This window comes from Pseudogemmobacter sp. TB195, assembly GCF_058313095.1.
Genome location: NZ_JBZEGG010000011.1, coordinates 1 through 114,156, shown reverse-complemented (window position 1 = coordinate 114,156; position 114,156 = coordinate 1). Strand labels below are relative to the sequence as shown.

Sequence of the window (114,156 nt, the reverse complement as noted above, 5' to 3'; positions counted from 1 at the left end):
CCGCAGCCAGTCCCGGGTCTGGAACGCCTGTACCAGCGCCAGTGGCGATCCGCGCGTGCCGATACGAAGGGGAGTGCTGGCGTCAGGCTGTCTCATGGGGCTTCCGATAGGCTGGCAAAGCTGCGCTGGCAACTGGAATCATTCTCAAACAGCCAGATTGACGCGACGCGATTTGTCGCAGCTGGCGGCGGTTTCTGCGGGGCTCAGGGCGGGAATGGAGCGGCTCAGCCGCCAGCGGCCGCGCGCATGCGGCCCGCTTCGCTGTCATGGTCGATCAGATTGCGCATCAACATGACGCCGCCCATGAATTCGACCCCGCCCGCCATAGAATCCATGATTACCTTGACCGTCTCATCGGCGCCGATCGCATTGCCGTCCAGCGCAACTTCCGAGGGCAGTTCCACCACACCCAGCGTGGTCATCGTCTTATAGGCCTGGCTCAGATGCGGGCAGGACCATTCCATATGCATGGTCAGCGGACATTTGATGAAAAGGCCGGGCTTTGTGTGCCAGAGCTTCAGCTCATTGCGATCCTCCAGCGCGAAGGACAGTTCCACCGCGCTGTTAAGGCGGAATTCCTGCTGGAAGATGCGCCGCGCCACCTGTTCACATCCCGCGAGCAGCGCGTCGAAATCGGTGGCGTCAAGCGGCTGCACCACTTCGCCGCTGCCATTGCCGGTGTAACGGACCCGCAATTCGCGGGCGCCATCGGCCGCCGTCCCGATCTTCGCCGAAGTGATCGAAAGGTTGTAAGACTGGACTGACATGGCGGGATCCCTGATATGCGTGCGCTCAATATAGGCTGTGACGCGGCGTCTCACAACGGTTTCTCCAGGGATTTACCCGCGCCCTCAGCCCTTCCATGGGCCGGCCAGCCCCTCCTCACGCATCAGCCTCGTCAGCTGGTTCGCGGCCAGCATCAGAGCCTCGCCCGACAGTGTGCCGGCTTCCGCCCCCGCAAAGGCATCGGCCAATGCCCGCGCCGCAGCCGGAAGCCCGCCTCCCGCAAACCGCGCCAGATCCTGCGGCGTTACGCCCCCCAGCCCCGCAGGGGTCAGCGGGCCGCCATCGCTGTAGCCTTCCGGCAGATCGCCCTTCAGATTGCGCACCACCCCGGTTGAAATCGCGTCAAGCAGCTGATCCGCCGCCTGGATCGCACCCGCAACCCGGGTCGGGTGGTCGGTATCCGCCGCCGCATGCGGCAAGAGCGAGAGCTTCGTGCCATGCCGCTCCACAAGACCGAGATAGGGCGCCATCGGGCCCGAAAGCGCGCCCGCCGAATCAACGAAGAGATCCGCATCAATCGCCGCGAACCCGACCTGCCCCGCGCTCAGCGCGCTTTCCAGCGCCGCGATATCGACCAGCTCACCCCGGTCATAGTTCAAAAGGACCGCCCCTGGTGCCAGCGCCGCCAGCACCGCCTCATTGATCAGCCCGGCATTGGCGAACCCGTCAGGCCCTTTCGGCCCAAGGCCGAGATGGACCGACAGAGCATCCGCCCCGCGCGCGGCCTCCTGCGGGGTGGCGGCATAGCGGAACCCCTCGCTTTCGATCCAGATCCGGTGGCGCGGACGGGCATGGATCACCACCTCCATGCCGAAGGCGCGGGCCAGCAGCGCCACTTCGCGCCCGATATTGCCATAGCCGATCACCGCGAGGCGCTGGCCCTCGAGTTTGCGCGTCGGATAGCGCAGGAGGTCGCGCCCGGTATCGAACCGGCCTGCCACCACAAGGTCATGCAATGCCCCGACCGGCAGATCGGGGCGCTGACCAAGCAGCGCCTTCATCACCATCTGCGCGGTGGCGCGGGCATTGATCCCGGGCGTGTTCATCAAAGGCGCAACGCCGCCGATCCCGTCGCCGCCGCCCCAGCTTGCCGACCCCATATTGCCGGTTCCGGTGCCGATCCTGACGCCACCAAGGTCAAAGCGCGTCTCGGCCGGCAGGAAGGTCGCCGCGGCGATCACCGCATCATAAAGCCCGTCACCGGCCTCGGCGATCAGCTCATCCCGGGTCGAGAGATGCGGCATGTAGAAAAACGTCGCCCGCCCCTCATCGGCCTGGGCCCCGCGCGCCGAACCGATGTGAAACCGCCCGCCCCGGCTTTCGACATGGGCGCGAAACCCTGACGCATCGGGCGCCCCGCCCGCATCAAACGCCAGGCCGACAAGGTCGGCCACGAGGATTTTCGGGCTGTTGCGGTCCATCGGTCAGTCCTTCTTAAAGGAGGGTCGTCTTGTTCTTGCGGTCACGGCCCATGACAGAGCCGGGTCAGGGCATAGCTGCAAGCGATTTTTTCACCCCTGCGCCGCGCAAGCTGCGAATAAAAATCCCCGCCGCCGCGCAATATGATTTCGCCCCGGGGTCAGAGGAGCAGAGCAGAACAACCTCCGCTTCCTGCCGGGGCGAGGAAGGAACCGACTGTTTTTGACCATATGGTCTGAAATCCGGCACACTGCCCCTGGCCCCTGGCGAAAGAAATCCACTGCGGTTTGTCTGAATTTGGAATGGCGTGGTGCGGTGTTCGGGCTTTATCACGACGGCACTTGTCGGGATTGAGGAAAGCCGTATGTCCGAACTTCATATCGTGGGTCTTGCGGGGAATATCACCGCGCCGTCGAAAACGCGTGCGCTGGTCGGGCAAGCGCTGGATCTGGCCGGGGCCGGGTTGCATGCGCGCACGACCCTGTTCGACATCGCCGATTTCGGCGAGGATCTGGGCCGGGCGCGGCGCGCCGATGACCTCAGCCCGAAGGCGCGGCACAATCTCGATACGCTTTTGAATGCCGATGCGCTGATCGTCGCGACGCCGATCTATAAGGGCTCTTATCCCGGGCTTTTCAAACATCTGATCGACCTGATCGACCCTTCCGCGCTGCTGCGTAAGCCGGTGCTGATCGCCGCGACCGGCGGGGGCGAGAAACATGCGCTGGCGGTGGAACATCAGCTGCGGCCGCTGTTCGCCTTTTTCGAGGCCCGCGTGCTCTCGACCGCCGTGCATGTCTCGGACCGCGATTTCAGCGAGGGGCGGCTGGTATCGGACCCGGCGCTGAACCGGCTCGCCCGGGCCATTGACGAATTCGCCACGATTTTCCCCGGCGCCGCGCGGATCCGTGCTGCGGCAGAATAAGCCGCCGCCGAAAAACCCGTCTCGCCGAATAACCCGTTTCGCTGGATAACCCGTTTCACAGGGGCTGCACATGACCTCCGATCCCGTCAAATTCGCCTATTGGGTGCCCAATGTCTCGGGCGGCCTCGTGATCTCGGATATCGAACAGCGCACCAGCTGGACGCCGGACTATAACCGCAAACTGGCGCAGATCGCCGAAGCAGCGGGCTTTGACTATGCGCTGAGCCAGATCCGCTTTACCGCGGGTTACGGCGCTGAAAACCAACATGAATCCGTCTCGTTCAGCCAGGATCTGCTGGCCCATACCGAACGGCTGAAGGTGATCGCGGCGCTTTTGCCCGGCCCCTGGAACCCGGCGCTGGCGGCGAAACAAATCGCCACGATCAGCCATCTCTCGGGCGGGCGGATCGCGGTCAATGTGGTCTCGGGCTGGTTCCGGGGCGAATTCGCGGCGATCGGCGAGCATTGGCTGGATCATGACGAGCGCTACCGCCGGTCCGAAGAATTCATCCGGGCGCTGCGCGGCATCTGGTCTGAGGAAAGCTTCACCTTCCGGGGCGATTTCTACCGCTTCAACGATTATAGCCTGAAGCCCAAACCCGTTGATCCGCAACCGGAAATCTTCCAGGGCGGCTCGTCACGGGCGGCGCGCGACATGGCGGCCCGGGTCTCGGACTGGTATTTCACCAATGGCAATACGCCGGAAGGGCTCGGCGCCCAGGTCGAGGATATCCGCGCGAAGGCGGCGGCGAACGGACATAAGGTGAAGGTCGGCATCAACGCCTTCGCCATCGTGCGCGAGACCGAAGCCGAGGCGCAGGCGGTGCTGCGCGAGATCATCGCGAAGGCCAATCCCGAAGCCGTCCAGGGCTTTGCCGGGCAGGTGGTCAATGCCGGCCGCGCCAGCCCCGAGGGCGAGGGCAACTGGGCGAAATCCTCACTCGAGGATCTCGTGCAATATAATGACGGTTTCCGCTCGAACCTGATCGGCACGCCCGACCAGGTCGCCGAACGCATCACCGGCCTGAAAGAGGCCGGCGCCGACCTCATCCTCCTCGGCTTCCTGCATTTCCAGGAAGAGGTTGAGTATTTCGGAAAACACGTCCTCCCCCGCGTCCGCGCCATCGAAGCCCGCAAAAAACAAACCCTCGCCGCCGAATAACGCGGCGCCCTTCCCTCCGGAGACAGAAATGACAGGCCTTGCCCTGAGCGAGCCGGCCCTCCAGCCGGAGCGGCGCAGCTTTGCGTCCCGGATCGCCCCCGTGACGCCGGTCACGGCCAGCGCCGCGCCTGCCTTGCAGCTCAGCGGCATCTCGCTGGCCTTTGGCGGTATCCGCGCGCTGAAAGACGTGTCCTTTGATGTTCGCCCCGGCGAGATCCGGGCGGTGATCGGGCCGAACGGGGCGGGGAAATCCTCGCTGGTCAATGTGATCAGCGGGCTATACCGCGCCGACACTGGCCGGATCGCGCTTGGCGGCGAAAGCTTTGCCCATGTGCCGCCCGGGCGCCTCCCTGGCCTAGGGGTGGCGCGGACCTTCCAGAATCTTGCGCTGTTTCCGGGGCTGAGCGTGGCCGAAAACATCGCCTCCGGCCTTGTGTTCCGCAGGCCCGCCTTTGCCTGGCTGCCCTTTCTTCCGGCCTCACGGCGCGAGGGGCGGGAGACTGCGATCCGGGTGCGCGAGATCGCGGCATTCCTGGGGCTTGAGGCACATCTGCCGCGCCTGGTTTCAACCCTGCCCTTCGGGTTGCAAAAACAGGTCGAACTGGCCCGCGCCATGATCGCAAATCCGCAGCTTTTGCTGCTGGACGAGCCGATGGCCGGGCTGACCGGCACCGAGAAAGCCGCGATGGCGGCCCATATCCGCGCCATCCGCGACCGGCTTGGCCTGTCGGTGATCCTGATCGAACATGACATCGGTGTCGTGATGGGGCTTTCCGACCGTATCGTCGTGCTCGACCATGGCGAGGTGATCGCAGATGGCAGCCCCGATGAGGTGCGCCGCGACCCCGAGGTGATCCGGGCCTATCTCGGCAGCGATGCCGCACCACTGGCGGGGGCCGCGTGATGGACTGGTATGAATTTCTCTTCGTGATCGAGGTTGCGGTGGGCGGGCTGTTGTCGGGGGTGATGTACAGCCTTGTCGCCATCGGTTTCGTGCTGATCTACAAAACCTCGGGCGTGCTGAATTTCGCGCAAGGGGCGATGGTGCTGTTCGCGGCGCTGACATTCGTGAGCCTGGTGGAGCGTGGGGTGCCCTTTGCCCTTGCCCTCGTGATCACGCTTTTGATCATGGGGCTGCTGGGGCTGGCGATTGAGCGCGCGGTGCTGCGCCCGCTGGCCAATCGCTCGCCGATGACGCTCTTCATGGCGACACTGGGCCTGGCCTGGGTGATCGAAGGCGGCGCACAGCTGATCTGGGGCACCCAGGTCCATGCGCTGGATCTTGGCATCTCGAACGCGCCCTTCGAGATCGGCGGCATCTTCATCTCGAATTTCGACCTGGTGGCGGCGGCTATTGCGCTGGCGCTGGTCCTGGTGCTGACGAGCTTTTTCCGCTTCACCCGCACCGGGCTGTCTTTCCGCGCCGTGGCCGATGACACTTTCGCCGCCATCGCCATCGGGCTGAAACTGAACCGTATCCAGGCAGCGGTCTGGACCGCGGCCGGCGTGGTTGCGCTGGTCGCGGGCCTTCTCTGGGGCGCGCGGCTCGGGGTGCAGTTCTCGCTGTCGCTCGTCGTGCTGAAAGCGCTGCCGGTGCTGGTGCTGGGCGGGTTCGACTCGGTCCCCGGTGCGATTGTCGCCGGGCTGATCATCGGCGCTTCCGAGAAACTCGCCGAGGTCTATCTCGGCCCCTATGTCGGCGGCGGGATCGAGGGCTGGTTCGCCTATGTCGTGGCGCTTGCGGTGCTGCTGATCCGGCCGCAGGGCCTCTTCGGCCGCAAGATCACCGAGAGGTTCTGAGCCATGTCGCTTGCGGTTGAGGCGCCCGCGCGCCCCCTTTTCACCGGACAGAGACTGGCGATCCTGGCCCTTCTGGCCCTGGCATTCTTTGGCGTGCCGGCCTTCGCCTCGTCCTGGACGATTGAGGCGATCCTGTTGCCGTTTCTGGCGCTCTCGCTGGCGGGGCTGGGGCTTAATCTGCTTACGGGCTATGCGGGTCAGGTCTCGCTGGGGTCAGCTGCCTTCATGGCGGTCGGTGCCTATGCCGCGTTCAACATCCAGCTGCGGCTTGGCCTGCCTTTGCCGCTGACCTTCCTCTTTGCCGCGACCACGGCGGCGGCGGTGGGGGTAATCTTCGGCCTGCCATCCCTGAGGCTTAAGGGCTTTTACCTCGCGGTCTCGACTCTGGCGGCACAGTTCTTCCTCCAGTGGCTCCTGAACAAATTCGGCTGGTTCTCGAATTACAGCGCCTCAGGCGTGATCTCGGCGCCGGTTCTGGGCTTTGCCGGCATCACATTTGACAGCCGCGAAAGCCGCTACCTGCTGGCGCTGACCACTGTCACCCTCATCACCATCTTCGTCCATCGCATGGTGAACGGCCCGGCCCGCATCAACCTGATCGCTGTGCGCGACAATGAGACCGCCGCGAAGGTCATCGGCGTCCCGGTTCTGCGCACCAAACTCGCCGCCTTCGCGCTGTCATCGGCGATCATCGGCGTCGCGGGCGTCTTGTGGTCCTTCACCTATCTGCGGACCATCGAACCCGAAGGGTTCAACCTCGACCGATCCTTCCAGATCCTGTTCATCGCGATCATTGGCGGGCTGGCAACCATTCGCGGCGCTTTCCTTGGCGCCGGGCTGATCGTGGTCTTTCCGCTGCTGCTCTCACGCGGCTCGGCCTGGATCTTTGACGGCGGGCTGGATGCCGGCTCGGTCCAGCTGACGCAGCGTATCCTCCTTGGTGCAACGATCATCACCTTCCTGATCCTCGAGCCGAACGGGCTCTCCTCCATTCTCGACCGGGTCACCGCCCGCGTCAGAACCCTGCTGGGCCGCACCTGAGCCGCGCGCCCCCCCCTTTCAAACCGGAGCAAACATGTCCTTTTTCCGTCGACTCGCGCCTGCCCTTCTGGCCGCAACCATCCTGACAGGCGCTATCGCCCCCGCCCATGCGGATGAACAGTTCTTCCCGCTGCAATCCTACCGCGTCGGCCCCTATGCCGCCGGTGGCACCGGGTTTTTCGGTGGCTTCATCGACTATCTGACCCTGATCAATGACCGCGACGGCGGCGTGAATGGTGTGAAACTGACCTGGGCCGAGGGCGAGACCGAATATGAGGTCGAAAAGGGTGTCGAGGTCTATCAGCGCCTGAAATCCACCCCCGGCATCGCCGCCTGGAACCCGCTTTCGGTGGGCATCGCCTACGCCATGATCGACGGCGTGACCGAAGACAAGGTGCCGCTCCTGACGGTGAACCATGGCCGCACCGATACCACCGATGGCCGCGTCTTTCCTTACGTCTTCCCGCTTTTGCTGAACCCCTGGTCGGAAAGCTCGGGGATCATCAATTACATCGCCGCAAAGGAAGGCGGGGCAGAGGCACTGAAGGGCAAGAAGATCGTCGTCCTTTATCACGGCTCGCCCTATGGCAAGGAAACCATCCCGATCTATGAGCTCCTGGCCGAGAAATACGGCTTTCAGCTGATCCAGATCGAGGTGCCGCATCCGGGATCCGAGCAACAGGCGCAATGGCTGCAGATCCGCCGTGAACGCCCGGATTACGTCGTGCTGCGCGGCTGGGGGGTGATGAACCCGGTGGCGCTGACCACTGCGCAGCGGAACGGCTTCCCCGCCGATAAGATTATCGGCAATGTCTGGTCGAATTCCGAGGAAGACGTACTTCCGGCCGGTGAGGCCGCGATTGGCTATACTGCCATCACCACCCAGGCCTCGGGCCAGGACTATCCGGTGCTGAAAGAGGTGATCGCCGGGGTCTATGACAAAGGCCAGGGCAACCTGTCGGACAAGGCGCGGATCGGCTCGGTCTACCACAATCTCGGCATCGTCAACGGCATCCTGAATGTCGAGGCGATCCGCATCGCCCAGGCCAAATTCGGCAACCGCACCCTGACCGGTGACGAGGTCCGCTGGGGCTTTGAACATTTGCAGCTGTCCCCGGAACGGGTGAAGGAACTGGGTGCCGAAGGGCTGTTCCATTCGATCAACGTCACCTGGGACAATCACGAGGGCGAAGGCTACGTCACCTTCCAGCAATGGGATGGCAAGAAATGGAACGTGGTCTCGGACTGGATCGCGCCGGACTGGGCCTTGCTGCGCCCGATCATCGAGGCGTCTTCCGAAGCCTATGCCAAAGAGAAGGGTCTGACGATCCGCACCGAGGCCGATGTTGACACGGTTATCGGCCCGAACTGATCCCATGGCGGCCCCGGATAGCCGGGGCCGCCTTTCCTGAAAGGTGCCGCCATGTCTGACGTTATCCTGCAATTCGACGATGTGTCGGTGCGCTATTCCGGTTCGATCACTGCGCTGAGCGGGGTCAGCCTGACGGTCCGCCAGGGCGAGATCGCGGCGCTCCTGGGTGCGAATGGCGCGGGCAAGACGACGCTGCTGAAAGCGGCATCGAATCTTTTACCGGCCGAACGCGGCCGCATCACCGGCGGGCATATCACCTTCCGGGGCGAGGATGTGACCCGCAAAAGCCCCGATGACCATATCCGCAAGGGCCTCGTTCCGGTGCTGGAGGGGCGGCGGCTGTTCAAATCGCTGACCATCGAGGAAAACCTGATCACCGGCGGCATCGGCGCCGGTCTGCGCCAGCCTGCGATCCGCCAGGGCCTTGATCAGGTTTATGACTTCTTCCCGCGCCTGAAAGAGCGCCGGCTTTCCCGCGCCGGCCTCACCTCGGGCGGCGAGCAGCAGATGGCCGCCATCGGACGCGGGCTGATGGCGCGCCCGACGGTTTTCCTGCTTGATGAGCCTTCGATGGGGCTTGCGCCGCTGGTGGTGGCCGAGATTTTCGCGACGCTGTCGCGGCTGAACCGCGAGACCGGGCTGACGATCCTCGTGGCGGAACAAAACTCCTCGGTCGCGCTGAAACACGCGCTGCATGCGGTGGTGATTGAGAACGGGCGTTCGACCATCTCCGGCCTTGCTGCCGATCTGGCCAGCCGCGAGGATATCCGCGAGGCCTATCTTGGCGGCGCGGTGCCCGCCTCCTGACCAAAGCGCCGCATCCTTTCGCGGTTTTGGCGATCGGCGGTCCGGGGTATCCCGCTGATCCAGGGCGCAGACACATTTCCGGATGACAGTTGCCCGCGCAAGTCTGTACCGGCGAGATCAGGCAAGCACACGACCCGGATGTCGCATTTGCCCCGCCGCCGCGCCTCGCGGGCGAGGCCGCGCGATTTGACATGCGCAACGGCCCGCTCGACCAGGTGATTTTCGCCGATGCCTGGAGCCGGGCCAAAGGAAAAGGGCATCACCGGCGACCGGCACTGCCCTTTCCTGTCTCAGCGGACCTGAGTTCCGCTCAGAAATGGACCGACCGTGCGAGGCCCGGCTTTTCCAGCGGTGGCGCGAAACGGGTCAGGTCTATGCCTTCCACCGCCTGCTTATATTCCTCGGCCGAAGGGGTGCGCCCAAGGATCGCCGACAGGACCACAACCGGGGTCGAGGCCAGCAGGCTCTCGCCTTTTTTCTCGGCGCTGTCTTCGACCACACGGCCCTGGAAGAGGCGTGTCGAGGTCGCCAGCACAGTATCGCCCTTCTCGGCCTTTTCCTGGTTCCCCATGCAAAGGTTGCAGCCCGGGCGTTCGAGATAGAGGATATTCTCATACTCGGTGCGGTTTTTCGTCTTCGGCAGCAGGTCGTCGAACTCAAAACCGGAATAGCGCTGGAGGATCTCCCAATCGCCCTCGGCCTTCAGCTCATCGATGATGTTATAGGTGGGGGCCGCGACGACCAGAGGCGCTTTAAACTCCACCTTACCCTTTGCTTTCTCGACATTTTTCAACATCTGGGCGACGATCTTCATATCGCCCTTATGCACCATGCACGAGCCCACAAAGCCCAGATCCACCTTCTTCGTGCCGCCATAGTAAGAAACGGGCCGGATGGTGTCATGGGTATAGCGGCGCGAGACATCGGCATTGTTGACATCGGGGTCGGCGATCATCGGCTCGTCGATGATGTCGAGATCGACCAGAACTTCGCCGAAGTATTTCGCGTTGTCATCCGGCGTCAGTGCGGGCTTCTCGCCCGAACGGATCTCGAAGATCCGCGCATCGGCCCTGGCGATCAGACCGGCCAGCACCTGCGCCGCATTGTCCATACCCTTGTCGATCATGATCTGGATGCGCGATTTCGCGATCTCCAGGCTTTCGATCAGCGTCTCGTCTTCCGAGATACAGATCGAGGCCTTGGCCTTCATCTCGGCCGTCCAGTCGGTGAAGGTGAAGGCCTGGTCCGCCAGCAGCGTCCCGATATGAACTTCGATGATACGGCCCTGGAAGACGTTGTCGCCATGCTGTTTCAGCATCTGGGCCTGGGTCGCATGAACCACATCGCGGAAATCCATCCAGGGCTTCATCTTGCCCCTGAAAGTGACTTTCACCGATTGCGGGATCGGCATCGTCGCCTCGCCGGTCGCCAGCGCCAGCGCCACGGTGCCGCTGTCTGCGCCAAAGGCCACGCCTTTCGACATCCGGGTATGGCTGTCGCCACCGATGATGATTGCCCAGTCATCCACGGTGATGTCGTTCAGCACCTTATGAATAACGTCCGTCATCGCGTGATAGACGCCCTTCGGGTCGCGCGCGGTGATCACCCCGAAATTGTTCATGAATTTCATGAGCTTCGGAATGTTCTCCTGGGCCTTTTTATCCCAGACCGATGCCGTATGGCAGCCTGACTGATAGGCGCCATCGACCAGCGGCGAAATGACGGTCGCCGCCATCGCCTCAAGCTCCTGCGCGGTCATCAGGCCGGTCGTGTCCTGGGAGCCTACGATATTCACCTTCACCCGCACGTCAGATCCGGCATGCAGGATCTTGCCCGGGCTGACGCCGACCGCATTGCGATTGAAGATCTTTTCAACCGCAGTCAGGCCCTGGCCCTCAACGCTGATCTCTTTATTCGGAGCAAAGACCGGCACCGCCTCGACGCCGAGGGTCTGGGCGGCGAATGTCTGCAGTTTCTTGCCGAAGACGATGGCGTAGGACGACCCCGCCTTCATGAATTCCATCTTTTGCGGGGTGAAAGACCCTGCCACATCGACCAGTTCATCGCCCGAAGCCGATTTCAGTTTGCGGTTCCTGACATCGATGGTCAGAACCGTGCCGGTCTCGACCGAATATCTCTGTTCGAGGATCGGGTTGCCGTCATTGTTCAGGATCGGCTTGCCATCCTCATCGGTCTTTTTGACCCAGTTCTTGAGGTTGATCCCGATGCCGCCGGTCACATCGACCGTGGTCGCGAAAATCGGCGAGATGCCATTGGTGCCGGCCACCACGGGCGCGAAATTGACGAAGGGCACATAGGGGCTCGACTGTTTGCCGGTCCAGAGCGCCACATTGTTCACGCCCGACATCCGGGAAGACCCCACGCCCATGGTGCCTTTTTCCGCGATCATCATCACGCGGGCATCGGGATGCGCCTTCTGCAGCGCGACGATCTCGGCCTGGGCGGCCGGCGTGATCATGCACTGACCATGCAATTCGCGGTCAGACCGCGAATGCGCCTGGTTGCCGGGGGACAAGAGGTCAGTCGAAATATCGCCTTCGGCGGCGATGAAGGTGACAACCTTGATCTCATCTTCGACCGGCGGCAGTTTGGTGAAGAATTCGGCCTGGGCATAGCTTTCCAGCACCGACTTCGCGACCGGATTGCCCGCCTTATAGGCATCGCGCAGGCGGAACATATCGGCGTCATAAAGGAAGACCTGGGTCTTCAACACCTCGCCTGCTTTCGCGGCAATGGCGGCGTCCGTCCCAAGCGCCACATCCAGCAGCACCTCGACCGAGGGTCCGCCCTTCATATGCGACAACAGCTCCAGTGCAAAATCGGGGGTGATTTCGGGAACGACCGTCGCACCGGTCACGATCTTCTTCAGGAAAGCCGCCTTGACGCCTGCCGCGCTCGTGGTGCCGGGAAGCGTATTATAGATGAAAAATTTCAGGGAATCGTCCCGATACGGATTGCCCGGCACTTCGATCTGGGTGATCAGCTCGGCCACCAGCGCGCCATCATCGATGGGCTTGGGGTGCAGCCCCTGGGTCTTACGGGTTTCGATCTCGGTTAGGTAGTCTGTGTACAAGCTCATGACGATCCCTGCGATTCCATGGTGCGACAAGCTGGAACACCGGTCTCTCAGAAGTTCTCGCAGAAACTCTGGCAGGCGGCGGCGAGCTCATTGTATGCAATTGTATGCCGAACATGGTCCGGTTTCAAGCGCTGTTATTCTGCCAGTGCGAAAGACCTTTCCGCAAGAGCAGTATGGGGGCTTTGAGGCCGATGCTGCGGATTGCTGGCACTGGCGGTGGCGTTATGCCAAAGCTATGGGCCAGACCTGAGCCGATGCCGTGGCTCTCACCTGCCCCCGACCTGAGCCCGGACCCCGCCTGATGCCCTTCGTGAATGACCAGAGCCCAAAGGCTGACGGCTGGCAACTCCGGCTCTGGCTCTGGCTCAGGCCGCTTTTGCAGCCCCTGATGCGCCGGGTCCTGCGCAAGCGCCTGGCGCAGGGGCGCGAGGATCCGCAGCGGATGGGCGAGAAACTGGGCGAAGCCACCCTGCCCCGCCCGCCGGGCCGCCTTGTGTGGCTGCATGCGGTCGGGCTTGGCGAGGTGATGGCGTTGCGCCCGCTCATCGCGCAGATGCGGGGCCTGGCGCCGGATCTGCGGTTTCTGATCACCTCGACCGCGCGGTCTTCGGCGGGGGTGATCGGGCAGAACCTTCCCGAAGGCGCGGTGCATCAGTTCCTGCCGCTGGACGGGCCGGATTTCGGCGCGCGGTTTCTGGATCACTGGCAGCCGGCGCTGTCGGTATGGTCGGAACAGGATCTCTGGCCCGGCCTCATCTGTGACACCGCCCGGCGTGGCATTCCGCTGGCCTGGGTCAATGCGCGGATGAATGACGGCAGCCTGAAAAAACGCCGCCGCCTGCGCGGGCTCTACCGCGATGTCATGGCGCGTTTCGCCCTGATCGAGGCACAGGATGCCCGCAGCGCCGCGAACCTGCGCAAGCTGGGTGCGACCCTTGTACGCGAAGGCCATTCGCTGAAACCCGCCGCCGAACCGCTGGGCGTCGACAGGGGCGCGCTGACTGCGCTGCAGGCTTCGCTCGCGGGGCGTCGCATCATCATCGCCGCCTCGACCCATCCCGCCGATGAGGCGGTGCTGATCCCCGCCTTCCGCGACATCGCCGCGCAGGATCCTGCGGCGCTGCTGATCCTCGCGCCACGCCTGCCCGCCCGCGCGGATGAGATCGCCGCCGCGCTTGACGCGGCGCATCTCAGCCATGCGCGGCGCAGCCTGGGCGAGACGCCCAGACCCGCCACCCAGGTCTGGCTTGCCGACACCTTCGGCGAGCTGGGCCTCTGGTATCGCCTCGCCACCCGCGCCTTTATCGGCGGGGCGATGGGCGAGACCGGCGGTCATAATCCGTGGGAGGCGGTCTGCCTTGGCCTGCCCGTGATCCACGGGCCGAATGTGGCGAATTTCGCCCATGACTATGCCGGGCTTCACGCCGCCGGCCTTGCCACCGAAATGCCGCCCGATCCGGATGCCCTGAGCGCCGCCCTGGCCGCGCCCCTGACGGACGCCGCCGCAAAGGCGGAAACCCTTGTCAGCGAGGCCCGCGCCGCGCTGCAGCCGCTCGCCGCCGATCTGGTCGCCCTGATCGGAGACCGAACATGATCCTGCATCTCTTCCTGATCCTCTGGCGGATTTTGTGGATTCCGCTTCTGCCGCTTTTGCTGGTCTATCTCTGGCGGCGCGGGCGCCGCGATCCCGATTACACCCGCCACCTGGCCGAGCGCTTCGGCATCTATTCCCGTCCGCTGCCGCAGGGCGCGATCTGGTTTCATGCCGTAAGCCTTGGCGAGACGCGCTCGGCCACCGCGCTGATCCGCCTGTGCCTTGCGCGCGGAGACCGGGTCGTTCTGACCCATTTCACCCCTGCCGGAAGACGCGAATCCGCCCGGCTTTTCGCGCCCGAGATCGCCTCGGGTCAGCTCGCGGCGGTCTGGGTGCCGCTGGATATGTTCTGGTGCTGGCGCCGGTTTTTCCGGGCCTGCCGCCCCCGGATCGGGCTGACCCTGGAGATCGAGATCTGGCCCGCGATGATCTTTGCAGCGCGGCGCGCGGGCGTGCCTTTGTTCATGTGCAATGCGCAATATCCCTCGCCCTCGCTGGCGCGTGACAGCAAGGGGCTGAGGCTGCGGCAAAGAGTGATCCGGGGCTTTGCCGGGGCTTTCGTGAAATCCGACCTGCAAAAATCGCGGTTTGAAAGCATCGGCCTCGACAATATCACCGTCACCGGCGAGCTGCGGTTCGATCAGCCGCTGCCGCCCGGCATTGATGAAACCGCAAGCGCCATCCGCGCAGCCATCGGCCAGGGGCGCGAAATCATCACCATCGCCAGCGGCGTCGAGGTCGAAGAGCCGCTTTACACCGAAGTTATCCTTCGCCTGCGGGATGCGGCGCGCAGCGCCTCCCGCCCGGCCCCGTTCTTCATCTATGTCCCGCGCGCGCCCGAACGCTTTTCAGCCGTCTGTGACGGGCTGACTGCGGCCAGGCTGCAGGTGATCCGTCGCAGCACGGCATTGCCGCCCGGGCCTGCTGGTTTTACTTCCTTCCCCGGCGGTGATTACAGCGGCACCGATATCCTTCTCGGCGACAGCCTGGGCGAGATGTTCTTCTGCCTCGCCCCGGCGGACCGGGTCGTGGTCGGCGGCGGCTTCAACCCGCGCGGCGCACATAATATCTCCGAGGCGCTGATGCTGATGAAGCCGGTGGTCACCGGCCCCTGGACCTGGACCATCGAATTCCCGTTCGAAGAGGCCGCCCTTGCCGGGGTCGCGGTCAGTCTGGGCGACCAGACCGACCCGCCCCCCGCACGCGCGGCCAGGCTGACCGCCGCGCTGTCGCAGCCCGACCAGACCGATCCGGCGCAGATCCGGGCCTTCCTCGATCAGCAGCAGGGCGCCAGCGCGCGCACCCTTGCGGCGATTGACCGGGTGCTGGCCGCTGGCACACCGCGCCAGACCGGTTAAATCCTCTTTCTCCCCGCTGTGGGAGCAGATTTCACCTGCCCGCACCCTGCGAAGCGCCTGGGATATTTTCTTGCGCGACAGGGACATGGCCGCAAGAATGGCGTGTCGCGCGGCGTGAGACCCGCATCAGCCCATACCCAAGCCAGATGGCCAGGAAAGAGGATCCGACCATGCTTCCGCCCCCCCAGCCCCCCAACCTGAGAGGGCTGTTTGCCGCCCTGACCTTTGCCACAGTCGCCGCCCCCGGAATTGCGCTTGCGCAGGGCACGGTATCCGAGGCCCAGATCCTCGCCGGCCCCTGTGCCAGCTGCCACGGCCCCGCCGGCCAGTCGCCGGGCGCCATCCCCTCGATCGCCGGTCTCACGGAAGCCGATCTGACGGCGAAACTGACCGCGTTTCGCGACAGCCCGCCCGCAGGCACCACCGTCATGACCCGTCATATGAAAGGCTATGATGACGGTCAGATCGCCGCCCTGGCGAAGTTTTTCGCGGAGGTGGAAGGATGAAAACGACCCGCAGAACCCTCATCGCAGGCCTTGGCGCAGGAATTGGCGCCGGCGCCGCCACCTTCGCGCTTCCTGGCCTGATCCGGGCGCAGAACGCCTCGGCTCATGTCGTCGTCGTGGGCGGCGGCTTTGGCGGTGCCACAGCGGCCCGCTACCTGCGCCGCTACAGCCCCGATCTGAAAATCACCCTGGTCGAGCCCTCGGAAACATTTGTCACCTGCCCGTTCTCGAACCTCTATCTCGGCGGGCTGCGGACCTGGGACAGCATCACCCACAGCTACGCCGCCCTTACCGCCGAGGGGATCGATGTCATCCACGCCAGTGCCGAACAGATCGACGGCGCGGCGAAGAAAGTGACGCTCTCGGATGGCACGGTGCTGGATTATGACCGGCTTGTCCTGTCGCCGGGCATCGACATCAAATGGGGCGCGCTGGAGGGCTATGACGAAGCCGCGTCAGACCGCGCGCCGCATGCCTGGAAGGCCGGGCCACAGACGCAGCTGCTGAAATCGCAGCTCGAGGCGATGGAGGATGGCGGCACATTCGTGATGTCGATCACCGATGGCGCCTTCCGCTGCCCGCCGGGGCCCTATGAGCGTGCCTCGCTGGTGGCGCATTACCTGAAAACCAACAAGCCGAAATCGAAGATCCTGCTTCTCGACAGCAAAGAGACCTTCTCGAAACAGGGATTGTTCAAACAGGGATGGGAGGCGCTTTACGGCGATATGATCGAATGGATCAGCGCCGATAATGACGGCAAGGTTGCAAAGGTCGATGCCGCTGCGCTGACGGTGGAGACCGCATTTGGTGTGACGCATAAGGCCGATGTACTGAATGTAGTACCGCCGCAGAAAGCGGGCTGGATCGCGGACCGTGCCGGGGTCACCAATGACACCGGCTGGGTGCCGGTGAAGGGCAACACGTTCGAATCCGCGCAGGTGCCGGGGATCTATGTGGTGGGCGATGCGACCATTGCCGCCCCCATGCCGAAATCGGGCTTCTGTGCCAATGCCCAGGGCAAGGTCGCGGCCGCCGCGATCATCGCCGATCTCGCGGGCGCCGAGCCGGCACCGGCGAGCTTTGTGAACACCTGTTACAGCCTCGTGGGCCCGGAATGGGGGATCTCGGTCGCCGGGGTCTATTACTTCGATGGCGAGAAGATCGCCGAGCGCGAAGGGTCCGGCGGGGTCAGCCCGCTGGAGGCGGATGCCAGCTTCCGCCAGGCCGAAGCGGTTTATGGCGCGGGCTGGTATGCCTCGATCAGCGCCGATACCTGGGGTACGGTATGAGGGCATAAACAGGTTAAGGACGGCTCAATGGATGCGGTAACTCTCGGTCTTGGTCTTGGCTTTGTGTTCGGGGCCGCGGCCAGGGCGGGGAAGTTCTGCCTCCTGCGGGGAATGAAAGGGCTGATGGGCGGGGGGGATCTCTCGCCCCTTCGCGCCTTCGCGCTGGCACTGGCGATGGCGATTGCCGGTACCCAGGCGCTGAATTTCCTCGGGCTGACCGATCTGTCGCGCGCGCTGCCGTTGCGGGGGTCGTTTGCCGCAGGCGGGCTCTTCATCGGCGGCGCGATTTTCGGGCTGGGCATGGTGCTGGCCAATGCCTGTGGTGCGCGCTCGCTGGTATTGCTGGCAGGGGGCAATCTGCGGTCGCTTCTGGTTCTGTTATGCCTTGGGCTGGCGGCCCAGGCCAGCCTGACCGGTGTATTGGCCCCCTGGCGCCAGGCGCTGCAACTGGGTCAGATCAGCCCTGAAGCGCTGAGCCTGACCGGACTCCTGCGCGGGTTTGGCCTCTCGCCGATGATCGCGCTCGTGCTGGCGGCGGGCCTGCCGGTGCTGATCATGATCTGGTTCGCGCGCCCGGTTTTGAAACGGCCGGTCGAGGCGTTTTCCGCCCTTGTGATCGGGCTTTGCGTGGTCGCGGGCTGGTGGATCAGTTTCACCACCGATGACCCGTTCGACCCGAAAATCCTGTCTTCCATCAGCTTTGTCGCGCCCGTGGGCGAAGGGCTTTTATGGCTGATGTTGTCCTCGGGCCGCGCGGTCGCCTTCGGCCTCGCCGTGGTCGGAGGCACTCTTGCGGGCGCCTTCCTCATCGCGCTTATCACCCGCAGCTTCGCCCTGGAAAGCTTTACCTCGGGAAGCCATTCCCTGATTGCCGCCCTTGGAGGAATTTTGATGGGCTTTGGCGGCGTTCTTGCAATGGGTTGTTCTATCGGGCAAGCTTTGAGCGGTGTCTCGACACTTTCGCTGGCCAGTCTGGTCGCAAGCGCCGGTATTCTCGCGGGGATTGTGGCTGGTCTGGCTGTGATGCGCCAGACAACTCTCGGGAGGAGTTCCAGCCAATGATGAAAAGCCCGCATTTCACCCGCCGCAAGCTGCTCACCGCCGCGCCGTCGCTGGCGCTTCTGACCGGGATCGGCGGGGTCGCCCTGGCCGCGCCCGAAGGTCTGACATCCGAGACGCTCCTGATGTCGCGCTCGGGCAAGAGCCCGAGGATCGTCATTTGTGGCGGCGGCTGGGGCGGGCTTTCCGCTGCGCGCCATCTGCGCGAAGAGCTCCCCGGGGCCGAAATCATCGTGCTGGAGAGGAACCCGATCTTCTGGTCCTGCCCGATGTCGAACAAATGGCTGATCGACGTGGTCGACACTGCTTTTCTGACCCGGGACCTGCTGCGCCCGGCGCAGAAATGGGGCTATGCCCTCGTGCACTGCGAGGTGACGAATATCGACCGGGCGGCAAAGACCGTCCATACCTCAAAAGGCAAGGTCGATTACGATTTCCTGATCCTCGCCGGGGGCATCCGCAACGCCTACGAGGCCTGGTTCGGCGAGGACCGACAGGCCGCCGAATATACCCGCCAGAATTTCGGATCGGCCTATATCCCGAATGCCGAGCATCTCGCGCTGAAAAACAAGATCCACAATTTCAAGGGCGGCACCATCGTGATGACGCTGCCGCCGCCACCGCATCGCTGCCCGCCCTCGCCCTATGAGCGCGCCTGCGTGATGGCCTGGCATTTCAAGGTAAACAACATCCCGGCGAAGATCCTCATTCTCGATCCGAAACCGCAGATCGCCCCGATCGGCGCCGGCTATAAAGCGGCGTTTGAGGAGCTTTACCCCGATATCATCACCCATGTGCCGAATGCGAAGGTGAAAGAGGTCGATCCCTATAACAAGCGGATCATGACCGAGGCCGGGGATTTCGACTTTGACGATGCGGTCTTCATGCCGCCGCATCAGGCATCAGACATGGTCTGGTATGCCGACCTGATCGGCAAGGGCGAAGACGGCAGGCCGACCGGCTGGGCCGATATGGATCCACGTTTCTTCACCGCGCGGGGCGATGACAGCGTCTATATCATCGGGGATTCCATGGGCGCGATTTCCCCGCATTTCGGCCATTACCCGAAATCGGGCCATGTCGCGAACTATATCGGGCGGATCGTGGCCGGGAATATCGGCCAGCGGGTCAGGGGCGAGGATGTGGTGGCGGAACTGCCCGATAATCTGTGCTATATGCTGGTGAATGGCGACCCGCAGGAGGCGATCTCGGTCGAGTTCACCTATGCGGTCGGCCAGGACGGTCTGGTACATCAGACGCAGATCGACATCGATGTGCGGACACCAGATCTCATGGCCGAGGATTTTGTCTGGATTGATGGGATGTTCAATGACTTCCTGCGCTGAAATGAACCGCCGTCAGGTGATGATCATGGGGACAGCAATGGGGGCGGCGCTTGGCGTCTCTCCGTTTCTGGGAACCGCAGCGGCAGCACAAAGCTCGACCGCAGCCGCACGCGCCGATACCGCAGAATCCGACCGCATTGCGGCGGAATTCATCGGCACGGCAGAAGCGGTGAGCGAGGGCCTCGCGCTTGACCTGCCGGCTCTTGGCGACAACCCTTCGGCGGTGCCGGTCCGGGTGCATGTGACGGAAACAATCACCGATGACATCTGGTGTGAGGAACTGATCGTGCTGGCCGAGCGGAACCCGATGCCGCTGGCCTGCCGGTTCCGCTTTTCTCAGGCCAGTGGTGCGGCAGATGTGGCGGTCAGGCTGCGGCTGATCGAGACGATGCATGTGCGCGCGCTGGCGCGGATGAATGATGGCCGGGTGTTCGACACCCGCGGCCAGATCACCGTCGCCGCCGGCGGCTGCGGCCTTTAAGGAGGATGTAAGGATGGCAAATCCCCCCCGGATCTGGCTGAGCAATGAGACGCCCGCAAAAGACGAGATCGTCCGGGTGCGCGCCCAGGTCGTGCATATCATGGAAAGCGGTCTGCGCCTTGATGCGGCAGGCGCCCCGATCCCTCGCGACACACTGACGCGGTTCGAGGCCAGGCTGGGGGAGACCCTGGTGCTGGACTGGCTGCCGGAAACGGCAATCTCGCAAAATCCCTATATCGAGTTCACCTTCAAAGCGCGCGAAAGCGCTGTGCTGAAAATGACCTGGACCGATCAGCATGGCGTCCTCGCAGAGGCCGGGCGACAGATCACCCTATCCTGACGCCGCGCCCGGCACGAGGCCGGTTTCTGCACAGAAACCGGCCCGGAATTTTTCTTAAAATTCCGGTCGCGCGGCTGCGGCGCTTACGCTTTTTCGACAAGCCGGCCGAGGACGCGGCCGCCGAGGATATGCAGGTGGTAATGCGGCACTTCCTGCATCCCTGAACTGCCGGCATTGGTGATGGCGCGGTAGCCTTCCGGCCCGGAAAGTCCCAGATCGGCAATCACTTTCGCCACCGTGCGGTGGAAGTCGATGATCTCGTCCTCTGGCGCCTCAGCGGCGAAATGGTCGAAATTGACATAGGCGCCTTTCGGGATCGCCAGAACATGCACCGGCGCATGCGGCGCGATGTCGTGAAACACCAGCGTATGCGCGCTTTCCGCCACTGTCTTGTTCGGGATCTCACCGCGCAGGATGCGGGCGAAGATATTCTGCGGATCGTAATTCCAGCTCATGGGCAGGCTCCGGTTTGGGAAAATTGCGGATCTTCAGTCCACAAAGAGATAGGATGTGCCGGCGATCTCTTCCGCCTCGCTCAGCGGGATGCCGAAGAAATCCTGCAAGACCCGGGCATTCTCTGCCGCCGTGCCGCGCTGGCGGATGCGGTGAAATTCGGGGAAGTCATTCTCGCGGATACGGTCGCTCTCGAATTTCACATCATAGCGGATGGTCGGCAGCAGGCGCTCCAGCGTCTCGCGCGGAGAGCCGGGACCGGCCAGCCCCACCCGTTTCGCATGCCCGATCAGATAGTCATCGGTAAAATCGCAGTCGATCTCAAGAAGTTTCACCCGCGCCTTGTCATTGTAGAAATCCTGCATCAGTTCGACCGAGGCCGGGTCGATACAGAAGACCAGCCGGTCGGTCTGCCAATAATCGTACAGCATCCGCACGAGCGCACGCCGGTGCCGCGTGCGTTTCTCCAGCGTCGACTGGATGCCCCCCAGATCAGGCAAGGGCGTGCTGTCTTCGTTGAAAAGGTAATCCACGGCCCGGAGGCTGCTGACATTCCGCGCGCGTTCGACCAGCCGTTTTGCCACATGCCATTTCTTGCAGGTGACCATCATCAGCGTGCGTTCGCGCCCGAGGCTGGCCTCGGTTTCCCAGAACCGCTGAGCGTAACGCCGCCCCACCCTGCCGCGCGCGCTCAGAAAGCGGAACAGACTGCGCCCCTCATCCGAGATCTGAAAGGTTTTGCCCTTTTGCGCATAAAGATCGCCAAGCCGCGCCCTCAGATCGGTGGCTTCCGGGCTGACCTTGCGCGCGAAAAGATAATCCTGGCTTAAGAGCAGGTCATAATGGTCGTTATAGAAGACCACCGGCATCCCGTAATCGGTGAACAGGAGGAAGGTCAGGGTCCGGGTGCGGATCTCGTTTTCCGGCACGATATGATGCACGAGGGTCTGGAAGAAGGTCTCATCCGGGATCCAGGTCGTGCGGAAAAACCGCATCACATCCCGGCGTCTGCGAATGAAATCCAGCAAGGCCTCGACGGTGCGGCGGCGCAGGCACCACCACTGGCTGCCGATCTGCATCACCAGGTCATCGGGGATCTTACGTTCCAGCCCAAGCCGCTTTTGCCACGCCAGGGACCGGTAGAACCAGGTCTTGCTGCTGCGTTCATTGAACCAGTGGCGATAGATCAGCCGCTCTTCCCTGATGCCGGTCTTGATCCAGTCCGAGCGGAAGAAGTCGAAGCTCTCGATATAATCCACATCCTCGCGGCCGAGGACGTCATGGGCATATTCCGCCGTCTTGACCGGCATGCAATCGCCCGAAAGCATGTAGAAATGCGTGGCTCTGGGGAAGGCCGCAACCGCCGCGCGCAGGGCAAGCAGCGTGGCCTCTACGAGGCTCCATTCGCCCCAGCCACATCGGATGCGCCGTTTCGCGAAAACCACCAGCGGATTGCCGGCAAGCGCCATGCGCATCTGATCGAAATCGGCCTGCGACGAGCTCGCGTCGAAATGGATGGCGATGCAATCCCCGGCCGCGGTCAGCCGCTCTGCCTGGGCGATGATCCCGGCAGGATCCTTGTGACATAACAGGATATAGGCAATCGTCGCCATGGGTCTCGTCTTACTGTGCCGCCGGCTTTGCGGGCCGACGCTACGCTCTTACCAGACTATCTGATAAAGGGCTTCATACTTCCTTGAAAAGGTCGGATTTCTTTGCTTTTTCCAGGCGACGCTCTTGTGGTACACCCCGGCGCCTGGCACGCATGCCTGCAGGGGTGTATGTGTGTTTGGCCCGGAACAGGGCATCGCGCCGCAGTTCGGAAAAAGGATGATGTGAATGGGCTTTCCCGGCACCTGGATGACCGAAAGTGAAAGCGTGGTTTACCGCGTGGTGCCGAAATGCGCCTGTTCGACCATTGGTCAGATCATGTTCTATTCCGATCATGGCCGCTTCTTTGACGGCGATATCCATGATGCCACCGCCGATATGCACAAATGGGCGATGGAGGCGAGCCAGCCGAAGATCGAGGCCAATGTGAAGGCGCATAAGAGCTATGCCTTCACCTGTGTCAGGAACCCCTATACCCGGATCCTGTCTTCGTTTTTCGACAAGATCTGCGGCATTCAAAGGAATGGCCGCCGCTACCGGGGCAATCTGGTGCCGCTTCTGATCCAGAAATACGGGATCGAGGTCGGCGGCGAGGACGGCAAGCAGGAGTTCGACCAGATCAGGAGCTTCCGCCGCTTTCTGCTGTTCGCGCGCGACACCATCCGCTGGAAAAAACCGATGGAGCCGGATATTCACTGGTCGGCCATGGCTGGCCATGTCTCGACCTTTATCGTGAATGGCGGCCGCTATGACCGCATCTTCTTTACCGAGAAATTCAACGAAGGCATGCAATCGGTGCTCGACAGGATCGAGGTCGCGCATCCAGTTGATCTGAAAGCCATCCCGCGCTTCAACGAATCAGAGGGTCACGGGCCCAAACGCCTGCACCCCGTCGAGGATTACTTCGACGATCTCTCGATGCATCTGATGTGGGAGATCTACAAACGCGACTTCCAGCTCTTCCGCTACGATTTCGACAATCCCGGCAACAAGATGCCAAAGGGCGAGGTCGATCTCGACGAGGTTCACGCCAGGCTGGGCAATTGAGGCGCGGCACTTACGTGAGGGCCGTGCCGTGACCACAATACGGCATGTGAGGTGAGGCCGGGATCTGAAATCTGTGTCCTGCCCCACCCGGGCCGTTGCCCTGGAAGCGGCCGTTCCGGATTCTGCGCCAAAGGGTCAGACCGGATCGGGCAGCCTGGCTGCGGCCCGGTACCAGTCGATGATCCGGCGGCGCTCGGTCTCCTCCATATAGCTCAGATTGCCCGGCGGCATCGCATGGGTGACGCCCGCCTGGAGGTAGATCCGCCGCGCCTCATGCGCGATTTGCGCCTCGCTTTCCAGCACCACCGCTTTCGGGGGCCAGAGCATCCCCTCCCAGGCGGGTTCCGCCGCGTGACACATCGAGCAGCGCCCCTGCACGATCGAAACCACATCCCCGAAGCCGGGCGCGCTCGCATAGCGCAGCGCCTCGCCTTTCAGCGCGGCTTCTTCGGGTTGCAGCCGCAAGGGCGCAGTCGAGAGCCAGGCGATGATCAGGAACAGAACCACCGTCACGCCCCAGGTCCAGTGCGGATTGCCGCGCCCGGCATGGCGGGTGTTGAACCAGTGGCGAATGGTGACGCCCATCAGGAAAACAAGGCTCGCGATGATCCAGTTATACTCGGTCGCGAAGGCCAGCGGGTAGTGGTTTGACAGCATCAGGAACAAAACCGGCAGCGTCAGGTAATTGTTATGCGTGCTGCGCTGCTTGGCGATGCGGCCATATTTCGGATCGGGCGTGCGGCCCGCCTTCAGATCCGCCACCACGATCTTCTGATTGGGGATGATCACCAGGAAAACATTGGCGGACATGATCGTCGCGGTGAAGGCGCCCAGATGCAAAAGCGCCGCCCGGCCAGAAAAGACCGATGCATAAAAATACGACATCGCCACCAGAACGCCAAACAATGCCAGCATGACAAGGCTTTGATTGGATTTCACAAAGACCCGGCAGATCGTGTCATAGGCCAGCCATCCGAAGGCGAGCGATCCGACCGAGATCGCCACCGCCTGCCAGACCCTGAGTTCCATCACCCGGGGGTCGATCAGGAAAAGCTCGGCGCCCATGTAATAGACCAGCACCAGCATCAGAAAGCCCGAAAGCCATGTGGCGTAGCTTTCCCATTTGAACCAGATCAGGTGTTCGGGCAGGCGTTCGGGCGCGACGAGGTATTTCTGGATATGGTAAAAGCCACCACCATGAACCTGCCATTCCTCGCCATAGGCCCCCGGCGGCAGGTCGGGGGATTTCCTCAGCCCCAGATCCAGTGCCACGAAATAAAAGCTTGATCCGATCCAGGCGATGGCCGTGATCACATGCAGCCAGCGCGCCGCCAGTTGCATCCAGTCCCAGAGTACCGTGAAATCATACATGGGTGCCGCCTCTTCTGCCTGAATGCCAGGCTATACCGAAGCCGGCTTTCCTGTTAACCGGGATAATCTCTCGGCACTTTCAAACAGGGCCGAACAATCAAACGTTCTCCGCTTCTGCGCCAATCCGGATTTCAGGATGAGCTATGTCAACAATCTGAGGATGTTCGTCAGGGTCTATGACCTTGGCTCGATGTCAGCGGCAGCGCGGGATCAACGCTGTTCGCCCGCCGTCGCCTCGTCCAGAATCTCCGAGCTGGAAAAGCATCTCGGCACCCGGCTCTTCAACCGCACGACGCGCTCGCTGCAACCGACCTCGAACGGGCGGCTGTTTTACGACGGCGCGCTCAGGGTGCTTGAGGCGATTGCAGAGGCCGAAGCGGCCCTGATGACCGCGACGCAGAATCCGCGCGGCACCATTGTCATCTCGGCACCGCTGGGCGTCGGGCGGCGGCTGATCGCGCCACATGTGCCCGCCTTCAAGGATCTCTGGCCGCAAATCGAGCTGCGGCTGCGGCTTTCGGACCGGCCCGTGGATATCCTGGCCGAGGGGATCGACCTCGCCTTCCATCTTGGCATGCCCGAAGATTCGTCGCTGAAAATGCGGCTGATCTCAGGGGCGCCGCGGGTGCTTTGTGCCGCGCCGGACTATATCGCGCGGCGCGGAATGCCGGCGGATGGCGCGGCGCTGCTCAGGGACGGGCATGACTGCCTGATCCTGCGCTATCCGGGCGTGCGCGAATATCGCTGGACGCTGGAAACCCCTGACGGGCCGCAGCAATTCGCCGTCAGCGGCCCGTTTGAAAGTGATGACGGTGATGTGCTGACCGGCTGGGCACTGGACGGGCGGGGCATTGTGCTCAAACCGCTGTTTGAGGTGGCGGCCCATCTGCGCGAGGGCCGGCTGGTGCCGGTGGCGGTGGCCACGCCGCCGCTCGACACCCAGCTCGCGATCCTGATGCAGCACCGGCGGCTGAAAGACCCCAAGCTGCAGCTCTTTGCCGATTACATCGTGACGCATATCCGCGACGCGATCCGGCGCGAGACCGATGGCCCCGCAGCCGCCCTTTTGTAAACCGCGTTCCCGCAACCACATCCCCCCAAATGCAGAACGCGGCCCCGAAGGGCCGCGTTCCGGTTTGTCAGGCTGTGGCCTCGGCTTATTGCAGCTGCTGGCCGTTTGCGAAGATGCTGAAGCCTTCTTTGAACTCGATTTTCGAGGTCAGGCTGTCGGGCTCCGAACCCGGGACCATGAACATGCCCATCATCATCCGCGCGCCCATTGCATCCTGTTCCGCGAGGACACCGATGGAGATCAGGCCGTTGATCAGCTGCTCTGCCCCGGTGAGGTTCACATTCACTTCGCCCAGCGGAGCCGGGAAGCCGATGCTGTTGTCGAAGGTCAGCGCGCCGGTTGCGTTAAGAGCGGCACCGGCCAGTTTCAGCGCGGCCTGGGTGATGTTCAGCGATTCCGGCTGCGGGACCACCGGCTCACCGCCGGTCTCATCAGCAACCGCCATCGCGATCCAGTCGACTTTCGCCTTGCCGCTGAGGTCAAGCGCCAGATCGATGGGGTCACGCTTCAGCGCGGCATTCGGGTCAAAGAGGCCCCAGCTTTCGTCATTCAGCGTCAGCTGACCAAGGATCAGCTTCAAGCCGTAATCGGCAGCCGTTTCCCCCGACATGACCGGCGAAAGCAGGTTCATCTCGACATCAGCGATGGTGATCTTTGCCGGGGCCGGCAGGTCATCAGAGGTCACGATGATCTCCATGCCGTCATTGCCTTTCGAGGCAAGGCTGAAGACATCCTTGTTGAACAGCACATCCGCCGTGGCCGGGCCGGCCTTCATATCCATGTCAAACGACATGAACATCGACTTCTCGCTGGATTTGCCCGTGGAGGCGCCGTTGGTGGTGTTCAGCTTGAGCTGGAGACCCTGTTGCAGCGCGGTGCCGAAATCAGCCGGCGACTGGATCTCGCCAAGGGTGATCGTGGTCGGAAGGGTGAATTCAGCGGCCAGCGCCAGATTGACGGATTCGCTGCTCGAGATGCTTTTGCTGTCGAATGACGGCTGGTCGGAATTGATCGCATAGATCAGCTTCGCCGTCTCAAGCGCCACCGAGAACACGCGGTTGGTGCCCGGGATATCGCTGTAGCTGCCCTTCAGCCCTTCAAAGGTGAAGTTGCCATTATCCTTGCCCGGCTCCGGGGTCTCATCTTCGCCGTAAGCAAAGCCCGGGGTGGTGAAATCATAAGCAATATCGAGCTTTTTCGCCGAATAGTCATAGATGATGCCACCATTATCGCCTTCGCGGGCGATGATGGACAGGCCGTCATGGGTCAGTTTCGCCGTGCCACCCTCTTCGGCGGTGCCGGTCTGGAAACCGATCGCGTCGCCGGGGGTGATGGTGACGGTGCCGTCGCTGTTTTCGGTCAGGGTCAGCGCCGAGACGGTCAGCGGATCCGGCGCGTCTTCCGGCGCGATGCTCAGTCCGTTGAGGGTCAGAGTGCCGCCCGAATTTGCTTCGGTCGCGACATTGATGGTCAGCCCGATCAGGCCGGCGCCGTCCTTCCAGGACTGCCAGACCTGATCAGCGGTCAGCGCCGCATGGGCGCTTCCGCTCATCAGAACGACCATTGCGGGAACGGCAAAGCCATGCCTCAGAAACGCCATGTGATCTCTCCGGAACAATGCAATTACGCGAGTGACATGCCAAGGTTGGGGGCAGACTGCAAGTCAGCCTTTCCCGACCGGCGGAATTCTACGTAATTTGTCGCGCCTTGCAAAATTAACATCCGAAGGCATCGCAATCCAGGCAAAAAAGACCCTGGAGTCAGCTGCCCCGATAGGTGGAATAGGCAAAGGGGCTCAGCAGCAGCGGCACGTGATAATGCTGGTCCGAATGCCCAATCCCAAAGCGGATCGGGATCTGGTCAAGGAACAGCCCGTCGCCCTGGGCCTGGCCGCTCTGGCGCAGATAATCGCCCGCGGCAAAGACCAGCTCATATTCCCCGGCCTGCATCGCCTCCCCCGCCAGCAGCGGCGCATCGCAGCGGCCATCCGCATTGGTCACCACCCGGGCAAGCAGCGCGCGCCCGTTCCCTTCGATGCGCCACAGGCTGATCGCAAGCCCCGCTGCCGGCTGGCCCCGCGCGGTATCGAGCACATGTGTCGTCAGCCTGCCGCCCATCTGCCGCCCCCCTTCTGATCAGTGCCGCCAGCAAAGCATGGCAGCGCCGCGCAGGCGAGTCTCCTGCAACAAGGCCCGCAAGACCAGGAAGGAGTTTCGCGCAAAACAGAAAAGCCTTGTCGCCCGCCACGCGCTATTCTCCAGCGTGACAGCAGTGCCGGAGCCCGTATCCATGACCCGCTACCCCCGCGATTTCCGAGGCTATGGCCCCAATCCCCCCGATGCGGCCTGGCCCGGGGGCGCGAAGATCGCCATCTCGCTGGTGCTGAATTATGAAGAGGGCGGCGAGAATAACATCCTGCATGGAGATGCCGGGTCCGAAGCGTTCCTCTCGGATATCGCGGGCGCGCAGCCCTGGCCCGGCCTGCGCCACTGGAATATGGAATCGCTTTACGATTACGGCGCGCGGGCGGGGTTCTGGCGGCTCCACCGCCTCTTCACCCGGCGGGGGATCCCGGTCACGATCTACGGGGTCGCAACTGCCCTGGCGCGCAACCCCGAACAGGTCGCGGCGATGCAGGAGGCGGGCTGGGAAATCGCGAGCCACGGGCTGAAATGGGTCGAGCATCGCGATATGCCCGAGGCCGATGAGGCCGCAGCGATTGCCGAGGCTTTCCGCCTGCATGAAGAGGTCACCGGGGCGCCGCCTTCGGGCTGGTATACCGGACGCTGCTCGATGAACACGGTGCGGCTTACGGCAGAGACACGGCGCCTCGCCTGGATTTCCGACACTTATGACGACGATCTGCCCTGGTGGCTGAAGACCGGCGACCATGATCAGCTGGTGATCCCCTATACGCTCGAGGCAAATGACATGCGCTTTGCCACTGCGCCGGGCTATATCACCGGCGAGCAGTTCTTCACCTATCTGAAGGACAGCTTTGATGTGCTTTATGCCGAAGGCGTCGCGGGTCATGCGAAGATGTTTTCCATAGGCCTGCATAACCGGCTGATCGGGCGGCCCGGAAAATTTGCCGGCCTGCAGAAATTTCTCGATTACGCGCAGGGTCATGAGGGCGTCTGGTTTCCCCGCCGCATCGATATTGCCGATCACTGGCGGCGCATCCATCCGCCGGTCGCGCAGGACCGCCCCTCGCAGATGTCGCGCGAGGCGTTTGTCGCCCGGTTCGGCGGCATTTACGAACATTCGCCCTGGATCGCGGATCAGGCCTGGGAGCTGGAGCTTGGCCCCGCCCATGACAGTGCTGCGGGGCTGGCCTCTGTACTGGCCCGCGCCTTCCGCCGTGCATCCCCCGAGGCACGGCTTCAGGTGCTGCGCGCCCATCCCGATCTCGCCGGCAAACTGGCCGCCGCGAAACGGCTGACGGCGGAAAGCACCTCCGAACAGGCCTCGGCGGCGCTCGATGCCCTGACCGATGCCGAGCGCGAAACCTTTCAGCGCCTCAACACCGCCTATACCGCGCGTCACGGCTTTCCGTTCATCATCGCGGTCCGTGACAATACCAAAGCCTCGATCCTCAAAGCGTTTGAGGCCCGGCTCGCCAATGACAGCGAGACCGAGTTCAGGACCGCCTGCACCCAGGTGGAACGCATTGCCACCCTTCGTCTGAAAGGCCTCCTGCCATGACCACACGCAGCTATTACGCTCCCGAAGGCGGCCTGCCCCCCCAGACCCGGCTGATGACCGGAAGGGCCGTGTTCACCGATGCCTATGCGGTGATCCCGAAGGGCTGTTTCTCCGACATCCTCACCAGTTTCCTGCCGGGATGGGATAAAACCAGGCTCTGGCTGATCGCCCGCCCGATGTCGGGCTTTGCGGAAACCTTCAGCCAGTATGTGATGGAGGTCGCGCCCGGCGGTGGCTCCGCGACCCCCGAACCCGATTCCGGCGCCGAGGGCTGGCTCTTCTTCACCGGAGGTCTCGCCACCCTGACGCTGAACGGCGAGGGCTATGAGATGGAAGCAGGCGCCTATGCCTATATCCCGCCCGGCATCTCATGGACGCTGTTTGCCGAAGGCCGCGGCCCCGCGCGGTTCCACTGGATCCGCAAACTGTGGGAGCCCGCACCGGGCCTGACGCCCCCCGACCCCATCGTGATCAATGAGCGCGATATCGCACCGACCCCGATGCCCGAGACAAACGGCGCTTGGGCCACCACCCGTTTTGTCGCGCCCGAGGATCTGCGCCATGACGGCCATATCACCGTCGTCACCTTCCAGCCCGGCGGCGTGATCCCGTTTGAAGAGACCCATGTCATGGAACACGGTCTTTACGTGCTCGAAGGCAAGGCCGTTTACAAACTTAACCAGGACTGGGTCGAGGTCGAGGCGGGCGATTTCATGTGGCTGCGCGCCTATTGTCCCCAGGCCTGCTATGCCGGCGGCCCGGGCCCGTTCCGTTACCTGCTTTACAAGGACGTCAACCGCCACGCGAAACTGCGCGGCCCCGGCGCCTTCGGCAGCCCGTCCGGGCGCTGAAACCCGCCCCTTTTCATCTGTCTGAAAATATCCTCGGGGGTCCGGGGGGCCGAGGCCCCCCGGCGCTCACCACAAGCATAAAGGCCGCCATGGAGATCCACCCAGAACCCCTGACACCCGAGGCCTTCGCCCCCTTCGGCGACGTTCTTGCGGCAACCGGCCCCCACCGCCTGATCAATGGCGGTCTCTGCCAGCGCCATCATGACCTTGCCCGTCTCGATTTCGGCGAAGACAGTTCTCCGCCCGGCCGCGCCGGTATCTCGGTTTTCAAGGCCGCGCCCCGCGCCCTGCCCTATGAGTTCGACCTGATCGAGCGCCATCCTGAGGGCTCGCAGGTCTTCATCCCGATGTCGGACCAGCCCTTCCTGGTGATCGTCGCCACCGGACCGGGCACAGCACCCCGCGCTTTTCTGACCAACGGCGCGCAAGGCGTGAACCTGCATCGTGGCACCTGGCATGGGGTGCTTACTCCGCTCGGCGCGCCGGGGCTGTTTGCGGTCGTGGACCGGATCGGTGAAAGCCGCAATCTCGAGGAATACCGCTATTCGCACCCCTGGCTGGTGGTGGAGGCGGGGCTCCCCCCCGCAGTCCCGGGCATTTAGGTCAGGATGAAGATCAGAGCCCCGGCATCGGAAGGCCCAGCCTCGCCGCAAGCGCCGCGAGGGTCGCGGTCTGATCAGGCGCCCAATCCGCGTTGCGGGCCAGGAACAGGGTTGCCTGGCTTTGATGGATCAGCCCTTCCGGGAGGATTTTCAGGTGGTTGGCGCGCAGCGTCTCGCCCGACGAGGTGATATCGGCAATCGCCTCGGCAGTGAGGTTTTTCACCGTACCCTCGGTCGCCCCCTGGCTGTCCACCAGCGCATAATCGGCGACGCCATTGGCGGTCAGGAAGTCGCGCACGAGGCGGTGATATTTCGTCGCGATCCTGAGCCGAAACCCGTGCTGCGCCCGGAAGGCGCTGGCGGCAGCATCGAGATCATCCAGCGTATCGACATCGACCCAGGCCTGGGGCACGGCGATCACCAGATCGGCATGGCCAAAGCCAAGTGGCTGCCAGTCGGTCACCTGGGCGCGCCACGCCGCCAGCTTGTCGCGCACCAGATCCGATCCGGTCACGCCCAGATGAATGCGGCCCGCCGCCAGCTCTCGGGGGATCTCGCCGGCGGAAAGCATCACCAGCTCGACCCCGTCGATCCCGTCGATCCGGCCGGAATATTCCCGCTCATTGCCGGTCTTCGCCATCGCCAGCCCACGTGCGCCGAACCAGTCGAAGGTCTTTTCCATCAGCCGGCCCTTGGACGGCACCCCGATCTTGAGCATCAGATTGCCCCTTTCAGCCGCGCCACCAGTTCGGGGCGGATGATGCCGCCCACGGCGGGGATCGAGCCGCCCTGGCCCAGATGCGCCGTCAGCGCGTCATAGCGCCCGCCGGACGCCACCGCCGGCAGGCCGGTATCGGCCGCCACCAGGGTGAAGACGAAGCCGTCATAATATTCCAGCGTGGTGCGGCCATGGCTTGCCTCGAAGGGCAGGGTTTCGACATTGACGCCGCGCGCCTTCAGCGCTTCGAGCCGCGCCGCAAATCGTTCAATCGCCGGGGTGATCGCGGGCAGCATGGGCGCAATCCCGCGCAGATGGGCGAGCGCCGCCAGCGAGGGCGCCTGGAGCGTCAGCAGATCATAAAGCAGCGCGGCCTCGGTCGCAGCGATGGGTGGCGTCGCCGCATCTTCGATCAGCGCGGCTGCGCGTCCGGCGATATCTTCGGCTGAGCGCAGACCGACAAGCGGGCCTGCGGCCTCAATCAGTGCCTCGGGCGCATCGGATTTCAGACGATCGAGCAGCGCGGCCCGGGCCGGAGACGGTGCCGCGCGCCCCGCAAAACGGTCGAGCAGCGCGCGAAACCGCTTAGGGCGCCAGATATGGCGCAAGAGGGCAGCCTTGCGCCGGTCTGACGTCGAAAGCCCGCGCACGGCAGCCATCAGGATGCCGATATCGCCGGTGGCCGGGCGCAGGGCCAGCGGCGCCATCAGGTCGGAAAACAGCGCGAAGACCTCGGCATCGGCCTCGGGCGCGGCGCGATCAAAAATCTCGAAACCCACCTGGAGATATTCGCGGGCGCGGGCATCGGGGTCTTCCTGGCGGCGGAAGACCTCGCCCATATAGGCATAGCGCGCGGGCTCGGCGCCGTCGCGCATATGGGCCTCGACCACCGGCACGGTGAAATCGGGGCGCAGCATCATCTCGCCAAGGGTCGGATCGGCGGTCACATAGGCGCGGGCGCGGATATCCTCGCCGTAAAGATCCAGAAGCGGGCCGGCAGGCTGCAGGATCTCGGTCTCGACCGCCACGGCACCGGCGGCGAGAAGCTGGCCGTAAAGCTCGTCGGCGACTGCGCGGATGGCGGCCCTGTCACTGGCGGAAAGCATCATTGCCCCAGCATCTTGCGCACAGTCGCGACGAGATCGCCGCGCGGGGCTTCGACCTGGGCGGGACGGTCTTTCCATTCCTCAAGCGTGGCATTCTCGGCGATTTTCGCGCCGAGGATCAGGTCTTTGAGCACCACTACGCCACGCGCCGCCTCGTCCGAGCCCTGGATCACCGCCACCGGGCTTTGCCGTTTATCCGCATATTTCAGCTGGTTTCCGAAATTCTTCGGATTGCCGAGATAGACCTCGGCACGGATGCCGGCATTCCTGAGATCCGCGACCATCGACATGTAATCGGCCATGCGGTCACGGTCCATCACGGTCACGACGACCGGGCCAGTGGTATCCGCCGCCACGCGGCCTTTCGCATGCAGCGCCGCTAGGAGCCGGTCGACGCCAATTGACACGCCGGTCGCAGGCACCGCCTGGCCGGTGAAGCGTTTCACCAGATCATCATAACGCCCGCCGCCGGCGACCGAGCCGAACTGGCGCTTGCGGCCCTTTTCGTCGAGGATTTCGAAGGTCAGCTCGGCCTCGAACACCGGGCCGGTGTAATAGCCCAGGCCGCGCACCACGCCCGGGTCGAGCACGATCCGGTCAGGCCCATAGCCCTGGGCATCGAGCAGCGCCGCGATGGTTTCCAGCTCGTTGACGCCCTCGGCGCCAAGCGCTGAGGCACCGACCAACTCGCGCAGCCGCGCAACCGTCTCCGCGCCACTGTCGCGTTTGGCGGAAACGAAACCCATCACCACTTCGGCCTGTTCAGACGACAGCCCCGCGCCTTTGGTGAAATCGCCGCTCTCGTCCTTGCGGCCCTCGCCCAAAAGCGCGCGCACGCCCGCATCGCCCAGCCGGTCGATCTTGTCGATGGCCCGGAGCACAATGCCGCGCTCGGCCTCGAACCGGGTGGCGTCGGACGGGTCGAGAACGCCCGCGACCTCCATCACCCCGTTCAGCACTTTGCGGTTGTTCACCTTGACCACATAATCGCCGCGCGGGATGCCGACCACTTCCAGCGCATCCGAGAGCATGGCGCAGATCTCGGCATCCGCCGCCACCGATCCCGTGCCGACCGTATCGGCGTCGCATTGGTAGAACTGGCGGAACCGGCCCGGACCCGGCTTTTCATTCCGCCAGACCGGCCCCATCGCATAGCGGCGATAGGGCGAGGGCAGATCATTGCGATATTGCGCCGCAACCCGCGCGAGAGGCGCGGTCAGGTCGTAGCGCAAGGCCATCCATGCCTCATCCTCATCCTGCCAGGCGAAGACCCCCTCATTCGGGCGGTCAACATCGGGCAGGAATTTGCCAAGCGCCTCGACGGTTTCCACCGCCGATGTCTCCAGCGCCTCGAACCCGTAGCGATGATAGACCCCGGCAATGGCGTCGAGCATTGCCTTGCGTTCGGTGACCTCGGCCCCGAAATAATCACGAAATCCCTTGGGGGTCTCGGCCCGGGGGCGGCGGATCTTGCCTTCGGACATGGGTCTTGCCTTCGGATAGAGGAGCCTTTGCGGGCGATTGCGGCCCGGCGACAGTTGCTGCATCCTCTAGCGGATGGGGCAAGAGGCGACAAGCGGGGGATAGTATGGCCACGACAGAGGCGGTGGAGGAGCGGATCGCGCATCTGATCCGGGCGGTGGATGACCTGTCGGATGTGGTGGCGCGCCAGGATCGCGAGATCACCCAGCTGAACCGCCGGGTGCATATGCTGATGGAGCGCGAGGCCGAACGCGAACAAATGGCGGGCGAGGCCCCGGCCGCGAACCAGCCGCCGCCGCATTGGTGACACCTGATGGGCGCAGAAACTGCTGATGCGATTCCCGGCCCTGTCCGCGCGAGGCCGGTGATCCGCAGCCGCGAAACTGCCAAAAGGACTGCCATCGAAAGTGCTGCCGCAGCAGCGTTTTGTCGGGGAGATGCACGTCTCAGGAGTGGTTGATCAGCCAAATTCCACCGCCTCGCTGAACACCGAAATGGGCCTGCCCCCGTCGGGCCAGTGTGACCTCGCGGCACGGCTGGCTGGAATGGCCGCCGAAAGATCGGTGGCCGCTTTCGGGTCAGCTCCTGCCTTTTCCGCCGGACCGGCGCTCCCATGCTTCTACGGGCCGACTGCCCTGCGGCACCGGAATTCTGCCATTTTGCAGCAGTAACACCCGCGTAAGGTCAATCCCGGGCTTCCGACAGTCTTGCGCCCTTTTGTCCGGTGCTTTGCCTTGCTGACCGCCGCGCCCGTCCCGGCATTTACAGACCTGCCGCGCCCACGCGATGACCGGCAAGGGCTGCGGCTGGGTCTGGTGCAAACCGGCAAACAGCCGTCCGACGTCCACGGCAGCCATTTCAACAATCGCGCGCGCCTCCCCCTTGTCTGGGCCCGGCCGGCGCTTTCCGATCCGGTCGGCAAGGCTGACTGATCAGCTTCGCCCGCCAGCCTCGGGTCATCGGGTCATCGGGTCTGTTACAAAGACCCTGCGGAAGCTGTCGATTGACCGCAAGGACAGGTTCACCCAGTGCCTTGCGTTCCTGGAAAAGAGCCCCCCGGCGTTTTCAGCCACGGGTCCGGATGGGTAAAAGGTTTTGCGCGTCAGCGGCAGTCACGCATCTGCCTTTCTGCGCGCGCGCGGGTTCTGGTGGAGACTGGCGGGCAAACCGGGCCAGCGCCTCGTTGCCGCCATTTTGCGTGATGACCTGATTTTGGGAATCATCGAACCGACTGTGACAGCAGCGGCAAATCTGCACGCGACTGTAAAAACGGTCCGCATTGAGGGTGGCGACGCAGTCCGGTGGTGCAACCGGCGAAGACAACCATCGGCCAGCGTCCGCCTCCGGTTTTTTGGCCGGATCGGCCCAGGGCCGACCGGGCCACAATCACCGCTTTCGGCTGGGGCAACATCGCATGATCCGGACCGAGTGGTTCCGGGCGTGCGGGCATCAGACCTCTTCGACCATCACCACGCCCTGCATCGCCTTGATCGCGCCCCGTATCTGCGGGCTGACCGGGTAAGGGTCGGGCAGCAAGAGGTCGATCTCGCGCCCTTCTTCATCCGGCACACAAAGCGTGATGCGGCCGCGCATTCTGCCTTCGGATTTCCCCAGCAGGAGCGCGATGGAATTCACCGCCTCTGGCCGGTCGATATGGATGCGGATGTCAGCCGCCTCGGCTTTCGCCGCCACGCGGTCGATGGGTTCCACGCCATTGGCCAGAAGCTTTACGCCCTCGCCTTCCGGGTCGACCTTGACTGTCAGCACCACATTGCAGCCGGGTTCCAGAAATTCGCGGCAGGCCTCCAGCACATCCGAAAAACAGGTGACCTCGTAAAGCCCGGTTGGATCCGAGAGCGAGACAAAGGCGAAGCGGTTGCCCTTGGCCGATTTGCGCTCCTGGCGGGCCGAAACCGAGCCCGCGATCCTCGCAATCATCGGGCCTTTGGCCAGCGCCTCGCGGGTGATCTCGGTCAGGGTTTTCACCTTCTGGCGTTTCAGCGCCGGCATGTAATCATCCAGCGGATGGCCCGAGAGGTAGAAGCCCACCGCCTGATGTTCATGGCCCAGCCGTTCCACCGGCAGCCAGTCATCGCGGAAGGGGATGCGCGGCTCCGGGATATCCGAGCCCGAAGACCCAAACAGCGAGACCTGGGCGGATGCCGCCGCCTCATGCACCGCCGCCGACCAGGCGACCAGCCCGTCCAGCGCCTCGAACATCCGGGCGCGGTTGGGGTCAAGCTGATCAAAGGCGCCAGCGCGGGCCAGCATCTCCATCGGGCGCTTGCCGATCTTTTTCAGATCCACCCGGCGCGCGAAATCGAAGATCGTGGCAAAGGGCCTGTCGCCACGCGCATCGACGATAGACCGCATCGCCTCGACACCGACATTCTTCAGCGCTCCAAGGCCGTAGACCAGTTGCTGATCTTTGACCGAAAACACCGCGAGCGAGCGGTTGACGCAAGGCGGCACGACCCTGACCTCCATCCGGTCCAGCTCGCGTTTGTAGACTGCGAGCTTGTCGGTCAGATGGATATCGCAATTCATCACGCCGGACATGAATTCGACCGGGTGGTTCGCCTTCATCCAGCCGGTCTGGTAGCTCACGACCGCATAGGCGGCCGCGTGGGATTTGTTGAACCCGTAATTCGCGAATTTCTCCAGCAGGTCAAAGACCTCGCCGGACTTTTTTGTGTCGATCTGGTGGGTCGCGGTGCAGCCCTCGATGAATTTGGGCCGCTCTTTCGCCATTTCCTCGGCGATCTTTTTCCCCATCGCGCGGCGCAACAGGTCGGCGCCGCCAAGCGAATAGCCCGCCATGACCTGGGCGATCTGCATCACCTGTTCCTGGTAGACGATGATTCCTTGTGTCTCTTTCAGGATATGGTCGATGGTCGGGTGGATCGATTCCAGCGCGCGGGTGCCGTTCTTCACCTCGCAATAGGTCGGGATGTTTTCCATCGGGCCGGGTCGATACAGAGCCACCAGTGCAACGATATCCTCGATACAGGTCGGCTTCATGCGCCGGAGCGCATCCATCATGCCGGAGCTTTCCACCTGGAAGACCGCAACCGTGCGCGCGGCGGAATAGAGGTCATAGGTCGGTTTGTCATCAAGCGGGATATGCCCGATGTCGTTTTCCGCACCCTTTGGCGGCTCGTAAAGCTGCGTGCCATCCGGGCCGATATGCAAAGGCCGCCCGGCCTCAAGCACCTGGCGGATCGCATCCTTGATCACCGTCAGCGTCTTCAGCCCGAGGAAGTCGAACTTCACCAGCCCCGCCGCCTCGACCCATTTCATATTGAACTGGGTGGCGGGGGTATCGGAGCGCGGATCCTGATAAAGCGGCACCAGCTCATCCAGCGGCCGGTCGCCGATCACCACACCGGCAGCGTGGGTGCCGGCAGAGCGGTAAAGCCCCTCGACCTGTTCGGCATATTTCAAAAGCCGCGCGACAACCTCTTCTTTCGCCGCCTCGCGCAGACGCGGCTCATCCGCCAGCGCCTTGGTGATCGAGACCGGCTTGACCCCTTCGACCGGGATCATCTTCGCCAGCCGGTCCACCTGGCCGTAGGACATCTGCAGCACACGCCCGACATCGCGCACCGCCATTTTCGACAGCAACGCGCCAAAGGTGATGATCTGCGCCACTTTGTCATGGCCGTATTTGTCCTGCACATAGCGGATCACCTCCTCGCGGCGATCCATGCAGAAGTCGATGTCGAAATCGGGCATCGAGACCCGTTCGGGATTCAAAAACCGCTCGAACAGCAGCGCATAGCGCAAGGGGTCCAGGTCGGTGATCAGAAGGACATAGGCGACAAGCGAGCCCGCCCCCGAGCCCCGCCCCGGCCCGACCGGAATATCATGGTCCTTGGCCCATTTGATGAAATCGGACACGATCAGGAAATAGCCGGGAAAGCCCATACGCTCGATGATCGAGAGTTCGAATTTCAGCCGTTCTTCATATTCCTCGCGCGGGGCGGCGAGCGGGATCACGGCGAGCCGTTTCTCCAGGCCGTCCCAGGCCTGGCGCCGCAGTTCCTCGACCTCATCTTCTGCGAAAACCGGCAGGATAGGTTTGCGCTTATAGGCCATGAAGGCACAGCGGCGCGCGATCTCGACGGTGCTTTCCAGCGCCTCCGGCAGATCGGCAAACAGCGCGCACATCTCGGATTCGGATTTCAGATAATGCTGCGGCGTCAGCCGGCGGCGCGGCTCCAGCTGGTCGACATAGGCGCCTTCCGCGATGCAGATCAGCGCGTCATGCGCCTCATACATGTCGGTTTTCGGGAAATAGACGTCATTTGTCGCAACCAGCGGCAGGTTCAGCTCATAGGCCAGCTCGATATGGCCGCGCTCGGACAGGGCTTCGGCCTGTGGCAGCCGCCCGCCCTCGCCCGGATGGCGCTGCAGTTCGATGTAAAGCCGGTCGGGGTAGATCGCCGCCAGCTTTTCCACCAGCGCCCGCGCCTTCGGCATCTGCCCGCCCTGCAACAGCCGCCCCAAAGGCCCGTCCGGCCCGCCGCTCAGACAGATCAGCCCGGCGCTGTGGGCCGCCAGCTGATCCACGGTCACCTGCACCAGCTGCCCCGCCTTGCCCAGATAGAGGCAGGAGTTCAGCTTCATCAGATTCTCATACCCCGCCTCGGTCTGCGCCAAGAGCACAAGCGAGGCCGGCAGGCGCGGCTTTTCGCCCTGGCCCGCCGGATCATATTCCAGCGCCACCTGACAGCCGACGATGGGCTGGACCCCGGCATCCTTGCAATGGCTGGAAAACTCCAGTGCGCAGAACATATTGTTGGAATCGGTGACCGCGATGGCCGGCATCCCGGCGCCTGCCGCCAGTTTCACAAGCTTCTTGACCGGGATCGCGCCTTCCAGCAGCGAATGTTCGGTATGGGTGCGAAGATGGATAAATTTGGGGGCGCGTGACATGGCCCCAGTCTAACCCCGCCCCGCCGCGCAAGGAAGGGTCGAAAGACAGGCGCGGCGGCCTGCGCAGAAAACCGGCAGCCGCTTTCGCGTCTCGCGATAAACTCTTTCTATCATCCGATTAATAATTTTTCTTGCCAGCCCATCCGCAGCCCGGCTTGATGTGGTGATAAGCAAAGGGGCGCACCGCCTGGCCCTACGCCGCATCGGGCCGGCAGGCACAGACCCCGCCACAGGGAGTATCGCGGCGGATTGAAGAATGACCGGTATCAGTTTCTGGCTGAACGGAGTTGAAACCCAAATCCCGGAGGCCGAAAGCCCCACAAGGACGCTGCTCGACTGGCTGCGCGATACAGGCGGGCTGAAAGGCACGAAAGAGGGCTGCAACGAAGGCGATTGCGGCGCCTGTACCGTTATCCTGCGCGACGAGACCGGCGCCCGCGCGGTCAATGCCTGCATCCTTTTCCTGCCACAGCTCAAAGGCAAAGCCATCCGCACCGTCGAAGGCATCACCGGCCCCAAGGGCGAGATGCATCCGGTCCAGCAGGCCATGATCACCCGTCACGGCAGCCAATGCGGCTTTTGCACGCCGGGCTTCATCGCTTCGATGGCCGCGGCCCATCTGAACGGCGACCGGAGCCACGATGACAACCTCGCCGGCAATCTCTGCCGCTGCACCGGCTACGCCCCGATCCTCCGCGCCGCCCGGGCTGCCGAGACCGCCCCCATCCCCGACTGGCTTGAAAAAGATGCCGATTTCATCTGTCCGGAAATATCCTCGGGGGGTGAGGCCAAAGGCCGAGGGGGGCAGACAGCCCCCCTGACCCCGACCACCACAGACGCCCTCGCAGCCCTTTATGCCGCGACGCCCGGGGCCACCCTGATCGCCGGCGCCACCGATATCGGCCTCTGGGTCACAAAACAGCTCCGCTCCCTCTCACCGGTCATATTCCTCAACCAGATCAAAGACCTGCAAAGCATCACCGAAACCCCCGAAGGCCTGCGCATCGGCGCCATGGTCACCATCACCCGCCTGCGCGACGCGGTGAAAGCCAGCCATCCCGGCCTCGCAGAGCTCCTGCGCCGCTTCGCCTCGGCCCAGATCCGCAACACCGCCACAATCGGCGGCAATATCGCCAATGGCTCGCCCATCGGCGACGGCCCGCCCGCGCTGATCGCCGCAGGGGCAAGGCTGCATATGCGCCAGGGCGACACAAGCCGCAGCCTCGCGCTTGAGGATTTCTTCCTCGATTACCGCAAACAAGACCGGCGCCCCGGCGAATTTGTCGAGGCGATCACCCTTCCCGCCGCCCCGGATCTGAGCTGCTACAAGGTCTCGAAACGCTTCGACCAGGATATTTCAGCGGTTTGCGGCTGTTTCAACATCACGGTGACCGGGGGCCGCGTCTCGGCCGCCCGCATCGCCTTTGGCGGCATGGCCGCCATCCCGAAACGCGCCCACGCGGCCGAGGCCGCGCTGATCGGCGCGGACTGGAGCGAGACTGCGATCCGACATGCGATGCGCGCCATGGCACAAGATTACCAGCCGCTTTCCGATATGCGCGCCTCAGCGGGCTACCGGCTTACCGTCGCGCAAAACCTCTTGCTGCGTTGCTATCTTGAGCGTTCCGGCGTGGAGACCTCGGTGCTGAAGGTGGCGCCATGAGCATCGGAAAACCCCTCCCCCACGATTCCGCACCTTTGCATGTGGCAGGAACCGCGCGCTATCTCGACGACATCCCCTTGCCCCAGGGCGCGCTGCATCTGGCTTTTGGCCTTGCCGGCATCGCGCGCGGGCGGGTTGAAAGCATCGACCTCGCGCCGGTGCTGGCCGCGCCCGGTGTCGTCCGGGTGATTACAGCGCAAGAGCTGATCGCCGCTTTCGGCGCCGTGCCGGATTGCTCGCCCTCGACCCATGACGAGCCGCTGCTGAGCCCGGATGCGATCCATTTCCACGGCCAGCCGCTGTTTATCGTGCTGGCGGAAAGCCATCTCGCGGCACGGCGGGCGGCGCGGCTGGCCCGGATCGATTACCACGAGGAAAGCCCGATCCTGACCATTGAAGAGGCGCTGAAAGCAGACAGCCGCTTTGAACAGGGGCCGGTGATCTGGGCGCGGGGCGATGCGGCGGCGGCGATCGCAGCGGCACCGCGGCGGATCGCGGGCCGCTTCCCGGTTGGCGGGCAGGAGCATTTCTACCTTGAGGGTCAGATCGCGGCGGCACTGCCGCAGGAAGACGGGATGCATATCCTGTCCTCCACCCAGCATCCGAGCGAGATCCAGCACAAGGTCGCCCATGCCCTGCATCTGCCGATGGCCGCGGTCCGGGTCGAGACAAGGCGGATGGGGGGCGGTTTCGGCGGTAAGGAAAGTCAGGGCAATGCGCTGGCGATTGCCTGCGCGGTGGCAGCGCGCCTGACCGGTCAGGCCTGCAAGATGCGCTATGACCGCGACGACGATATGGTCATCACCGGCAAGCGCCACGATCTCGAGATCCGCTACGAGGCCGGATTTGACGATGAAGGCCGGGTGCTTGGGATCACGTTCACGCATCTCTTCCGCTGCGGCTGGAGTCAGGATCTGTCTTTGCCGGTGGCGGACCGGGCGATGCTGCATGCGGACAATTGTTATTTCCTGAAGGATATCCGCATCGAGAGCCATCGGCTGAAGACCAATACAGCCTCAGCCACCGCCTTCCGGGGCTTTGGCGGGCCGCAGGGGATGATCGGGATCGAGCGAGTGATGGATCATATCGCATTCGCCCTCGGGCGCGAGCCGCTGGAGGTGCGGCGGATCAATTTCTACGAGCCGGCCATTGCGGCAGAGGAACCGGGTGACAGGCCTCCCGGCGCGCCACGGAATATTTCGGACAGGAAGAAGGGCGCTATTCAGACCACGCCCTATCAGATGCCGGTTGAGGATTTCGTCGGGCAGGAGCTGGTGGCGCGACTGGTGCAAAGCTCGGATTACCTGGCGCGAAAGGCAGAGATTGCCGCCTGGAATGCGGGGTCACAGGTGCTTAAGCGCGGGATTGCGCTGACGCCGGTGAAATTCGGCATCTCCTTCACGCTGACCTGGCTGAACCAGGCGGGCGCGCTGGTACATGTCTACCAGGATGGCTCGGTGCATCTCAATCACGGTGGCACCGAGATGGGCCAGGGGCTGAACCTCAAGGTAGCCCAGGTGGTGGCAGAGGTCTTCGGACTTGAGGCAGGCGATATCCGCATCACCGCGACTGATACGGCGAAAGTGCCCAATACCTCGGCCACGGCAGCCTCGTCAGGCTCGGATCTGAACGGGATGGCATCGCGCGAGGCGGCTTTGGTGATCCGGGGGCGGCTCGCCGGTTTTCTGGCCGAAAAGCACCAGGTCGCGCCGGAGGCGGTGCGGTTCCAGGACGGGCTGGTGCGGGTGGCGGGCGAGGAATATCCCTTTGCCAGGGTCGCGGCCTGGGCCTATCAGGCGCGGATCTCGCTGTCTTCGACCGGCTTCTATGCCACGCCGAAAATCACCTGGGACCGGGTGAAGGGCCAGGGGCGGCCATTTTTGTACTTCGCCTATGGCGCCGCGGTGAGCGAGGTGGTGATCGATTGCCTCACCGGCGAGAACCGCATTTTGCGCACCGACATCCTGCATGACACCGGATCGCCGCTGAACCCGGCGATTGATATCGGCCAGATCGAGGGCGCCTATGTTCAGGGCGCGGGCTGGCTCACGACCGAAGAACTGGTCTGGGACCGCAAGGGCCGGCTGATGACCCATGCCCCCTCGACCTATAAGATCCCGGCCTGTTCCGACCGCCCGCCTGTTTTCAATGTGGAGCTGTGGAACCGACCCAATCGTGAAGCGACGGTGGGGCGCGCAAAGGCAGTGGGCGAGCCGCCTTTCATGCTGGGGATCTCGGTCCATGCCGCTTTGTCGGCGGCTGTGGCGGCCTGTGGTGCAGATGGCGGGGAGGAACGGGTCTGGCCCGATCTGGCAGCGCCCGCAACGCCGGAGGCGGTGCTGGCCGCGGTTGAAAGGGTCAGGCGCGATGTTTGACGCGAGAATCCTGCGGGCAACAATTGCGGAACATGGGCCGGTGATCCGGGTGGTGATCGCCGGACATCAGGGGTCTTCCCCGCGCGAGGACGGGGCGGCGATGCTGGTCTGGGGCTGCGGCCAGCTGGGCACGATCGGCGGCGGCGCGCTGGAATATCTCGCCGTGACCGGCGCGCGGCAGATGCTGGCGGGGGCCGGGAATGGCGGGCTGACACGCCATGCACTTGGCCCGGGCCTCGGGCAATGCTGTGGCGGCGTGGTCGATCTTGTCAGCGAGCTTTGGGACGAGGCGCGGCTCGCCGGTGCGACCGGCCCGATCGTTGCGCGACCTGTCAGCCCGGAAGCGGGCGCGATGCCTTTCCGGGTTCGTCGTGCCCTGTCCCGGGCGCGCAATGGCCAAGGCTGGGAGGGCGGCCCGATCTGCGCCGGCGGCTGGCTGGCGGAGCCCCTGAGCGCGGCGGCCAGCCCGCTCTGGATCTGGGGGGCGGGCCATGTCGGACGGGCACTGGTCGCGGTCCTGGACCCTCTGCCGGATTTCGCGCTGACCTGGATCGACACGGCGCGCGCGCGCTTTCCCGACATCCTGCCCGAAGGCGTCGATGCGATCTGGGCGGAGGATCCGGCGCAGCTGGTGCGTCACGTGCCGCCGGGCGCTGACCATCTGATCGTCACCTTCTCGCATGCACTGGATCTCGATCTCTGCCACCTCCTGCTGGGGCAGGAGACCGCGGGAATCGGGCTGATCGGATCGGCGACGAAAGGGGCGCGGTTTCGCAGCAGGCTCCTGGCCCTTGGGCATAGTGCGGCTGAAATATCGCGCATCACCTCGCCGATTGGTGATATGAGCCTTGGCAAACACCCACAGGCCATTGCGGTTGGTGTGGCGGTGCAACTATTGAAACGGAAACGGGAATCCGGATTGGCCTCCGGTTCGGCAGCGGTGGAAAGGGCGGGGATCACGGATGACAGCCGGTTCGGATGAGCTTCTGCGGCTGGAGGGTCTGACCAAGGCCTATCCGGGTGTCATCGCCAACAGCGATGTGTCTTTCACCATCCGCGCGGGCGAGATTCACGCGCTTCTGGGCGAGAATGGCGCCGGAAAATCGACGCTGGTGAAGATGATCTACGGCCTCGTGCGGCCCGACCAGGGGCGGATGACCCTGCGCGGCCAGCCCTATGCGCCCGCACGCCCCGCCGAGGCGCGGCGTCTGGGCGTTGCGATGGTCTTCCAGCATTTCAGCCTGTTCGAGGCGCTGACAGTCGCCGAAAATGTCGCCCTCGGGATGGAGGATCCGCCGCCGATGCGCGCCCTTTCTGCGCGGATCCGCGACGTGTCCGAAGCCTATGGCCTGCCGCTTGATCCGGGCCGCAATGTGGGCGACCTCTCGGCGGGGGAACGGCAACGGGTCGAGATCATCCGCTGCCTGCTGCAGGATCCGAAACTCCTGATCATGGATGAGCCGACCTCGGTTCTGACCCCGCAGGAGGTGGAGATCCTGTTTCGCACGCTCCGGCAGCTGGCGGCGGCGGGGACCTCGATCCTTTATATCAGCCATAAGCTGGAAGAGATCCGGACGCTCTGTGATGAGGCGACGATCCTCAGGCGTGGCCGGGTGGTGGCAACCTGCACGCCGCGCGAGCGGTCAGCGCGTGAGATGGCGGAGCTTATGGTGGGCGCCTCGCTGGCGGTGCCGGCGCGACGCAAGGGCCAGAAGGGCGAGATTGCACTGGAGGTGAATGATCTGTCACTGGCCTCGCCGATCCCTTTCGGCACTGCCCTCAAAGCGGTGGGCTTCGGCGTGCGAAAAGGTGAAGTTCTGGGGATCGCCGGAGTTGCGGGCAATGGCCAGGACGAGCTTTTGCTGGCACTGTCGGGCGAAATACTGGCGCCGGCAGGCGCGATCCGGCTTGGCGGAACCGGGATCGGCACGCTTGGCCCGGCCCGGCGGCGTGCGGCGGGGCTCGTGGCCGCGCCCGAGGACCGCTACGGCCATGCGGCGGCACCGGATATGAGCCTTGTTGACAATGCCTGGCTGACCGCTTCGGTGCGGATGGACCTCTCGGATCGCGGCTTTATCCGCCGCGCCAGGACGCGGGACTTCACCGAAGAGGTGATCCGCGATTATGATGTGCGGACACCAGGGCCCGATGTGGCAGCGCGGGCGCTGTCGGGGGGAAATCTGCAGAAATTCCTGATGGGGCGCGAGCTGAAACAGGGGGCCGATGTCATCGTGATCAACCAGCCGACCTGGGGGGTCGATGCCGCAGCAGCAAGCGCGATCCGGCAAAAGATCCTCGATTGCGCGGGCCAGGGCGCGGCCGTGGTGGTGATCAGCCAGGATCTCGACGAGCTGATGGAAATCGCCGACAGCTTTGCAGTGCTGAATGAAGGCCGTCTCTCGGTGCCGCGCCCGGTCGAGGGGCTGAGCACTGAAGAGATCGGCCTGATGATGGGCGGGGCCCATGGGATGGAGGAGGCGCATCATGCGACCTGAAGCGCCGGCATCGGCCAGAGGACCGATTTCTGCACAGAAATCGTGCCAATTCCTGTGCAGGAATTGGTCGGTGCGGCAGGCGGGCGGGGGCGTCCCATGCTGAGGCTGGAGCGGCGCGCCACTCCGTCGCGGTTCTGGCTGTGGTTCACGCCGGTTCTGGCCGTTTTCCTGACCATGGTAACGGGAGGGCTGCTGTTTGCAGCGCTCGGCTCCAATCCCTTTACCGTCATCCGGACCATATTCTGGGAGCCGCTCGCGGGGGCCAATGCCTCCTATTTCCGCGCCCAGCTCTTCATCAAGGCAGCCCCCCTGATCCTGATCGCCGTCGGCCTTGCCATGGGCTTTCGTGCCGGCATCTGGAATATCGGCGCCGAGGGCCAGTATATCATGGGTGCAATCATCGGCGCCGCGGTCGGCCTCGCCTTCTACCCGACGGAAAACCGGCTGATTTTTCCGGTGATGGTCGTGGCCGGCGCCTTCGGCGGCTGGGCCTGGGCCATGATCCCGGCCATCCTCAAGACGAAATTCAACACCAATGAGATCCTTGTCTCGCTGATGCTGGTCTATGTCGCCCAGGCGATCCTCGCCAAGGCGGCGTTCAGCTTTCTGAGAAACCCCGACGGCATGGGCTTTCCCGGCAGCCGCAATTTCTCGACCTACCCGGCCGCGCGCAATGTCGATCTGATCGAGCGCAGCGGGTTCCACTGGGGGGCGGTGGCAGCGCTTGGCGTGGCGGTGGCGGCCTATGTGCTGCTGACCCGCCACGGCATTGGCTTTCGCATCCGGCTTGCCGGCCAGGCGCCGCGCGCCGCACGGTTCCACGGTGTCAGCCCTGCCCGGCTGGTGATCTTTTGCCTCGGACTTGCCGGCGCGCTGGCGGGTCTTGCGGGGATATTCGAGGCCAGCGGCCCGTCCGGACAGATCACCGATAAATTCGCGACCGGCTACGGGTTCACCGCGATCATCGTGGCCTTCCTGGGCCGGCTGAACCCGCTGGGGATCATCCTGGCCGGGCTTTTGATGGCACTGACCTATGTCGGCGGCAGCCTGGCCGAGTCGCGGCTGAACCTGCCCGCAGCCTCGATCCAGGTCTTTCAGGGCATGCTGCTCTTCTTCCTGCTGGGTGTCGATGTGCTGACGAATTACCGCATCCGCATCGGCCGGAGCCTTCGCAAAGGAGCAGGCGCATGATCATCGGTGGTCTTGATGTGGCAATCCTGCTCGCCTCGCTGATGGTGGGCGCGGTGCCGATCCTGCTCGCGGCCCTTGGCGAGACGGTGGTGGAGCGCTCGGGCGTGCTCAACCTCGGCGTCGAGGGGATGATGATCATCGGCGCGGTTACCGGCTTTATCGCCGCCGTGACCTTGCAAAGCCCGGTGGCGGGCTTTGCCGCCGGAGCGGCCTGCGGCGCCGCCTTCTCGCTGGTTTTCGCGCTTTTGACCCTGGTATTCCAGGCCAATCAGGTCGCCACCGGCCTTGCGCTGACCCTTTTCGGGATCGGGGTCTCGTCGCTGGCGGGCCAGGGCTATAATGGCATCAAGCCGCCGGTCACCACGCCTTTAGACCTCGGGCCCCTGCGCGATGTTCCCTTCCTCGGCCCGATGCTGTTCCGCCATGACTGGGTGGTCTATTTCTCGCTGATGATGGTGCTGGTCACCTGGGTTTTGCTGAACCGCACCCGCGCCGGGCTGATCATCCGCGCGGTGGGCGAGAATCACGAGGCCGCGCATGCGCTTGGCTATAAGGTCAACCGGATCCGGCTTTTGTGCATCCTGTTTGGCGGCGCCATGGCCGGGATGGGCGGTGCCTATGTCAGCCTGGTGAGGGTGCCGCAATGGACCGACAAAATGACCAATGGCGTCGGCTGGATCGCCCTGGCGATTGTGGTCTTCGCCTCCTGGCGGCCCGGGCGCGTGCTCTTTGGCGCCTGGCTTTTCGGCGGGCTGATGGTGTTGGGGCCGAACCTCCAGGCCGCAGGCTATGCCATTCCGGTCGAATATCTGACGATGGCACCTTATGTCATCACCATTATCGTGCTTGTCATCATGTCCTCGGGCCGCGGCCGCAGCTTTGGCGCGCCGGCCTCTCTGGGACAAAATTTTCACGCCTCACGCTGAGGCATCTCTTGCCGGGGCCTGCCGCCCCGGCCCGAACGGGGAGACTACCCATGCAACGCAGAAACCTGCTGGCAACTGCCGCCCTCACCTTTGGCCTCGCGCTGTCAGGCGGCGCCGCCATGGCCCAGGGCCTGGAAAAGGTGAAGGCCTGCTTCATCTATGTCGGCCCGATCGGCGATGGCGGCTGGACCTATCAGCACCATCAGGGCGCCCTGGCCCTGGTCGAGGAATATGGCGACAAGGTCGAGATCGCCTGGCAGGAATCGGTCCCCGAAGGTGCAGATGCAGAACGCGCGATCACCCAGTTTGCGCTGGATGGCTGCAATATCATCTTCACCACCTCTTTCGGCTTCATGGATGCGACCCAGGCCGTCGCCGCCCAGTTCCCCGATATCAAATTTGAACATGCCACCGGCTTCAAACGCGATCAGCCGAATGTCGCGACCTATGACGCACGCTTCTATGAAGGCCGCGCCGTCATGGGCACCATCGCGGGCCATATGACCAAATCGAACAAGATTGGCTATATCGGCTCCTTCCCGATCCCCGAGGTCATCCAGGGCATCAATGCCTCCTTCATCCATGCGAAGAAGGTGAACCCCGATGTCACCATTTCGGTGGTCTGGGCCTATACCTGGTTCGATCCGGCGAAAGAGGCTGATGCCGCCAAGGCCCTGATCGACCAGGGCGTCGATGTGATCCTGCAGCACACCGATTCCACCGCGCCGCTGGCCGAAGCGGCCAAGGTTCCGGGCGTGATCGGCTTTGGTCAGGCCTCGGATATGTCGGCCTACAAGCCCAGCCCCCGCGTCTCGGCCATCATCGACAACTGGGCGCCCTATTACATCAAGCGCGTCGGCGCGCTGATGGATGGCACCTATGAGCAATCGGCGGCCTGGGAAGGCATCGCGGGCGGCGAAGTCGAGATCGGCGAGATCACCGACGCCGTCCCGGGCGAGGTGAAAGCCGCTGCCGAAAAGGTTCGCGACGATATCGCTTCCGGCACCTGGCACCCCTTCACCGGCCCGCTGAACAAGCAGGATGGCTCGGCCTGGCTGGCCGAAGGCGAAGTGGCCGATGACGGCGTGCTCGCGACGATGAACTTCTATGTCGAAGGCATCACCGGCGACATCCCGAACCAAAACTGATCGGGGTTCTCCCCTGAGGCCCGCCGCTCCGGCGGGCCTTTTCATTGGCGTCGCGCCCTGCGCGACTGCCCACCCGATCGGCCGTGACAACGGGGCCGGGCTTGACTTCTTCTCATGAGGCGCGTTTTACCGGGGCCTGGAAAAACACCTCGGAAAGGGGACTGATGATGCACGCCTATCGCAGCCATACCTGTGCGGGCCTCGCACGCGCCAATGTCGGCGAAAATGTGCGTCTCTCGGGCTGGGTACACCGTGTGCGCGATCATGGCGGCGTGTTGTTCATCGACCTGCGCGACCATTACGGCATCACCCAGGTGCTGGCCGACAGCGACAGCCCGGCTTTTGCCGAGCTGAACAAGGTGCGCTCGGAATGGGTGATCCGCATTGATGGCCGTGTGAAAGCGCGTGACGAAAGCCTCGTGAACGCAAAGATCCCGACCGGCGAGATCGAGGTCTATGCGACCGGCGTCGAGGTGCTCGGCCCGGTTGACGGCGACCTGCCGCTGCCGGTCTTTGGCGAGACCGAATACCCCGAGGAAACCCGTCTCACCTACCGCTTCCTCGACCTGCGTCGCGAGACGATGCATAAGAACATGATCCTGCGCTCCAACGTCGTGCGCTGGCTGCGCAACGCGATGTGGGACCAGGGTTTCAACGAATTCCAGACCCCGATCATCACGGCCTCCAGCCCCGAAGGCGCGCGCGACTTCCTCGTGCCCTCGCGCCTGCATCCCGGCAAGTTCTACGCTCTGCCCCAGGCACCGCAGCAGTTCAAACAGCTGATCCAGGTTGCCGGCTTTGACCGCTATTTCCAGATCGCGCCCTGCTTCCGTGATGAAGACCCGCGCGCCGACCGCTCGCCGACCGATTTCTACCAGCTCGATATCGAGATGTCTTTCGTCACCCAGGAAGACGTCTTCGCCACCGTGCAGCCGGTCCTCCAAGGGTTGTTCGAAGAATTCGGGGGTGGCCGCAAGGTCTATGCCGACTGGCCGCTGATCTCGTATCGCGACAGCCTGAAGTGGTATGGGTCGGACAAGCCGGATCTGCGCAACCCGATCAAAATGGTCGATGTGTCCGAGCATTTCCGGGGATCAGACTTTGCGATCTTCGCGAACCTGCTGGAGAATGAGGGCACCGAGATCCGCGCCATCCCCGCACCAACCGGCGGCTCGCGCAAATTCGCCGACCGCATGAACGCGTTTGCGCAGAAAGAGGGCCTGCCGGGCATGGGCTATATCTTCTGGCGCAAAGCCGAAGATGGCTCGACCGAACCCGCCGGCCCCATCGCCAAAGCCATCGGGGCAGAGCGGACCGAAGCCATCCGCACCGCGCTGGGTCTGGATGTCGGCGACGCCGTTTTCTTCCTCGGCGGCAAGCCCGATGTGTTCGAATCCGTCGCTGGCCGCGCCCGCAACGAGATCGGCCGCGAGCTGAAGCTGACCGAAGAAAACAGCTTCCGCTTTGCCTGGATTGTCGATTTCCCGATGTATGAGAAGACCGAGGAGGGCAAGATCGACTTCTCGCACAACCCCTTCTCGATGCCGCAAGGCGGGCTTGAGGCGCTGTCGGGCGACCCGCTGAATGTCTATGCCTATCAGTATGATCTGGCCTGCAACGGCTATGAGATCATCTCGGGCGGCATCCGCAACCATAAGCCGGAAATCATGTATAAGGCGTTTGAACTCGCCGGTTACCCGAATTCCGAGGTCGACAAGCGGTTCGGCGGTATGGTCAAGGCGTTCAAATATGGCGCGCCGCCCCATGGTGGCTGTGCGGCGGGGATCGACCGGCTGGTCATGCTGCTGGCAGATACCACCAATATCCGCGAGGTCATCATGTTCCCGATGAACCAGCGCGCGGAAGACCTGCTGATGAACGCGCCTTCGGACCCGACCAATGATCAGCTGCGCGAGCTCCGGCTCAGGGTGATCCCGAAGGACGCATGATGTATCAGGCCACGGTCCCCGTTTTTCGCCATTCCCTTTCGCGCATTGCGGATATGGTGGCGATTGCGGGACCCGAGGCGCTGGATCAACCTTTCCAGGACATGACGGCCCGCCAGCGATTTTCCATCGCGGCGGGCCTTTCCATTGAGATCAGCTTTCCGCTGGCGGGGCGTGATCTGCCGGATTTGCCAGAGGCACTCGGGCCGCGTCTTGCGGTGGCGCGGGCCTTGCTGGGCGGCATGAAGCCAACCGAATTTGACCCCGACCCGTCTCGCAGGATCCGGCGGCAGATCAACGGGATCTTGCTGGATCTTTCAGCCGGTGACTTCCTGCATCTCTTTGGCATGCCGTCGTTTTTCTTTCAGATCGCGCTTGGCTATGCCGGGCTCCGCGCGGCCGGTGTTGCGCTGAGCGAGGCGGATTTCAACGGGTTCGGCCCCCCGCCATCCTAAGGCCAGTCATGAGCTGGAAATCAGTCCAGATCTCATGGGCGCTTGCCCGCAGCAAGGACGCTGCCTAGCGTCGCTCTGGTCAGTCAATGGAGGGCGAGCAATGCAGAATGATCAGACCAGGACAGGACCGGTCTGGGGCGAAGCCCTGCCCGATTGGACGCCGCCGCCATCGCCCGCGGGTATCGCGCTTGAAGGGCGCAGCGTGCGGCTTGAGCCGCTTTCGGCCTGGCACCATGCGGCCGAACTTCATGACAGTTTCGCCGGGCATGACCGGCTCTGGGACTATATGGGCTATGGGCCTTTCGCCACGGCTGCGGATTATCACCGCTGGACCGAAGCCTCTGAGGGCGACAGGGATCCGTATTTCCTTGTTCTGCGCGATCTGGAGACCGGACGCGCCGGTGGTGTCGCCTCTTTCCTGCGGATCGCCCCCGACAGCGGGTCAGTCGAGGTGGGCCATATCTGCATTTCGCCCGCTTTGCAGCGCAAGGTGGCTGTGACCGAAGCGATGCATCTGATGATGGGCTCGGCCTTTGCCGCCGGGTATCGTCGCTATGAGTGGAAATGCAACGCGCTGAACCTGCCCTCGCGCAGCGCGGCGCAGCGGCTGGGCTTTGGCTTTGAGGGCGTTTTCCGCCAGCATATGATCGTGAAGGGTCACAGCCGCGATACGGCCTGGTTCTCGGTGATCGACAAGGAATGGCCGGCGCTGGAGGCAGCGCATAAGGCCTGGCTTGATCCGTCGAATTTCGACATCGAAGGCCGGCAGAAGACCCGCCTCTCGGATCTGACACGCCCTTTGCTGGCGGTCCGGGATCCCGGGCTTTTGTGAACCGGGACGGGGCTGAACGCGAAAGCTCCGGTCGGGAAGGTCTGCCCCTGTACAGGTCTGCACCAGGCGGCGCGCCTGTTCCACCCGGCTCTTGCCGGAGCGCCGTTAAGCTGGGGAACCGGTAAAAGATCCGTGTCTACTTAGACCGGTTTCGGCCATTCTTTCTGGCCCTGCCTGGCGGTGACTGTGTCACGGCGGGGCCCAGACTGGCTCCGCTACAAACATGTCTGCGGGCGCGCGATAGACCACCCGGGGTGCCGCCCAAACCGAAAGGCCGTTCTGTGCCGCAGCACTCATCCGCCAGCTCTCGCGGACAACGGCGCCTCATGCCAGGCACCCTCAGACCAGTTTCTGTCCTACACTGCCGGAGCCAGGTCCGGGCGGGAGAAAGGCCGGCATCTGGCGGATCTTTTCGCTCAGGATCACCCGGATCGGGTTGGGATCGCCGTTGCGGCTGACCGCTTCAGCTGCGGATTTCAGCGCCTCATCGCCGCATTGCAGCGCAAGGCCTGACAGAAAACCGCGCAGCCAGTCGCGGGTGGCCTGCGCCGTGGGGGCAATCTGCAGCCTGGCCTCGGCAAGCCGCAGATCGTCACGCAGCGCCAGTGGATCGGGTTCCACCGCGCCATTGCCGCCGCCACTGCCAGGCGCGCCGCGCAGATGCCGGTCGCACAGATGCGCCAGCACCGCCGCCTGAAACCCGGCAAGATCGGGCAGCGGCTTGCCGAGATAGCCCGCAGCCCCCGCCCGCATCGCCCGCGTCATCCCGTCGCTGTCGGCGCTGGTTCCCAGCACCACCGGACCGCCTGTCCGGCTCAGGCCGCTGATCAGATCTTCACCCCGCCCATCGGGCAGCCCCAGATCGACAATCACCAGATCTGGCCGGTAGATCCCCAGATGCGAGGCTGCAACCGCCAGGCTTTCCGCCCGCCTGAGCCGCGCGCCCGAGCGCTGGCACATCAGCCGCAACGCCTCGCTGGCGAAGCGGCTGTCTTCCACCGCGAGCACCGTCAGCCCCCGCAGCGGCAGCGACAGGGCGGCAGGCAGCAGACCGGGCAATACCACCGGACTGGCGGGGAGGCGGCTGGCCATGGGGCTGATCCTTTCGCGGCAGCGGTCGGGGATGATTCTCAGCCTCCAGCCTCGCAGAACTCTGGTGAAGCTTGCGTTAACAGAGGCCTCTCTCCCCCTTGCCCAGCCCCGCCCCCGCGCGCATAAGTCCAGGAGACCCTACATGCAGCAGGAGAAGCCGATGATCGGACGTCTGAACCATGTCGCCATTGCCGTGCCCGATCTTGAAGCCGCCGCGCGCCAGTATCGCGATACGCTCGGCGCAAAAGTCGGCGCGCCCCAGGATGAGCCCGATCATGGCGTGACGGTGATCTTCATCGAATTGCCGAATACCAAGATCGAACTGCTGTATCCGCTGGGCGAAAACTCCCCGATCAATGGCTTTCTGGAAAAGAACCCTTCGGGCGGCATTCACCATATCTGCTATGAGGTCGAGGATATCATCGCGGCCCGTGACCGGCTGAAGGCGCAGGGTGCGCGGGTGCTGGGCAGCGGCGAGCCGAAGATCGGCGCGCATGGCAAGCCCGTCCTTTTCCTGCATCCCAAGGATTTCAACGGCTGCCTGGTGGAGCTTGAACAGGTATGAACCTCACCTCTGGCATCGTCCTCTTCGCGGTCACCTGGTTTTTGACCTTTTACATCGTGCTGATGCTGCGCACCCGCACCCAGGCCGAGGCGGGCGAGATAGTGCCGGGCACCCCCGCCGGGGCGCCGGCCGAGGAAAATATCGGCCGCTCGGCCCTGATTGCCACGGGCTTTGCGCTGGTGATCTGGGGGGCGATGGCGGCGGTGATCCTCTGGGGAGGCATCACCATCGAAGACCTTGATTTCCGGGGCATTCTGGAGCCGAAAGACAGCGTGGAAACGCCGGCATCCTGACAGGCCCACACCGCGCGCAAGCGGTGGAAAGCAGACGTGATCAAGGCCCGGCCCATGACGGGCGCGGCCTGGATCGGCGCAGACAGGACAAAAAACAGCGCGGCCAGAAAATCAGCACGGCCAGCAGCGTCTGAGGGGGATCAGGCCGGGATCATTTCGGCCCAAGCCCCCATTGCACGACCCGCGCGGGATCCGGGCGCGGACGGTCCGGAAACGCATGGGCGGCCGTGCCGATATGGATGATGCCGGCCACGGTCTCGGCGCCTTCGCAGCCAAAGGCCCGCGCCCGGAACACCGCATCATGTGCCGGCCAGCCGCTGAGCCAGTTCGCCCCCCAGCCCGAGGCCGTCGCCACCGACAAAAGCGACATGCACAGCGCGCCCGCAGACAGAACCTGCTCTTCCAAAGGGATCTTGTCCGAGGCTTTCGGCGCGGAAATCACCACCACCGCCAGATGGCCACGATCATACTGGCCACGCCCCTTTTCAACCTTTTCCGCATCCGCCCCCAGCTCTTTCGCCCGTGCCTCGGCGAGGTCGGCGAGGCGGGTGAAATCGGATCTCTCCAGCACGATCAGGCGCCAGGGCTCCAGCTTGCCATGATCGGGCACCCGCAGCGCCAGCTGCAGCATCGCGGTCAGCTCGTCCCGCGACGGCACCGGCGGGCGAAACATTTTGGCCGGCTGCGACAGACGGGTGGCCAGGAAATCCAGCGCGGCAGTGTTTTTGTCGGTCATCATGCTCTCCTTTGCGGTGCAGCCCCCTGTCGCGGCCTGCCGGAAAGCGCGGACGGTCAGGGGAATCTGACCGGCGGACCTTGCCGTCATTTGCCGATGAGGTGAAGCCTTGCTGTGACATCACCCTGGCGCGGCAAAGCGCGCCTCATGATCCAGGAGCCAGCGTTTGCGCTCCAGCCCGCCAGCATAGCCCGTCAATGCGCCATCCGCACCGACAAGCCGGTGGCAGGGCAGGATCAGGTTGAACGGGTTCTTGCCATTCGCATGCCCCACCGCCCGCGCCGCGCCCGGCCTGCCGATCCGGAGCGCCTGTTCGCCATAGGTCACCGGCCTGCCGGGCGGGATGCGGCGCAAGGCCGCCCAGGCGAGGTTCTGGAACGGGCTGCCCGTCAGCCGGACCGCGATCCCGTCTGTCGCCGCCAGATCGCCCGCGAAATAGGCCTCCACCGCCGCAGCCAGCCTGGGCGGGATCGCGCCGGGCCGCAGATCGACCGGCCCGATGCGGCGCGAGAGCAGCCGGTGCAGCCGGTCCTCATGGTCCGCATATTCCGACGCCATCAGCCCGCCCGTCGCATCTGTGACCATGATCAGTGCACCGAGCGGAGTGGCGACGCTGCCGATGGTCAGCGCAGCGGCATGCACACTGGTCAGATCACTTGCCGGATCACTGGTCAGATCACCGGGCGTCATGGAAGATGATCCCAAGCGTATGCCTTTGCCCCGAGCGGATGCGGCTGACGCCATGGCGCAGGTTGACGCGGTAGCTGCCTCTCGCACCCTCGACCGGCCGGTTATGCACCGTAAAGGCGACAGCATCCCCCTGCGCCAGTGGCACCACCTCGGCCCGGCTCTGCATCCGGGGGCGTTGCTCGGTCAGCACAAACTCGCCGCCGGTGAAATCGCGCCCCGGCTCGGACAGAAGGAAGGCCACCTGGATAGGGAAGGCCAGATCGCCATAGAGATCCTGATGCAGGCAATTGAAATCGCCCGGCCCATATTGCAGGAGGAGCGGCGTCGGCCGTGTCTGGCCGGCCGCATGGCAGTCGCGCAGGAAATCCTCATGGCGATCCGGATAGACCCGCCCTGCCCCCAGACGCGCGCTCCAGCCATTCGCAAGCCCGGCGAGATGCGGATAAAGCGCGCTCCGCAGCCCCGCGATCAGATCCGGCAGCGGATAGCGGTAATACTTGTATTCGCCCCGGCCAAAGCCATGCCGCGCCATGTGGATATGGCTGCGAAACGGCGCCTCTGCACTATAGTCCCCAGCGAGATCCGCGCATTCCCCGGGTGAAAGAAGCCCTGGCAGAACCGCGCAGCCAAAACTGTCCATCCCGGCGGCAAAGGCGGCCCAGTCATATTGGCGCAGCCTGTCCACAGCGCCGGATGGGAAATCTGGCACGGCATCGGGCGCGACATCCGGCGACGTACTGACCTCAGGCAGACCGCTCACAATCCACCCTCCTTTTCCAGAAGCGCACGTTTGCGGGCGATGCCCCAACGGTAGCCCGACAGCGCGCCATCATTGCGGATCACGCGATGACAGGGGATGGCGAGCGCGATCCGGTTGGCGCCGCAGGCCTGGGCGACCGCGCGCACCGCTTTTGGCGCACCGATGCGGCGCGCGATATCGGCGTAAGAGGCGGTCTCTCCTGGCGGGATCTGCCGCAAGGCCTGCCAGACCCGTTCCTGAAACGCGGTGCCCCGAATATCGAGCGGCAGATCAAACCCGGTCTGCGGCGCCTCAACCAGGCCCGCAACCCGGGCCACCAGCGCCTCGAAATCCGGGTCATCACCGATCAGCCTGGCGCGGGGAAAGCTGTCCTGCAGATCCCGGACCAGCGCCTCGGGGTCATCGCCCAGGGTGATGGCGCAGATGCCCCGGTCACTTTGCGCAACCAGGATCGCGCCAAGGCTGCTCGCCCCGACCGCAAACCGGATCTCGGCATCCCTGCCGCCATTGCGAAAAGCGGTCGGGGTCATGCCAAGCGCCGCGTCCGAGCCTTCGTAAAACCGGCTGCCGGAGCCAAAGCCCGCGCCATAGATCGCGCCGGTCACGCTGCTGCCCTTGTCTGCCAGCCCGGCCCGGACCTTCCGCCGGCGATGCGCGCTGGCCCATTGTGCCGGGGTCAGCCCGGTTACTGCCCTGAACTGACGGTGGAACCACCAGGGGCTCATGCCGATCTTTGCCGCCAGATCCTGCAGCCTCGGCGCCTCGTCAGCGGCCTCGATCAGCCGGCAGGCGGCGGCGACCAGCGCGGCATTTGCCTCGGCCACCGAGGGACCGCGCGGCGCACAGCGCTGACAGGGGCGATAGCCCGCCGCTTCCGCCTCATCCGGAAGGTCGAAGAAGCGCACATTTTGCGGCTTCGCCCTGCGCGAGGGGCAGGAGGGGCGGCAATAGACGCCCGTGGTCTTTACCGCAAAGACAAAGCGGCCATCCGCCGCCGCCTCACGCGCCACCACGCTCTGCCAGCGCGGATCCTGTTCGGTCGCAGTAGTGGTTGCGACAGCTGAGTTACGGGTCGCCATCATGATGCCCCTCATGGTCCTGTTCATTACAGGATCAGATTAACCCCGTCATCCGGCATCCCCACTCCGATCCTTGCGGTCAAATTCGCAAGGTCTGACCCGGTCGCGAAATGCGAAGGATGCGGGCCTCAGAGCATAGCACAGGATCCGAACCGGAATGTACCTGCGGATCTGTGTCGCAACCTGTGTTGCAGTCTTCACCCTTGCCCGCTGCGCCGGGCCGGGCTGGCCTGTGAAGAACGGGGGGCTGACTTGCCGGAGGAGGTCGAGCGGCTGGCGCGGATCGCGGGATCCCGGCCAAGGGCCGCTTGTGGAGGGCTGAGGTATGGTCAGGGTTTCGGGCGGATCTGTCCCCGACCTCAGGTAGCTGGCAGAAGGAAAGCCGTACACCGTGTATCGGATTTGGACGAGTGCGTCGCGAATACGGGCCTTTCGTTCGCGTTATTTCGTGAATGGGCGGATATCACCACTTTGACACCAAAAAACAAGATGCCGATATCTGAGCATAAAATAGTGACCCCGACAGATTAGAAACAATGACTATATTTCAATCACATAAGCCGTAAACAGCAGCCCTGATCACTCTGCGGATTTCAAAGGGTTACGAATGGCTTTGTAAACACTCCGCCCCCCTGCTCGCCGCCCATTGTGGCTATCTCAGCCAATCTCGCCGGCTGAAATCCCGACACACCTAATCACCGGCCAATACCAGGGCCCCTGCCGCGCGCCAGCGATCCTGGCCAGGCTCGCGATCCGCGCGCTGGTAGTTCTGGCGCCAGGTAAGCGGACATAGCCCCCGCCATATGGCGCCTTGCCGGTCTGGTCGTCCTCGCCGTATTTCCTGTCCTTACCGCGCCCATTTTCACGGATCGGCTGCATGCTATGCGCCGTTTCGTGACAGGCCGTGGAGAGGATTTAGGCGCGGAAAGGTCTTGGTGGCGGCGAGGATGGCGCTCAGGCCATCCAACTGCGCAAGTTGCAGGCTGCCGCCAGACAGCGGTCGGCTCGTGGCAAAGAATGCCTCGGTCATGACGATCTCCATGGGTATGAAAAAGCCCGGCGCGACGGCCGGGCGGGGCATAGGTAAAAACACCTACGCAATGTCGCCGTCTATCCTCGCGGCGGCGTTGCGGCTATCAAAGCCACATAGTGAGTAACCGATTGTAATCTTGTTGTTTAATCAGTTGGCGGCATTACCCGCACATCGCGTAAACAGTTGTGTCATTGAGATTTTACGAGTTATGCGGAATTAACCGCTGAAGCCCGTCGGTGCGAAAGCCCGTCGGGCTTTCGTATTTTTGCCGTGCGGACGCGCCCGCCATGCTGATGAGGCGACACAGTTTCCGGATCAAAATTTCCGATTTTCGCCATATTCTTTAGTAAATCCGTAATTTCTACCGTTCGCTGTCTAAGCCCTACCAGCGATCACGGCTCACCCCCGCCCACCCCAGAGCGGGGGTGAGATATCACGGCCTCGGCTGCAGCTTCTCCAATTGCGCCTCGATCCGGCTGATCCCGCTCCGGATGTTGTGCAGGTCGGGTTGCTGACCGGCCAGCGCCTGCTCTGCCGCCTGGATCACGAAATAGCGGCTGGACATCCGTCCCATATCCGCCACCCGGTTCATTCGTCGCGAACTTGTCCTCGTAGCCGCGATGCCGGCAGCAGCCCAATATCTGGTTCTGAGGTGGCGCTCCACCGGCAGCATTTTTTCACAGATAACTGGATGTATGACTATGGGCCCGGTCCCGTCATGTCTGGATCATAACCTGATGCGACAAAGGGCCAGACATGTACATCCCGCCACATTTTGCAGAAGTGAATGCGTCTGCCATCACGGCAATTCTCGATGAAGCCCCGCTTGCCTGTATCGTTGCGCAAACCGGAGACCGGCTGATCGCCAATCACTTGCCCTTGCTGAGGTCGCCAAATGGCGAACTGATCGGGCATGTCGCGCTGGCCAACGAAATGCACGAGCTGATCGCCCCCGAACAGGAGGTTCTCGCAATTTTCCGCCGGGACGATGCCTATGTTTCTCCCAATTTCTATCCGACAAAGCATGAGCACCACCGCCATGTTCCAACCTGGAACTATGAGGTTGTGCACGTCTATGGAACGATGGTCTTCCAGCATGACGATCAGGCAAAGCGCGCCGCTGTTGGCCTTCTGACCCGCACGCACGAGCGTCGTCTGAACGGCGAAAATGCGTGGCGTATGGCAGATGCTCCGGCCGACTATATCGAGCAGATGCTGAGAGGAATTGTTGCCTTCAGAATGAGCACCACGAGAGTTCTGGCGAAAGCCAAGCTCAGCCAGAACAGAGAGCCGCGAGACTACGCTGGTGCGATTGAGGGTCTTAAGGCTTCAGGACATGTCGCGATGGCTGAGCGTATGGCGCGCCGTTTGTCCGAATCCAAGTGACTGTCAGCAATGGGCACTTCCCATCGCCGCTTCCGGCTGGCCCACCTTTCCACCATAGCCCCGGCGCCGCGGGGGCCGAGATATGACAGGACCGCGATCAGACCGACCGTGACCAGCGAGAGCCCCATGCAGACGCCGGGGGCGTTGCCTGCGATGGCCATGCCAACAGCGGTCGGGATTTCCCAGATCAGGTCATAGGACAGGATCGGGCGGGGAAAGATCAGTCGAAGGTGCCTCCTGCGCTACGGGATTTCACCAATGTTCGGCAAGGATCGAAAGGCTCATACTGAGCGTGTCGGCAGTCGGCTTGTTGTTCTGCCAGACAGCCCCGGCCCCCCTGACAGGCCGGGGCGCTGCGACAAGGCGGGAGAGGCACCCCCTATGCCCTCCCGCCGCTTATCTTTTCAGCGTGGCGATTGCCTCCTGCGCGTCAGAGATTTGCGTCGGTCAATCCCAGCACCGCCAGCGCTGCCTGTGGGTCATCACCAATCACAGCCGCGGTTCGTGCCAGTGCGGCAAATGGCTCCGGGATGTGTTCCGGATCTTCCGGCGGCTGCCAGACCGCGATCAGCGCCTGCGCGCGGTCGGCGGCCGCCATGTCGGCGCCCCAGGCGGGCGCGATCAGCTGCGAGACCGCATGCGTCAGACAAACGCGGGCGACGAGGCCCGAGACCACGCGGCAGTGGTTGACCTTATCACGTCGCGCCCCTGATCTACCTCGCCAAAGATACTGGCATAGCCTTCGAACTCACCGGCTTCGGCCAGGGAATTGACGTCCTAGACTGCCGCAGCCCTATGCAGGCTGCTGTCACTCTAGGCCTGCATCATCTGCATCGCCAATATCCTCCTTGGGCGGCACCAGCTGGCCCGCGTCGAGATCCTCATCAGCATCTGTCAGGACATAGCCGCCAGAGCGAATAAACTGGTCCAGGGGCAGACTTGCGGCGGATCTCGCGGCGCGGCGCCATCGCCGGAATGACATTCCCATCAACCCCGAGGCGCAGCCCCTCACCGAAGCGCGGACATAGCGACGCGTTCAGGCCATCCACCAGTTGCCCGATCAACGGCAGCACGGTGCGCTCGTAACGCTCCGGATTGGCCTCGGCCCGATTTGAACAGGTGGATTTCCCATGGATCAGCAGCATCGCGGGCACGCCGATTGCAGCGAAAACAGCGCGGGCAGCGCCATTCTTGCCCTCCTGGCAATCCATGTCCTTCGGGGTTGCGCCCTTATCCTCCCAGGACACATCGCCTGACAATAAGAAGGGCGTCCTGCCCGAGGATCTTCTCGACCCTCCCCTTGTTGTCCAGGCCGGCAATCCAGTTCTGTGACCCGTTTGGCAACGCGACGCAGAAGTCGGTCTTATCGAACCACTCGGCAAGCGCCGGAAAGCACCGCTTCAGAACCCTGGCGATGGCATCTGACCAAACCGAAGTCCTGGCGTGGTTGAAGCGAAACCGGAATATCGCATGACGCGATCCCGGCGCATTGATGACGCGCTGGATGAGGGGGCGGCCCAGAACGAACGTTTTGCCAGAGCGCGATCCCCCCCGCAGCATGATGTTTCGCGGCTTGCTGCCAAGCAGACGGCTGGCCTTTCGCTGCTTCGGCATCAGCTGCGCGATCACAGTTCAGCGTCTTCCTGATTGATTGTAACGCTGACCGGGCTGTAGTTCCCGGCCTAATCCGCAAGTCCAGGCTCGCAAGCGACGATGATTGGATTCAGCAGATCGGCGGCGGCGGCTTCGAACTTCTGGGTGCGGATGATCTGCTCAACATGGGTGATGACGTCGGATAAGTCTTCTCGCCTGGACCGCCACTCAGTCCATGCTTGCAGGGTGATGTCGGGGAACACACAGAGGCCGGTCGTCGTCATGGTGCGCATCTTCGGCAGGCTCATCACCGTGGCCTTTTAACCGGCGGTTACCACCTTGCTTTCCAGAAGCGGGTTGCGCTCGATCCACTCGAAATATTCCAGGCAGGGATCCCAGAGGACAGAAGCGTACTCAAGCTTCGGGTTGGCTCCATGTGAGGATCGCGCCTCTCCGCTAAGGTGGGTTGGCAGAGTGCTCGATTGTGCCCGACTGCTAATCGGGCAGGCGACTTGTCGTCTCAGGGGTTCAAAGCCCCTACCCAATGCTGGCTCGCTCAGAGAAATCGTTGCACGGGCCGATTTATCCCCCTCTCCCCGATCACCACCATTCGCGCACATGACGGGACCGGCCCGGAGCGGCTTGAGGCTTTCGCATGTCGGCCATTACCGCTGCGGGGGGTGGCCCCGGGTGAAGTGGGGCCGTGAAAATGTGATCAGCGCAAGCGGAACCCCTGGCGGAGCGCGGCAGTTGACCCTCCAGCGATAGGAGGAAGCTATGACCAAACCTGATCTGGATAAGTCCGCAGAGAACACGAAGTTTGATGTGCAGGACGAGGCGCAGAAGCAGAAGATGGGCAATGCTGCGCAACCGCACAATCCGAACAAAGCAAACCGCACAAACGAACCGAACGCTGGCGGCGCAAATCGCGAGAGCGGGCACCGAGGCTAAAATGCGATGCGCCCGGCAGGAGATTATTCCTCCGGGCGCATCATCATAGTGATTATGCCAGTTTGACTATTTTATAATCCTCGCTTCAAGGCTTTCGGATCAATTCCATACGAAGCCTGGCGCAAGACACTGGGCATGGCCCCTGCATCCCGCGTCTTCTGATCCTTCAGCACCCACGCGGAAGGCCTGACTGGCAGCGTCAGCCCCTGCCCGGCCTGCAAGTGCCTGCGCCCATGGCATCGCCCGCACTGCGTCGTCCTGCCGTTGCTCATCGGCGCGCTCGTCAATGGCCGGCGTCTCGGCATCGGCCACCATCGCCTCAGATGGAACCAGCAGGCGCCACAGCTGTGCGTGTCGGTTTGGCGCCCCGATCACCGCATCGAAGGCGACTGCGGCGCGTGACCCAGATCGCGTCCCAACAGGCCTTCCGCTCATCCAGACACGCCGTAGGGAGCGCCATTGCCCCGCCGGCCTCGCGCCGGACCACGGGTAGCTCATGTCGCGCCACTTGCTCCGGGCCACGCTCCACCGGCCGCAACTCGCCCCCCGGCGGCAGTATACCAGCCTTAGCCTTCTTGCGAGCCGACTTGCCCGGCCCCTTGTAGTCGCTCCTGCTCATGCTTCACTCATTCCGTTTTTGAGTGCGGCATAGGCAATGATGCCTAGAAACCGATCCGCGACAGCTGCGTTTCCGCGATGTGCGAGTGACGGGGGTGGTTAACGAGTTTACCCGGTGCGATGGTCAATACCCCCATGACCAAAGCTCCAGTGTTGTTGGTTAACGAGTGCCAGACGCGCCGCTGCTTCATCGTCAGCAGGCGCGTTTGTGCGATCCATTCCCCCCTTTGTCCTGACGGGTGACGCGGAACGCCCTGATCGCCGTAAAAGCCAGCGCAGAAAGTCTCCGCACAAAGTCTCCCATGACACTCACCCTCCCTGTGAGGCGTGGCGCGGGAGAAGACATCCCCGATGCGCCTGTCCTCGAAGTTGAGCCAAAGAACTTCGGTGCGTTTCGTCTTGACGCACACAAGGCCAAAGAAGCGGAGCGTTAAGCCCGCGATCTGATTATGCAGCAGACCGCGCCCGCTCAGGGTGTGACGGTCTCGCAGATATGGGGCGTATCAGGCAGAAATGGGCGCGCGGCCCCAAGCGTCACAGCTGGTCCAGGTCGGCCTGAATGTGCTGCCCGTCTTTGGCCACCTGTCGCCATTCAACTCACGCCAGAAAATAGCCAGTCTATATTGCAAAGAGGCCGGCGGCGGGACGCAAAGACGCGACGATCCGCACAGAGCTTTCTTGCCTCAGGACCGCGCTGAAGAGGGCTTAGAAGTCCAGTCTCATCGAAGGCGCGCCCCGTATCGATCTGCCGCAGACCCCGCCGCCGCGCGAGCGATACTCACGCGCGAAGAGGTGACCGCTTTTCTGGCAAACGCAATAGATCCCTAACTTCGCCTTGCCATGCGACTCATGCTGACAACGGCGGGGCGCAGTGGTGCGATCCTTGAGCTGACCTGGGATCGGTTTGACATGGTGCGCCGGACTATCAGGCTGGCAAGCAATGAGATCGGCCCCCGCAAAGGCCGCGCAACCGTGCCGATCAACGACACATTGATCGCCGCGCTCCAGACCGCGAAGACGGCCGCAATGTCAGACTTCGTCGTTGAGTGCGGCGGGCGTCAGGTCGGCTCGATCAAGGCGGGCTTTAATACAGCGGTCAAGCGCGCTGGCATCGATCACTGCACCCCGCATGACTTTCGCAGGACGGCTGGCAGAGTCATGGCCGAAGCCGGCTTCACAATTGATGAGATCGCCCAGTACCTGGGGCACACAAACCCCAATGTGACGCCAAGCACATATGCCCGATTCTCTCCCGAGCATCTGCGCAAGGCGGCAGGGTCGCCTGAAATCGGCGGCGTGAGATTGGTTCAATAGACCTGAGGCAAACCCCAAAAACCTCATAAGTCACTGATTTTATGGTGATCCCGACAGGACTTGAACCTGTAACCTGCCCCTTAGGAGGGGGCTGCTCTATCCAGTTGAGCCACGGGACCGACCGCGCCTTCAATGCACAAAATCCCACGTCATGGCAACCTCCGGGGCTGACCAGGACGCGGGTTTCTGCGGCGATGTGCCTTTGAGGGGTCAGACCGGCTCGAGAAGCCCCCTGCCCTTCAGGAGCGCCTCCACCCCCGGCATGGCGCCGCGGAACTTCAGATAGAGCTGTTCCGGGTCTTCCGAGCCGCCGGCTGAGAGGATGAAGCGTTCAAGCTTTGCCGCCATTTCCGGGTCAAAGGCATTGCCGGTCTCTTCAAAGGCAGCAAAGGCATCGGCATCCATCACTTCCGACCACATATAGCTGTAATAGCCGGAGGAATACCCATCGCCGGAAAACACATGCGCGAATTGCGGCGTGGCATGGCGCATCGGAATCGCATGCGGCAAGCCGATCGCGGCCAGAACTTCGGCCTGTTTCTGCATCGGATCCTGGGGCGCGGGGCCGGAATGGAACTCCAGATCGACCAGAGCCGAGGCGAGGAATTCGACCGTGGCAAAGCCCTGATCAAAGGTCGAGGCGCCCAGAAGCCGGTCGCGCAGAGCCTCAGGCATCGCTTCGCCGGTCTGGTAATGGCGGGCATATTCCTCCAGCACCTCCGGCACTTCCAGCCAGTGCTCATAAAGCTGGCTCGGCAGTTCGACGAAATCACGCGCCACGCTGGTCCCCGAGATGAAACCATAAGTCACATCCGACAGCATCTGATGCAGAGCATGGCCGAATTCATGGAACAGGGTCCGCGCATCGTCATAAGACAAGAGGCACGGATCCCCCTTTGCAAAGCTGCAGACATTGACCACGATGGGGCGCTGATCACCGCCCAGCCTGCGCTGCGAGCGGATCGCGGAACACCAGGCCCCCGACCGTTTCGAGCCCCGCGCGAAATAATCGCCGAGGAAAACCGCGATATGGCGGCCGTCGCGGGTGACGTCCCAGCCGCGCACATCCGGGTGGTAGAACGGCCCCGCGATCTCGCGGAATTCCAGACCGAAAAGCCGGGTGGCACAGCCGAACATCGCCGCCAGCATCGCGTCAAGCGAGAGATAGGGCTTGATCACCGCCTCATCGAGATCATGGTCCGCAAGCCGCCGCTTCTCGGAATAATAGCGCCAGTCCCAAGGTTCCAGCGGCCCCTGAATGCCATCGGCATGCAGCATCGCCTCCAGCACCTGGCCATCGGCCAGCGCCTTTTTGCGCGCCGGCGCCCAGACCCGCATCAACAGATCCCGGACCGCCCCGGGCGTCTTCGCCATTTCCGGCTCCAGCTTGAAATGCGCGAAATCCGCATAGCCGAGCAGCTTTGCCCGTTCTTCGCGCAGGGAGAGCGTCTCCGCCGCGATGCCGCGATTGTCGGTCACCCCGCCATTGGCGCCGCGCTGCCCCCAGGCCTCCCATGCCTTTTGCCGCAAGCCGCGCCGGGGCGAGAATTGCAGAAACGGCACGATCAGCGAACGGGACAGCGTCACCACCGGACCAAGCCCGCGCTCCGCCCCTGCCGCGCGCGCGGCCTCGATCACAAAGCCCGGCAGGCCTTCCAGATCATCCTCGGCCAGCTCCATAAACCAGCTGCGCTCATCGGCCAGAAGATTTTGGCTGAAGCTGGTGCCAAGGCTCGCCAGCCGCGACTTCACGGCGGTCAGACGTGCCGCCGCCGCGCCGTCGAGCCCCGCGCCCGATCTTACAAACATCTGGCGATAAAGCTCCAGCACCCGCAGCTGCTCTGCGGTCAGCCCCAGATCCGCGCGCGCCTGCCAAAGCGCTTCGATCTTCGCAAACAGCCCCTTGTTATTGGTCACTTCCGAGGAAAACGCGCTCAGCTTCGGCGCCAGATCGCGCTGCAAGGCCTCGCGCGCCGCGTTGGACTCCGCGCCGGCGAGATTATAAAACACCCCCGCCACCTGATCGAGCTCGCGCTCCGCCAGTTCCAGTGCCTCGATCACCCCGGCAAAATCCTGCGCCTCGCCGGCACTGATCGCGCCAATACGTTCCCGCGCCGCCGCCAGTGCCGCATCGAAAGCCGGCGCGAAATCCTCATCCCGGATCCGCGCAAAAGGCGGCAACCCGAAAGGCGTGTCCCAGTTCTCCAAAAGCACATTCATCGCGCAAACCTCAGCCATTTCATCTGTCTCTAAATATCCCGGGGGAAGCGCCCCGCAAGGGGCGACGGGGGCAGAGCCCCCAAACTGAGCCACGGGGGCAGAGCCCCCTCACCCACGCCGCACAGCCAGCCGCCGCTCCAGCCATCGAAGCCCGAGCGACAGGCCCAGCGTCATCACCAGATACAGCATCGCCGCCACATTATAGGTCTCCATATAGCGGAAACTGGCCGAGGAGGCGACCTTGGCCAACTGCGCGATATCGGTCACGCCCAGTACCGCCACCAGCGAGCTGTCTTTGACCATCGCTATGAAATCATTGCCCAAAGGCGGCAGGATCAGCCGGAAGGCCTGGGGGAAGACCACCAGGCGAAAACGCTGCCAGCGGCTCAGGCCAAGTGCGTCGGCGGCCTCGGTCTGACCCTGATTGACCGCGCCGATGCCGGCTCGGAATATCTCGGCCAGAAAAGCGCCATAGGCCAGCACCAGCGCCAGAACCGCGCGCCACAAAAGCGGGAAATCGCGGGTGGTCAGGGGATCGGCGCCGATCAGGCCACCAACGCGGTTCACACCAAGGATCAGCAAAGGCGCCAGCGCGAAGGCCACATATAAAAGCAGCACCATCATCGGAATGCCGCGCATCAGTTCGACATAGAACCTTGCGATCTGCCTGAGCCAGATCCGCCGCGACAGCGCCATCATCGCCAGCACGAGGCCCAGAAGACAGGCACCCGCAAAAGCGGTCAGCGAGACCAGAACGGTGATCCGAATGCCTTCGGACAGCATCACCAGCGCGGCGCGGTAATGCTCATCCGAGAGAATTTCCGCGAAAAGCCACAACAAAAGCCCGCCAAGTGCCAGCAGCCACCAGGGAAAATCCGGCCCGGATTCCTGCGTGCGACGCCCTCTCACCGGGCCTGGTCCGGCCGCTCTCAGCCGCCATCCCTGGTGTCAAAGAACCATTTGCGGTTCAGCGCCTCAAGGCTTCCATCCGCCTCCATCGCGCTGATCGCCGCATCGAAGGGCTGAACCAGATCCGAGCCTTTCGGAAAGATGAACCCAAACTCCTCTGCCCCCAGCGGCGCACCGATGATCTTCAGCGCCCCGCCCGAGGTCTCGACATAGCCATGCGCGGCAGTGCTGTCCGAGAGAACCAGATCAACATCGCCGGCCCGCAGCGCCTGAAGGCCCGCGCCGAAGGTCTCGAATTTTACGATACGCGGGTTCTTCTCATCGCCATCCAGCACGTCATAGACCCCCACATAGAAGGGCGTCGTGCCGGGCTGCGCGGCCATGAGAAAATCGCTGTCCGCCGCAAATGACGCCGCATCGGTAAAGCGGCTTTCATCGCCCCGGACCACCATCAGCATCTGCGACAGCATATAGGGCTGCGAGAAATCAACCGCCTCCAGCCGTTCTTCCTTGATGGTGATGCCATTCATCGCGACATCATACTGGCCCGCCGAAATCGCCGGGATCATCGCATCCCAGCTCGTATTCTCATATTTCACCGTCAGATTAAGCCGTCTGGCGATCTCGGTGACCGCATCATATTCCCAGCCGACAGGCTTGCCCTCGGGCCCGATATATTGCAGCGGCGGATAGGTGTTTTCGGTCGCAACCACGATCTCGCGGCCGGCAAGATCCGGCAGCGTCTCGGCCATGGCCATCGGCGCCAGCGCCATCCCGGTCAGAAAAAACGCAGCGGTTGCCATTCTGAAGGTCTGGGAGGGGGTCATTGCTCATCTCCTGCGGCTGGTACGCGGGACTATGACGACGGGGCTGCGTGCTGACAAGCCCGGGCCGGCGGCGAAAAATGGCGCAAAGGCGTGTAAACACCGCGCAAATGGCACGCAGATCCGATCAGGATCCGGCATGGTGGACCTGGCACCAGGTTACCTGGCTGTGGGGGAATGCGATGACCGAGATCCGGCCCGAAGATGACCTGCCCGCCTGGCGGCGGTATAAGCGCGCAGAGCGGCTTGCGGCCCGCGACCTGATGTCTGCGGCCCGGCGTCAGGAAGTGGCAGCGGCGCTGGCGCTGCATCTCGACCGGCTGCTGGAGGAACGCGGCCTGCTCAGGCCTGGGCTGATCCTCTCGGGCTATTGGCCGATCAGGGCCGAGCCGGATCTGCGGCCCTGGATGCTGGCGCTTGAGGCCCATGGGCTGCACCTCGCGCTGCCGGTGGTCGAGACCCGCGCCGCGCCACTGGTCTTCCGGCGCTGGACGAAAGGCGCCGCGATGGAACGCGGGCACTGGAACATCCTTGTGCCCTCTGCGCCCGGACATGTCCGGCCCGATATCAGCCTCGCGCCACTGGTCGGCTGGGACCGGAAGGGTTACCGGCTCGGCTATGGCGGTGGCTATTTCGACCGCACGCTCGCGGCGCTGGACCCGCGCCCTTTCACGATCGGGGTGGGGTTTCACAGCGCGGAACTGACGAGCATCCACCCGCAGCCGCATGATATCGGCCTTGATGCCATCGTCACCGAAAAGGGCCTTCAGGTCTGAGCCGTCTCAGCCGCCGCAGCCGGCACAGCCCTTGCGCTTTTTCACCCGGATCATCCGGGTTTCGGCATAAAGCGCATCATGGATCATCAGCCGACCCATCAGCCCCTCACCCGCGCCGGTGATATGTTTCACCGCCTCCAGCGCCATCATCGCGCCGATCACACCCGGCAGCGGCGCCACCACCCCGGCCTCGGCACAGGAGGCAACCATTCCGGGTGCCGGCCGTTCGGGAAAGACGCATTCAAAACACGGGCCGCCCTGGGCCGGATCCCAGAGCGAGAGCTGCCCCTCCCATTGCGTCATCGCGCCGGTGATCAGCGGTTTCCCGAGCCGCGCGCAGGTCTGGTTCACAAGGTAGCGCGTGTCGAAATTATCGGTGCCGTCCAGCACCAGGTCATAATCGGCGATCAACGCCCCGGCCACGGCGGCATCAAGCCGGCGGTGATAGGGCCGCACCTCGATAAACGGATTCAGCGCCTTCATAGCAGTCTCGGCGGAAAACACCTTGGGCATCCCGATCCGTGCGTCAGCATGGATGATCTGGCGTTGCAGATTGCTGAGCTCAACCAGGTCATCGTCGATCACCGCGATCTCGCCCACCCCGGCCCCGGCGAGGTACAAAAGTACCGGCGCACCAAGCCCGCCTGCCCCCACCACCAGAACTTTCGCGGATTTCAGGCGCTGCTGCCCCTGACCGCCGATCTCCCGCAGAAAGATATGGCGCGCATAGCGGCTGACCTCGGCGGGCGTGAACGGCCCCTCTTCCCGAGGCGGCTCCTGCGGGGCGGTCTTGCCCGCCTCATCGCGCAAGTACCTCAGGAGATGGCGGTAGCACTGCACCAGCACCACCACCGACCCCAGCACGAGGAAATAGCGGCTGTCCCAGCCAAGCTGGAGATTGACGCGCTCGACCCCATACCAGCCGATCCCGGCCTGGAGCGCGGCCCAGAACAGCGCAATCCCAATCGTCGCGCCCCGCCCGAGCCCGGTACCGAGCAGAATGGCCAGAAGGAAGAACACCGTCGGATTGTCGAACATCTTCTGCCTCCAGGGCCTGAACTGCGCCTAAGCCTCAGGGGTTTAAGCCTCGGATGCCTCAGCCGCCGGTAGAGCCGAACCCGCCCGCGCCGCGCGCGGTCTCGTTTGAAAACGCCTCGACCACCCGGAAATCAGGGCGCAAAACGGGCACGAAGATCATCTGCGCGATCCGCTCGCCGGGGCTGATCTCAATCGGATCCGAACCCGCCGGATTGCGGTTCCAGACCGAGACCATGATCTCGCCGGTATAATCGGGGTCGATCAGCCCGGTGCCATTGCCCATGACAAGGCCCTTCTTATGCCCCAGCCCCGAACGCGGCAGCACCAGAGCCGCCAGCGACATATCGCCGAAATTCAGCGCGATCCCCGATTTCACCAGCACCGCGGGCGCCTGGGGCGCGATCAGGACCGGCGCGTCGATACAGGCCATCAGATCGATCGCAGCGGCACCTGCACTCTGATAGCGGGGCAGTCCCCAGTCATTCAGGCGGGGATCGAGAATCCTGACTTCCACTTCCGGGCTCCTTTGCGGGGGATGTTCCCTCATAGCAATCGCTCCCTGGGCATACAACATCGGGAAAGCGGGCTTGCCTGTGCTTCGGGCGCGGGTCAGGGTGCGGGCGAAGCCACCCCGACCGGATGCATGATGGCACTGGAACCGCTCAGAAAACTGATTGCCGGCAATATTCTGAAGATGACCGGCAGCGGTCAGATCCGGTTTGACGCGCCTTTGGGGGATCCCGGGCTCTTCGGGCCGGACGCGGTCTGCTGGCGGGTCCATGCCGATTTCGTGCCGATGGTGGTGGGCGGCGTCTCGGCGCTGATGCTGCAGATGCTGCACCCGCTGGCGATTGCCGGGGTCTGGGACCATTCGAATTTCCGCGCTGACGTTCTGGGGCGGCTGGCGCGCACCTCCCAGTTCATCGCCGGCACCACCTATGCCGCGCGCGACGAGGCCGAGGCGCTGATCGCGCGCGTCCGCCGCATCCATGACCGGGTCGCGGGCCAGGATGCCACGGGACGCCCCTATCGCGCCTCGGACCCGGATCTGCTGACCTGGGTGCATGTGGCGGAAGTGTCAGGCTTTCTCGCCGCCCATCTGCGCTTTACCGAACCGGATATGCCAGTGGCCGATCAGGATCGCTATTTCGCGGAAATGGCGCTGGTGGCGCGGATGCTGGGCGCGCGCGATGTGCCGGTGACGGCGGCCTCGGTGCAGGATTATCTGACCGGCATGGTGCCTCAGCTGCGCTTCGACGCCCGCGTGGCCGAGGTGTTACGGGTGATCTCGACCGCGCCGGTCAAACCTGCCGTGCTGGGGCTGTTTCGCAAAATGGTGACGCGGTCGGGGTTCGAAATCCTGCCCGCATCTGTTCAGGCGCTTTACCCGCAGGGCGCACGACCGCGCTTTCCGGCAGCGCCGCAACTCATTGGCATGGCGGCCCCGCTGGGCCGCTGGGCGATGCAGGGCGGCGTCGCGCGCCGCTCGCGCATCAGGGTGTCGGCAGCGGGCTGAGCCCGCCGCCATGATCCATCAGGCGTTGAACAGGAAGTGGAGCACGTCGCCGTCCTTCACCTCATAGGTCTTGCCTTCGACGCGGAACTTGCCGGCCTCTTTCGCACCCGCCTCGCCCTTGCCGGCGATATAGTCATCATAGCCGACGGTCTCGGCGCGGATGAAGCCCTTCTCGAAATCGCCATGGATCACACCGGCGGCCTGGGGCGCCAGCATGCCTTTGGTGATCGTCCAGGCGCGGGCCTCTTTCGGGCCGACGGTGAAATAGGTCTGCAGGCCCAGAAGCGCATAGCCCGCGCGGATCAGCCGGTCGAGGCCCGCCTCTTCCAGTCCCATTTCCTCAAGGAAGACCTGCGCATCCTCTTCGGGAAGCTGCGCCAGTTCCTCTTCGATCCGGGCCGAGATCACCACGGTGCCGGCACCCTGAGCCTTCGCCATCTCTGCCACACGGGCCGACTGGCTGTTGCCGGCGCCTGCCGAGGCCTCTTCGACATTGCAGACGTAAAGCACGGGCTTCGCGGTCAGAAGCTGCAGGAGCTTCCACTGTTTCTGGTCATCCTCATGCACTTTGACCGTGCGCGCGGGCTGCCCCGCCTCAAGCGCGGTCTGAGCCTGGGCCAGCAGCCGGTCCTGGTCCGCCGCATCCTTGTCGCCCGATTTGATCTTGCGCGCGAGGTTGGCGCGGCGGCGTTCCAGGCTTTCAAGATCTGCGAGCATCAGCTCGGTCTCGATGGTCTCGGCATCGGCGACCGGGTCAATACGGCCTTCGACATGGGTGATGTCGCCATCTTCAAAGCACCGGAGCACATGGGCAATCGCATCGCATTCGCGGATATTGGCGAGGAACTGGTTCCCGAGCCCTTCGCCTTTCGACGCGCCCCGCACGAGGCCCGCAATATCGACAAAGGTCATCCGCGCCGGGATGATCTGTTTCGAGCCGGCAATCGCCGCCAGTCTGTCGATCCGCGCATCCGGCACCGCGACCTCGCCGACATTCGGCTCGATGGTGCAGAAGGGGAAATTCGCGGCCTGGGCCGCAGCGGTTCTGGTCAGCGCGTTGAAGAGGGTCGACTTCCCCACATTCGGCAGGCCGACAATACCCATCTTAAAGCCCATTTCCGGCCCTCCATAGCTGATGGGGCCAGTTAGACGAGAGCGGGCGCGGGATCAAGGAAGATGCGGGTGAAATCGCCGCGAGAGCCGCCCGCCCGGGGCTTCGAGAGCGCAGGACACCTGAAAACCTGCGGTGAAGCATTGCCTTTCTGCCGGGCTTTCGGCAAATCATGGCCAAAAGCCCGGGCTTCGGGCCCGGTTTCGGGAGAGCTGCAGATGACCAGGATCGACGACACATTCGCCAGGCTGCGCGCTGAGGGCAAAAAGGCCTTCGTCTCCTATATCATGGCAGGCGATCCCGATGAGGCGACCTCGCTTGCGCTCTTGCGCGGCCTGCCGGGCGCCGGGGTCGACATCATCGAACTTGGCATGCCCTTTACCGATCCGATGGCCGACGGACCGACCATCCAGGCCGCCGGCCAGCGCGCGCTGGAAGCGGGGATGACCCTGACGAAGGTGCTGGAAATGGTGCGCGCCTTCCGCGAAGGCGACCAGACCACGCCCGTCGTGATGATGGGCTATTACAACCCGATCTATTCACATGGCGTCGACCGCTTTGTCGCCGAGGCGAAAGCGGCCGGGATCGACGGGCTGATCGTGGTCGATCTGCCGCCGGAAGAGGATGAGGAGCTCTGCCTGCCCGCCCAGGCGGCCGGGATCAATTTCATCCGCCTCGCCACGCCGACGACCGATGCAAAGCGGCTGCCGAAAGTGCTGCAAAACACCTCGGGCTTTGTTTACTATGTGTCGATCACCGGGATCACCGGCTCGGCCGTGCCACAGGCCAGCGATATCGCGCCCGACATTGCGCGCATCAAGGCGTCGACCGATCTGCCGGTGGTGGTGGGCTTTGGCATCAACACACCCGAAATGGCGAAATCCATGGCGGCGATCGCCGATGGCAGCGTTGTCGGCTCGGCGATTGTGAAAAGCGTGGGCGAGAAACGCCCGGTGGCCGAGGTCCTGGCCCAGGTCGCGGCGCTGGCCGCAGGCGCTCATTCCGCCTGACGGCGGTCAGGGGCTCAGCCCTGTGGCGTCATCGCCTTGCGCTGGCGGGCGCGCTCCAGTCCGAGGCGACGCTCGCGCCAGATGATCATGATCCCGGCCACGATGATCAGCACCGCCCCGGTCAGCATGGTCGAGGTCGGCATTTCCTGGAATACGAACCAGCCGATCGCCAGCGCGAAGATCATCGAGGCATAGTCAAACGGTGCCACCAGCGAGGCATCGGCCTCGCGATAGGCCGAGGTCAGAAGGATCTGCCCTACCCCTCCCATCAGGCCGGCGGCGATCAGGGTGATCGCCTCGCGCGGGGTCGGCCAGACCCAGCCGAAGGGGATGGTGAACAGCGACAGACATGTTGCGGTAACCGAGAACCAGAAGACGATGGTGGCGGTTTTCTCGGTCGCGACCAGCTTGCGGATGAAAACCTGGGCCAGGGCGGCAAAGACCGCACCGGTCAGCACGATGACCGCACCGAAGGCCTCGGCATGGCTGCCCTCGCCGGGCACGCCGCCTTGCAGGATGGTCAGACGCGGCCAGATGACTATCAGGACACCCACAAGCCCCATCAGCACCATCGAGATGCGGAACAGCCGCACATTCTCGCCCAGAAACATCGCGGCAAAGACCACGGTCAGCAGGGGCGCTGCATAGCCGATGGCGGTCACTTCGGGAAATGGCAGATAGGCGAGACCGGCAAAGCCCAGCCCCATCGCCATCGTGCCGGCAAAGCCGCGCCAGACATGGCCCATCGGATTGGCGGTGTAGAACCCGGTCCGCAATTCGCCCCGCATCGCCAGCCAGGCCACGATCACCGGGATCGCAAAGAAGGACCGGAAGAAGACTGCCTCGCCGCCCGGCACCCTGTCGGAGGTGGTTTTGACCAGCGCCGACATCAGGATGAAGATCAGAACCGATCCCAGTTTAAGGGCAATACCGCGCAAGGGGCGCATGGGCTTTCCTCTCTCTGCCCCCTGTTCTGACCATGGACCGCCCGACGAGGCAAGCCCGAAGCGCCAACCGGCAAAAGGTTACGGGTCGGGTGCTCTGGACCTTGGTCACGGGATCGGCTTTCCTGCGCGCAGGAGGTGCCGCTATGTCAGACGCTGAGACCAGGGCTAAGTCGGGCCATCAGATTGCAGACCGGATCGACCAGGGGCGCGGGCTTGTGCCGGCTGATCTGGTGCTGAAGGGCGCGCGGTTCTTTGACCTGATCACCGGCGATCTGGTGGAAAGCGATGTGGCGATCTGCGGCGACACAATTGTCGGCACATTCGGCACCTGGCAGGGCAGGCGCGAGATCGACCTTGCCGGTCAGATCCTGGTGCCGGGGTTTATCGACACCCATCTCCATATCGAAAGCTCGGTGGTCACGCCCTTTGAATTTGACCGCTGTGTCGGCCCGCATGGGGTGACGACCGCGATTTGTGACCCGCATGAGATCGCCAATGTCTGCGGCATTGAAGGCATACGCTATTTCCTTGATGCGTCAGCGCAGACCCTGATGGATATCCGCGTGCAGCTTTCCTCCTGCGTGCCTTCGACCCATATGGAGACGGCAGGCGCAAAGCTCGAAGCCGCAGACCTGATCCCGCTGATGGATCATCCGCGCGTGATCGGGCTGGCGGAATTCATGAATTTCCCCGGTGTCCTGATGAAAGACCCGGGCTGTATCGCCAAGCTTGCGGCATTTCAGGGCCGCCATATCGACGGCCATGCGCCGCTTTTGCGCGGCAATGATCTGAACGGCTATATCGCCGCCGGGATCCGCACCGAACACGAGGCGACCTCGGCCGAAGAGGCGCTGGAGAAGCTGCGCAAAGGGATGCGGGTGCTGATCCGCGAAGGCTCGGTCTCAAAAGATCTGCACGCGCTGGCAGAGATCCTGACCGAGAGGCATTCGCCTTACCTGTGTTTTTGCACCGATGACCGTAACCCGCTGGATATCGCCGAACATGGCCATATCGACTACCTGATCCGCACCGCGATCAGCCTCGGCTGCCCGCCGCTTGCGGTTTATCGCGCGGCGAGCCTCTCGGCAGCGGAAGCCTTCGGGCTGAAGGATCGCGGGCTGATCGCGCCCGGCAAACGCGCCGATATCGCGGTGATCGACGGGCTCGAGACCTGCCGCGTCGCCCGGGTCTTCGCCGGCGGGGTGGAACTGTCGGAGACGGCCTTTGCCGCAAGGGAGACCACGCCCGCGGTCGCGCGCCATTCGGTCAAAGCGCCACGCGTCTCGCCCGCCGATTTCCGCTGTTCGGGGAACCGGGTCGAGACCCCGGTGATCGGCATTCTGCCCGGCAAGATCATCACCGAATTCCTGAAATACGATATCGCCCCGGAAGATGGCGACAAGCGCCCCGATCTCACCCGCGACCTGATCCGTATCGCGGTGATCGAACGGCATGGCAGGAACGGCAACCGCGCCACCGGCTTTGTCAAAGGCTTTGGGTTGCAGCGCGGCGCGATTGCCTCGACCGTCTGCCATGACCATCACAATATCGCGGTGGTCGGCGCCGATTACGCCGATATGGCCCTGGCGGCGAACCGGCTTTCGGACATTGAGGGCGGGTTCGTGGTGGTCGAGGGCGGCCGCGTTCTGGCCGAACTGGCGCTGCCGCTCGCGGGTCTGATGAGCCTTGAGCCTTTTGAAGCCGTGCGCGACGCGCTGGTGCGGCTGCGCGCGGCGGCGCAAAGCCTCGGCGTCGTGCTGGAAGAGCCGTTTTTGCAGCTCGCGTTCCTCGCACTGCCGGTGATCCCGCATCTGAAGATCACCGATCACGGCATGATCGATGTCGACCGCTTCGAGGTGATCCCGTGACCAGCGCTGTCAGCACGATTGACCACAACCCGGCCTGCGGCACCTCGCGCAATGTGCTGGCGATCCTGCGCGCCGCCGGGGAAGATCCCCTGGTGGTGGAATATCTGAAAACCGGCTGGGCCGAGGCACAGCTGCGCGCGCTTTTCGCCGATGCCGGGATCACCGCGCGGGACGCCCTGCGCGACAAGGGGACGCAGGCTGCGGAGCTGGGCCTGACCGCGCCGGGTGTCGGCGAAGACGTGATCATCGCCGCGATGATCGCCCATCCGATCCTTGTGAACCGCCCCTTCGTGGTCACCTCAAAGGGCACAAAGCTTTGCCGCCCTTCAGTCACGGTGGCCGCGATCCTGCCGCGCCTGCCTGCGGCGCCGGTGGTCGCAGTGGATGGCAAGGTGATATTCGATCCTGCAAATACAGAGGTGAGGGGATGACAAAGACCCTGCTGCTTTACGGTGATTCCAACACCCATGGCACGATGCCGATGGCGGAGCCGGGCGCGATGGGGCGTTTCGCGCATCGCCACCGCTGGACGAGCCTGCTCGCCGCCGATCTGGACGGCTGGGAGGTGATCGCCGAGGGCCATCCGGGGCGCACCACGCTGCATGACGACCCGATTGAAGGCGCGCATCGCAACGGGCTGACGGTGCTGCCTTCGATCCTCGAAAGCCACAGGCCAATTGATGTCGTGCTGCTGATGCTCGGGACCAATGATCTGAAACAGCGGTTTTCGGTCAATGCCGGCGATATCGCGCTGTCGCTGGAGCGGCTGGTGCGGGTGATCCGTGCGAGCGGCGCCGGGCCGATGGGCGGTGCGCCTGGCGTGGTGCTGGTCGCGCCCCCGCCCATCCGCGAGACCGGCGCTCTGGCGCAGATATTTGCCGGGGGCGAGGCGAAATCGCAGCATCTGGGCCGCGAAATCGGGGCAGTTGCGGCGCGAAATGGGCTGCCATTCGTCGATCTGGCGGGCAAGATCGGGGTCTCTGCGGTGGATGGGATCCATTACGAGGCCGAGGCGGCGCCTGTGATTGCACGGTTGTTCGCGGATGTGATCCGGGCGCATTTCTGAGAGGGCCTGCCTGTGGCTGACGCCGAATTTCAGCATTTGGATCAAGGGGAAAGGGGCAGCGCCCGCTCTCTGATGATCCTTGCGCATGGCCAGCCCTCTGATCCTTTGCCGGCGGCGGAGGAGGTCGGGGCGCTGGCGGCGCGTGTCGCGGCGCATCTGCCGGGCTGGCGGGTTTCGGCGGCGACTTTGGCCGAGCCTGGCGCGCTGGAGCGGCTGGCGGGGGAAGTTCCCGGGCTGGTCTTTCCGCTTTTCATGGCGGCGGGCTGGTTCACGAAAGTCGCGGTGCCCGCGCGGCTGGACGCGGCCGGCGTGACCGGCTGGCAGCAAATGGCACCGATGGGAACGATGCCGGACGTACAGGATCTCGCAGTCCGGATCGCGGCGGAAAGCGGCGCGGCGGAGGTCCTGGTGGCCGCGCATGGCTCGGGGCGTTCCCCCGCGCCGGCGGAGGTGGCACGCCAGGTGGCAGCGCGGATCGCGGAGATAAGTGGCGCGCGGCGGGTGGAATGCGGCTTTATCGAAGAGGCACCCTTTCTGCGCGATGTTACGGGCTGGGGCGCGGGCGCCATCTGCCTGCCGTTTTTCGCGATGGCGGGCGGCCATGCTCTGCAGGATCTGCCCGAGGCCCTGGCGCAGGCGGGCTTTGCGGGGCAGATCCTTCCGGCGCTCGGCCTGCATCCGGAAATCCCGTCCCTGATCGCCCGCGCCGCGCTTGAGGCGGCGGATCTGCAACATTAAGCCAGACCATATTGCGATGAAGGAACCCGCCATGCCGGTCATCACCTGTATCGAGGATCTCAGACGCCTGCATCAGGCGAGGGTGCCGCGCATGTTCTGGGAGTATTGCGAAAGCGGCAGCTATACCGAGCAGACCTTCCGCGACAATTCTGCCGATTTCGCGCAGATCCGGCTCAGGCAACGGGTGGCGCGCGATCTGTCCGACCGTCGGCTGGGCGGTGAGATGATCGGGCATGAGGTGGCGATGCCGCTGGCGATCTCGCCCACCGGATCGGCGGGGATGCAATGGGCCGATGGTGAGATTCTGGGCGCGCGCGCGGCGCAGCGCTTCGGGGTGCCGTTCACGCTGTCGACCATGTCGATCTGTTCCATCGAAGACCTCAGCGAGGCGGGCGTCGGGCCGTTCTGGTTCCAGCTTTACGTCATGCGCGATGAGGATTTCGTGGATGGCATTATCGAACGGGCCAGGGTGGCGGGCTGCCCCGCCCTGGTGGTGACGTTGGATCTGCAGGTCATCGGACAGCGCCACAAAGATCTGAAAAACGGGCTGACCGCCCCGCCCCGGCTGACCTTGCCCAATATCCTCAATATGATGACCCGCCCGGCCTGGTGCCTGGCGATGGCGCGCACCAAGCGCCGCACCTTCCGTAACATCATGGGCCATGTGAAAGGCGTCGACGATCTCGCCAGCCTCAACGCCTGGACCTGGGAACAGTTCGAGCCGCGTCTCGACTGGTCGATGGTGCGGCGGATCCGTGACCAGTGGCAGGGGAAATTCGTCCTCAAGGGCATTCTCGACGCCGAGGATGCCCAGATGGCGGCGGATATGGGCGCCGATGCGATCGTGGTCTCGAACCATGGCGGGCGGCAGCTGGATGGCGCGCTGTCTTCGATCCGGATGCTGCCGTCGATCGTGCGGGCGGTCGGGGATCGCTGCGAGGTCTGGCTCGATTCGGGCATCCGTTCGGGCCAGGACCTGCTGAAAGCGCTGGCATTGGGGGCGACCGGCGGCATGATCGGGCGGCCCTGGCTTTATGGCCTCGGCGCGATGGGCGAAGCGGGCGTGACAAAGGCGCTTGAGGTGATCCGGGACGAGCTGGACATCACCATGGCGCTTTGTGGCGAGCGGGATGTGGCGGATCTGGGCCGCCACAACCTGCTGGTGCCTGCGGATTTCGAAGGCGCCTGGGGCTGATCCCGCGCCGCCCTCTTGCTTTTTGATCAAATTCCGCGTGATAACGGAGCCGGATCAGGAGGGCGCCGATATGCCGAAAACCAAAGCCGATGCGGGACAGATTGCCGGGGTCGATACCGGGCTTCTGAAACGCTTTGCCACCCGTGAGGCGAAGGCTTACGCAAAGGCGCATCCGAAATCGAAGGCGCGGATGGCGGCTGCGGCAAAGCATTATCTTTCCGGCGTGCCGATGCATTGGATGACCGACTGGCCGATGCCGCATCTGACGGTGATCGCGAAAGCCGGCGGGGCGAGGATCCTGGATATCGACGGTCATCAGATCGACGATTTCTGTCTGGGCGATACCGGCTCAATGTTTGGCCATTCCCCTGCCCCGGTGGCGCGTGCGATTCGCGCTCAGGCCGCGCGCGGGCTGACCTATATGCTGCCCTCGGATGCCGTTGCCGAAGCCGGGCGGCTGCTGTCGGACCGCTTTGGCGAGATGCAGTGGCAGATCGCGACCACCGCGACCGATGCCAACCGCTTCGCCATCAAAGTGGCGCGGGCGGTGACCGGGCGGCCGAAAATCCTTGTGTTCAACGGCTGTTACCATGGCACCGTCGATGATGTCATGGTCGAGCTGGTGAATGGCGTTACGCAAAACCGCCAGGGGCTTCTGGGCCAGATCGCCGATCTGACGCAGGGAGCGGTAGCGGTCGAATTCAACGAGCTGGCAGCGGTCGAGGCGGCCCTCGCGCAAGGTGATGTCGCCGCGATCCTGACCGAGCCGGTGATGACCAATTCCTGCATGGTGCTGCCCGCGCCGGGCTTTCATGACGGGCTGCGCCGGCTGGCGACGCAATATGACGCGCTTCTGATGATTGACGAGACGCATACGCTCTCTTCGGGCCTGGGCGGCTATACCGGCGTGCACGGCCTCTCGCCAGATATGTTCATTGTCGGAAAATGCGTGGCAGGCGGCATGCCGACGGCGGTCTGGGGCATGAGCGACCAGGTCTCGAAACGCTACGCCACCGCCAATGCCGCCCGCGCGCCCGGCCATTCCGGCATGGGTACCACGCTTTCGGCCAATCCGATGCAATTCGCCTGTCTGGTGGCGACCCTATCGGAGGTGATGACTGCCAAAGCCTATGCCAGAATGGAAAAAGGCGCGGCGCGGCTGGCGAAGGGGCTGACAAAGGCGATCCGCAAAGCGCAGGCCCCCTGGCATGTCGCGCGGGTCGGCGCCCGCGTCGAATTCATCTGCGCCCCCGAGCCCCTGAAGAACGGCACCGAGGCCGGCATGGCGCATCACCACGCCGTCGAGGCGGCGGTGCATCTGGGCCTTCTGAACCGGGGCAGCCTGATCGCCCCCTTCCACAATATGATGCTTGTGAGCCCGGTGACGACGAAAGGGCAGATCGACCGCCTGATCGCCCATTTCGCCGCCGTACTGGCCGAACTTTTCCCTGCCCCGCAAAAAACCGCCGCGAAAGACCTTTGAGATGACCGAGACCAGCCCTTCCGGCTCCACCCTGGCAGAGGCCGAAACCTTCCTCGCCGCCCATCCCGAAATCGAAGCCTTTGACATCATCCTGCATGACGCCAACGGCATCGGGCGGGGCAAGATCATCCGGCGACACGAGCTGGAAGGACTGTACAAATCCGGCCGCCATCTGCCGATCTCGATCCTCGGCCTCGATATCTGCGGCGAGGATGTGCATGAGACCGGGCTGATCTGGGATCAGGGCGATGGCGATCTGCGCGCCTGGCCGATCCCCGGCACGCTGGTGGCCCTGCACGGGACCACTCCGCCCCGCGGCGAGGTCTTCATGTCGATGTATACGCTGGACGGCGCCCCAATGACCTCGGACCCGCGCCATGCGCTGGCAGCTCAGGTCGAAGCGCTGGCCGCCGAGGGCCTTTACCCGGCGGGGGCATTCGAACTGGAGTTTTTCCTGCTGGAGAACACACGCGACCAATATGGCAAGATGCAGCCCGCCCACGATGTGCTGGACGGTCGCGCGTCCCGCAAGACAGAGGTCTATTCGGTCGACCATCTCCACGGCATGCTGCCGTTGTTTTCCGATATTTACGCAGGCGCGAAGGCGGCGGGGATCAATGCCGAGACGATGATTTCGGAATATGCGCCAGGGCAATATGAGCTGACGCTGCATTACCGCGAGAATGTCATGCAGGCCGCCGATGACGTGGTGCGGCTGAAGCGGATCGTGCGCGCCCAGGCCCGCGCCCATGGCGTGACCGCCTGTTTCATGGCCAAACCGAATGAGAATTACGCCGGGTCGGGGATGCATTTCCACGTCTCGATGCAGGACGCCTCGGGCAAGAACATCTTCCGCGAAGAGGTCGAGGGACAATGGAATGCGGCGATCCGCCACGCGCTTGGTGGCCTGAAAGAAACGATGGCGGAATCGATGCTGGTCTTCGCGCCGCATGCCAATTCCTGGCGCCGCTTTGCCTCACAATCCTACGCGCCGGTCTCGCCGACCTGGGGGGTGAACAACCGCTCGGTCGCGCTCCGGATCCCGGCAGGTGACATCCGTGCGCGCCGGATCGAGCATCGCCCCTCGGGCGTCGACGCGAGCCCTTATCTGGTCGGCGCCACCGTGCTGGCGGGGATTCGGCACGGGATGAAAAACCAGATTGACCCCGGCCCGGAAACCACCGGAAATGGCTATGAAGAGGCCGGAACCAGCGCGATCCCCTCTGACTGGAAATCGGCCATTGATGCGGCGAAGGGTTCGGACTTCCTGAAAGAGGCGCTCGGGGAAGACATGCACCGCACCTTTACCGCGATCAAGGCGGCGGAATATGGCCGGGTGATGCGGACGGTCTCCGAAGTCGATTTCGATCTCTATCTGCACACGGTGTGACGGCCGCATCCGGGCAAGGGGGGCGCTGCCCCCGTCCCGTTCCGGGCCTCCCCCGGGATATTTTGAGACAGATGAAATCAGCCGAGGTTTTTCATCTGTCCTTAAATATCCCCGCCGGAGGCTTCCGCAATCAGCCAGAGACGCAGTGGCGGAACAGGGGAGTGGTCCTCAGACCGGCCGCGCGCCCCAGAGGATGACTGCGGCGCCGGCCAAAGCGAGGGCGGCCCCAATCAGGTCGGTCGCGCGCGGCGCCTCGCCCTCGGCGAGCCAGAGCCAAGCGAGCGAGGCACAGATATAGATGCCGCCATAGGCCGCGTAAGAGCGGCCCGCATGTTCAGGTGGCGTCAGGGCGAGAAACCAGGCGAAGGCAATCAGCGCCAGCGTGCCGGGGATCAGCCAGAGCGCTGCCGCGCCCTGTTTCCACCAGGCCCAGAAGGCAAAGCAGCCGGCGATTTCGGCCAGTGCGGCTCCGATATAAAGCGCGCCCGTCATGCGCCGGAGCTGTCGCGCCAGCGGTTCACCATCGGATAGCGGCGGTCGAGCCAGAAGGCTTTCTGGGTCAGCCGCACACCTGGCGCTGCCTGGAACCGCTTCCACTCAGAGATACAGACGAGGTGTTCGACCCGCTTCACCGTCTCGCGCGCGAAGCCTTTCTCGACCAGATCTGCGACCGAAAGGTCATTCTCGATCAGCCCTTCGAGGATCGCATCCAGCACCTCATAGGGCGGCAGGCTGTCATCATCGCGCTGATCAGGGCGCAGCTCGGCGGATGGCGGCTTGGTGATCACCCGTTCCGGCATGACCGGGCCGGACGGGCCTTTCATCCAGGGCCGGTGGTTCTCATTGCGCCAGCGCGCCGTCAGGAAAACCCGCGTCTTATACATGTCCTTGATCGGGTTATAGCCGCCATTCATATCGCCATAGATGGTGCAATAGCCGACAGCGACCTCGGATTTATTGCCCGTGGTCAGCAGCATCGCGCCGAATTTGTTGGATATTCCCATCAGCATCAGCCCGCGCAGGCGGGACTGGATGTTTTCCTCGGTCACGTCCGGCCCGGTGCCCGCAAAGACATGCGCCAGCGCCTCGCCCACCGCGCCGCGCGCGGCTACGATGGACACGGTGTCGAGCCGCGCCCCCAAAAGCCGTGCGACCTCGGCCGCGTCTTCCAGCGAATGCGCGCTGGTATATTCCGAGGGCAGCATCACGCAATGCACATTTTCCGGCCCAAGCGCATCGGCGGCAATCGCCGCGACAATCGCAGAATCGATACCGCCCGACAGGCCCAGAACGGCTTTGGAGAACCCGGATTTGCGCATGTAATCGCCAAGACCCATGACGCAGGCGCGGTAATCTGCCTCGCCGATCGGGGGAATGGCCGCGATCTCGCCCGGGTCGGCCTCCCACCCGTCTGTGCCCCTGCGGAAGGTCACCAGCGTGCTGACCTCATCAAACTGCGGCATCTGCACCGCGAGCCGTCCGCCCCGGTTCAGGACCATGGACGAGCCGTCAAACACCTGATCGTCCTGGCCGCCAACCATATTCAGATAGATCAGCGGCAGCCCGGTCTCGACCACACGTTCAACCATGAGGTTCAGCCGCAGATTGGGCTTGCCGCGATGATAGGGCGAGCCATTCGGGACCAGCAGGATCTCGGCCCCGGTCTCGGCCAGCGTCTCGGCGACATCGGGGTGCCAGGCATCCTCACAGATCGGCGTGCCGATACGGACGCCTTTCACCACATAGGGGCCGGTCACATCTGCGGCTGCAAAGAGCCGCTTTTCATCGAAAACCGCGTCATTCGGCAGGTGGTGCTTGAGCACCCGGGCAGAAACTTTACCGCCTTCAAGGATGTAATAGCCGTTGAAAAGCTGACCATTCGCCAGAACCGGCCCGCCGATCCCGAGAGCGGGGCCATCGGCGCAGTCAGTTGCCAGCGCCTCGATGGCGCGGATGGCGTCGTGGTGAAAGGCAGGTTTCAGGATCAGGTCCTGGGTCTGATAGCCGGTGATGAACATCTCGGTCAGCGCGACCAGATCGGCCCCGGCAGCCTTGCCCTCCTCCCAGAAAGCGCGGGCCTTTGCAGCATTGCCGGCGATATCGCCTAAGACCGGATTGGCCTGCACCAGGAGGAACCGGAATGTGTCGGTCATCGTCATGTCCTTATCGCGCCTCTCGCCCCACCGCTTCTAACAGATCGGGGCGGGCTGGAAAGCCTCACGCAGATGCGCGGCCTGATGTCTGGACATGGGCGGCTTCCCCTGCTTAGGCTGCGGGCGCAAACGACACCGGAGACATCCTGCAATGCGCAAATTCACGGCATCCCTTTACGCCGCCACACTTGCCGCGCCGCTCGCCACCTGTCTGGCCCTGTCCTCCGGCCCTGCCCTCGCCCAGTCTGATGGCGAGGTCATTACCAAGCAATATGACAACGGATCAGTTTATGAAGGCACCTTCAGAAACGGCCGTCAGCATGGCAAGGGAACCTACCGCCTCCCCAACGGATATGAATATTCCGGCGACTGGGTCGATGGCGAGATCAGGGGCCAGGGCCGGGCGCGCTATCCGAATGGGTCAGTCTATGAGGGCGCTTTCGAGAAAGGCCAGCCTCAGGGACGCGGCAAGATCACTTTTGCCGATGGCGGCACCTATGACGGTGACTGGATCGAAGGCAAGATGACCGGCGAGGGTGTGGCGACCTATCCCAATAACGCGATCTATACCGGCGCCTTCCTCAACGGGCAGCGGAACGGCAAGGGCGTTTTGCAAAACGAGGGCGGCTACCGCTATGAGGGCGACTGGGTGAATGGCGTCAAGGAAGGGAGCGGCAAGCTCACCTATTCCGATGGCACCGTTTATGAGGGCGCGATGCGTGCGGATGAGCGTTCCGGTCTGGGCACGCTGACCATGCCGAACGGGCTGATCTATGCCGGTGGCTGGGCGCAGGGCCAGATCAATGGCGAGGGCAAGCTGACGCAACCGAATGGCGATGTCTATGAGGGCGCCTTTATCAACGGCAAACGTGAGGGCAAAGGCATCGCCACCCATAAGGCGGGTGATGTCTATGAGGGGGATTTCAAAGCCGATAAGCGCGACGGCCAGGGCAAATTCTCGACGCCGGACGGCTTCCGTTATGAGGGATCCTGGGTGGCCGGCAAGATGGAGGGGACCGGTTCGGTGACCTATCCCGATGGCTCGGTCTATGTCGGCGCGATGAAGGCGGATCAGTCACATGGCGAGGGCGCGATCACCTATCCCGACAAATCCACCTATCAGGGCGCCTGGGTGAATGGGGTGATCGAGGGCAAAGGCCGCGCGGCTTACGCCAATGGCCAGGTTTATGAAGGCGATTTCGTCAAAGCCCGTCCGGAAGGCCAGGGCGTGATGACCCGCCCCGATGGCTACCGCTATGAAGGATCGTGGAAAGCGGGCCTGCGCGACGGCAGCGGCACCGCGACCTTCGCCAATGGCACTGCCTACAAAGGTGACTTCAAAGCCGATAAGCGCGATGGTAAGGGCGAGCTCACAACACCCGAGGGGTACCGCTATAGCGGTGACTGGGTGAACAATCAGAGCGAAGGCCAGGGTGTCGCCACCTATGCCACCGGCGATGTCTATGACGGCGCCTTCAAGGCCGATAAGCGCCATGGTCAGGGCAAGATGACCTACAAGACCGGCCAGATCGCGGAAGGCATCTGGCAGGATGGTATCCTGACAGATCCTGCACCTGCTGCCGCGCCCTGAACTGGGCCGGGCAGAGGGGGCGCTGCCCCCTCGCCGCTGTGCGGCTCACCCCCGGGATATTTAGAGACAGATGAAATCAGCGAAGGTTTTTCATCTGTCCTTAAATATCCCCGCCGGAGGCATCCGCAATCAGCCAGAGACCCGACGAAAAATTGAGGCGCGGGTCAGAAAAATGCGCTCTGGCCCTTTTCAGGGCGCGTATCTTGCGTATAGTCCGGCATCATGAACACGGGATTGCATCAGATACTCCTGCCGCAGCCGGGCTCCTGCCCGCTTCTGCCGCATGGAACAGCCCCCGGCCTCCTTCTTCTCAGTCTCGTCTGAGCGGGCCTTCGGGCGCGACCGCTCGGATGTGACCAAGCGCCCGGCCTGAGAACCGGCCCGATCCTGCATTTCGGGCCATGGCTGAGACGACAAGACCAAGGAATATTCCCATGGCACAAACTGCTGACACATCCGCCCAACAACCCCGCGTCATGATTTTCGACACCACCCTGCGCGATGGCGAGCAATCGCCCGGCGCCACCATGACCCATGCCGAAAAGCTGGAGATCGCGGCGCTGCTCGACGAGATGGGCGTTGATATCATCGAGGCGGGTTTCCCGATTGCCTCGGAAGGCGATTTCGCTGCGGTTTCCGAGATCGCGAAGAACGCGAAAACCTCGACCATCTGTGGCCTCGCCCGCGCCAATTTCAAAGATATCGACCGCGCCTGGGAGGCGGTGAAACACGCGAAATCGCCGCGCATCCATACCTTTATCGGCACCTCGCCTTTGCACCGCGCCATTCCCAATCTGGATATGGACCAGATGGCCGAGCGCATCCACCAGACCGTGACCCATGCGCGCAATCTGTGCGACAATATCCAGTGGTCGCCGATGGATGCGACCCGCACCGAGGCGGATTATCTCTGCCGCGTGGTCGAGATCGCGATCAAAGCCGGGGCCACCACGATCAATATTCCCGACACTGTCGGCTATACCTATCCGATGGAATCGGCCAAGATCATTCGGATGCTGCTGGAGCGTGTGCCCGGCGCCGATGAGATCATTTTCGCGACGCATTGCCATAACGATCTGGGCATGGCGACCGCGAACTCTCTCGCCGCTGTCGAGGCCGGCGCGCGCCAGATCGAATGCACGATCAATGGTCTCGGTGAACGTGCCGGCAATACCGCGCTGGAAGAGGTGGTGATGGCGCTCCGGGTCCGCAACGACATCCTGCCCTATCGCACCGCGATCGACACGACAAAGATCATGCATCTGTCGCGCCGCGTCGCCACCGTTTCGGGCTTTGTGGTGCAGCCGAACAAGGCCATCGTCGGCAAGAACGCCTTCCTGCATGAAAGCGGCATCCACCAGGACGGCGTGTTGAAAAACGTCGAAACCTTCGAGATCATGCGCCCCGAGGATATCGGGCTGAACGCCAAGAACATCGTCATGGGCAAGCATTCGGGCCGCGCCGCGTTGCGCTCGAAACTGGCGGAGCTGGGCTATGATCTGGCCGATAACCAGCTCAATGACGTCTTTGTGCGGTTCAAGGCGCTGGCCGACCGCAAGAAAGAGGTCTTTGACGAGGATATCCTGGCGCTGGTCGCGGATGAACAGACGCTCGACGCGCATGACACGCTGGCGCTGAAGAAGCTGCGGGTGGTTTGCGGCACCGATGGGCCGCAAGAGGCGGATATGGTGCTCTCGGTCGATGGGGTGGATCACCGTGTCGATGCGACCGGCGATGGCCCGGTCGATGCGGCCTTCAATTGCGTGAAACAGCTCTTTCCGCATAAGGCGCGGCTGCAGGTCTATCAGGTGGCGGCCGTGACGGCGGGCACCGATGCCCAGGCCACGGTTTCGGTCAGGCTGGAAGAAGACGGGCGGATCGTCACCGGCATGTCGGCCGATACCGACACCATCGTTGCCAGCGTGAAGGCCTATATCAATGCGCTGAACCGGCTGATCGTGCGCCGCACCAAATCGGCGCCGAATGACGATCTGAAATCGGTCTCCTACAGCGACGCGCCGTAACGGCATCGTCGGACAGGGGCAGGGAAAGGTGGCACCGCCGCCTTACCCTGCCCTCCCCGCGACCTCATCCGTCCTCCCGCCCCCCCCGATTCCCGAAAGCGGCTTCCGGGCACCATTGCCGATGGCTGCCGTAACCGCGCGCCCGGCCCTTTAGCCGGAGCCGGGGTGCGTCTCTGACCAAATGTCGTAAAATGTAAAGTATACTGGCAGAATTTGCCCGTTTTGACATGTAGAATATCGCAAAACTGCAAGCCGGTTTTATGCACGCAGATGTGTGCCGGAACCGTCCCCACGGGCTTTCACAAAACTCTGTGTCTCTTTATATGTAGGCGCCCGCCGGAGTTCTCTGAGTCGCGGGTGCAACAGGTCGTTTTCCCGCCATCTGCCCGGCGCGGGACGCGATCCACAGGACACGAAGGACGCTGCCCGCATGGCGCTTATCCCCGGAATCTTCTCGTCGGACATGGCGATCGACCTCGGCACGGCGAACACGCTTGTCTATATCCGTGGCAAGGGCATCGTCCTGAACGAGCCATCAGTAGTGGCCTATCACACCAAGGACGGCAAAAAGCAGGTCCTCGCGGTCGGCGAAGATGCGAAACTGATGCTGGGCCGCACCCCCGGCTCCATCGAGGCGATCCGCCCGATGCGCGACGGCGTCATCGCCGATTTCGAAGCCGCCGAAGAGATGATCAAGCATTTCATCCGCAAGGTCATTCGTCGCGGTACCTGGACCCGGCTGAAAATCATCGTCTGCGTGCCGCATGGCGCGACGCCGGTGGAAAAACGTGCCATCCGCCAGTCGGTGATCTCGGCGGGCGCGAAACGCGCGGGGCTCTTGTCGGAACCGATTGCTGCGGCCATCGGCGCCGGCATGCCGATCACCGAACCCACCGGCAATATGGTGGTCGATATCGGCGGCGGCACCACCGAAGTCGCCGTGCTCTCGCTGGGCGATATCGTCTATGCGCGGTCGGTCCGTGTTGGCGGTGATCGCATGGATGATGCCATCGTCTCTTACCTGCGCCGCCACCAGAATCTGCTGATCGGCGATTCGACGGCCGAGCGTATCAAGACGTCGATCGGCACGGCCCGGATGCCCGATGACGGGCGCGGCGCGGTCATGCAGATCCGGGGGCGTGACCTCCTGAACGGCGTGCCGAAGGAAACCGAGATCAGCCAGGCTCAGGTCGCCGAGGCGCTGGCCGAACCGGTGCAGCAGATCTGCGATGCGGTGATGCAGGCGCTGGAGGCAACGCCGCCGGACCTGGCCGCCGATATCGTTGACCGCGGCGTAATGCTGACCGGCGGCGGCGCGCTCCTTGGTGATCTGGATCTGGCGCTGCGCGAACAGACCGGGCTGTCGATCTCGGTCGCGAATGAATCGCTGAATTGTGTTGCTCTCGGAACCGGCAAAGCGCTGGAATATGAAAAGCAACTCCGGCATGTGATCGAATACGATATCTGAGCCGGCCAGGTGAATCAGCGCGGGGTCATCCTGACCCCGCTTCCACTGGCAAACCCATTTTAAGCACCACCGGGGCGCGCGCGTGTCGAGAAGCCGTAGCGGATCAGAAGAGTTTTCCCGCCCCGTGCGGCGGCTGCTGGTCGGGCTGCTGGTGGCGGCACTTCTGGGGATCTTTATCCTCTGGCGCATCGACAGCCCAAGGGTGGAGCGGTTCCGCGCGGCGCTGGTCGATGCGGTGATCCCCAATATGGAATGGGCGTTGGTGCCGGTGACACGCGCCATGACCATGATCGAGGACTTTCAGTCCTATACCCGCATCTATGAACAAAACCAGGAACTGAAGCGCGAGCTGCAGCAGATGAAGGCCTGGAAAGAGGCGGCGCTTCAGCTGGAGCAGAAAAATGCGCGGCTTCTGGATCTGAACCATGTGCGGCTCGACCCGAAACTGACCCATGTGACCGGCGTGGTGCTGGCGGACAGTGGCAGCCCGTTTCGCCAGTCGGTGCTGCTGAATGTCGGCGAGCGCGATGGCATCCGCGACGGCTGGGCCACGATGGACGGGATCGGGCTTGTGGGCCGCATCTCGGGCGTTGGCGCCCGCACGAGCCGGGTGATCCTGATCACCGACACCTCAAGCCGCATTCCGGTGACCATTCAGCCTTCGGGGCAGAAGGCGCTTTTGTCGGGTGATAACAGTGCCTTGCCGCTTCTTGATTTCATCGAGACCACCGATGAGGTCCGGCCCGGCGACCGCGTGGTGACCTCCGGGGATGGTGGTGTCTTTCCCGCCGGCCTGCTGGTCGGCCAGGTCGCGATGGGATCGGATCGCAGGCTGCGGGTGGTGCTCGCGGCCGATTACCAGCGGCTTGAATTCCTGCGCGTGCTTCGCAGCCATGAACTGGAGCCGATCCTTGACCCCGGCCAGCTGATTGCGCCGCCGCTGCCTTCGGTCCCCGTGGCAACGGTTGACGGTGAACGCGAGGCCGCCACCCAGCCCACCACCGGCAGCGGCGAGATCGGCGAAACCGGATCCGGCTATGCCGAAGGCGGCGATGCCACCGGCCAGGGCGCCGATGCGCAAGGGGGCGGGCAATGATCGGCCGGATGCAGATGGATCCCTGGGGATACCGGCTGCTTTTCCTGGCACTGGCGGGGCTGTTTCTCTTTGTGCGGCTTTTGCCGCTGAGCACGGCAGTGGGCCGGTTTCCCGGGCCGGATCTGCTGTTATGCCTGATCATCGCCTGGATGATGCGCCGCCCCGATTTCCTGCCGGTCTGGCTGATCGCGCCGGTCCTGCTGATCGAGGATCTGTTGCTGCTGCGCCCGCCGGGGCTCTGGACCGCGTTGGTCGTGCTCGCGTCTGAATTCCTGCGCGGCCGCCATGCGCTGACGCGTGAGATGAATTTCGCCGTCGAATGGCTGCTGGCCTCGGGGCTGATGATCGCGATGTTGCTGGCGCAGCGGCTGGCGCTTACGCTGACCCTTGTTGATCTGCCGCCTTTCGGATTCGCCGTGGTCCAGGTGCTGTGGTCGATCCTCGCCTATCCGCTGGTGGTGGGCCTGTCGCGCCTGGCTTTTGATCTGAGAAAACCCGCCACCGGTGAGGTGGATGATTTCGGCAGACGGTTGTGAACGGGTGACCTGATGAGACGCACGCAAAAAGACGCTGAAGACAGCGCCCGCAGCATCACGCGGCGGGGCCTTTTGCTGGGCGGCGGCATGACGGCGATGGTGGCGGCGCTTGGCGTGCGGATGCGCTATCTCCAGGTCGACCAGGCCGAGGAATTCAAGCTTCTGGCCGAAGAGAACCGCATCTCGATCGAGCTGATCCCGCCGGGGCGCGGCCTGATCCAGGACCGCAATGGCAAGCTGATCGCCGGGAATGAACAGAATTACCGCGTGGTGATCACGCGCGAGGACGCGGGCGATGTGGATCGGGTGATGCACCGCCTTGCCGGGCTGATCCCCATGACCGCCGAAGAGCTGGACCAGACGCTGGCCGATGTGAAGAAGAACGCGGCGCATGTGAAGGTCGTGGTGAAAGACCGGCTCGACTGGGACGATTTCTCGAAAGTTGCGATCAATGCGCCGGCGCTGCCTGGCGTGATCCCCGAGGTCGGCCTGTCGCGGATCTATCCGCGCGGCTATGATTTCGCGCATATCGTCGGCTATGTCGGCGCGGTGTCGCAAAAGGATCTCGACGAGCAGGAGGATCCTGACCCGATCCTCAGACTGCCGAAATTCCAGATCGGTAAGATCGGGACCGAGCGCTGGATGGAGAAGGTGCTGCGCGGTCGTGCCGGCACTCGCCAGGTGGAAAAGAACGCCTTTGGCCGGGTGATGCGGGAACTTGGCCGCGAGGAAGGTGTCGCCGGCGGCGATATCCGCCTGACCATCGACGCCGATCTGCAAAACTTCGCCCAGGCCCGTCTGGGCAGCGAGAGCGCCGCCGTGGTGGTGATGGATGTCCGGAACGGCGATCTCTTGTGCTGCGCCTCGGCGCCCTCTTTCAACCCGAACCTTTTTGTGCGCGGCATCAGCCATACCGATTATGCCAGCCTGACCGAAAACGACCACCGGCCACTGGCGAATAAAGCGGTCTCGGGCGCCTATCCGCCCGGTTCGACCTTCAAGATGGTCACCGCGCTGGCGGCGCTTGATTCAGGTGCGATTGACCTTGGCCATAAGGTGCGCTGCCCGGGTTATCTGGAATTCGGCGGCCGCCGCTTCCACTGCTGGAGCCGGGGCGGCCATGGCACGCTGTCGCTGACCCAGAGCCTGCAGAAAAGCTGCGACGTCTATTATTACGACATCGCGCAAAAGGTCGGCATCGACAAGATGGCCGAGATGGGCCGCCGTCTCGGGCTGGGGGGCCGCCATGAGCTGCCGATGTCGGCGATTGTGCCGGGCACCATGCCCGACCGCGCCTGGAAACAGGAAAGCTACGGCCAGGACTGGCGGATCGGCGACACGATCAACGCCTCGATCGGTCAGGGCTATGTGCTGGCCTCGCCTTTGCAACTGGCGGTGATGACGGCGCGGATCGCCTCGGGCCGCGCGGTAGAGCCGCGCCTGGTGCGGATGATCGACGGGAAAGAGATTGCCGCGCCTGAACCGGCCTCACTCGGGATTGAAGAACGCCATCTTGCGGCGATGCGCCAGGGGATGTGGGATGTGGTCAACAGCCAGGCGGGCACCGCGCGCTCGGCCCGGATCGTTGATCCGACCATGATCCTTGCCGGCAAAACCGGCACCAGCCAGGTCCGCAACATCAGCGCAGCCGAGCGCAGCCAGGGTGTGATCCGCAACGAACAATTGCCCTGGCGCAGGCGCGACCATGCGCTTTACGTGGGCTATGCGCCCTATGACAATCCGCGCTATGCGGTGGCGGTGATCATCGAACATGGCGGCGGCGGCTCGACTGTGGCGGCGCCGGTTGCGCGCGATGTGATCCTTGCGGCCCTTGCCGGAGGCCGCCCGCCCCTGGCCGCCTACCCTTCCGACCAGCGCGGCCGGATCGAATCGATGCTGAAAGACCTGCCGCTGCGCGACCCCGAGACCGGCGCCCTCACCACTTCCGATCAGGCCTGAGCCAATGGCATTTTTCGAGAACCGCCTGAAACAGGCACCGACTGGCATCCGCAAGGTGCTTTACCTGAACTGGCAGGTGATCGTGCTGGTTACGGCGGTTTCGGCGGTGGGTATCCTGATGCTCTGGTCGGTGGCGGGCGGGGATTTCAACCTCTGGGCCCGGCGCCAGGCCCAGGTCTTTGCCGCCGGCATGGTGCTGATGTTCATGGTCGCCATGGTGCCGGTCTGGTTCTGGCGCTCGATGGCGGGGATCGCCTATCTGACCTCTTTCGTGCTTCTGATCATCGTCGATCTCTATGGCGTCGTGGGCATGGGGGCGCAGCGCTGGATCGATTTCGGGCCGTTGCGGCTCCAGCCCTCCGAGATGATGAAATTCAGCCTCGTTCTGATGCTGGCCGCCTATTATGACTGGCTCGATATCCGCAAAGTATCGCGACCCTTATGGGTGCTGATCCCGGTGCTGCTGACCTCGCTGCCGACGGTGCTGGTGCTGATGCAGCCCAACCTCGGCACTTCGCTGATGCTCCTCATGGCGGGGGCGGCAGTGATGTTCGCGGCCGGCGTCAGCTACTGGTATTTCGCTGCCGTGACCGGATTGGTCGTGGGCACTGTTGTGGCAGTGTTCCAGAGCCGGGGCACTGAGTGGCAGCTCCTCCATGACTATCAGTTCCGCCGGATCGACACTTTCCTCGACCCTTCTGCCGATCCGCTGGGGGCGGGCTATAACATCATCCAGGCCAAGATCGCCCTTGGCTCCGGAGGCTGGTCGGGCAAGGGGTTCATGCAGGGCACCCAGTCGCGGCTGAACTATCTGCCGGAAAAGCAGACCGACTTCATCTTCTCGACGCTCGCCGAGGAATTCGGCTTTGTCGGGGCCTTCTCGCTGCTGATCCTTTACGCGCTGATCATCGGATTCTGCATGATCTCGGCCTTGCAAAACCGCGACCGGTTCTCCTCCCTCCTGATCATCGGGGTCGCCGCCAACTTCTTCTTCTATATCGCGGTGAACCTGTCGATGGTGATGGGCATGGCACCGGTGGTCGGCGTGCCGCTGCCGCTGATGTCCTATGGCGGCTCGGCCATGCTGGTGATCCTTGTGGGCTTTGGGTTGATGCAAAGCGCCCATGTCCACCGGCCGCGCTGAGCGGCAGCCAGCAGATAAGTATTAGCATCAAGGGGGAATGGGCTTTCTCCTGACTTAAATACGCACCGCGCGGAACGCGCAAAGCGCCCCGAAGGGGCGCCCCCTCTGGACAAATCATGCAGCGCGACGCAGGCTCGCGGCCATGACACAGATCTTCTTTTCCGCTCCCGGCTGGGATGAATATGAACCCTTCCTGCCCGCCGCGCTAAGGGCGGCCGGTATCAGCGCCGATATCGTTACCGAAGCGCATGACCCTGCGGCGATCGACTATATCCTCTATGCGCCCACCTCGCCTTTGCAGGATTTCGCCCCCTTCACCCGCGCCAAAGCGGTCATGTCGCTCTGGGCCGGGGTCGAGCGTATCGTGGGCAATCAAAGCCTTACCCAGCCGCTGACCCGGATGGTCGATCCGGGCCTGACCGAAAGCATGGTGGAATATGTCACGGGACACGTCTTGCGCCATCATCTCGGCATGGACCGCCATATCGTCAATCCAGGCCGGGTCTGGGACCACGCCTGCCCGCCCATCGCCCGCCAGCGCCCGGTCACCTTCCTTGGTCTGGGCGAGCTGGGCCTCACCTGTGCCCGCGCGCTCCAGGCCCTGAATTTCCCGGTCAAAGGCTGGAGCCGCAGCCCGAAATCCATCGCGGACCTCGCAACCTTTCATGGTGAGGCCGGCCTGCGGGAAGCGTTGCGCGATGCGCAGATCGTCATCACCCTGCTGCCCAACACGCCGGACACGCAGAATATCCTCAATGCAGACACGCTCGCGATGACGGCCCCGGGCGCCGTGGTCATCAACCCGGGGCGTGGCCCGCTGATTGACGATGCCGCGCTGATCGCGGCGCTGGATGCCGGCCAGATCTCGCATGCCACGCTGGATGTCTTCCGGGTCGAACCCCTGCCGCAGGACCACCCGTTCTGGGCGCATCCTAAGGTCACCATCACGCCGCATGTTGCCGCCGATACCCGCGCGGTGACCGCCTCACAGGTGATTGCCGAAAACATCCGCCGCGCAGAAACGGGCGAGCCCCTCCTCCATCTGGTGGACCGTATCCGGGGCTACTGAGGCCCTGCGACAGTTTCTCCCTTGATCAAAGAGGGGGAAATCTGCCACCTGAGCCGATGGACTGGATCAAAATCATTCATATTCTGGCCGTGATGGGCTGGATGACCTCGATCTTCGCGGTGCCGCGCGCGCTGATCTACTGGAAGCGCGAATGGGCCAGCCTTGGCGCTTTCGGACCGCTTGGCGATCTGACCCTGCGGCTCTATCGCTTTTCGGCCGGGCTGATGGTGATCGCCATTGCGACCGGGCTCTGGCTGGCTATCGGCTGGTGGGGGTTTGATCCCTGGCTGCATCTGAAGCTGAGCCTCGTCGCGTTTCTTGTGATCCATTACATCTGGACCGGCCGCATGGTCTGGCGCGCGCGGCGCGGCGAGTTCCGCGAAAGTGACCTGTTTCTGCGGATCTTCAACGAAATCAGCGTCTTTGCCGTAATCGCCATCCTCTGGGCCGTGGTGGTAAAGCCCTTCTGACGCAGGACCGACGTCACGCCGGCCCGCGGGGAGCCTGACCTCTGCGGCGCGAGATCCCGCAAGCTGTCTCAGACCCTGGCCCGGCACCTGGCACCTGGCACCGAATGGTGCCATTGCGCCAGGGTAAATGGCCAGGAACAGGACGGCCACCAGGTTCGCAACAGGCGGAAGAGGCCGTACGAAATCCGACCGCCCCCGCGACTGAGAGCGGAGAGACAATCCGATACCCCCCTGAGGCCCGGCAATCCCGGCCATGGGAAAGACCCGACCCGCAAGGCAGGGGACCGTCGCGGCATTCTGGCTCAACTGTCGGGCGTGGCGGGCAAGAGCATGAATGGACAATATCGCGCCACCGGCGGCCTCTGGCTGCACAGATACTGATTTGCATGACAGTGGCCCCTCCTGCGGCGCGACTGGCGCGGGTCCCTTTACCAGTGGCCCGACCGCCACATCACGAAAGGCTACGCCGCTGCGAACCGCCAACCTTGCGCCGGATCAAGCCTGCCCATTTCCTGCCCGGCAAGGGCAAGACCACGAGGATCACGCTTCCGGGCGAGGCCTGTCTGAGCTTTGTGACCACCATGGAATCCGATATTGTCAGCCTGCGTCTGCGCGCCCTGATGACAGCAGAGCTGCCCGGCCAGGGCATGGTGCCGGGCTTTTTCCTCTCCTGCCCGGCGCGGCATCTGCCCGAGAGGTCTTTCGACGGCCTGACCAGTGCGGCGGCACTTTTTCGCAAAGAAAGCGAATGCCTGGCCCTGATCGGTCAGGTCTTCGACGAACGCGCAGTTCGGCCAGGATATGCCCGAGGCCCTGCTGCAAGACCGGCACGTGGGGACACTTTGCCTGGATCATCTCGCCCAAAGCCCCGGCAACAGCCATGTGACGCTCAAGCGCAGCTGCCGGCGCGAAGCCGGCATGACACTGTTTGAATGCCTGCGCGATCTGCGGCTGGAACGCGCCGCCAATCTGATCCGGAGCAACCGCCGCTCGCTGCCCGAAGCCGCCTATGATTGAGGCGTTTCCGGCCCCGGCCATCTCAGCACCGCTTTTCACAAACACTTTGGCATGACCGCGCGCGACGTCGGCGGGCGGGGTGCAACCGGACCTGACGCTTTCGCGAGATGGAAGATCTGTTTGCCCCGACAGAGATCCGGCCTGCGGTTTCCTGCCAGTCGCAGCGGCAACGGATCTGCTGCGCGGACCGCCACGCCATTCCGCCGTTCCGCCCGACCATTGGAGCGAGTCTGCGCTGCACGCGTCAACGGCGGCGGCGGTGATCCCCGGTCTGACGGCGGCGCAAAACATCGCGCTGATGCTGCCCGGGCGGGCGAGGCCTGACATCCCCGAGACCCTCGCGCAACTGACGCTCGGCGCTGAGGCCGCTTCCCCCGCCTCGGGGCCGGGTGAGGAAGCCAGAGGCCTCGTCACGGCCCTGATCGCCGGGCAAAGGGCCAGGGCCCGCTTTGCCCTGGTCGTGATCAGCAATGATCGGAAGCAGCATTTTAGCCCAGTTTCGCGCTCAGCCGGGCGCCGGAGGGCGGGCCGCAGCCTGAAACGCATCACATTCCGGGCCTCAGATCAATTTCGACATAATTTGCCGCAGACAGAACAGTTTTTCACATAGCGCCTGCTCTGATCGCGTCAGATCAGGGTGCCACCATATCGGGAGGTCTGGAGGAGAATTGGGAAGCCGGACCGATGCCGGCGCTGCCCCCGCAACGGGTGCGGCGCTTCGTGGCATGGCGGGACCCACTGGCTGAAGGAGCGGCCGGGAAGGTGCCATTTCTGTTCGCGAAAGGGCACAGGCCAGACATCCGGAAACCAGCCCTGAGGCGGAAATCAGCGTGGCTGCGGCGGGCAGTCAGGAGCGCTTTGGCAGGTCCGCCCCGGACCATAGCCCGGCGTCTCCGATCACCCGGGGCAGCAAACAAACCAGCAGGAGGCCAGATTGGGCGCGCTTCACGACGATAGTTTTTCCACCCCGGACCAAAAGCCCGACGCCATTGCGCGGCTGATCGCGGAACACCGCCCGGGCCATGGCCTCGTTCGGGATTTCTACATGGATCCGGACGTCTTTGCCCGTGATATGGAGCGGGTGTTCCGCCGCCACTGGCACTGTCTGGCCCATGAAAGCGTGATCCCGAAGCCCGGCGATTTCGAGCTGTTCCGCCTTGGCGATGAACAGGTCATCCTGACACGCGACATGCAGGGCGAGGTGCATGGGCTCCTGAATTCCTGCCGCCATCGCGGTGCCGAGGTCTGCACCAAAGACAAGGGCAATGCGAAGATGTTCGTCTGCCCCTATCACGCCTGGACCTATACGCTGGACGGCGCTTTGCGCGCGGCCCGGCTGATGCCGAAGGATTTCGACCGCGCCGCACATGCGCTGAAAAAAGTACATGTGAAGGTGGTCGAAGGGCTGGTCTTCATCTCCTTCGCGAAAGACCCGCTGGATTTCACGCAAGTGGAGCAATCCCTGCACGCCAGTATCGGCCAATATGGCTGGGGCGCGGCAAAGGTCGCCCATCGCGAGACCTATCCGATTTCCGCGAACTGGAAGCTGGCGGTCGAGAATTATGTCGAATGCTATCACTGTGGCCCGGCGCATCCGGAATATTCGCAGACCCATGCGCTGGAGCAACCGCCCGAAGTGATCGCCGGTCTCAATGCCGCCATGGAGGAAAAGAGCTGCGCGCTCGGGCTTTCGGTGCTGTCGGGCAATCACTGGCAGAATTCATCCCGGGGCGGCGAGGCGGTCGATGTTTTCCGCTATGCGCTTTACGAGGGCGCCTCGACCGGGTCCGAAGATGGCTCCCCCCTCGCACCTTTGATGGGGCGCTTCACCGATTATGATGGCGGCGTGACCTCAATCCATCTCGGTGGCACCACATTTCTGGTCTGCTATCCCGATCACGGCATGATCTACCGTTTCATCCCGAAAACCCATGATACCTGCGAGATGGAACTGATCTGGCTGGTGAAAGACGGCGCAGAGGAAGGCGTCGATTACGATCTGAACCGCCTGACCTGGCTCTGGAAAGTCACGACCGAGGAAGACAAGAAGATCATCGAACACACCGCACGCGGCGTGAAATCGCATTACTTCGAGCCAGGCCCCATCGCACCGATGGAGTATAACGAGCTGCGCTATATCACCTGGTATCTCGACGAGATCAGCCGCGCCTGACACCTGACAAAATGAGGCCTCGGCTCTACCCGGGCCTCGTTTCGCTTGCCAGAAACGGGCCGCTGCCTCCCCGGCAGCAAACAGGGGGAAAGGGCATTCGGCAGCCCGCCCCCCCCCTCAGCGCTTCGCGCCCCGGCGGCCCTCGATCAGCCAGGCGGCGATGACCAGCCCGGCGGTCAGCACAAGCCAGGCCCAGCCCGGCAGCAAAGCCGCCAGCCGCACCTCGGTGGTCATCCAGGCCTCGCGGGGTGTGATACCGATCCAGCCGCGCCCCGTCACCGGTCGCCCCTCTGCCACCTGCCGCAGGTCAGGCAGGCCCGGCTCCAGCCGGGTCACCGACCCATAGGCCGGGCCGCCGGCGGATTTCGGCGCGATCACCGCATCGCCCGAGGCGATGGTTTCGACGAATTCGCGCGGGCTGGCCGGGCCGACGCCGATCACCCGCGTCAGATCGCCCTGTTCCAGCCGGTAAAGCCCGGCCTCGGGCGCCTGCCAGACCACCTGATACTTGCCCGGTGCCACCTGGATCATATCAAGGATCACCGGCTTCCCGGGCTCTCCCTCCACCGCACTGTCCTGTGCCGTGACAATCAGCGGCCCTGGCGGATCCTCGGACACCGTGCGCCGCGTGATGGTCAGTTCATTGCCTTTGGCGGTCGCCGTCAGCGCCTCTTCTTCAAGATCCGGCTCTTTCAGCATCCAATGTGCCAGCCGCCGCAAAAGCTCCAGCTGCGGCCCGCCGCCCTCATAACCGCGGCCCCAGAGCCAGGCATGATCCGAGGTCAGGACCGCGATCCGCCCCTCATCCACCCGGTCAAGCACCAGCAAAGGCGCACCATCCGGCCCCTCCATCACGGTCTGACCGGAAAGTTTCTCGACCTCCATAACCCGGAACCAGCGGCCCCAGCCCGGCTCGCCGTTTTCGCCCTGAGGCGCAAAACGGTCGAGGCCCTCGGTGACCGGATGGCGCTGGCCGAGTTCCGTGATCTTCGGGCGGAACCCGCCTTCGATGACCTGAGCGGTCGGCGCCACCGGCAGCACCTCGGCCAGAGGCGAGCGGTACAGGCTGTCGACCGCGCCGAATTCCGGCCCCGAGGCCACCAGAACCGTGCCGCCCTCGCGGATATAGCGGACGACATTGTCGATGTAAGACATCGGAAGAATGCCGCGCATCCGATAGCGGTCAAAGATGATCAGGTCGAATTCGTCAATCTTTTCGATAAACAGCTCGCGCGTCGGAAAAGCGATCAGCGACAGCTCATCCACCGGCACGCCATCCTGTTTCTCCGGCGGGCGCAGAATGGTGAAATGCACGAGATCGACGCTGGCATCTGATTTCAACAGGTTGCGCCAGACGCGTTCCCCGGCATGAGGCTCGCCCGAAACAAGCAACACGCGCAGCCGGTCGCGCACGCCGTTGATCTGCACCACGGCGGTATTGTTGCGCTCGGTCAGCTCGCCGGGGGTCGGGCCGATGGCGAATTGCAGCACATTCAGCCCGCCATGCGGCAGCACGACCGGCAGTTCCAGATCCTCGCCCACCGGCACCGAATAGGTCTGCGGCGCATCGGCATCGACCGCGATGGTCAGATCGGCGAATTGCGGCACATCCGGCGGCACCAGACCCTGATCCTCGATCCTGAGCTTCAGCTTGAATTCCTCGCCGATGATCGCGAAGGCCGGCGCGTTCTGCACCACAAGGCGGCGGTCCCAGTCGGCCGCTTCGCCGGTCAGCAGCAGATGGAACGGCGCGGGCAGATCGGGGCGCATCTCAAGGTCATGCACCCGCCCGTCCGAGATCAGGATCACCGCGGCCACCCGGGCACGGGGTTCCTCGGCCAGGGCCTCCGACATGGCGGTCATCGCCAGCGTGCCGGTATTGTCGGCGCCATCGGTGATGTGTTTCACCCGCAGCTCGGTATTGTCCAGCGCAGCGACCTGGGCCTCCACCCGCGTCAGCGCGCGCCGCGTCTGATCGGCCCGCGCGCCAAGACCCTGGCTCGCGCTGTCATCCACCAGGACGATTACAATGTCCGAAAGGTTCTGCCGGTCCTCGCTTTGCAGCCCCGGCCCGGCCAGCGCCGCCAGAAGCGCAGCCAGCCCAAGCCCGCGCAAAAACCAGCCGGGCAAGCCCCGCCAGAGCGCCAGCGCCAGCATCAGAAGCGTCACGCCGCCAAGCGCCCATAAAAGCGGCCAGGGCACCAGCGGATCGAAGACAAGATGCGCCGTCATCGCGCCGTTCATTGGCCGAGCCTTTCAAGAAGCGCAGGCACATGGACCTGGTCGGATTTATAATTGCCTGTCAAAACATGCATGATCAGATTGACGCCGAACCGCCAGGCCAGCTCGCGCTGTTGTTCGCCCGCCGCCCCCCGGCCCACCGGCAAAAGCGGCACGCCGTTTTCATCGGTGGCCCAGGCCGCCGCCCAGTCATTGCCGCCGATCACCACCGGCGTCACCCCGTCATTGAGGTTGCGAAACGGCACGCCCTCTTCCTGACCGGCATCTGCGGGGGCCGCCTCGACCCAGATCGTGCCCTCGGCCCAGCGGCCCGGGAAGCTTTGCAACAGATAGAAGGTGCGGGTCAGAACATGGTCTTCGGGCACCGGCTCCAGCGCCGGGATATCCAGACCGGCGGCGATCCGTTGCAGCGCCTGGCCTTCCGGAGTGCCGCCGCCAAAGGCCGCGATATTGGCGTCACGGGTGTCGAACAGGATCATACCGCCGGTGCGCAGAAACTGGTTCAGTTTCGCATAGGCCGCGTCCGACGGCGTAGGCGCATCTGCCGTAACCGGCCAGTAAAGGAAGGGGAAAAACGCAAGCTCATCAGCCTCGAGATCAATCCCGGTCGGATATTCCGGCTCGATCGAGGTGCGCTCCCAGAGACGGTCGCCAAGCCCGACAAGGCCGAATTCAGAGGTCTCGTCGATCTGCGAATCGCCGGTTTTCACATAGGCCAGCGAGACGCCCGAGGTGGAGCGGATCGCGAAGTCATCGCCGGGTTGCGGCGTGTCAGGCGGCGCGCTGTCGGTGGTCTGTGCGGCCTCGGGGGGCGCCGGCGGCGTCTCGCCGCTGCCCTGGGCCTGCGCCTGTGGCGCGGCCAGCCCGGCCAAAAGCGCCACCGCGAGAACCGCAACCCCGCGCCGCAGGCCGCCGAGCCGCCCCCCAAGCCAGAGAGAGGCAAGGATATCGGCCAGCAGCACCACCAGCCCGGCCGACAAAAGCCAGCCCTTGAGCGATTGTTCGGGCGGGGTCGCAAGACCTTCGACCCGCGCCGAAGCCGGCCATTCCGCCGCCACCAGCCTGGTCTCGGGGCTGACGACGTTCAGGGCGACACGGCGGTCGGCACCGCCGTAAAGACCGGGCGGATGGGCGGGGCCAGGCCCTGCCACCATCGCAATCGCCAGGTCTTCGCCGGGCACACCTGCGACCTCGCCCGCGTCTCGTTCCTCGCCCCAGGCGTTCAGCATCACCTCGGGCACCCAGATCTGGCCGGCGAGTTCACGCGCGCCCGGCAAAGACGGGCGGGTCGAGATCGCCAGCCGCTCAAGCATCTGCACGAAAAGGCCAGACAGCGGCAAAGTCGACCATTCCGCATTAGCGGTGACATGCACCAGCACGACCTGGCCGTCGCCCATGAATTTCCGCGTGACCAGCGGCGTGCCATCATCCAGCGCCGCGATGGTGCGTTCCGCAAGGTCAGGATCGGGTTGCGCCAGGACCTGCTCGGCCACCTGGACATCGCCAGGCAGTGCGAGGCCGAAAAAGGGGCTGCCCTCGGGGAACGGCGCCAGTTCTTTCGCATCGCCCCAGCTCATCGCGCCACCAAGCGCACGGCCCCCTTCGCGCAGCCGCACCGGCATCAGCGGGTCTTCCTCGAAACGGCTCACATCCGAGGCCGCGAGGCGCGGCCCGGCAAAGCGCAGCAACAGCCCGCCCTTTTCGACCCATTCCACCAGCACCGCCTCTTCCGATGCGGTCAGCCGCGCAACATCGGCCAGGATCACGGCATCGGGATTGGCGGGCAGCGCCGTCGTCACCGGCGCCTCGATCAGATCGGCCACCGGCTCCAGCGCCTGGCGCAGGTAATGCAAAGGCGACAAAAGCTGCAGCCCTTCGGCCTGGGGGCCCGCGGTGATCAGCGCCACCTTGCGCCGCTTGAGACTGTCATCGGTCAGGCTCACCGCCCCGGCAGACCGCAGGCCCGCGATCTCGAAGCGGGTGACGCGGTTCCTGAGTTCGGGCGGCAGGTCAAGCTTCACTTCGGCCCGGGTCTCGCCTGGCGCAAAGCTGATCCTGGCCCGCGCGAGTTCGCGCTCCACCCCCGAAGGATCCGGGCCACGCCCGGTGACCTCGATATCGGCCGCCCCGCCCGCCTCAAGCCGCGAGGCGGAGAGCAGCACCGCGCCTTCGGCAAAGCCCGCCGGATGCAGCGCGAGCACCGGGCCATCGCCGGTCAGCACCGTCAGCTGCCCCTTATCGGCGAACAATCCCGCCAGCATGGCGCGCCCTTCGTGATCCAGCCCGTCCGACAACCAGAGCGTGTCGAACTCTCCGGCCGGGAAATGGTCGATCCAGGCGCCGGGATCCTGCGGCAGCCAGGGCGAGGGTTCCATCACCGCAAGCCTGCCCTTCCAGTCCTCGGCGGCGCGGAAGGTCACCTCCTGGGGCGCATCGGTCAGGCGGATCACCGCGACCGTGCGACCGTCGCGACCGGCCTCGTCCAGCACAAGCCCCGCGCGCTCGATCCGGCGCGCCCAGTCGCGCGCCTCGGCCCAGCCGCCGTCAAGCACCACCAGAAGTGGTGCCGTACCGGCTTGTTTTTGCTCAGGGTTCAGCACCGGACCGGCAAAGCCGATAATCGCCGCCGCCACCGCCAGCATCCTGAGAAGCAGCAGCCACCAGGGCGTACGGTCGGTCTCGGCATCCTCGTCCTGCAGGCCCAGAAGCAGCGCGACACCCGGGAAACGGCGGCGGATTGGCGCCGGCGGCACCGCACGCAGCAGGAACCACAGCACCGGAAGCGCTGCGAGCCCCCAGAGAATCCAGGGCGTCAGAAACCCGACCGGACCAATCATGAACATCAGCGCCCGCCCTCCAGCGCGCGATAGAGCCACAAAAGCGCAGATTGCGCCGGGGCTCCGGTATGGAATGTGGAAAACTGCCAGCCGACCAGGCGGGCAAGCTCGCTCAACCGGTCCTTGCGCTCGGCCAGCCGGGCGAGGTAGCGGCTGCGCAATTCGCCAGCCTGCTGCGTCTCATGCCGCATGGATCCTGACATCGATTCGAAAATCACCCGGCCATCAAAGGGAAATTCTTCCTCCGCCGGATCCAGGATCTGGCACAGGGCGCCACGCACCCCCCGATCCGCCGCGCGGGAAAGGGCCGCTTCGACCGGCTCGATGGGCCCAAGGAAATCCGAGACGAACACCGCGCGGCCATGGCCGACCATGCCTGCCGTTTCAGGCGCCCCGTAATCCCCGGCTTCGGGTTCGCCAGCCAGCCGCGCCGCGAGCCGCACAATCTGGCTGCGGCCTGACCGCGGCTGCGCCAGCCCCGCCAGCCCGACCCGCTCGCCGCCGCGCAACAAAAGCACCGCCAGCGCCAGCGCCAGCAGACGCGCGCGCTCGCCCTTGGCGGGGCGGTCCTTGCCGCCGGTGAACGTCATGCTTTTGGCCGGATCGACCCAGAGCGTCACCGATTGCGCCGCCTGCCATTCACGTTCGCGGATGAAATGCCCGTCAGATCGCGCCGAGCGCCGCCAGTCGATGGCCCGCGCCGGGTCGCCCTGATGCGCGGCGCGATATTGCCAGAACTCATCGCCAGACCCTGCTCGCCTGCGGCCATGTTCGCCCAGCATCAGGGTGGCGGCCAGCATCTCGGCCTCGGCCAGCAAAGGCGGCAGCGACTGGCCGAGCGCCTCCGCCCGGCTCTGAAGGGCCTCGTTCTGAAGGGCCGAACTCTGGAGGGTCGGGCTCACGCAGCCGCCTCAAGCCCGAGGATGCGGGTGGTGGTGCGCGAGATCACCGCGGCCAGGGTCTCGCCCCGCGCGCGGGCGGCGAAGGACAAAGCCATCCGATGCGTCAGCGTGGCCTGGGCCAGAGCCGCCACATCGTCGGTCGACGGCGCGAGCCGGCCGTGAAGGAGCGCCCGCGCCCGGACGGTCAGCATCAAAGCCTGCGCCGCGCGCGGCCCCGGCCCCCAGGCGAGGCTGTCTTTCAGATCGCGGCCTTCGGGTTCCCCCGGACGACAGGCGCGCACGAGATCGAGGATAGCTTCGACTACCTTATCGCCAACCGGCATGCGGCGGATAACCGATTGTGCCTGGATCAGCTGATCGGTGTCGAAAACCTGGATGGCATCGGCCTCAGCCGCGCCGGTGGTGGCAAGAAGGATGTCTCGCTCGACCGCACGGGTCGGGTAATCGACCTCGACCTGGACGAGGAAACGGTCCAGCTGCGCCTCGGGGAGCGGATAGGTGCCCTCCTGTTCAATCGGGTTCTGGGTCGCGAGAACATGGAACGGCCGGCCAAGCGCGCGGTGCTGACCGGCGATGGTGACCTCTTTCTCCTGCATCGCCTGCAAAAGCGCGGATTGCGTTCGCGGGCTGGCGCGGTTGATCTCATCAGCGAGCAAAAGCTGGCAGAAGACCGGGCCTTCGAGAAAGCGGAAGGCGCGGCTGCCATCGGTCGCGGTCTCGAGCACTTCGGAGCCGAGAATATCCGCCGGCATCAGATCGGGCGTGAACTGGATGCGGTTGGCGTTCAGCCCCATGACGGTGCCAAGCGTGTCGACAAGGCGGGTCTTCCCAAGCCCCGGCAGACCGACCAGCAAAGCATGTCCGCCGCAGAGCATGGCCGAAAGCACCAGCTCAACTACCTTTTCCTGCCCGATGAAGCGGCGCTCGATCGAGGCGCGGGCCTCGCCGAGCTTTGCACCCAGAGCCTCGATCTCGGTCACCAGCGCGACATCTCCTGCGGGGGCTGCGGTCATTCAGAGGCTCCATCTGTGTTGAACGTCGGTCTCAGCGCAGACATTAGACCGAAATCACCGCCGGACCACAAATGCCAAAAGGCGACTTGACACAAATGATCGTGACAGACGCGCGATGTTTCGCCGGGGGCCAGTGTCGCCGGGGGCCCTGCCCCCACGCGCTGCGCGCTCCCCCGGGATATTTAAGGACAGATGAAAAGGAGAAGGTGATTTCATCTGTCCTTAAATATCCCCGCCGGAGGCATCCTGAATCAGCCATTTGCGGCGTGGTCTTGTGATCCGGGCCCGGGCATCCGACATTGGAGGGGCAACCTGGTGAGGACCATGCAGGATCAGAGTAACAATCAGCCCTCGGCCGACGGCCTGGCTAAGGCGGCAACAGCGGCCACAAAGAAGGGCGGTTTGCCGCCGGTCCATCTGTGGAACCCGCCTTTTTGCGGTGATCTCGACATGCGGATCGCGCGGGATGGCACATGGTTCTATCTCGGCACGCCCATCGGGCGCGAGGCACTGGTGCGGCTGTTCTCGTCGATCCTGAAGCGCGAGGAAAGCAGATATTACCTTGTCACGCCGGTCGAAAAGGTCGGGATACTTGTCGAAGATGCGCCGCTCTTCGCCGTTGATATCGAGGCGGAAGGCACCGGGCGCGACCAGGTGCTGCGTTTTACCACGAAGACCGGGGACGTGGCCCGGGCCTCGGGCGCCCATCCGCTGGAGGTCCGACGCGATCCTGTTTCCGGCGAGCCCTCCCCCTATATCCTGATCCGGGGTGAGGGTGAGGCGGCGCTCTGGGCGCGGATCGACCGGAAAAGCTTTCTCCGGATGGTGGATTTCGGTTGCCATGAGACATATGACGGGGATAGCTGGTTTGGCCTCTGGTCTTCGGGGGAGTTCTTTCCCGTCATCAGATCCTCAGAACTGGCCTGATCCCGATATATGTCCCGCTTCGCCGCCAATCTGACCTATCTCTTCACAGAGGTCCCGATGCTGGACCGCCCCGACTGGGCGCGGCGCACCGGCTTTGACGGGGTCGAGGTGTTGTTCCCCTATGATCACCCGGTAGCGGAATGGGAACGCGCGCTTGGCGACATGCCGCTCGTGCTGATTAACACGCCCCCTGGCGACTGGGCTTCGGGGGATCGCGGCTTTGCCGCACGGCCCGGCGATGAGCAGACCTTTCGCGACGGGTTTCTTCACGCTGCCGATTATGCGACGCGGCTGAATGTCCCTGCGGTGCATGTTATGGCCGGTGTCGCGCGCGGGCCGCAGGCCGAGGCGGTGTTTACCGCCAATCTTTCTTGGGCCGCCGAACAGGCGCCGGATCTGACGCTCGTGATGGAGCCGCTGAACCCCGACGATATGCCGGGCTACTTCCTCAATGATTTCGACCAGGCGGCGCGGATCATCGACGATATCGCCAATCCGAAGATCGGACTGCAATTCGACATCTGGCATGCCGCAAAGCTGCATGGCGATGCGGCCAGCGTCTGGGCGGATCATCGGGACCGCATCCGCCATGTGCAGATCGCGGGCTTTCCCGCCCGCAATGAGCCGGGCGGCGGCGGCTTTTCGCTGCCTGATCTCTGCGATGCGGTGGCAGAGCTGGAAAATGTCTGGATCAGCGCGGAGTATCGGCCGGCGCGCGGCACGGCCCAGGGGCTGTTCTGGCTGAATGCACTGAAATCGCGCGGCGCGCTGATCGGCGGCTGAAAGAAGGCTGACCGGCCGCCCACTGCCGGCGCCGCCCGGGGGGCGCAGGTGCCGTTACTTGCGGCGCAGCCGGATTACCACATCGACACGGCTGATTGCAGTGCCGGCGGGCGGTTCGGGGATACGGGCAAGCTCGAGCTCTTCCTTGGGCGCATCGGTCAGGATCGCGCTGTCTTCCCAGTAGAAATGCGGGTGATCGTCGATCCGCGTGTCGAAATAGCTGCGCGCCCCATCGACCACGATCTCATTCACGAGCCCGGCATCGCAAAACGCGCGCAGGGTATTATAGACGGTGGCGAGGCTGACTTTCTCCTGCGCGCAGCCGGCCATCTCGAAAAGGCTTTCGGCGGTGACATGGCGATCTTCGCCATCGCCGACCAGCAGGCTGGCCAGAGCAAGGCGTTGCCGCGTCGGGCGCAGGCCCCCGCGTTGCAGCCAGTCAGAGGCCCGTGCCTGAGCCCTGAGCTCGGCCTGAGCCCTTACATCGTGAGCGTCGCTCGCCTGTGCCATATCCATCCTGCTCCTGCCCTTGTGCCACAGCATCCCGGCATCTCGTTCCGCCTCCGGGCTGCCGGCCCCTGAAAAATGCAGGGAGGCAGCACCGGCCGGACGCGACACCGCAGGCTGTCATACGGGCGTTGCTGGAAAGATTATAAAGTGTTGCGGCCCGAGGATTCAATTGAAAACCGCCAAATTGCCCTGCGGCCCCCTCGCAAGCGCTGCACCCTTGCCCTATGTTTGTCGCCTCTGTTAGAGGAAAGTTGTGAAACTAAAGACAGAACGGGGAGATTATGGGGCGTTATCCGAACAAATTCGACCGGGATGACCTGCTCGCCTGCGCAAGGGGCGAGCTGTTTGGCCCCGGCAACGCCCAGCTGCCCGAGCCGCCGATGCTGATGATGGACCGCATCACCGAGATCTCGGAAGATGGCGGCGAGCATGGCAAGGGCCATGTGGTGGCCGAATTCGACATCACGCCGGATCTGTGGTTCTTCGCCTGCCATTTCCCCGGCAATCCGATCATGCCGGGCTGTCTTGGCCTTGACGGGCTGTGGCAGCTGACCGGGTTTAACCTCGGCTGGCGCGGCTGGGAAGGCCGTGGCTATGCGCTTGGCGTGGGCGAGGTCAAACTCACCGGCATGGTGCGCCCCGAGCGCAAAATGCTGCGCTATTTCGTCGATTTCACCAAGGCCGTGCAGACCCGCCGCCTGACCATGGGTGTGGCAGACGGGCGCGTGGAAGCGGATGGCGAGACCATCTACCTCGTGAAAGATATGAAGGTCGCCCTCTCGGCCACCTGACCTCAAGGCAAGGACTGTACCCCTATGCGTCGCGTCGTCATCACCGGTCTCGGCATCGTCTCTCCCATCGGCAATGATGTGGCCGAGGTCGAAGCCAGCCTGCGCGCCGGGAAATCCGGCATCGTTTTCGCCTCTGACTATGCCGAGCGTGGCTTCCGCTCGCGCGTGCATGGCCAGCCGAACATTACCTTCGAGGACCATATCGACAAGCGCGACCTGCGTTTCATGGGCGATGGTGCGGCCTATAATTACATCGCGATGCAACAGGCGATCAAAGATTCGGGCCTTGAGGAAAGCGATATCTCGAATGAGCGCACCGGCATCATCGTCGGATCGGGCGGCCCTTCGACCAAATCTTTCTTCAAGGCGCATAACATCGTCGCGGAAACCGGCTCGCCCAAGCGGATCGGCCCATTCGGCGTGACCAAGGGCATGTCCTCGACGACCTCGGCCTGCCTTGCGACACCCTTTAAAATCAAGGGCGTGAACTATTCGATCACCTCGGCCTGCTCGACCTCGGCGCATTGCATCGGCAATGGCGCCGAACTGATCCAGATGGGCAAGCAGGATATCGTCTTCGCCGGCGGCGGCGAGGAGCTCGACTGGACGCTGTCGTGCCTCTTTGACGCGATGGGCGCGATGTCGTCGAAATACAATGACACGCCGGAACGCGCCTCGCGCACCTATGACGCCAATCGCGACGGTTTCGTGATCGCAGGCGGCGGCGGTCTTGTTGTGCTGGAAGAGCTGAACCATGCGCTGGCGCGTGGCGCAAAGATCTACGGCGAAGTCACCGGCTACGGCGCCACCTCGGACGGCTATGACATGGTCGCGCCCTCGGGTGAAGGCGGCGAGCGGTCGATGAAACTGGCGCTGTCCACCCTGCCCCAGGGCCGCCGGATCGACTATCTCAACAGCCACGGCACCTCGACCGGCGTCGGTGACATCACCGAGATCAAGGCGATCCGCCGCGTCTTTGGCGAGGGGAAGACCCCGCCGGTGGCCTCGACCAAATCGCTGACCGGCCACTCGCTCGGCGCGACCGGGGTGCATGAGGCGATCTATTCGCTGATCATGATGAACAAGGGTTTCATCGCGGCTTCGGCCAATGTCGAAACCCCCGACCCGGAGCTGCTGCCGGGCGAGATCGTGACCAGCCTTCGCGAGAATGTCGAAATTGACGGTGTATTGTCGAACAGTTTCGGGTTCGGAGGCACCAATGCCACTTTGGTTATGAGTAAATATCTCGGGTAAGAATAAAGCGGGAGAACCGGGCAATGGCCGGACTGATGCAGGGTAAACGCGGCCTCGTCATGGGGGTTGCGAATGACCGTTCCATTGCCTGGGGCATTGCCTCGGCGCTGGCGGCCGAAGGGGCAGAGCTGGCTTTTTCCTATCAGGGCGAGGCATTCGGCAAGCGGTTGCAGCCGCTTGCCGCCTCGGTCGGGTCGGATATCCTTGTTGATGTCGATGTGACTAATGAGGCCTCGCTGGACACCTGTTTTGCTGCGCTGAAAGACCGCTGGGGCAGCCTGGATTTCGTGGTCCATGCCATCGCCTATTCCGACAAGAACGAGCTCACCGGGCGCTTCACCAATACGAGCCGCGCGAATTTCCTCAATTCGATGAATATTTCGTGTTTCAGCTTTATCGACGTGGCCCGCCGCGCTGCCGAGCTGATGCCGGACGGTGGCAGCCTTGTCACCCTGACCTTCCAGGGCTCGACCAGAATCGCGCCGAATTACAATGTGATGGGGGTGGCCAAGGCCGCGCTCGAATCAGCGACGCGCTATCTGGCGAATGACCTTGGGCCGCAGGGCGTGCGGGTGAATGCGATCTCACCCGGGCCGATGAAGACGCTGGCCGGATCGGCGATCGGCGGCGCGCGCGCGACCTTCCGCCACACCGAAGAAAACGCGCCGCTGCGGGCGAATGCCACACTGGAAACCATCGGCGGCACGGCGGTCTGGCTGTGTTCCGACTATGGCCGCGCCACGACGGGCGAAACGATCCATGTCGATGGCGGCTTCCATATCCTCGGTTTCCCGCAATCGGAAAACCTCTGAACGGCACCGGAACCCGGGGGTAAATGCCCCGGTTCCAGTTCCGCAAAACAAGTCAGGCGGGCTGAGCATGCCCGTCGCCCCGCGCCGGTGACCCAGATCATTGATCGCGGCTGTGGCGCCGCCGCAGGGTCAGGCCGCGTGGCATCGATCAGCAGAGCCCCGGGTCGCATCGCAAGCACGCGCGCCAGGCCCCTTGCCAGCTGGCCAGCGGCGGCAGTCCCGGCGAAATCCAGATCCACTTGCGCGAGCAGGCCCGCTTTCGACGTCGACAGCGAGATATCCTGCCGCCACCGGTCATCCCTGACCTCGCTCCAGTCGCAACCTGAGCTGCTCCCCGATTCTTGGACAGTTTCCCGGCTGATTTAAGCTTGTGCCTGCGTCTGCTGATCGGTTTCGGTACAGCTGAAGCAGACCACGGCAGGCAGCGGTCCGCCATGGACGGTGTGGGGGCGTCGGTGATTGTAGCAGATAATCCATCGACCGATGGCAGGCGGCTGCATTCCTTTGTCTCAGCCGCACGAGAGCCTGGCCTGACCGCTCCCGTAGTCGACGCGATTCTCACCGCAGCGGGCGTCTTTCATCCAGACGATCCAGACGCGCACAACCGCAAGATCTTCTCTGCCGACACTCGCGCGGACCTGCTGGAAGAAATGCCAACCTGGGTTGGGCCGGCCGAAATGATGGCGTGGATGGGAATCACAAAGCGGGCATTTGACAGGCTGGAGGAGGACGGCGTGCTCACGCCACCCACCAAAGCCCCCGAGGTCATCGCGCGCTGGCACCTGTCGGATGGCCGCCATAGCCCAGCAACGCAGGTTGCAGCTCGCAATCCCAACTTTTGTCGAAAAGTTGGGATTGCGATGTCGAACGACATTGGCACATGCGTGGGGGGGAGGCGCTCCCGGCAGGATTCGAACTCTTATCCAAACCAAATACATATTAATTTACACTATCATCCTGTTTACAAACATTTTTTTACATTTTTAATGACAATAGTTTGCGAGATCTGGGCTGGCCCGTTCAAGAAAGCAACAAAATCAGATGCTTCCGTTTTCGGCCAAACCGTTGCGAACCTACTCATGAGCATGTATCAGGTCTTGTCGGCCCCGTAGCTCAACTGGATAGAGCACGGACCTTCTAAGTCTGGGGTTGGGGGTTCAAGTCCTCCCGGGGTCGCCATTTTATTTATAAATGTTGCCAACGTAGCATAAGTATGCACGAAATCGCGTTTCTATGCACAACCACTGTCAAGTGAAATCTTCAGGGCATAGCGCGTAATCGCATCAGTTGCATGTTTTCAAAAGAAACTTTTCCGCCTTCCCGACGCCAATCATAGTGTTGCCGCCGTTTGACCCAGTTTTCCGCTAACGGGCTTTGAAGTGGTGCTGAACCTCTTCTCGCAACCAGACTGACCCGACTGGCGCGCCATCCAGGGTGAAAGGTCGGGCACCAGCGGCGCCTAGCACCGCTAGAATCCTGTTCCGATGCAGCCCGAACTCGACCCCGATCGTTGGAGTCGTGAGGAATTTCCGATGGAAGTCTGGGACATCGGCAGGCGTCATCCGCCGTTGCAATGTATGAGTCTTCGGATTTTTGACCTTTTGGGCTGGCACATGACCCGCCTCGATCAGCCTTTGGAAATAGCCTCCGTCGCGTAAACCCACGCTGCGCCCGAAGGTCGCCGCCGAGACGGTCTCACTGAACTCTTTCTGCCCGGTGGCCCTGCCAGCCATTTCTTGAGCCAGAATATCGACATCCTCCGTGCGGACACGGAACCCGTTGTATCCGTCGATCCTGACATCCCGGCCAAGCGCGATCTGCCTTGCAAAGGCCATAGCAACGATCTTCCCGACCGGAACGCCCTTCCGCTTTTTCGCGTGCTGGATGCTCTCCCAGCCGCTCTCATCCATCGACAATTCATGCGAGACCACTCTCATCTTTTCGAGCAGCGCCTGACCATCCGACAGGTGCCAGCGCGCGATGACCTTCGGGGCTTTGGTGCGTGGCGTGAGCACCCCGTCCTCCTCCAGACTGGCAAATGCCCGTTTCGTGATAACCATTGACGCCATCATCTCGCCTGGACCTACCCATGTAGGGATCTCTTCGAGCAAGTCCGCATAAGTGTTGCGCTATTCGTTATGAAGTCGGATTTGCCCCTTTTCCCAGACATCTTCAGCGCATGCGAACGGTCTCGGGCGTGCCGAGTGATGTGAAGCGGTTCATGAGTGCGATGCGGAGCTGAACCTCTGCATCCTGCCTGTCGAAGTCTCTGGCCATGATGCGCGCGCCGAGGAGCTTAACGCATCTCATCCTGGCTTCCACGCGGCTTCGTCGGTGATATCCTGACCATTTCTTCCAGTTGGCCCTGCCGAACCTTCTGCAGGCCCGGATCAATGCCCTTCCTTGCCTGGGTATTCCGTCGCGGGGGGATGATGGCATCGGCCCCTCGATCCGCGATGGCGGTGTGACAGCCTTTGGTGTCATAGATGCCGTCGGCGGTGACACTGCCGATCCGCTCCTGCGCCGGGAATTGCTTCCGCGGATCGGGCAGAACAGGCGCATCGCCGATGCAGTTTCCGGTCATCTCGACCGCCCGCACTTCCAGCGTATCAGCGTCGATAACTATGTGGATCCTGCGCCATTGCCTGCGGCGGCTGGCTCCATGCTTGCGGACCTGCCACTCGCCTTCGCCAGAGCACCTGATCCCGGTGCTGTCCACCAGCAGATGCAGCGGCCCGGGCGCCGCACGATACGGGATCTGCACATTCAGCTGCTTCTGCCTGCGGCAGAGCGTTGTGTAATCCGGCACGGGC

At 63.7% G+C, this 114,156-nt stretch carries 104 protein-coding genes, 2 tRNA genes, 1 pseudogene and 1 riboswitch (1 of these 108 only partly in view); of the genes and pseudogenes, 65 read left to right on the top strand and 42 right to left on the bottom strand.

All coding sequences use genetic code 11. From position 1 onward, the window contains the following. From hemC to AC4FS3_RS12955, 3 genes are all read right to left on the bottom strand, one after another. Positions 1-96, bottom strand: the 5' portion of a protein-coding gene (gene hemC, locus AC4FS3_RS12965) for a hydroxymethylbilane synthase (protein ID WP_491020918.1). 855 nt of this gene lie to the left of the window's left edge; the window shows 96 of its 951 coding nt (coding positions 1-96); it begins with the start codon at positions 94-96; its stop codon lies off the left edge, out of view. A 128-nt stretch (positions 97-224) separates the two neighbouring features. Then, complete coding sequence (locus AC4FS3_RS12960; RefSeq protein ID WP_491020917.1) at positions 225-767, bottom strand: hypothetical protein; 543 nt, start codon at positions 765-767, stop codon at positions 225-227. An 84-nt stretch (positions 768-851) separates the two neighbouring features. Continuing rightward, entirely contained in the window at positions 852-2,207 is a 1,356-nt protein-coding gene (locus AC4FS3_RS12955) for an NAD(P)-dependent oxidoreductase (protein ID WP_491020916.1), read from the bottom strand. A gap of 362 nt (positions 2,208-2,569) precedes the next feature. Here AC4FS3_RS12955 and AC4FS3_RS12950 point away from each other — a divergent pair, with 362 nt between their 5' ends. The 7 genes from AC4FS3_RS12950 to AC4FS3_RS12920 all read left to right on the top strand — a co-directional run bounded on the left by AC4FS3_RS12950 (position 2,570) and on the right by AC4FS3_RS12920 (position 9,312). Then, positions 2,570-3,130, top strand: coding sequence for an NAD(P)H-dependent oxidoreductase (locus tag AC4FS3_RS12950; protein WP_491020915.1), 561 nt, complete (start codon positions 2,570-2,572; stop codon positions 3,128-3,130). Positions 3,131-3,200: 70 nt separating this feature from the next. Then, positions 3,201-4,292: a dimethylsulfone monooxygenase SfnG gene (gene sfnG, locus AC4FS3_RS12945; protein WP_491020914.1), complete on the top strand. Its 1,092-nt coding sequence runs from the start codon at positions 3,201-3,203 to the stop codon at positions 4,290-4,292. A 28-nt stretch (positions 4,293-4,320) separates the two neighbouring features. Beyond that, a complete protein-coding gene (locus AC4FS3_RS12940; protein WP_491020913.1) occupies positions 4,321-5,196 on the top strand; it encodes an ABC transporter ATP-binding protein in 876 nt (291 codons plus the stop codon). Continuing rightward, positions 5,196-6,092: a branched-chain amino acid ABC transporter permease gene (locus tag AC4FS3_RS12935; protein ID WP_491020912.1), complete on the top strand. Its 897-nt coding sequence runs from the start codon at positions 5,196-5,198 to the stop codon at positions 6,090-6,092. Before AC4FS3_RS12940 ends, AC4FS3_RS12935 begins: the two co-directional genes overlap by 1 nt. 3 nt (positions 6,093-6,095) lie before the next feature. Continuing rightward, a complete protein-coding gene (locus AC4FS3_RS12930) occupies positions 6,096-7,133 on the top strand; it encodes a branched-chain amino acid ABC transporter permease (RefSeq protein ID WP_491020911.1) in 1,038 nt (345 codons plus the stop codon). Positions 7,134-7,167: 34 nt separating this feature from the next. Continuing rightward, complete coding sequence (locus AC4FS3_RS12925) at positions 7,168-8,505, top strand: ABC transporter substrate-binding protein (RefSeq protein ID WP_491020910.1); 1,338 nt, start codon at positions 7,168-7,170, stop codon at positions 8,503-8,505. A 51-nt stretch (positions 8,506-8,556) separates the two neighbouring features. Beyond that, entirely contained in the window at positions 8,557-9,312 is a 756-nt protein-coding gene (locus tag AC4FS3_RS12920; RefSeq protein ID WP_491020909.1) for an ABC transporter ATP-binding protein, read from the top strand. A 310-nt stretch (positions 9,313-9,622) separates the two neighbouring features. Here the strand turns inward: AC4FS3_RS12920 and AC4FS3_RS12915 are convergent, their stop codons facing one another. Further along, positions 9,623-12,412, bottom strand: coding sequence for a bifunctional aconitate hydratase 2/2-methylisocitrate dehydratase (locus tag AC4FS3_RS12915; RefSeq protein ID WP_491020908.1), 2,790 nt, complete (start codon positions 12,410-12,412; stop codon positions 9,623-9,625). A gap of 301 nt (positions 12,413-12,713) precedes the next feature. Between AC4FS3_RS12915 and AC4FS3_RS12910 the strand changes: the two genes are divergently transcribed. The 8 genes from AC4FS3_RS12910 to AC4FS3_RS12875 all read left to right on the top strand — a co-directional run bounded on the left by AC4FS3_RS12910 (position 12,714) and on the right by AC4FS3_RS12875 (position 20,385). After that, positions 12,714-14,006 (top strand): 3-deoxy-D-manno-octulosonic acid transferase, encoded by a 1,293-nt coding sequence (locus tag AC4FS3_RS12910; protein WP_491020907.1) that lies wholly within the window; start codon positions 12,714-12,716, stop codon positions 14,004-14,006. Then, positions 14,003-15,364, top strand: a complete 1,362-nt coding sequence (locus AC4FS3_RS12905; protein WP_491020906.1) for a 3-deoxy-D-manno-octulosonic acid transferase — start codon at positions 14,003-14,005, stop codon at positions 15,362-15,364. Before AC4FS3_RS12910 ends, AC4FS3_RS12905 begins: the two co-directional genes overlap by 4 nt. A gap of 170 nt (positions 15,365-15,534) precedes the next feature. Beyond that, positions 15,535-15,870 (top strand): c-type cytochrome, encoded by a 336-nt coding sequence (locus AC4FS3_RS12900; RefSeq protein ID WP_491020905.1) that lies wholly within the window; start codon positions 15,535-15,537, stop codon positions 15,868-15,870. Further along, positions 15,867-17,159, top strand: coding sequence for an FCSD flavin-binding domain-containing protein (locus tag AC4FS3_RS12895; RefSeq protein WP_491020904.1), 1,293 nt, complete (start codon positions 15,867-15,869; stop codon positions 17,157-17,159). Before AC4FS3_RS12900 ends, AC4FS3_RS12895 begins: the two co-directional genes overlap by 4 nt. 27 nt (positions 17,160-17,186) lie before the next feature. Beyond that, positions 17,187-18,221 (top strand): YeeE/YedE family protein, encoded by a 1,035-nt coding sequence (locus AC4FS3_RS12890; RefSeq protein WP_491020903.1) that lies wholly within the window; start codon positions 17,187-17,189, stop codon positions 18,219-18,221. Next, positions 18,218-19,564 carry an FAD-dependent oxidoreductase gene (locus AC4FS3_RS12885; RefSeq protein WP_491020902.1) on the top strand — a complete coding sequence of 449 codons (1,347 nt, stop codon included), beginning with the start codon at positions 18,218-18,220 and terminating at the stop codon, positions 19,562-19,564. The genes AC4FS3_RS12890 and AC4FS3_RS12885 overlap by 4 nt, the downstream gene beginning before the upstream one ends. After that, positions 19,548-20,045, top strand: a complete 498-nt coding sequence (locus tag AC4FS3_RS12880; RefSeq protein ID WP_491020901.1) for a thiosulfate oxidation carrier protein SoxY — start codon at positions 19,548-19,550, stop codon at positions 20,043-20,045. The genes AC4FS3_RS12885 and AC4FS3_RS12880 overlap by 17 nt, the downstream gene beginning before the upstream one ends. A 13-nt stretch (positions 20,046-20,058) precedes the next feature. Continuing rightward, entirely contained in the window at positions 20,059-20,385 is a 327-nt protein-coding gene (locus AC4FS3_RS12875; RefSeq protein ID WP_198836975.1) for a thiosulfate oxidation carrier complex protein SoxZ, read from the top strand. Positions 20,386-20,468: 83 nt separating this feature from the next. On the opposite strand, the gene AC4FS3_RS12870 is transcribed toward AC4FS3_RS12875, so the two are convergent. After that, positions 20,469-20,840, bottom strand: a complete 372-nt coding sequence (locus tag AC4FS3_RS12870; RefSeq protein ID WP_283178599.1) for an HIT domain-containing protein — start codon at positions 20,838-20,840, stop codon at positions 20,469-20,471. A gap of 33 nt (positions 20,841-20,873) precedes the next feature. After that, complete coding sequence (locus AC4FS3_RS12865; protein ID WP_491020900.1) at positions 20,874-22,451, bottom strand: DUF5928 domain-containing protein; 1,578 nt, start codon at positions 22,449-22,451, stop codon at positions 20,874-20,876. Between the two features lie 226 nt (positions 22,452-22,677). Here AC4FS3_RS12865 and AC4FS3_RS12860 point away from each other — a divergent pair, with 226 nt between their 5' ends. Continuing rightward, entirely contained in the window at positions 22,678-23,496 is an 819-nt protein-coding gene (locus AC4FS3_RS12860; RefSeq protein WP_491020899.1) for a sulfotransferase family protein, read from the top strand. 135 nt (positions 23,497-23,631) lie between these two features. On the opposite strand, the gene AC4FS3_RS12855 is transcribed toward AC4FS3_RS12860, so the two are convergent. Beyond that, positions 23,632-24,867, bottom strand: coding sequence for a urate hydroxylase PuuD (locus AC4FS3_RS12855; RefSeq protein ID WP_491020898.1), 1,236 nt, complete (start codon positions 24,865-24,867; stop codon positions 23,632-23,634). Positions 24,868-25,003: 136 nt separating this feature from the next. Here AC4FS3_RS12855 and AC4FS3_RS12850 point away from each other — a divergent pair, with 136 nt between their 5' ends. After that, the gene (locus AC4FS3_RS12850) at positions 25,004-25,939 is read left to right on the top strand and encodes a LysR family transcriptional regulator (protein ID WP_283178603.1); all 936 of its coding nucleotides are present in this window, start codon (positions 25,004-25,006) and stop codon (positions 25,937-25,939) included. Positions 25,940-26,024: 85 nt separating this feature from the next. On the opposite strand, the gene AC4FS3_RS12845 is transcribed toward AC4FS3_RS12850, so the two are convergent. Together AC4FS3_RS12845 and uraH are read right to left on the bottom strand one after the other, a co-directional pair. Then, on the bottom strand, positions 26,025-27,539 hold the full coding sequence (locus AC4FS3_RS12845) for a DUF2125 domain-containing protein (protein ID WP_491020897.1): 1,515 nt from the start codon (positions 27,537-27,539) through the stop codon (positions 26,025-26,027). 160 nt (positions 27,540-27,699) lie between these two features. Further along, positions 27,700-28,056: a hydroxyisourate hydrolase gene (gene uraH, locus AC4FS3_RS12840; protein WP_491020896.1), complete on the bottom strand. Its 357-nt coding sequence runs from the start codon at positions 28,054-28,056 to the stop codon at positions 27,700-27,702. A 172-nt stretch (positions 28,057-28,228) separates the two neighbouring features. On the opposite strand from uraH, the gene puuE reads away from it, so the two are divergent. The 3 genes from puuE to AC4FS3_RS12825 all read left to right on the top strand — a co-directional run bounded on the left by puuE (position 28,229) and on the right by AC4FS3_RS12825 (position 31,097). Beyond that, positions 28,229-29,644, top strand: coding sequence for an allantoinase PuuE (gene puuE / locus AC4FS3_RS12835; protein WP_491020895.1), 1,416 nt, complete (start codon positions 28,229-28,231; stop codon positions 29,642-29,644). Continuing rightward, entirely contained in the window at positions 29,641-30,495 is an 855-nt protein-coding gene (locus AC4FS3_RS12830; RefSeq protein ID WP_491020894.1) for a bifunctional allantoicase/(S)-ureidoglycine aminohydrolase, read from the top strand. The genes puuE and AC4FS3_RS12830 overlap by 4 nt, the downstream gene beginning before the upstream one ends. A gap of 89 nt (positions 30,496-30,584) precedes the next feature. Then, positions 30,585-31,097, top strand: a complete 513-nt coding sequence (locus tag AC4FS3_RS12825; RefSeq protein WP_491020893.1) for an ureidoglycolate lyase — start codon at positions 30,585-30,587, stop codon at positions 31,095-31,097. 13 nt (positions 31,098-31,110) lie between these two features. Here the strand turns inward: AC4FS3_RS12825 and hisG are convergent, their stop codons facing one another. Genes hisG through hisS form a run of 3 tightly spaced genes read right to left on the bottom strand, consistent with a single transcriptional unit; the run spans position 31,111 to position 34,405 of the window. Further along, the gene (hisG, locus tag AC4FS3_RS12820; protein ID WP_491020976.1) at positions 31,111-31,818 is read right to left on the bottom strand and encodes an ATP phosphoribosyltransferase; all 708 of its coding nucleotides are present in this window, start codon (positions 31,816-31,818) and stop codon (positions 31,111-31,113) included. Further along, entirely contained in the window at positions 31,815-32,921 is a 1,107-nt protein-coding gene (locus AC4FS3_RS12815) for an ATP phosphoribosyltransferase regulatory subunit (protein ID WP_491020975.1), read from the bottom strand. The genes hisG and AC4FS3_RS12815 overlap by 4 nt, the downstream gene beginning before the upstream one ends. Beyond that, a complete protein-coding gene (gene hisS, locus AC4FS3_RS12810) occupies positions 32,921-34,405 on the bottom strand; it encodes a histidine--tRNA ligase (RefSeq protein WP_283178607.1) in 1,485 nt (494 codons plus the stop codon). Before hisS ends, AC4FS3_RS12815 begins: the two co-directional genes overlap by 1 nt. A 104-nt stretch (positions 34,406-34,509) precedes the next feature. Here hisS and AC4FS3_RS12805 point away from each other — a divergent pair, with 104 nt between their 5' ends. Together AC4FS3_RS12805 and AC4FS3_RS12800 are read left to right on the top strand one after the other, a co-directional pair. Then, entirely contained in the window at positions 34,510-34,710 is a 201-nt protein-coding gene (locus tag AC4FS3_RS12805) for a SlyX family protein (protein WP_283178608.1), read from the top strand. A gap of 427 nt (positions 34,711-35,137) precedes the next feature. Beyond that, positions 35,138-35,335 (top strand): hypothetical protein, encoded by a 198-nt coding sequence (locus AC4FS3_RS12800; protein ID WP_491020892.1) that lies wholly within the window; start codon positions 35,138-35,140, stop codon positions 35,333-35,335. A 517-nt stretch (positions 35,336-35,852) separates the two neighbouring features. On the opposite strand, the gene dnaE is transcribed toward AC4FS3_RS12800, so the two are convergent. Next, positions 35,853-39,341: a DNA polymerase III subunit alpha gene (gene dnaE / locus AC4FS3_RS12795; RefSeq protein WP_491020891.1), complete on the bottom strand. Its 3,489-nt coding sequence runs from the start codon at positions 39,339-39,341 to the stop codon at positions 35,853-35,855. 256 nt (positions 39,342-39,597) lie between these two features. Here dnaE and xdhA point away from each other — a divergent pair, with 256 nt between their 5' ends. The 10 genes from xdhA (at position 39,598) to AC4FS3_RS12745 (ending at position 52,372) form a co-directional block, all read left to right on the top strand. Then, complete coding sequence (gene xdhA / locus AC4FS3_RS12790; protein ID WP_491020890.1) at positions 39,598-41,004, top strand: xanthine dehydrogenase small subunit; 1,407 nt, start codon at positions 39,598-39,600, stop codon at positions 41,002-41,004. Beyond that, complete coding sequence (xdhB, locus tag AC4FS3_RS12785) at positions 41,001-43,379, top strand: xanthine dehydrogenase molybdopterin binding subunit (RefSeq protein ID WP_491020889.1); 2,379 nt, start codon at positions 41,001-41,003, stop codon at positions 43,377-43,379. Before xdhA ends, xdhB begins: the two co-directional genes overlap by 4 nt. Further along, on the top strand, positions 43,372-44,361 hold the full coding sequence (xdhC, locus tag AC4FS3_RS12780) for a xanthine dehydrogenase accessory protein XdhC (RefSeq protein WP_491020888.1): 990 nt from the start codon (positions 43,372-43,374) through the stop codon (positions 44,359-44,361). The genes xdhB and xdhC overlap by 8 nt, the downstream gene beginning before the upstream one ends. Further along, the gene (locus AC4FS3_RS12775; protein WP_491020887.1) at positions 44,342-45,874 is read left to right on the top strand and encodes an ABC transporter ATP-binding protein; all 1,533 of its coding nucleotides are present in this window, start codon (positions 44,342-44,344) and stop codon (positions 45,872-45,874) included. The genes xdhC and AC4FS3_RS12775 overlap by 20 nt, the downstream gene beginning before the upstream one ends. A gap of 96 nt (positions 45,875-45,970) precedes the next feature. Continuing rightward, entirely contained in the window at positions 45,971-47,065 is a 1,095-nt protein-coding gene (locus AC4FS3_RS12770; RefSeq protein WP_491020886.1) for an ABC transporter permease, read from the top strand. Continuing rightward, on the top strand, positions 47,062-47,991 hold the full coding sequence (locus tag AC4FS3_RS12765; RefSeq protein ID WP_491020885.1) for an ABC transporter permease: 930 nt from the start codon (positions 47,062-47,064) through the stop codon (positions 47,989-47,991). The genes AC4FS3_RS12770 and AC4FS3_RS12765 overlap by 4 nt, the downstream gene beginning before the upstream one ends. Positions 47,992-48,041: 50 nt before the next feature. Next, complete coding sequence (locus AC4FS3_RS12760) at positions 48,042-49,139, top strand: BMP family ABC transporter substrate-binding protein (RefSeq protein ID WP_491020884.1); 1,098 nt, start codon at positions 48,042-48,044, stop codon at positions 49,137-49,139. Between the two features lie 167 nt (positions 49,140-49,306). Further along, a complete protein-coding gene (aspS, locus tag AC4FS3_RS12755; RefSeq protein ID WP_491020974.1) occupies positions 49,307-51,088 on the top strand; it encodes an aspartate--tRNA ligase in 1,782 nt (593 codons plus the stop codon). Next, entirely contained in the window at positions 51,085-51,540 is a 456-nt protein-coding gene (locus tag AC4FS3_RS12750) for a DUF1993 family protein (protein WP_491020883.1), read from the top strand. Before aspS ends, AC4FS3_RS12750 begins: the two co-directional genes overlap by 4 nt. Before the next feature lie 100 nt (positions 51,541-51,640). Next, positions 51,641-52,372, top strand: coding sequence for a GNAT family N-acetyltransferase (locus AC4FS3_RS12745; RefSeq protein ID WP_491020882.1), 732 nt, complete (start codon positions 51,641-51,643; stop codon positions 52,370-52,372). 339 nt (positions 52,373-52,711) lie between these two features. Here the strand turns inward: AC4FS3_RS12745 and AC4FS3_RS12740 are convergent, their stop codons facing one another. After that, on the bottom strand, positions 52,712-53,464 hold the full coding sequence (locus tag AC4FS3_RS12740; RefSeq protein WP_491020881.1) for a response regulator: 753 nt from the start codon (positions 53,462-53,464) through the stop codon (positions 52,712-52,714). Positions 53,465-53,624: 160 nt separating this feature from the next. Here AC4FS3_RS12740 and mce point away from each other — a divergent pair, with 160 nt between their 5' ends. Both mce and AC4FS3_RS12730 read left to right on the top strand, forming a co-directional pair. Continuing rightward, the gene (mce, locus tag AC4FS3_RS12735) at positions 53,625-54,029 is read left to right on the top strand and encodes a methylmalonyl-CoA epimerase (protein WP_198837049.1); all 405 of its coding nucleotides are present in this window, start codon (positions 53,625-53,627) and stop codon (positions 54,027-54,029) included. Then, a complete protein-coding gene (locus AC4FS3_RS12730; RefSeq protein ID WP_283178619.1) occupies positions 54,026-54,322 on the top strand; it encodes a DUF1467 family protein in 297 nt (98 codons plus the stop codon). The genes mce and AC4FS3_RS12730 overlap by 4 nt, the downstream gene beginning before the upstream one ends. A 151-nt stretch (positions 54,323-54,473) precedes the next feature. Here the strand turns inward: AC4FS3_RS12730 and AC4FS3_RS12725 are convergent, their stop codons facing one another. From AC4FS3_RS12725 to AC4FS3_RS12695, 7 genes are all read right to left on the bottom strand, one after another. Next, on the bottom strand, positions 54,474-55,058 hold the full coding sequence (locus AC4FS3_RS12725) for a nitroreductase family protein (protein ID WP_491020880.1): 585 nt from the start codon (positions 55,056-55,058) through the stop codon (positions 54,474-54,476). A 120-nt stretch (positions 55,059-55,178) separates the two neighbouring features. Continuing rightward, complete coding sequence (locus AC4FS3_RS12720; protein ID WP_491020879.1) at positions 55,179-55,748, bottom strand: methylated-DNA--[protein]-cysteine S-methyltransferase; 570 nt, start codon at positions 55,746-55,748, stop codon at positions 55,179-55,181. After that, positions 55,735-56,508 carry a 2OG-Fe(II) oxygenase gene (locus AC4FS3_RS12715; protein WP_491020878.1) on the bottom strand — a complete coding sequence of 258 codons (774 nt, stop codon included), beginning with the start codon at positions 56,506-56,508 and terminating at the stop codon, positions 55,735-55,737. The genes AC4FS3_RS12720 and AC4FS3_RS12715 overlap by 14 nt, the downstream gene beginning before the upstream one ends. Then, positions 56,505-57,590, bottom strand: a complete 1,086-nt coding sequence (gene ada / locus AC4FS3_RS12710) for a bifunctional DNA-binding transcriptional regulator/O6-methylguanine-DNA methyltransferase Ada (RefSeq protein ID WP_491020877.1) — start codon at positions 57,588-57,590, stop codon at positions 56,505-56,507. Before ada ends, AC4FS3_RS12715 begins: the two co-directional genes overlap by 4 nt. A gap of 654 nt (positions 57,591-58,244) precedes the next feature. Next, the gene (locus tag AC4FS3_RS12705) at positions 58,245-58,466 is read right to left on the bottom strand and encodes a hypothetical protein (protein WP_491020876.1); all 222 of its coding nucleotides are present in this window, start codon (positions 58,464-58,466) and stop codon (positions 58,245-58,247) included. 1 nt (position 58,467) lies between these two features. Then, positions 58,468-58,617, bottom strand: coding sequence for a hypothetical protein (locus AC4FS3_RS12700; protein WP_491020875.1), 150 nt, complete (start codon positions 58,615-58,617; stop codon positions 58,468-58,470). A gap of 436 nt (positions 58,618-59,053) precedes the next feature. After that, a complete protein-coding gene (locus tag AC4FS3_RS12695) occupies positions 59,054-59,185 on the bottom strand; it encodes a hypothetical protein (protein WP_491020874.1) in 132 nt (43 codons plus the stop codon). A 191-nt stretch (positions 59,186-59,376) separates the two neighbouring features. Here AC4FS3_RS12695 and AC4FS3_RS12690 point away from each other — a divergent pair, with 191 nt between their 5' ends. Continuing rightward, positions 59,377-60,006 (top strand): FMN-binding negative transcriptional regulator, encoded by a 630-nt coding sequence (locus AC4FS3_RS12690; protein ID WP_491020873.1) that lies wholly within the window; start codon positions 59,377-59,379, stop codon positions 60,004-60,006. 430 nt (positions 60,007-60,436) lie between these two features. Here the strand turns inward: AC4FS3_RS12690 and AC4FS3_RS12685 are convergent, their stop codons facing one another. The 4 genes from AC4FS3_RS12685 to AC4FS3_RS12670 all read right to left on the bottom strand — a co-directional run bounded on the left by AC4FS3_RS12685 (position 60,437) and on the right by AC4FS3_RS12670 (position 61,907). After that, the gene (locus tag AC4FS3_RS12685; RefSeq protein WP_491020872.1) at positions 60,437-60,604 is read right to left on the bottom strand and encodes a hypothetical protein; all 168 of its coding nucleotides are present in this window, start codon (positions 60,602-60,604) and stop codon (positions 60,437-60,439) included. A gap of 286 nt (positions 60,605-60,890) precedes the next feature. Then, positions 60,891-61,253 carry a phage portal protein gene (locus tag AC4FS3_RS12680; RefSeq protein ID WP_491020973.1) on the bottom strand — a complete coding sequence of 121 codons (363 nt, stop codon included), beginning with the start codon at positions 61,251-61,253 and terminating at the stop codon, positions 60,891-60,893. Beyond that, the gene (locus AC4FS3_RS12675) at positions 61,237-61,635 is read right to left on the bottom strand and encodes a hypothetical protein (protein WP_491020871.1); all 399 of its coding nucleotides are present in this window, start codon (positions 61,633-61,635) and stop codon (positions 61,237-61,239) included. The genes AC4FS3_RS12680 and AC4FS3_RS12675 overlap by 17 nt, the downstream gene beginning before the upstream one ends. A gap of 53 nt (positions 61,636-61,688) precedes the next feature. Then, on the bottom strand, positions 61,689-61,907 hold the full coding sequence (locus AC4FS3_RS12670) for a terminase small subunit (protein ID WP_491020870.1): 219 nt from the start codon (positions 61,905-61,907) through the stop codon (positions 61,689-61,691). A 469-nt stretch (positions 61,908-62,376) separates the two neighbouring features. Between AC4FS3_RS12670 and AC4FS3_RS12665 the strand changes: the two genes are divergently transcribed. Together AC4FS3_RS12665 and AC4FS3_RS12660 are read left to right on the top strand one after the other, a co-directional pair. Further along, positions 62,377-62,550: a hypothetical protein gene (locus AC4FS3_RS12665; RefSeq protein WP_491020869.1), complete on the top strand. Its 174-nt coding sequence runs from the start codon at positions 62,377-62,379 to the stop codon at positions 62,548-62,550. Between the two features lie 1,458 nt (positions 62,551-64,008). Then, entirely contained in the window at positions 64,009-64,482 is a 474-nt protein-coding gene (locus AC4FS3_RS12660; RefSeq protein ID WP_491020868.1) for a site-specific integrase, read from the top strand. Positions 64,483-64,524: 42 nt separating this feature from the next. On the opposite strand, the gene AC4FS3_RS12655 is transcribed toward AC4FS3_RS12660, so the two are convergent. The 4 genes from AC4FS3_RS12655 to AC4FS3_RS12640 all read right to left on the bottom strand — a co-directional run bounded on the left by AC4FS3_RS12655 (position 64,525) and on the right by AC4FS3_RS12640 (position 68,438). Then, positions 64,525-64,601: transfer RNA gene (locus tag AC4FS3_RS12655), tRNA-Arg, on the bottom strand. 91 nt (positions 64,602-64,692) lie between these two features. Continuing rightward, positions 64,693-66,720: a M3 family metallopeptidase gene (locus AC4FS3_RS12650; protein WP_491020867.1), complete on the bottom strand. Its 2,028-nt coding sequence runs from the start codon at positions 66,718-66,720 to the stop codon at positions 64,693-64,695. A 90-nt stretch (positions 66,721-66,810) separates the two neighbouring features. Then, positions 66,811-67,611 (bottom strand): amino acid ABC transporter permease, encoded by an 801-nt coding sequence (locus tag AC4FS3_RS12645; RefSeq protein ID WP_491020866.1) that lies wholly within the window; start codon positions 67,609-67,611, stop codon positions 66,811-66,813. Positions 67,612-67,631: 20 nt separating this feature from the next. After that, on the bottom strand, positions 67,632-68,438 hold the full coding sequence (locus tag AC4FS3_RS12640; protein WP_198837008.1) for a transporter substrate-binding domain-containing protein: 807 nt from the start codon (positions 68,436-68,438) through the stop codon (positions 67,632-67,634). A gap of 179 nt (positions 68,439-68,617) precedes the next feature. Here AC4FS3_RS12640 and AC4FS3_RS12635 point away from each other — a divergent pair, with 179 nt between their 5' ends. Beyond that, positions 68,618-69,211: a 5-formyltetrahydrofolate cyclo-ligase gene (locus AC4FS3_RS12635; RefSeq protein ID WP_491020865.1), complete on the top strand. Its 594-nt coding sequence runs from the start codon at positions 68,618-68,620 to the stop codon at positions 69,209-69,211. Between the two features lie 6 nt (positions 69,212-69,217). On the opposite strand, the gene AC4FS3_RS12630 is transcribed toward AC4FS3_RS12635, so the two are convergent. Further along, positions 69,218-70,249 (bottom strand): HesA/MoeB/ThiF family protein, encoded by a 1,032-nt coding sequence (locus AC4FS3_RS12630; RefSeq protein ID WP_491020864.1) that lies wholly within the window; start codon positions 70,247-70,249, stop codon positions 69,218-69,220. Positions 70,250-70,307: 58 nt separating this feature from the next. After that, a complete protein-coding gene (gene dut, locus AC4FS3_RS12625) occupies positions 70,308-70,763 on the bottom strand; it encodes a dUTP diphosphatase (protein WP_491020863.1) in 456 nt (151 codons plus the stop codon). A gap of 132 nt (positions 70,764-70,895) precedes the next feature. Between dut and AC4FS3_RS12620 the strand changes: the two genes are divergently transcribed. Continuing rightward, on the top strand, positions 70,896-71,765 hold the full coding sequence (locus AC4FS3_RS12620) for an oxygenase MpaB family protein (RefSeq protein ID WP_491020862.1): 870 nt from the start codon (positions 70,896-70,898) through the stop codon (positions 71,763-71,765). 18 nt (positions 71,766-71,783) lie between these two features. On the opposite strand, the gene ychF is transcribed toward AC4FS3_RS12620, so the two are convergent. Continuing rightward, entirely contained in the window at positions 71,784-72,881 is a 1,098-nt protein-coding gene (ychF, locus tag AC4FS3_RS12615) for a redox-regulated ATPase YchF (protein WP_283178670.1), read from the bottom strand. A 213-nt stretch (positions 72,882-73,094) separates the two neighbouring features. Between ychF and trpA the strand changes: the two genes are divergently transcribed. Further along, on the top strand, positions 73,095-73,886 hold the full coding sequence (gene trpA, locus AC4FS3_RS12610) for a tryptophan synthase subunit alpha (RefSeq protein ID WP_283178671.1): 792 nt from the start codon (positions 73,095-73,097) through the stop codon (positions 73,884-73,886). Positions 73,887-73,900: 14 nt separating this feature from the next. Here the strand turns inward: trpA and AC4FS3_RS12605 are convergent, their stop codons facing one another. Continuing rightward, complete coding sequence (locus AC4FS3_RS12605; protein WP_491020861.1) at positions 73,901-74,833, bottom strand: DMT family transporter; 933 nt, start codon at positions 74,831-74,833, stop codon at positions 73,901-73,903. 143 nt (positions 74,834-74,976) lie between these two features. Here AC4FS3_RS12605 and ade point away from each other — a divergent pair, with 143 nt between their 5' ends. The 7 genes from ade (at position 74,977) to AC4FS3_RS12570 (ending at position 82,573) form a co-directional block, all read left to right on the top strand. After that, positions 74,977-76,701, top strand: a complete 1,725-nt coding sequence (gene ade, locus AC4FS3_RS12600; RefSeq protein WP_491020860.1) for an adenine deaminase — start codon at positions 74,977-74,979, stop codon at positions 76,699-76,701. After that, complete coding sequence (gene arsC / locus AC4FS3_RS12595) at positions 76,698-77,132, top strand: arsenate reductase (glutaredoxin) (RefSeq protein ID WP_491020859.1); 435 nt, start codon at positions 76,698-76,700, stop codon at positions 77,130-77,132. The genes ade and arsC overlap by 4 nt, the downstream gene beginning before the upstream one ends. Then, entirely contained in the window at positions 77,129-77,767 is a 639-nt protein-coding gene (locus tag AC4FS3_RS12590; protein WP_491020858.1) for a GDSL-type esterase/lipase family protein, read from the top strand. Before arsC ends, AC4FS3_RS12590 begins: the two co-directional genes overlap by 4 nt. A gap of 72 nt (positions 77,768-77,839) precedes the next feature. Beyond that, a complete protein-coding gene (locus AC4FS3_RS12585) occupies positions 77,840-78,505 on the top strand; it encodes a CbiX/SirB N-terminal domain-containing protein (RefSeq protein ID WP_491020857.1) in 666 nt (221 codons plus the stop codon). 31 nt (positions 78,506-78,536) lie between these two features. Next, the gene (locus AC4FS3_RS12580; RefSeq protein ID WP_491020856.1) at positions 78,537-79,700 is read left to right on the top strand and encodes an alpha-hydroxy acid oxidase; all 1,164 of its coding nucleotides are present in this window, start codon (positions 78,537-78,539) and stop codon (positions 79,698-79,700) included. Between the two features lie 70 nt (positions 79,701-79,770). Continuing rightward, positions 79,771-81,183 carry an aspartate aminotransferase family protein gene (locus AC4FS3_RS12575; RefSeq protein ID WP_491020855.1) on the top strand — a complete coding sequence of 471 codons (1,413 nt, stop codon included), beginning with the start codon at positions 79,771-79,773 and terminating at the stop codon, positions 81,181-81,183. A gap of 1 nt (position 81,184) precedes the next feature. Then, positions 81,185-82,573, top strand: coding sequence for a glutamine synthetase family protein (locus AC4FS3_RS12570; protein ID WP_491020854.1), 1,389 nt, complete (start codon positions 81,185-81,187; stop codon positions 82,571-82,573). Positions 82,574-82,741: 168 nt separating this feature from the next. Here the strand turns inward: AC4FS3_RS12570 and AC4FS3_RS12565 are convergent, their stop codons facing one another. Further along, positions 82,742-83,065 (bottom strand): YnfA family protein, encoded by a 324-nt coding sequence (locus AC4FS3_RS12565; protein WP_283178679.1) that lies wholly within the window; start codon positions 83,063-83,065, stop codon positions 82,742-82,744. Then, positions 83,062-84,726: an NAD+ synthase gene (locus AC4FS3_RS12560; RefSeq protein WP_491020853.1), complete on the bottom strand. Its 1,665-nt coding sequence runs from the start codon at positions 84,724-84,726 to the stop codon at positions 83,062-83,064. Before AC4FS3_RS12560 ends, AC4FS3_RS12565 begins: the two co-directional genes overlap by 4 nt. 151 nt (positions 84,727-84,877) lie before the next feature. Between AC4FS3_RS12560 and AC4FS3_RS12555 the strand changes: the two genes are divergently transcribed. The 11 genes from AC4FS3_RS12555 to AC4FS3_RS12505 all read left to right on the top strand — a co-directional run bounded on the left by AC4FS3_RS12555 (position 84,878) and on the right by AC4FS3_RS12505 (position 99,273). Beyond that, entirely contained in the window at positions 84,878-86,317 is a 1,440-nt protein-coding gene (locus AC4FS3_RS12555) for an MORN repeat-containing protein (RefSeq protein WP_491020852.1), read from the top strand. 434 nt (positions 86,318-86,751) lie between these two features. Next, on the top strand, positions 86,752-88,341 hold the full coding sequence (locus tag AC4FS3_RS12550) for a 2-isopropylmalate synthase (RefSeq protein WP_491020851.1): 1,590 nt from the start codon (positions 86,752-86,754) through the stop codon (positions 88,339-88,341). A 430-nt stretch (positions 88,342-88,771) separates the two neighbouring features. Further along, the gene (locus AC4FS3_RS12545; protein ID WP_092898968.1) at positions 88,772-89,809 is read left to right on the top strand and encodes a rod shape-determining protein; all 1,038 of its coding nucleotides are present in this window, start codon (positions 88,772-88,774) and stop codon (positions 89,807-89,809) included. Positions 89,810-89,891: 82 nt separating this feature from the next. Continuing rightward, on the top strand, positions 89,892-90,905 hold the full coding sequence (gene mreC / locus AC4FS3_RS12540) for a rod shape-determining protein MreC (RefSeq protein WP_283178683.1): 1,014 nt from the start codon (positions 89,892-89,894) through the stop codon (positions 90,903-90,905). Continuing rightward, complete coding sequence (locus AC4FS3_RS12535) at positions 90,902-91,441, top strand: rod shape-determining protein MreD (RefSeq protein WP_092898972.1); 540 nt, start codon at positions 90,902-90,904, stop codon at positions 91,439-91,441. Before mreC ends, AC4FS3_RS12535 begins: the two co-directional genes overlap by 4 nt. A 12-nt stretch (positions 91,442-91,453) precedes the next feature. Next, the gene (gene mrdA / locus AC4FS3_RS12530) at positions 91,454-93,400 is read left to right on the top strand and encodes a penicillin-binding protein 2 (protein WP_491020850.1); all 1,947 of its coding nucleotides are present in this window, start codon (positions 91,454-91,456) and stop codon (positions 93,398-93,400) included. A 4-nt stretch (positions 93,401-93,404) separates the two neighbouring features. Continuing rightward, entirely contained in the window at positions 93,405-94,544 is a 1,140-nt protein-coding gene (gene rodA / locus AC4FS3_RS12525) for a rod shape-determining protein RodA (protein WP_283178684.1), read from the top strand. A 142-nt stretch (positions 94,545-94,686) separates the two neighbouring features. After that, entirely contained in the window at positions 94,687-95,613 is a 927-nt protein-coding gene (locus AC4FS3_RS12520; RefSeq protein ID WP_283178685.1) for a 2-hydroxyacid dehydrogenase, read from the top strand. Between the two features lie 56 nt (positions 95,614-95,669). Next, entirely contained in the window at positions 95,670-96,083 is a 414-nt protein-coding gene (locus AC4FS3_RS12515) for a CopD family protein (RefSeq protein ID WP_283178686.1), read from the top strand. A 485-nt stretch (positions 96,084-96,568) separates the two neighbouring features. Next, positions 96,569-97,015 carry a hypothetical protein gene (locus tag AC4FS3_RS12510; RefSeq protein ID WP_491020849.1) on the top strand — a complete coding sequence of 149 codons (447 nt, stop codon included), beginning with the start codon at positions 96,569-96,571 and terminating at the stop codon, positions 97,013-97,015. A 703-nt stretch (positions 97,016-97,718) separates the two neighbouring features. Further along, positions 97,719-97,930, top strand: a riboswitch (cobalamin riboswitch). A gap of 104 nt (positions 97,931-98,034) precedes the next feature. Then, positions 98,035-99,273, top strand: coding sequence for an aromatic ring-hydroxylating oxygenase subunit alpha (locus tag AC4FS3_RS12505; protein WP_491020848.1), 1,239 nt, complete (start codon positions 98,035-98,037; stop codon positions 99,271-99,273). 117 nt (positions 99,274-99,390) lie between these two features. Here the strand turns inward: AC4FS3_RS12505 and AC4FS3_RS12500 are convergent, their stop codons facing one another. Genes AC4FS3_RS12500 through AC4FS3_RS12485 form a run of 4 tightly spaced genes read right to left on the bottom strand, consistent with a single transcriptional unit; the run spans position 99,391 to position 106,266 of the window. Then, positions 99,391-101,505, bottom strand: a complete 2,115-nt coding sequence (locus tag AC4FS3_RS12500) for a hypothetical protein (RefSeq protein ID WP_491020847.1) — start codon at positions 101,503-101,505, stop codon at positions 99,391-99,393. An 8-nt stretch (positions 101,506-101,513) separates the two neighbouring features. After that, positions 101,514-104,357, bottom strand: a complete 2,844-nt coding sequence (locus tag AC4FS3_RS12495; RefSeq protein ID WP_491020846.1) for a DUF4159 domain-containing protein — start codon at positions 104,355-104,357, stop codon at positions 101,514-101,516. After that, a complete protein-coding gene (locus AC4FS3_RS12490; RefSeq protein ID WP_491020845.1) occupies positions 104,357-105,253 on the bottom strand; it encodes a DUF58 domain-containing protein in 897 nt (298 codons plus the stop codon). The genes AC4FS3_RS12495 and AC4FS3_RS12490 overlap by 1 nt, the downstream gene beginning before the upstream one ends. Beyond that, entirely contained in the window at positions 105,250-106,266 is a 1,017-nt protein-coding gene (locus AC4FS3_RS12485; protein ID WP_491020844.1) for an AAA family ATPase, read from the bottom strand. Before AC4FS3_RS12485 ends, AC4FS3_RS12490 begins: the two co-directional genes overlap by 4 nt. Positions 106,267-106,590: 324 nt before the next feature. On the opposite strand from AC4FS3_RS12485, the gene AC4FS3_RS12480 reads away from it, so the two are divergent. Together AC4FS3_RS12480 and AC4FS3_RS12475 are read left to right on the top strand one after the other, a co-directional pair. Continuing rightward, positions 106,591-107,193 (top strand): DUF1285 domain-containing protein, encoded by a 603-nt coding sequence (locus tag AC4FS3_RS12480; protein WP_491020843.1) that lies wholly within the window; start codon positions 106,591-106,593, stop codon positions 107,191-107,193. A 9-nt stretch (positions 107,194-107,202) separates the two neighbouring features. Continuing rightward, complete coding sequence (locus AC4FS3_RS12475) at positions 107,203-107,976, top strand: hydroxypyruvate isomerase family protein (RefSeq protein ID WP_491020842.1); 774 nt, start codon at positions 107,203-107,205, stop codon at positions 107,974-107,976. Positions 107,977-108,030: 54 nt separating this feature from the next. On the opposite strand, the gene irrA is transcribed toward AC4FS3_RS12475, so the two are convergent. Then, positions 108,031-108,486 (bottom strand): iron response transcriptional regulator IrrA, encoded by a 456-nt coding sequence (gene irrA, locus AC4FS3_RS12470; RefSeq protein ID WP_491020841.1) that lies wholly within the window; start codon positions 108,484-108,486, stop codon positions 108,031-108,033. A gap of 281 nt (positions 108,487-108,767) precedes the next feature. On the opposite strand from irrA, the gene fabA reads away from it, so the two are divergent. The 5 genes from fabA (at position 108,768) to AC4FS3_RS12445 (ending at position 112,522) form a co-directional block, all read left to right on the top strand. After that, complete coding sequence (gene fabA, locus AC4FS3_RS12465) at positions 108,768-109,277, top strand: bifunctional 3-hydroxydecanoyl-ACP dehydratase/trans-2-decenoyl-ACP isomerase (RefSeq protein WP_283178695.1); 510 nt, start codon at positions 108,768-108,770, stop codon at positions 109,275-109,277. A gap of 24 nt (positions 109,278-109,301) precedes the next feature. After that, positions 109,302-110,531 (top strand): beta-ketoacyl-ACP synthase I, encoded by a 1,230-nt coding sequence (gene fabB / locus AC4FS3_RS12460; RefSeq protein WP_283178696.1) that lies wholly within the window; start codon positions 109,302-109,304, stop codon positions 110,529-110,531. Between the two features lie 23 nt (positions 110,532-110,554). Then, a complete protein-coding gene (locus AC4FS3_RS12455) occupies positions 110,555-111,343 on the top strand; it encodes an enoyl-ACP reductase FabI (protein WP_198837043.1) in 789 nt (262 codons plus the stop codon). 368 nt (positions 111,344-111,711) lie between these two features. Next, positions 111,712-112,455, top strand: a complete 744-nt coding sequence (locus tag AC4FS3_RS12450) for a hypothetical protein (RefSeq protein ID WP_491020840.1) — start codon at positions 111,712-111,714, stop codon at positions 112,453-112,455. Next, positions 112,446-112,522, top strand: a tRNA-Arg gene (locus AC4FS3_RS12445). The genes AC4FS3_RS12450 and AC4FS3_RS12445 overlap by 10 nt, the downstream gene beginning before the upstream one ends. A gap of 185 nt (positions 112,523-112,707) precedes the next feature. On the opposite strand, the gene AC4FS3_RS12440 is transcribed toward AC4FS3_RS12445, so the two are convergent. Both AC4FS3_RS12440 and AC4FS3_RS12435 read right to left on the bottom strand, forming a co-directional pair. Next, positions 112,708-113,454 carry a hypothetical protein gene (locus AC4FS3_RS12440; RefSeq protein ID WP_491020839.1) on the bottom strand — a complete coding sequence of 249 codons (747 nt, stop codon included), beginning with the start codon at positions 113,452-113,454 and terminating at the stop codon, positions 112,708-112,710. A 61-nt stretch (positions 113,455-113,515) separates the two neighbouring features. Next, positions 113,516-114,156: pseudogene (locus AC4FS3_RS12435) on the bottom strand (IS5 family transposase); the annotation flags it as partial.

Bases quoted from the DNA above. Each gene is read 5' to 3' on its own strand.
- AC4FS3_RS12930 (WP_491020911.1), top strand. From the start codon at position 6,096: ATGTCGCTTGCGGTTGAGGCGCCCGCGCGCCCCCTTTTCACCGGACAG.
- fabB (WP_283178696.1), top strand. From the start codon at position 109,302: ATGCGTCGCGTCGTCATCACCGGTCTCGGCATCGTCTCTCCCATCGGC.
- ada (WP_491020877.1), bottom strand. From the start codon at position 57,590: ATGATGGCGACCCGTAACTCAGCTGTCGCAACCACTACTGCGACCGAA.
- AC4FS3_RS12570 (WP_491020854.1), top strand. From the start codon at position 81,185: ATGACCGAGACCAGCCCTTCCGGCTCCACCCTGGCAGAGGCCGAAACC.
- xdhC (WP_491020888.1), top strand. From the start codon at position 43,372: ATGTTTGACGCGAGAATCCTGCGGGCAACAATTGCGGAACATGGGCCG.
- AC4FS3_RS12920 (WP_491020909.1), top strand. From the start codon at position 8,557: ATGTCTGACGTTATCCTGCAATTCGACGATGTGTCGGTGCGCTATTCC.
- ade (WP_491020860.1), top strand. From the start codon at position 74,977: ATGTCAGACGCTGAGACCAGGGCTAAGTCGGGCCATCAGATTGCAGAC.
- AC4FS3_RS12560 (WP_491020853.1), bottom strand. From the start codon at position 84,726: ATGACCGACACATTCCGGTTCCTCCTGGTGCAGGCCAATCCGGTCTTA.
- AC4FS3_RS12880 (WP_491020901.1), top strand. From the start codon at position 19,548: ATGACTTCCTGCGCTGAAATGAACCGCCGTCAGGTGATGATCATGGGG.
- AC4FS3_RS12605 (WP_491020861.1), bottom strand. From the start codon at position 74,833: ATGCGCCCCTTGCGCGGTATTGCCCTTAAACTGGGATCGGTTCTGATC.
- AC4FS3_RS12520 (WP_283178685.1), top strand. From the start codon at position 94,687: ATGACACAGATCTTCTTTTCCGCTCCCGGCTGGGATGAATATGAACCC.
- AC4FS3_RS12665 (WP_491020869.1), top strand. From the start codon at position 62,377: ATGACCAAACCTGATCTGGATAAGTCCGCAGAGAACACGAAGTTTGAT.
- AC4FS3_RS12660 (WP_491020868.1), top strand. From the start codon at position 64,009: ATGCGACTCATGCTGACAACGGCGGGGCGCAGTGGTGCGATCCTTGAG.
- AC4FS3_RS12575 (WP_491020855.1), top strand. From the start codon at position 79,771: ATGCCGAAAACCAAAGCCGATGCGGGACAGATTGCCGGGGTCGATACC.
- AC4FS3_RS12750 (WP_491020883.1), top strand. From the start codon at position 51,085: ATGATGTATCAGGCCACGGTCCCCGTTTTTCGCCATTCCCTTTCGCGC.
- AC4FS3_RS12485 (WP_491020844.1), bottom strand. From the start codon at position 106,266: ATGACCGCAGCCCCCGCAGGAGATGTCGCGCTGGTGACCGAGATCGAG.
- AC4FS3_RS12535 (WP_092898972.1), top strand. From the start codon at position 90,902: ATGATCGGCCGGATGCAGATGGATCCCTGGGGATACCGGCTGCTTTTC.
- AC4FS3_RS12910 (WP_491020907.1), top strand. From the start codon at position 12,714: ATGCCCTTCGTGAATGACCAGAGCCCAAAGGCTGACGGCTGGCAACTC.
- dnaE (WP_491020891.1), bottom strand. From the start codon at position 39,341: ATGTCACGCGCCCCCAAATTTATCCATCTTCGCACCCATACCGAACAT.
- AC4FS3_RS12830 (WP_491020894.1), top strand. From the start codon at position 29,641: ATGACCACACGCAGCTATTACGCTCCCGAAGGCGGCCTGCCCCCCCAG.
- AC4FS3_RS12725 (WP_491020880.1), bottom strand. From the start codon at position 55,058: ATGACCGACAAAAACACTGCCGCGCTGGATTTCCTGGCCACCCGTCTG.
- AC4FS3_RS12670 (WP_491020870.1), bottom strand. From the start codon at position 61,907: ATGAGCCTGCCGAAGATGCGCACCATGACGACGACCGGCCTCTGTGTG.
- AC4FS3_RS12940 (WP_491020913.1), top strand. From the start codon at position 4,321: ATGACAGGCCTTGCCCTGAGCGAGCCGGCCCTCCAGCCGGAGCGGCGC.
- AC4FS3_RS12805 (WP_283178608.1), top strand. From the start codon at position 34,510: ATGGCCACGACAGAGGCGGTGGAGGAGCGGATCGCGCATCTGATCCGG.
- xdhA (WP_491020890.1), top strand. From the start codon at position 39,598: ATGACCGGTATCAGTTTCTGGCTGAACGGAGTTGAAACCCAAATCCCG.
- AC4FS3_RS12495 (WP_491020846.1), bottom strand. From the start codon at position 104,357: ATGTTCATGATTGGTCCGGTCGGGTTTCTGACGCCCTGGATTCTCTGG.
- uraH (WP_491020896.1), bottom strand. From the start codon at position 28,056: ATGGGCGGCAGGCTGACGACACATGTGCTCGATACCGCGCGGGGCCAG.
- AC4FS3_RS12640 (WP_198837008.1), bottom strand. From the start codon at position 68,438: ATGACCCCCTCCCAGACCTTCAGAATGGCAACCGCTGCGTTTTTTCTG.
- AC4FS3_RS12685 (WP_491020872.1), bottom strand. From the start codon at position 60,604: ATGGCGGCCGCCGACCGCGCGCAGGCGCTGATCGCGGTCTGGCAGCCG.
- AC4FS3_RS12515 (WP_283178686.1), top strand. From the start codon at position 95,670: ATGGACTGGATCAAAATCATTCATATTCTGGCCGTGATGGGCTGGATG.
- AC4FS3_RS12895 (WP_491020904.1), top strand. From the start codon at position 15,867: ATGAAAACGACCCGCAGAACCCTCATCGCAGGCCTTGGCGCAGGAATT.
- AC4FS3_RS12545 (WP_092898968.1), top strand. From the start codon at position 88,772: ATGGCGCTTATCCCCGGAATCTTCTCGTCGGACATGGCGATCGACCTC.
- AC4FS3_RS12845 (WP_491020897.1), bottom strand. From the start codon at position 27,539: ATGGCGTTTCTGAGGCATGGCTTTGCCGTTCCCGCAATGGTCGTTCTG.
- AC4FS3_RS12565 (WP_283178679.1), bottom strand. From the start codon at position 83,065: ATGACGGGCGCGCTTTATATCGGAGCCGCACTGGCCGAAATCGCCGGC.
- AC4FS3_RS12760 (WP_491020884.1), top strand. From the start codon at position 48,042: ATGCAACGCAGAAACCTGCTGGCAACTGCCGCCCTCACCTTTGGCCTC.
- mrdA (WP_491020850.1), top strand. From the start codon at position 91,454: ATGAGACGCACGCAAAAAGACGCTGAAGACAGCGCCCGCAGCATCACG.
- AC4FS3_RS12765 (WP_491020885.1), top strand. From the start codon at position 47,062: ATGATCATCGGTGGTCTTGATGTGGCAATCCTGCTCGCCTCGCTGATG.
- AC4FS3_RS12705 (WP_491020876.1), bottom strand. From the start codon at position 58,466: ATGCAGCCGATCCGTGAAAATGGGCGCGGTAAGGACAGGAAATACGGC.
- AC4FS3_RS12730 (WP_283178619.1), top strand. From the start codon at position 54,026: ATGAACCTCACCTCTGGCATCGTCCTCTTCGCGGTCACCTGGTTTTTG.
- puuE (WP_491020895.1), top strand. From the start codon at position 28,229: ATGACCCGCTACCCCCGCGATTTCCGAGGCTATGGCCCCAATCCCCCC.
- aspS (WP_491020974.1), top strand. From the start codon at position 49,307: ATGCACGCCTATCGCAGCCATACCTGTGCGGGCCTCGCACGCGCCAAT.
- AC4FS3_RS12915 (WP_491020908.1), bottom strand. From the start codon at position 12,412: ATGAGCTTGTACACAGACTACCTAACCGAGATCGAAACCCGTAAGACC.
- AC4FS3_RS12960 (WP_491020917.1), bottom strand. From the start codon at position 767: ATGTCAGTCCAGTCTTACAACCTTTCGATCACTTCGGCGAAGATCGGG.
- AC4FS3_RS12865 (WP_491020900.1), bottom strand. From the start codon at position 22,451: ATGGCGACGATTGCCTATATCCTGTTATGTCACAAGGATCCTGCCGGG.
- AC4FS3_RS12885 (WP_491020902.1), top strand. From the start codon at position 18,218: ATGATGAAAAGCCCGCATTTCACCCGCCGCAAGCTGCTCACCGCCGCG.
- AC4FS3_RS12890 (WP_491020903.1), top strand. From the start codon at position 17,187: ATGGATGCGGTAACTCTCGGTCTTGGTCTTGGCTTTGTGTTCGGGGCC.
- AC4FS3_RS12550 (WP_491020851.1), top strand. From the start codon at position 86,752: ATGGCACAAACTGCTGACACATCCGCCCAACAACCCCGCGTCATGATT.
- AC4FS3_RS12815 (WP_491020975.1), bottom strand. From the start codon at position 32,921: ATGCTTTCCGCCAGTGACAGGGCCGCCATCCGCGCAGTCGCCGACGAG.
- AC4FS3_RS12580 (WP_491020856.1), top strand. From the start codon at position 78,537: ATGCCGGTCATCACCTGTATCGAGGATCTCAGACGCCTGCATCAGGCG.
- AC4FS3_RS12745 (WP_491020882.1), top strand. From the start codon at position 51,641: ATGCAGAATGATCAGACCAGGACAGGACCGGTCTGGGGCGAAGCCCTG.
- AC4FS3_RS12590 (WP_491020858.1), top strand. From the start codon at position 77,129: ATGACAAAGACCCTGCTGCTTTACGGTGATTCCAACACCCATGGCACG.
- AC4FS3_RS12635 (WP_491020865.1), top strand. From the start codon at position 68,618: ATGACCGAGATCCGGCCCGAAGATGACCTGCCCGCCTGGCGGCGGTAT.
- AC4FS3_RS12555 (WP_491020852.1), top strand. From the start codon at position 84,878: ATGCGCAAATTCACGGCATCCCTTTACGCCGCCACACTTGCCGCGCCG.
- AC4FS3_RS12825 (WP_491020893.1), top strand. From the start codon at position 30,585: ATGGAGATCCACCCAGAACCCCTGACACCCGAGGCCTTCGCCCCCTTC.
- AC4FS3_RS12870 (WP_283178599.1), bottom strand. From the start codon at position 20,840: ATGAGCTGGAATTACGATCCGCAGAATATCTTCGCCCGCATCCTGCGC.
- AC4FS3_RS12620 (WP_491020862.1), top strand. From the start codon at position 70,896: ATGGCACTGGAACCGCTCAGAAAACTGATTGCCGGCAATATTCTGAAG.
- rodA (WP_283178684.1), top strand. From the start codon at position 93,405: ATGGCATTTTTCGAGAACCGCCTGAAACAGGCACCGACTGGCATCCGC.
- AC4FS3_RS12950 (WP_491020915.1), top strand. From the start codon at position 2,570: ATGTCCGAACTTCATATCGTGGGTCTTGCGGGGAATATCACCGCGCCG.
- ychF (WP_283178670.1), bottom strand. From the start codon at position 72,881: ATGGGCTTTAAGATGGGTATTGTCGGCCTGCCGAATGTGGGGAAGTCG.
- AC4FS3_RS12875 (WP_198836975.1), top strand. From the start codon at position 20,059: ATGGCAAATCCCCCCCGGATCTGGCTGAGCAATGAGACGCCCGCAAAA.
- AC4FS3_RS12955 (WP_491020916.1), bottom strand. From the start codon at position 2,207: ATGGACCGCAACAGCCCGAAAATCCTCGTGGCCGACCTTGTCGGCCTG.
- sfnG (WP_491020914.1), top strand. From the start codon at position 3,201: ATGACCTCCGATCCCGTCAAATTCGCCTATTGGGTGCCCAATGTCTCG.
- AC4FS3_RS12475 (WP_491020842.1), top strand. From the start codon at position 107,203: ATGTCCCGCTTCGCCGCCAATCTGACCTATCTCTTCACAGAGGTCCCG.
- AC4FS3_RS12585 (WP_491020857.1), top strand. From the start codon at position 77,840: ATGATCCTTGCGCATGGCCAGCCCTCTGATCCTTTGCCGGCGGCGGAG.
- hisS (WP_283178607.1), bottom strand. From the start codon at position 34,405: ATGTCCGAAGGCAAGATCCGCCGCCCCCGGGCCGAGACCCCCAAGGGA.
- AC4FS3_RS12690 (WP_491020873.1), top strand. From the start codon at position 59,377: ATGTACATCCCGCCACATTTTGCAGAAGTGAATGCGTCTGCCATCACG.
- AC4FS3_RS12925 (WP_491020910.1), top strand. From the start codon at position 7,168: ATGTCCTTTTTCCGTCGACTCGCGCCTGCCCTTCTGGCCGCAACCATC.
- AC4FS3_RS12695 (WP_491020874.1), bottom strand. From the start codon at position 59,185: ATGTCCAGCCGCTATTTCGTGATCCAGGCGGCAGAGCAGGCGCTGGCC.
- fabA (WP_283178695.1), top strand. From the start codon at position 108,768: ATGGGGCGTTATCCGAACAAATTCGACCGGGATGACCTGCTCGCCTGC.
- AC4FS3_RS12855 (WP_491020898.1), bottom strand. From the start codon at position 24,867: ATGTATGATTTCACGGTACTCTGGGACTGGATGCAACTGGCGGCGCGC.
- AC4FS3_RS12500 (WP_491020847.1), bottom strand. From the start codon at position 101,505: ATGACGGCGCATCTTGTCTTCGATCCGCTGGTGCCCTGGCCGCTTTTA.
- AC4FS3_RS12935 (WP_491020912.1), top strand. From the start codon at position 5,196: ATGGACTGGTATGAATTTCTCTTCGTGATCGAGGTTGCGGTGGGCGGG.
- AC4FS3_RS12720 (WP_491020879.1), bottom strand. From the start codon at position 55,748: ATGACGCCCGGTGATCTGACCAGTGATCCGGCAAGTGATCTGACCAGT.
- AC4FS3_RS12770 (WP_491020886.1), top strand. From the start codon at position 45,971: ATGCTGAGGCTGGAGCGGCGCGCCACTCCGTCGCGGTTCTGGCTGTGG.
- trpA (WP_283178671.1), top strand. From the start codon at position 73,095: ATGACCAGGATCGACGACACATTCGCCAGGCTGCGCGCTGAGGGCAAA.
- AC4FS3_RS12740 (WP_491020881.1), bottom strand. From the start codon at position 53,464: ATGGCCAGCCGCCTCCCCGCCAGTCCGGTGGTATTGCCCGGTCTGCTG.
- xdhB (WP_491020889.1), top strand. From the start codon at position 41,001: ATGAGCATCGGAAAACCCCTCCCCCACGATTCCGCACCTTTGCATGTG.
- AC4FS3_RS12630 (WP_491020864.1), bottom strand. From the start codon at position 70,249: ATGTTCGACAATCCGACGGTGTTCTTCCTTCTGGCCATTCTGCTCGGT.
- AC4FS3_RS12650 (WP_491020867.1), bottom strand. From the start codon at position 66,720: ATGGCTGAGGTTTGCGCGATGAATGTGCTTTTGGAGAACTGGGACACG.
- AC4FS3_RS12775 (WP_491020887.1), top strand. From the start codon at position 44,342: ATGACAGCCGGTTCGGATGAGCTTCTGCGGCTGGAGGGTCTGACCAAG.
- AC4FS3_RS12700 (WP_491020875.1), bottom strand. From the start codon at position 58,617: ATGACCGAGGCATTCTTTGCCACGAGCCGACCGCTGTCTGGCGGCAGC.
- AC4FS3_RS12480 (WP_491020843.1), top strand. From the start codon at position 106,591: ATGCAGGATCAGAGTAACAATCAGCCCTCGGCCGACGGCCTGGCTAAG.
- AC4FS3_RS12900 (WP_491020905.1), top strand. From the start codon at position 15,535: ATGCTTCCGCCCCCCCAGCCCCCCAACCTGAGAGGGCTGTTTGCCGCC.
- AC4FS3_RS12455 (WP_198837043.1), top strand. From the start codon at position 110,555: ATGGCCGGACTGATGCAGGGTAAACGCGGCCTCGTCATGGGGGTTGCG.
- AC4FS3_RS12860 (WP_491020899.1), top strand. From the start codon at position 22,678: ATGGGCTTTCCCGGCACCTGGATGACCGAAAGTGAAAGCGTGGTTTAC.
- irrA (WP_491020841.1), bottom strand. From the start codon at position 108,486: ATGGCACAGGCGAGCGACGCTCACGATGTAAGGGCTCAGGCCGAGCTC.
- AC4FS3_RS12850 (WP_283178603.1), top strand. From the start codon at position 25,004: ATGAGCTATGTCAACAATCTGAGGATGTTCGTCAGGGTCTATGACCTT.
- mce (WP_198837049.1), top strand. From the start codon at position 53,625: ATGATCGGACGTCTGAACCATGTCGCCATTGCCGTGCCCGATCTTGAA.
- AC4FS3_RS12905 (WP_491020906.1), top strand. From the start codon at position 14,003: ATGATCCTGCATCTCTTCCTGATCCTCTGGCGGATTTTGTGGATTCCG.